Here is an 84511-nt window from a genome sequence, read left to right as displayed (position 1 = left end):
TCATCCCCGATGCTGATAGTCAGGGTGGCAGGTTTGTCGTCGCCATCGCTATCCGTCAGGGTGTAAGTGAAGACATCGCTGACGCCACCTTGAGAGCCTTCGGCGCGGGCGTAGCTGTAGTTGCCTTCAGCATCAATGGTCAGCGTGCCATACAGGCCGACGATAACAAAGTCACCGTTGGCGTTAGTGGTAGCAGCGTTGCCACTGGTGCTAGTGATAGCGGTCACCGAGGCATTATCGGCACCCACAGTATCGGCGCCGTTGTTGGTGGTGCCGACACCGGTAATGACGTTACCAGTGGCGCTGTTGCCAGCGGCCGCAATGCTGTCAGTGTCGTTCACCGCGGTTGGGACATCATCAACGATGCTGATAGATAAGGTTGTGCCGGAGGTTTTATCGCCATCTGTATCAGTGACGACCACATCAAAGTCGGCAGTGGTGTCATCCCCGCTGGTGTTATCTGGCAGGGTGTAGCTGTAACTGATAGTCCCGGTGCCAGTGTTGGCATCAAAGGCGTAACTGGCTGATAAGCCATCCCCCAAATACTGAGGTGTCGCACCGGCATTGACGGTATAACCGCCCAAGGTAATGCCCTGCAGACCATCATGCGCAGTAAATGTGATAGTGCCTGTGGTGGTATTGCTCCCATCGCCAGCATGAGAGCCTGCGGGTTCGCCGTTACGGGCAGGCAGACCAGCTTCGTAGACGGTGGTGGAATCACCGCCCGCCTGTGGAATATCTACTGTCGGGGTGTCATCACCAATACTGATGGTGAGGGTGGCAGGTTTGCTGTCGCCATCGCCATCGGTCAGGGTGTAAGTGAAGACATCCTCAACACCGCCGGCAGAGCCTTCGGCTCGGGCGTAGTTGTAACTGCCGTCGGCAGCAATGGTCAGGGTGCCATAAGTGCCGGCAATCGACAGAGAGCCGTCTTGGTTAGTGGTGTAACTGGTGTTGGTGCCATGTGCAATGGCCGTAACCGTAGCGTTATCGGCCCCCACGGTGTCGGCACCGTTGTTGGTGGTGCCCACGCCAGTGATGACGTTGCCGTTAATGGGATCAAAGCTACCTGCAGTGACGGTGTCAGTGTCGGAGACGGCAGTAGGCACATCGTCTGCGATATAAATGTCCAGAGAATCAGACTGGCTATTCCCGTCGGTAGCGGTAACTGTTACCGCAAAGCTTTCGGTATAACCGTTGTCGTCAGCGCCTGGGACAGTATTATTATTTACAGAAGTATCAAGCGTATAGCTATAACTAACTTCGCCACCGGTTTTATCGCCTGTGTAATTGGTCAGTACCAATGTGCCGTGTTCGGTTGTAATAGTGACAGGATCACTGCCTAAATTCTGTAACTGATCGAGAGTCAACGTCGCGCCATCGATAGTTAATGTATCAACAGTGCCGGTTGTAGAGAAACTGAACGTTCCATCTTGGGTCAGTAACGCACTATCGGGAGAACTGCCGTCTGCCAGATTTGTTTCAGAAACGGCTTGTTCTACACCATCCAGCCCCATCAAGCTAATAGTGTCATCTACACCACTGATAGTGATAGTTAACGTGCTGGTCAGCGCATCTGTTCCGTCAGTGGCAGTATAGGTAAATACGGTCTCAGCATTTTCGCCATCCGCGAGCGCTTTGGAAGCTTCACCGGTCGCCGCAAAGTTGTAGCTACCATCAGCATTTATTGTCAGCGTGCCATATTCATTTGTCAGCGTTGTTGCGGATCCACTGGTGATTGCCGTCATTGTGCCCGTAGTACCGGGCATAATGCCGGTAACCGTCAGGCTATTTCCATCGACGTCAGTATCATTGCTTAATACACCATTAATAGCGCTCACTGTCAGCGTAGCACTTTCATCGACGGAACCGACATCTGGAGCCAATTCTGGCGCATCATTTACTGGAGTCACAGTTATGGTGAGTGTTGCGGTATCACCAGCGCTGGTTGTGTAGGTAATAACTGGTACGGTGCCGTTCCAATTTGCGTCTGGAGTAAAGGTATAGCTACCGTCGCTATTGAGCGTTAAGGTACCGTTTTCCAGAGCTGCAGTATTACCGGCAGCGTAACTATTTCCTTCGACTACGTAGTCGGTGACGGTAAGGGAACCTCCGGAAATAGTGTCATTGGTCAGCACATTTCCCGTTGCAACGGTATCTTCTTCTATAGTGTTGACATCATCGACAGCGCTGCTGGCCAAATAGGTGGTCAGTGGATCTTGAGTTGTTGTGGTCCCCGCCACGGAGAAGGTCCCGGTGTCATATCCTGAACTGGCGAGAACTTCGCTACCATCACGCGAGACCGCAACATAACCTGAATCGCCACCGCCAGATATTGGGTTACCGGCAGCAGTTTCAGGTAAATTAGCGGTGGGATCTTGTCCTGCAGCGATCAAATCCTGTAATTGCTGAATTTCCGCGTCAGTGGCGGCCGCTTGCCCTTGTTGCTCTGTCGCACCAATCGCGACGTTGCTGCCATCAGCTTGAGCAAGGTTAGCACTGGCATTATTACCAATAATTAACTCGGCACCTTTAGGAATAATTTCGCCTTCCTTCACTAGGTGTTGTACGCCGTCGATAACTACAGCAATTTGACCTTTCAAGTTATTGATTTGACTGTCTTGTTGGGTAATTACGGTATTCATACTATCCACTGCCCCGCTGCAAGCCGTCCGAATGGCCTACTAAAATTGATAATAATTTGTTAGAGATGCCTACTAATTTTAGCGCGTCTTTCACAGTTTTCAGGAAATGTTAGGTTATTAATTACCCGATGTCAATTTATTGACGCATAAAAAAATCATTGTAAAACAGGATGATAAATAAGCTATTGTGTATTTTTTATGAATGTGTAAGGGGACGGTTGGGACTGTAATAAAGTGCTTGTAAATTAGTATGTTAATTAAAGATGTATTGAATTTAGATGTTGTTGTAAATAAAAATGAAGCAATATGAGTAAAAATTCATAAAATAAAGCCGCATATTGTTGCGGCTTTATCGTTATGTTCAGTCGTTAATTTGACGATTAATTTTTGCTGGCTTGCTTGTAGCAGAACAGTGCGTCAGTGTTATTTCCTAATTGCTCTTGGAGAGCCCCCAGTGCTGCCCAGTACTGGGGTTTTGGCAGTAACTTACATAACTGCTGCCATGCCTCTTTGGCCGCAGACAAATCGCGGCACGTCTCATAAATTCTTGCCATACATAACTGATAATCAGCGTGGTTATCTAATTTAGGCGCAAGTTTTTGTAGCAATGACAAAGTTTCGGTATCTTCCGCTTGATAGATATCCGCAACCGCTTCAAAAATGTCGGCTGAAACATCTTTCTTCAACTGTTTACGTAGCAGCTTTATTGCCGCGTCACGCTGTTCATGTTGCGCTAGCCCGCGCGCATAAGTCGCGATGTTTGCGTCCAGACTTTTTTCTGAACGGCTAAGCCATTGCCAGCACCTATCTAATTCCTCAATACTGGTATTGGCTGCTTGCTGCAGCAGTTCCTGATCCACCTTAACCGATAACGCCTCCCACGCCTCATCAGTTAATACTTTGCGCTTGGCTAAGGCGGGAAGTAACAACTTAAGTGCTTGCCAGTCTTGTTGCCGTTGATAAAGATCCGCTGCCAGTTTGATGACGGGAATTTTGCTTTTACTGTTGGGCTTCAGAGTATCAAGCAGCGCGCGAGCTTCTACAACTTCTCCCTGCTGCAATAAATAACGGATGCGGGTAGTTGTGACAGCCGCAAACGCGATGGGAAGTTCGGCGGCTTTATCAAGGTAGTTATCTCGTGCCTCAACTTTTAGCTGATGTTGTGCTGCTCTTGCCGCTGCCAAATAGTTCAATGCCGGAATTTCACCTTGCTCTGCACCTTTGCGCATCGCTCGCTCTGCCGCAGGCCAGTCCTCTTCAGCTAAGGCGAGTGCTCCGACTAGCGTGTGTTTGCGCGCAGCATTACGGCGCCAGCGTTGCGGTAGATAACGACTACTAAGGATAAGATGCAACAGTCCGACCAATAGCCATTCTAGTAGTTGTAACAACCCGTAGAATACCACCAAGGCAATGACTGCAAATGTCACGGTTGTCTCGAGCTGCCAGTCGAGAAATGCCACATATACGTAACCACTTTTACCCACTATGAAGGGGCTAAGACAGAGTCCTGCCAGAATGATAAGCAGGTAAACCAGCGCTCTGATCATTGTTCAGCCTCCGTAGCAGGCACCAACTTGCCATAAGTGACCAGTTGCTTCAGTTGGGCACTGCACTGAAATTGCTGCACATTGATAGGGTCCAGTGTCAGGTTTACCAATGCCTGTAATGCTTGTAGCACTTCCTGCGTATGTTCATCTTCCAGGTCGTAATATTGCTGGATCCATTTGCGCGCCATGGTGATTGATTGACGATAATTGAGCGCGTTGTATTGGTATAACGCCAATTGCGCTTGTAGCAATTTATTGCGGATATTTTCTTCTAGATACCATTCCTGCTTCGGCGATAATAATGGCGTGATGTCGGTGTTAATTTTGCGGATGGTAAAGAAATCTTCAGTCAATGCCTTCCAGGTTTTTGCCAGGTTGGACTTCCAGTCGGAGACAGAATCGGACATCTGCTGGCTATTTTCATCTGCTGTTTGCTCATGCTGCCCTAATTGGTGCAGCGGCATTTTGTCGAGCTTGCCGATAATGCCGTCTAACGTAAACACAGTGCCGGCAATATCTACGGTCTTGATGTCCTGCACATTGGCAATATCTTGCGCTAATGCCTTTCTCAGCGGCACTAATGACGGTTCTTGCATGGCGGCGATTCGTTCGTCAGCAGCTTGCAATAAGCCGACTGCAGTTTGTGGATCTTTTTCTAACCACAGTTTTCGACCAGCAATTCTCACCAGATATTCAGCTTCGGCTGCTAGCCAGTGATTAGGGTGGCGCTGGGCTAATGTGGCAATTTTGCTCTGCAGTTGCTGGTCACTTTGTTGCAGCGCTTCGATCGTCGTTTGCTGGTTCGCAGATGCTTGCTGGGATTGCTGCAGTTGCTGCGCCAATTGACGGAGTTCATTTTCTGGCGCCTGCAATGCTTGCTGCATTGACGTTGCCATCGAAGAAGTTTGTTGTGACTGTAATTGCAACTGCCAATAAAGATAACCACTACCAACACAAGCTAACACAGCGATGACAAAAGTGATTAGCACGACTAAGCGCAACGCAAGTGAACTTTTAGCTTTGGGGGTTCGTTCGGTAGCGGGCGCCGGGGATATGACTTCTGTCTCGGGCTGTGGCAGATCTGATTCGGCTGACATATTGCGCTCAACCTCTGGCTTTTCGTTGTCCATAAAAACAGTCCTTGAACAATAATGGGGCAGGCGGAGACGCAAATTACAGCGATAATGCGGCTAACATCGCTTGGCTGTTGGCTGCTGTCGCATTTGTAACATGGGATAATCCCGCAGCTGTAGCCTGACGTTCCACCCGGATACTAGGAACTATGATATGACATGCCTGCAACCAAGGAAAATACTCTTTTGGTAACATATTCAACAGATTTGTCAGCACCTCACCACTGGTAAGCAGAATAGTGTCGATGCCGAAATCTTGCCAGGTCTTAACGATTTGTTGTGCGTCGTAGCGAGGACAAATGCGTTGATATACTTCCCAATAACTGAGAATTGCCCCGCGTTGCTGGAGCGTATCGCCCAGAACTTCGCGGCCTCCTTTCCCTCGAATAATCAACACTTGGCGTTGACTCACCTTGTCTGTTTGCAATATGGGAAGTGTCAGCAAGCCTTCCGTTTGCTGTAGATCTTCAGGTGCGGGAATAACTGCAACGTTTAACGTCTTCAGTGCCTGACAAGTTGCGTCACCCACAGCAATGTAATGTTTATTGGTGGGCCAGATACCGGTGACAGATTGGTTGGCGAATTCAACGGCATTGGTGCTGATAAAGATGACAATATCAGCGTCATCCAACAAAGCAGTACCTTGTGGATTATGTATAGGCTCAATGGCCATCAACGGGGTCGTTAATGAGGCAATGCCCCGCTGTTGCAGGGCATCCTCCATTGACTGATTACGTCCTTCAGGACGGGTCAGCAGTACCTTCATGAAACTCGGCTTAATTGTTACCGTATACTGCGTCCAGAATGGTTTTCGCGCCTTTCTCAAGCAACTCTTCTGCCAGCGCATTACCCATCGCAACCGCATCCAGTTTGTGGCCTTTGACTTCACCACGGATCACCTGTGAACCGTCAGGATTACCGACTAAACCGCGCAGTAACATGTCGTCGCCATCAATTTCGGCATAAGCACCAATCGGTACCTGACATCCCCCTTCGAGGCGGGTATTCATTGCGCGTTCTGCCAGCACCCGGTAACGGGTTTCCTTATGTTCTAACGGCGCCAGTAAGGCTTTTACGCGTTGATCATCGGTACGACATTCAATCCCTACCGCACCCTGACCGTTGGCTGGCAGTGAATCTTCTGCTGGAATAAAGCTGGCAATACGTTCTTTAAGCTCAAGGCGGATCAGCCCCGCAGCCGCCAGAATGATGGCATCGTAATCACCGGCATCCAGTTTGCTAAGACGTGTGCCGACGTTACCTCGCAGATCCTTGATCACCAGATCCGGGCGGCGTTCACGCAGTTGGCACTGACGGCGCAGGCTGGACGTTCCCACTACTGCACCCTGTGGCAATTCTTCCAGATGCTTGTATGTGTTAGACACAAACGCATCCCGTGGGTCTTCACGTTTACAGATGACTTCCAGTCCGAGCCCTTCTGGGAACTCAACCGGTACATCTTTCATGGAATGTACGGCAATATCGGCTTGTCCTTCCAGCATGGCAACTTCCAGCTCTTTGACAAACAATCCCTTACCGCCAACTTTAGCCAAAGGAGTATCAAGAATGACATCACCCTTGGTACTCATAGGTAACAACTCAACTACCAGTCCTGGATGGATTTTCTCCAGCTCAGCTTTGACAAACTCAGCCTGCCACATAGCCAGCGGACTTTTACGTGTTGCGATGCGAATACAATTTTCAGACATGCCCGAATTTTTCCGTCACAGAGTTTAAATGCGGCAATGCTAACATTGCCGAAAAAATAATGGCACGCGTCATTGCTCAATCTTTGAAATCAAACCGGTTATTTATCGATTCAATTTGTGATCTCTGTCGCATAGTTTGCGCATTTTGTGAAAAGTGTTAGCATGTTTTCCCATTGTGGAAAGGGATAAATAATGATCCGGATGATCGACTTTACCCAACAAAAAGCCGAGATAGCCGAACGTCTAAACCGAGTCAGATTGGCACGAGCAAAAGCTTTATTTTCGCCGTTGCAGCGACATCTGTTTACACTGATCCCATATCTGGTTCATCACCATCATCAATCCTTGCCGGGTTATAACGGCGAGTCGACTCCTTGCGGCGTGAAAAATTTCGCGCCGGGGCCTCATCATTTTGAAGCGCTGGACATCTTCAAGCTAGAAGCGGTTGATGCGGAACCGCCCGAAGTCCCCTGCCTCGATGGTGTGTATGCCATGGGCAGTACGGCAAGCTTCGGTCAGCATCCTAAAAGCGATGTTGATATCTGGTTAGTCTACGGCGGAGAACTGGATAATGCGGGCATCGGGCGTCTACAACAAAAAAGCCGGATGCTGACCAACTGGTTTGCTGGCTATGGGTTTGAAGTCAATTTTTATCTGGTTCACCAAACACAGTTCAGCCGCGATTATCAAAGCCGTATTCACAATGAATGGGAAATCTTAGGGCATGAACATAGTGGCAGCGCGCAACACTGGTTGCTGTTGGAAGAGTTTTATCGCAGTCATATAAGATTAGCGGGCAAACCGGTGGCCTGGTGGCCGGGGGCACAGGCGGAAGCGGGCTATCTGTTCTTTGGTGATGTGCATAAACTGCCTGCGAATGAATACTTTGGTGCGTCGCTGTGGCAGTTATATAAAGGCTTGGATAAACCTCATAAAGCGTTGTTAAAAGTACTATTACTGGAAGCTTACGCCAGTGATTACCCGCGCAGTCAATTGATCACCGATGCCATTTGGCAGAAGGCGCTCGCGGGAGACTTTTCCATCGACAATGACCCCTATCTGCTGCTTTATGACGTTATTGACGTCTACCTGACTCGTGTTGGCGATACCCGACGACTGGAAATTGCCCGTCGCTGTCTGTATCTGAAATGCGGCATTCGCCTTACAGATCAACAACAACCGCAAGATTGGCGCTATCAGCAATTGCGTAAAATGGTGCTGGACTGGGAGTGGCCTTACAGTTTGGTGGCGACGCTGGATAACTGTGACCACTGGCATAGTGGCGAACTGCAATGGTTTAATGCGCAACTCAACGAATTGATGTTGGTGAGTTATCAAACCTTACTGCGCTTCGCTTCTACCCACAGCCTGAGCGAACACTTCAAGATTGAAGATCTTGGATTGCTCACCCGTAAACTGCACACGTATTTCAGCGAAAATGAGCAGCAGATCCTGCGTCTCAATCCCTTATGGAGTCAGAGTCTCGCCGAAAAGCATTTAACGATAGTGCGCAGCTCTCAGTCGCAGAAGCAGAGTTATCTTTATCGTTTGCCGCCAGAGCCGCGACAATTTTTCGGCGAAGTCGCCATTTATAAAGCGGTAGATACCGCCTCCTTAATCGCCTGGGCCTGCTTAAACGGTATCTGTGATAAACACACGCGCTGGCATGAATATGGTCGCAGCAATTCCCGTGGTCGACGTTTACGAAGGGTTGCTCTGCGATTGTTGCCTCATCTGGAAAATCGCCATTGGCGGGTGTCGAAAATGGATTTGTGTCAGCCCTGGCATTATCGCAAAGTCTTGTTGCTGCTGAATCTGGATTACGATCCAACGGTCGACTGGCCTGGACAAGGGCTGATGCTGGATATCCTGGGGAGTAATCTGTTGTCAGTAGGGCAGCAGCAGGTTTGTCTTTTGGGGAGTATTCACCTGATCAGCTTTAACTCCTGGGGTGAGTGGCATTGCCACAGTTTTCAGGGCGAGCAGGCATTGTTGCAGTTGATCAGCTATGTGGCACCCGGGCTTAAGCGGGGCGGTGAAAAAGTCGAACTGGATGTCGTCAGTGCCTCCAAGAAAGTTCAACCTCAATTGGAACACGGAATTCGTCGTCTGCTAAAACAGATTTACCGACTGATCCGCGATGCGCGGGACTCCAGAACCTTGGTTCAGCCATTACAACTCAGAGAGAAACGTTATGGGTTGTTTTTTGACGCACGCGGGGTGAGTTACCGCGATCTATCAGATGTGAAATCCCTTTATCGACAGATGGCGCGTGGCGAGTTGCAGCAGCCGCCCCAAAATGAATTAAGCAGTAAACGTCAAATCACCGTACCGCAGGTGATCAGGGATTTTGCGGTAAAGGGCATCTTGCAATATTTCCTACAACAACGTGATGGGGTTCTGGATGTATTTGTGATGGATGAACGCAATCAACTCAGCTATTACCTGCAGGCTGGCGCTGATGTTAGCGAGTTGGTGGCGCAACTTACTCGTCACTATGCGTTTGGTGATATTCAGAACTTACGGGACCGCTTTAACTTCCCGCAATTTTTTATGCTGGTGACAGAAGAAAACAAAACGTCGGCGATTCCGTTTGGCTTTGCCTCTGGAACCGGACAGTCAGAATTCTGACCGCCGCAGTTCAGTCTCGGCGGCTTAAAAGGATAATTTCAGACCGCTCTGCTTGGCGATGGCAGCTTGTACGAAAGGTAAGAATTCACCACCATTGCGGCCATCCAACCACTTACCATCGACATAGCCAAAGTGATAACCACCAAAGCGTGTGGCAACCCAAATTTCGTGTAACGGTTCCTGTTTATTGATGACAATCTTTGAGCCGTCAGTAAATTCCAGTTGCAGAACATTGCCAGTCGTATCAATGTCTACATCCGCATCGTCATTATCAATGGCATTTTCTACCGCCGTTTCGATTAAATCGAACATTTCGTCGGCAAGTTGGTGATATTCGCTGTCTGACATGGCCATGCAATTTCTGTCCTTTGCTTTCATTAAGATGAATGCGATTATAAGGCCAATGTAAATCGCCTGCACAGATGTTGATTGAAATGAGATTGCTTATTGCTTGTACCTTAGCCGGCCTGTTGCTGACAGGCTGCGGTCAGAAAGGACCGCTATATAAAAGCCCGGTCAAAGAAACGAACCAGGCACAACCAACTCCGCCAGTAACCCCGCCACAGTCAAAGTGAGGAATCATGGACTATTTTAATTTTCGTGAGAAGCATCTATTTGCTGAGGATTGCGGTGTAGCGGAGCTGGCAAAACAGTATGGTACGCCGTTGTATGTTTATTCCCGTGCGACATTAGAGCGCCATTGGCATGCGTTTGATTCGGCAGTGGCCGAGCATCCGCACATGATCTGTTACGCGGTGAAAGCCAACGCTAACCTGGCGGTGTTGAATCTACTGGCACGTATGGGCAGTGGTTTTGACATCGTGTCTGGTGGTGAGCTGGCGCGCGTTGTCGCTGCCGGTGGCGATCCTGCCAAAGTGGTGTTTTCCGGGGTAGGTAAAACCGCTGCAGAAATGAAGATGGCGCTGGACTTGGGCATCTATTGTTTCAATGTCGAGTCGCTGGCAGAACTGGAACAGCTGAATGATGTAGCCGCAGGCCTCAATACGGTTGCACCGGTTTCTTTGCGTATTAATCCTGACGTAGACGCAGGCACCCATCCCTATATTTCTACCGGACTGAAAGAAAACAAATTCGGCATTGCAATGGTTGATGCTGAAGCGGCCTTTGTGCGGGCGATGGAATTGCCTTATTTGCAAGTCAAAGGGGTGGATTGCCATATCGGTTCGCAGTTAACCGAGCTGCGACCATTTCTGGATGCTATGGATCGTGTGTTGGCACTGATTGACCGCCTGGCCGAAAAAGGTATCGAAATTCATCATCTGGATGTCGGTGGTGGTTTGGGCGTGACGTATGATGCAGAAAATCCACCGATGCCTAACGTGTATGCCAGCGCCTTGCTGGAAAAATTACAGGGCCGCGATTTGCAACTGATATTTGAGCCCGGGCGTGCGATTGCGGCCAATGCTGGCATTTTTGTTACGCAGGTGCTGTATCTGAAGGAAAACTCAGGGAAAAATTTTGCGATTGTCGATGGGGCGATGAATGACCTGATCCGTCCTGCCTTATACGGTGCATGGCAAAAAATTATTCCGGTGCGTCAGTACCGCAGTACCCCAAAAGTTTACGATATCGTAGGTCCAGTATGTGAAACCGGCGATTTCCTGGGTAAATCCAGAGAGTTATCTATTCGGAAAGGGGATTTGCTGGCCGTGCGTTCCAGCGGTGCTTATGGCTTCGTGATGTCTTCCAACTACAACACTCGCCCACGAGTGGCAGAAATCATGGTCGATGGTGATAGCCATTACGTTGTTAGAGAGCGCGAAAATCTGCAGCAACTCTGGCAAGGTGAACACCTGCTGCCGTAAACTAGCCGTAGTGACCTTTTTGCGCCAGTGGCGACAGAGGAGCAAGATTGATTCAGTTCACTAAAATGCACGGTTTGGGCAATGACTTTATGGTCGTTGATGCTGTGACCCAGAACGTATTCTTTTCGCCTGAGCAGATCCGGCGATTGTCTGACCGGAATTTCGGGGTCGGGTTTGACCAACTGTTGCTGGTTGAACCGCCGTATGATCCGGATTTAGATTTCCACTACCGTATTTTTAACGCCGACGGCTCTGAAGTGGAGCAGTGCGGTAATGGCGCTCGCTGTTTCGCGCGATTTGTGCGCAATAAAGGCCTGACCATTAAGCAAAAGATTAAGGTGAGCACCTCCGCGGGCAAAATGACCCTGAGACTGGAACGTGATGGTAACGTGACGGTGAATATGGGGGTGCCGGTTACCGATCCCGGTCGCATTCCTTTTAAGGCCAAAAAAGCTGAAAAGACCTATCTTTTACAGACAGAAAGTCAGACGTTTCTGTGTGGTGCCATCTCGATGGGGAATCCCCACTGTGTGATTGAGGTGGATGATGTCAGCACGACTGATGTGCCACAATTGGGTGCAATGCTGACCAACCATGAACGTTTTCCCAAAGGGGTGAATGTAGGCTTTATGCAGATTGTCAACGAAGGCCATATTAAACTGCGGGTGTATGAACGCGGTGCGGCGGAGACACTGGCTTGTGGTAGTGGCGCCTGTGCTGCCGCTGCTGTGGGGCAACTGCAAGGTAAATTAAATCAGGTAGTACGGGTCGACCTTCCTGGTGGCAGTTTAACCATCAACTGGGAAGGTGAAGGTAAACCTTTATGGATGACAGGACCGGCAGAACACGTGTACGACGGACAAATACAATTATGACCGAAACAGTGGCAACTGAAACCGAAGTGACCGAGCGTATGGATGCGCCGTTTGATGAACAGATTATCCGCGAGTATTTACTGGATAATCCTGATTTCTTCACCCGTTTTCCGGAGCTGCTGCTGGCTATGGTGCTGCCTCATGGCGAAAAAGGCACGATTTCGCTGGTAGAAAAACGTCAGGAGATCCTGCGTCATCGGGTCAATCAGCTGGAAGAAGAGATTACCACGCTGATGTCGATGGCCACGCGCAATGAGCGGATCTATCGGTTTAATACCCAACTGTGTCGTAAATTGCTGGACTGTGAAGATATCGGTGAGTTGCGCCAAGTGCTGACGGCTGAACTGAAAAGTGAGTTTCATTTCAGTCATGTGCGGCTGATCACCGTACATGATATCGATTCTGAGCTTTCCACCATTTGGCATAAACGACTGAAAAAAGGTTACTATTTTGGTCGTCTTACACGTCAGGAATCTCATCGTTTGTTTGGTACGGAAGTTGGCTCCGTTTCGCTTGCACGGTTGTCAGAAGATAACGGTCAGGTAATTTTTGCGATTGCCAGCGAAGACGTGACCCATTTTCACCCAGAGATGGACAGCATGCTGTTGGAGCAGGTCAGGCAGTTACTGGATCATTTGCTACCTAAGCTGTAATCATGACGGCGCTGACTGAATCACACTGGTTATCGCAATTTGAGCGGTTCCTGAGCGCAGAGCGGCAGTTATCCCCGTATACCGTACGTAACTATCTCAGTGAATTACTGCGAGTGGGTGAGTTATTGCCAGACGTCAGTCGTTGGGAAGAGATTCATTACCAGCAGTTGCAAGGCGTGTTGGCAAAACTGCATCGGCAAGGATTGAGTCCTCGCAGCTTGTCGTTGAGCCTTTCAGCCCAAAAGCAGTTTTTTACGTTCCTGCTGCGTGAAGGGGTTATTCACAGCAATCCAGCGAAACAGTTATCTGCGCCCAAACAAGCTAAACCATTACCTAAGAATCTGGACACCGACAGTGTCAGTCACTTGCTGGATATTGAGGTCACTGACGCTATTACTGCTCGCGATAAAGCCATGATGGAACTGTTTTATTCCAGTGGTTTGCGTTTGGCTGAACTGGCGGCGTTGGATCTGCAAGACATGGACCTGAAGCAGGCTCAGGTCAGAGTTTTGGGGAAGGGCAGTAAAGAACGGTTACTGCCGGTGGGGTCCATTGCAGTCAATGCCATCAATGTGTGGTTAAGTTATCGTCGTCAATTGCCTTGCCAGGAGCCGGCGCTGTTTGTGACAGGCAAAGGACAGCGTCTATCCCACCGCGGGATCCAGGCGCGCTTAGCTTACTGGGGGCAACAGCAAGTGATTAATGGCCGAGTACATCCTCATAAGCTGCGACATTCGTTTGCGACCCATATGCTGGAATCCAGCGGCGATCTGCGCGCAGTACAGGAGCTGTTGGGGCATGCTAATCTGGCAACCACACAAATCTATACCAGTCTGGATTTTCAGCACCTTGCTAAGGTATATGACAGTGCTCATCCGCACGCTAAAAAAGATAAGCAGCGGGATTAAGCATGCATAGCTTTCTTCGTCTGTCGCCTTTTCGCGCTATCAGTTTTGATCTTGATGATACCCTCTACAATAACAAACCCATCATTGCTGCGGCAGAAGTTCAATTACTGCGCTGGTTACAGCAACAGTATCCGGCAACCGCTGCCTGGTCTCAAGGGGATTGGCGTAACCTGAAACTGCAGGTGCTATCGCAGCAACCGCAACTGATCCATGATACTTCTGCAACGCGCCAAGCGGTGTTGCACCGTGGCTTAAAGCGACTTGGCTATGATGACACTGTAGCGCACCAGGGGGCTATTGATGGACTCAACTATTTTTATCGACAACGCAGTGATTTCAAAGTGTCTGCTGCCGTGCTGACTTTGTTGCGGGAGTTAGCAGAATACTGGCCGCTGGTTGGTATTACGAATGGCAATGTGGATGAACAAGCGATTGGGTTAGATGGTGTCTTCTCTTTTGTGTTGCATCCCGGCAATGGCGTGCGGATGAAGCCTTTTCCAGATCTGTTTATGATGGCTGCCGAAAAACTCGATGTGACGCCAGCGGAGCTGCTGCATGTGGGGGACCATCCGGATACTGACGTAAAAGGCGCTCGTATGGCCGGGTGTCAGACCATTTGGTTAAACCCGGGTTATGGACAAACTGCCCGTAAACTCCCCGGCGCATTGTTACCGCATTGCAGTATTGCGTCTTTAGCGCAATTGCGCCCCTTGTTGTTAATTCAACATTCACTGTGTTGAGCGCAATTTTGCGAGCTTGGTTCTGCATGGTTGCCATATTTTTATTATCATTTATGTAACATATGCTTTATTATTGAGTTACATAATCTGCGTTGTCTTCTGTTGAGGTCGAGATTGTCCGCTGTTGATCCCCGTCTGATGCCTTTGATGTTGCTTGGTATCAGCCTGCCTGTCGCTGCCCAAGACGTGGTTGCGACGAGTGGCTTTATGTCGGGTTTGCTACATTCATTTCAGGGAATGGATCATATTCTGGCTGCATTCAGTGTCGGCATGCTTTGCACCATGCTGGAAAAGCGCGTCGTCTGCTTGATCCCGCTCGCTTTCATGTTTTTCATGTGTCTGGGGAGTATTGCGGGCATCTTAAATGCGCCGTTACCCGTCGGTGACTCGTTTATGGCCTTGGGTGTGGTGGCTCTGGGCGTGGTTATCGCGCTAAATCGCAATATGCCAATCTCGTTTGCTATGGCATTGGTTGGGGTATTTGCGGTTTTTCACGGTTATGAGCACGGCGCGGCTATGCCTGCCGACGCTGCCCCGGTAACTTATCTCGGTGGCTTGATGATAAGTACCATAATGCTGCAGTTAGTTGGAATTCTATCGGGAAAGATATTGATAGTTTTGGATAAAAATAGTCGGTTGATCCGCATTACTGGCGGTGCCATAGCGATGTGTGGCGGTTACCTCATCCTCGCGCTGTTATTGCAGGTCCCGTAATCGGGACCTGCAAACTCATTACGGTTCCAGTTTTAGCGCTTTTGGAAACAGCACATTATTTTCCAGATGAATATGACTGAAGAGATCTTGCTCAAATTCAGCCAGTGTCGCGTAGCAAACTTTCCAGGTAGTGCAGGCATATGCTGGCGGTTGATAATTATTCGTCAGACCGCGTAGTTTTTCTAAAATCTGTCCGGCTTCCTCATGTTCATATTCCATGGCATTGACTGGGTGTTGCAGCGTACCAAAGCAGCTTTCATAAGCTTCGTGGTTGCTCAGGGCGCGTATTGCCGGAAACAGTATCATCTCCTCTTTCTGAAGGTGTGGCAGCAGATCGGCAATCAGTGCCTTGATCCACCCTGCAATCGGTTTAATTTCAGTGTATTTTTCACCATGCGCGCGGACCATTTTGTTCGCGTATTCCAGCAGTAACGGTGCGGTCCGCCTGATGTATTGATGGTGCGTAGATTCAATATGGTCGATCAATGCCGGTAATGATAACCGAGTTAACTGATCCTGCTTTTGTCCGGTTTCGCCAACGTGTTGTAATGCTTGCAGAACTTCTGATGGATTGGCATTCGCACGCGTACAGGCGGCATCCAACATGCGACCACCGCCGCAACAAAAATCGATGCCAAAATGAGTGAATACATGCGCATAACGAAAATCTTCTGCCACAAAATCGCCAACGCGACGGCTAAGTTGAATATCTGACGCCATAACAGAACTCCGGTGTAATAAATTACATGTATTATATATGCATCTTTATTTGTGACACCATTAAGTTGACTGTTTTGCTAGGTTAAGCACAAAAATTTAAAGCACCATACCGCTATAAAAGGAAACTACGGATAGTTAGACGCTGACCAAACTCTGCAATGCCCTTTATGCTCGCAATAACCAAGCGAACCATACAATGTAAGCAACATTGGAGCGGATTTCCGGATTAAAACATCATCTCTTGCTGTCATCACAACTCATTGCTCACAGGATTAAGCTCACTGCAATATCAGCCTCAGCCATTCATCGCTTCCGCTAATACAAACAAATAGGGGGATGGCGGGCTCAGTATTTGTTAGATGGATCATGCTGCAAGATCTGACTTCAGGAGGATGCTAGGCGCCCAGCTAGCCCCAATGTTGTACGCAGTGGTGTTGCTATGATCGGACGTTATCCATTGCGGTGACTGAGCACCTCAGTAAGTATGAATTTGTCCCCAATGATGCACTCTTAACTCGGTTTATTCGGCGTTGCCATCGGTGTCGGATAACGGTAGTCACCATATGACTTTTGTTGATTTTTTAAGCATATTGCTATCCAAAACAGTGAATTAGGCTTTACACTTAAGCGGTATCTCAATTTTCGGTTTGCAACTATATGTCATTTTCCCCGTCAATCCGGGTGGTTACTTGTTTAGGTCGGCAGCTGGTGGCGGGAGTCCTGCTGTGGCTGATGCTGGGATCTGCAGCCGCGGCAGCAGAAGCCACCATATTTTACTATCAGGCGGCTGAAGGGCGATTAGATGGTCGCAAAACCTATACTAACGCGCTGCTACAGTTGGCTCTGGACAAGACGGTCGATGACTATGGCCCCTACGAGATGCAGGAAGCCGGACGAGGACTGAATAAGGCCAGATTGCTTCGAGAGTTGGAACAAGGCCGGTTTAGTAACATGTTTGTGCGAGCCTCAATTTCGGACGACTTATTGCAACGCTTTACCGCCGTACCCTTTCCATTAGCCCGAGGGCTGGAGGGGTATCGGGTGGCATTTATCCGGGCGGCGAATGATGAGCAGGAACACCGTTTTTGCCAGGTGGAGCGCGCCGCCTTGCAGCGCTTGAGTATTGTTCAGGGGATAGGTTGGCTGGATACTAGGATATTGCAAGAAAATGGTTTTTCAGTGCAGCCGATCAGCAGTTACGAAAATATGTTTAGCATGTTGCACAAGCAGCGTGCGGATCTGTTTTTTCGTGCCGTGAATGAAATCGATGTCGAGTTGCACAGTGTGATACACGCGCACAAGGTGCTGAGAGTGGAGCCTTGTCTGGCCCTGTATTATCCGCTACCCCGGTTTTTTATTACCGATAAAAGCAATCGTCGCAACGCGGAACGAATATACCGTGGCTTAGTGAAAGCTTATAGCGACGGCAGCTTTGTTAAGCTATGGGAACGTAACTTTGCTAGCGCGATGACTCAGTTGCAGGGGCGGCAGATCATTAGCTTAGACAATCCGTTCATCCGGCAACTCGATCCTGCCTATCAACAATATAATGCGGTGATCGACCCATATTTATCTTCCCCTAAAACTGAAAAAGCCCTGCATTAGCAGGGCTTGATTACACATTAATCAGTGCGTTATTTAGCGGTTTTAGCAGCGGCAGCCTGAGCTTCAGTTGCTGGCGCTTTCTTTTCTGCTTTCTTGGTCTGCTTTTTCACAACTTTCTTGGTAGTTTTCTTGTGATGCTGTTTTTTCACTTGTTTAACTTGTGGTTTGCTGGCTTGTTTAGCCGGTGCAGTGGCAGCCGCAGTTGGCGCAGCATCGCTGGCTGGAGTGGGTTCAGCAGCCATTACAGCAGCAGTATTCAGGGCAAAAACAGCGGCAATAGCCAGTGGCAACATTTTATTCATGATTCAGACCTCGGATTGATGCAGGAGCCCAGTGCTCCTTTGCTAGTTATATTAGGTATGCCGAAGGTCAGGATCTGTGTTGCTCTGGTAACGGTTTGTATCCAAATGTACAGGCAGCTGGATACAAAATCGCGCACCCTGTTGACTAGGTTGCAAACTGACTTTGCCACCATGCAATTGGACAATACTGCGCACAATGGCCAGCCCGAGGCCGATACCGCCAGTGCGGCGATCACGACTTTCATCAAGCCTGACAAATGGTTCAAAAATGCGGTCCGCTTCCTTGGCGGCGACGCCGGGGCCGTCGTCCTGTACCGCAAGACTGAACTGTTCAGGTGAGTCTTGTGTGAGGATTATCTGTACCTCGCGATGGCCGTGACGAACCGCATTGCCGACCAGATTATCCATGGCGCGCGTGAGTAATCGCAGATCACCGCGCCAAAAGAGTGGGGTCTGCGGGCAACTGAGTATAACCTGATGGTTTGCCCCTTGTGCCTGCCAGTCGGCCAAGCGCTCGCGGGCCCACTGTCCCAACTCAACCTCGGTCAGTTTTAGCGGCAATTCCGGCTGATTTAGTCGACTGTAAGTCAGCATTTCTTCAATCAGAAATTCCAGCGCTTCAATATCATGTTCCAGCGCCGCTTTATCCTTGTCAGCTGGCGCAGGCTCAAGTAGCTCCAGCCGATAACGCAAACGGACCAGCGGCGTGCGCAGTTCGTGAGCAATGGCATCTGTCAGTTGTTTACGGCCGCTGATCAACTGCTGCAGCCGTTGCGCCATCTGATCGAAGGTCATGCCTAGTGTCGCCAGACTGCTGCTATTGTCCAGCGCGGCTCTGGCATCTAATTCGCCGTTCCCCAAACGGGTTGCCGCGGCTTCCAGTTGGCGCATGTCGCGCCAGTGCGGGCGCATCCACAGCAGAATGGGTACCGCCAACGACAGCCCCAACACAATAATAAATCCCAGAATTAACCAATGTTGTTCCTGACGAAACGACAGGTAAGGTACTGGCCCGATAATCAGCACCATATTGCTGTTGGGAATCCGTTGGCGAAACGTGGCATCGTCCTCAACAATGGCAATATTCCCTGCTTGCAAAAACGCAATATCTTCACGGGATAGCGGCTGCTCGTCCAGGGTTGCCGTATGCAGGCTAAGGTGCAGTCGTTGGCTGAAATTGTGGATTTTATCTGGCCATTGCGATTGTGGTACGGTGGCAAGTTCCTGAGTAAAGCGATCAAGAAAGTCCTGCACTAATCCTTCCAGATATCGATTGCCGGTACGCTCAGCAGTGAACTGGTAAATGCCGCCCATCAGCAGCGCAGCCGCCAAAAAACAGGCAATAACCAGCAGGTAGAATTGAGTAAACAGGTGGCGCATGCGTTAAGACCACTCGTCTGCGACTAACAGGTAACCCTTATTGCGAATGGTTTTGATGCGAGTTGGTAACTCGGCATTATCACCGAGTTTTTGTCGCAGTCTGGAGATAGCGACATCCATGCTGCGATCCATGCCATCATATTCGCGCCCTTTGAGTTGTTTGAACAGCGTCTCACGACTGAGGATCTGGCCGCTGTGGCTTGCCAGTTCCCATAACAGGTCAAAGTCGCTGGTGGACAGCGCTATCGCTTGCCCCTGCAACCGAACATCACGGTTGTTATAGTCAATTATGAGCGTGCCCAGTTGTAGCCGTTGGGTGGCTTTGGGAGCTTGTGGTGCGATGGCGGCCAGCTGTCTCAGTTGTACTCGCAGGCGTGCTACCAGGACGTTCGGGGGGGTGGTTTTAAGAATATAATCGTTAGCTCCGAGTTCCAGCGCCAGTACCTGATTCATGTCGCTATCGAGTGACGTCAGCATGACGATTGGACCGTTGAAGCATTGGCGGAGTTCGCGGCAAAGCGATAGCCCGTCCATGCCCGGTAACATGATATCCAGTAACACCAGATCCGGCTTTTCGGCGGCAACCCGTTGCAACGCCATATCGCCACGAGGCTCCAGCAATACTTGCATGTCATGCCGTGCCAGCCAGCCACTGATTAATTGGCCAATTTCCGGCTCATCCTCTACCAACAAAATGCGATGCATATCATCTCCCGCTGAGTGCTGCATCAGCATAACGCAGTGGTAGCGGAAGAAAATGGGGAAAGTGAAATATTTCATCGGTTCATTCTGTGGCGAGATATAGAATGAACCGCGCGAGCAGAAGGATAGGCATATACAGCTGTCGCCTTTTATTTAAGCGATTGCTGAACTGCACTTCATGCCGATAAATTGCATTTCATGCCGGTATGGTGGCGACTCATTTTATCTTTAGCTGTAGCTATTGTGGTGGCTTGGCCGAAGGCGTTTATTGACCTCATCAACAGCAAATTTCAGCGGATAACGTCCGGTTGCGAGGTGTATGTTATGAGCGTCAATCAAACCATTTCCCTGGAAGGATATACCCGTCAGCAGGAGCATGTGACATCAGTCAGCCGTATCAGAATGCTGACATTAATCGGTACCATTATTGCGCAGTTTGCGCTGGGGTCGGTTTATACCTGGAGTTTGTTTAATGCCGGACTGGCGGATAAGCTCCATGTACCGGTAGATAATGTGGCTTTTTCATTCGGTATTCTCAGCTTGTCATTGGCGTTGGCATCGTCGATTTCCGGCAAAATGCAGGAACGTTTTGGTGTCACTAAAGTGACTATCGCCGCTGGCCTGATGATGGGGGCTGGACTACTGCTTACTGCACATGCCAGCAGCGTCGCCATGTTATACCTGTGTGCGGGCTTTTTGCTGGGGTTTGCCGACGGTACCGGTTATCTGCTGACGCTGTCGAACTGTGTGCGTTGGTTCCCGGAGCGTAAGGGCACGATTTCAGCGCTGTCTATTGGTGCTTATGGTTTAGGCAGTCTCGGGTTTAAATACATCAATTTGTCATTGCTGCAACATGCGGGTCTGAATAATACCTTCCTGTATTGGGGGGCAATTGCCACTGTGATGGTGGTTATCGGTGGTTTGTTAATGACTGACGCTCCTAAGCAGGCCGTCGACAGTCAGCGCCATGCCAATGACTTTACTTTGGCGGAAGCGATTGTGCGGCCACAGTTTTGGATGCTGGCGTTGATCTTCCTGACAGTGTGTATGAGTGGCCTGTATGTTATCGGTGTCGCCAAAGATATTGGCGAACAATATGCCGGTCTGACGTTCTCCATCGCGGCTAATGCGGTGGCAATCATCGCCATGGCAAACCTGGGGGGACGGCTGGTGTTAGGGGTGCTGTCTGACAAAATGCCACGCATTCGGGTGGTATCACTGGCATTGCTGTCCAGTCTGACCGGCATGGCTATCCTGTTATTTACGCCAATGAATATGATGAACTTCTATGTGGCGCTCGGCTGTATTGCATTCAGTTTCGGCGGCACTATCACCGTTTATCCATCGCTGGTCAGTGATTTCTTCGGTCTGAATAATCTCACTAAAAACTACGGTGCGATTTATCTCGGATTCGGCATTGGCAGTTTGTGTGGTTCCATGGTCGCTGCCATGTTCGGCAGCTTTAGCGCCACCTTTACCGTCATTATGGGATTGTTAGCGTTGTCCTTGTTGTTGTCACTACTGATTAAAACACCGGTGCGTGAGCCGCAATTGGCGTAAGTCATTTGATTCACTCTAAGGCACCACTCTTAGCCCCATGCTGCATGGGGCATTTTTTTGCGAGTTATAATCCCATCAATTCGCGAAATTCACGAATTCGGCTGCGACTTACCGGTAGTTGTTCTTCAATGCCCTGCAGTTTTACCAGATAAGTGCTGTTGTACCAGGGGGTGATCTCCTGCACTTTTGTCAGATTGATGCAGTAAGAGCGATGACAGCGGAAAAACTGCTCTGGTGGCAGCTTTTCAATAAACTCACTGATGGTCATCGGCACCAGAAACTCATCATCGGCAGTAAATACCTTGGTTTGTTTCTCTGCCGCTTCGACATAATAGATAGTACTGGTATCGGTGACACAGATACGTTCACCCTTGTATAGATTCACGGTGTTGCTACGTGATATTGCGGTGGTTGCCGGTGGTGCCGTGGCCGCTTCAGTGGTGGCTTCTAATTTTTGCAATACGCCTTGAATACGGCTTTCATTAAAGGGTTTCAAAATATAATCAAAGGCTTCAATCTCGAACGCTTCAGCGGCAAAGTCCTTATGTGCCGTGGTAAATACGATATAGGGCTTTTTGGCAAATTGGTGGATATTGCGCGCCAGTAACATGCCATCAATCGACGGCACATTGATATCGAGAAATGCCACATCCACCTGCTGTTGTTGCAGGTACTTGAACGCATCCAGGCCATCCTCAAAGGTGGCGACCACTTGCAGTTGACTGTGTTTCTGAATGATATACAGCAGCTCTTCCATCGCCAGCGGTTCATCTTCCACAATAATCGCTTTCATATTGACTTCACTGTTGCTGAGTAATGCTAAAAGAGACTTCGGTTCCGGGGTCGCAGCGACGGATTGTCAGCCCATGGCCATACATCAGTTTAACCCGTTCATGCACATTCATCAGCCCGATATGGTCACTCGGCACTTTATCGTTATACAGGCCGTCGATGATCGCCGCATCGATACCTTTACCCGTGTCGCGCACGCAAATGAGCACTTGCCCAGCCTGTTGTTTTACTGAAATGGTCACTTCACCATTACCGCGTACCGGCTGAATGCCGTGCAAAATGGCATTTTCCACCAAGGGTTGCAGTAACAGCCCGGGCACTTTGAGGTGCACATCATCTACATCAAAGGTTACCGTCAGCTTTTTGCCGAAACGGGCTTTTTCAATAGCGACGTAGTCGCGGACCTGCTCCAGCTCTTCCTGAATATCGATCAGATCTTCGTTGCGTTTAAGGTTATAGCGCAGAAAATCCGCCAGATTGGAAATCAGCTGTCGGGCCTCGTCAGGTCGCAAGCGGATCAGGGAAGAAATGGCATTGAGGCTGTTGAACAGAAAATGTGGATTGATCTTGTTCTGCAGTGCCGAAAACTCAGCCTTGGCGGCCATCTGCTTGAGCTGATCGCTGCGGGCGGCTTCAATTTGCGTGGAAATCACGTGTGATAAGCCAATCGCCATCTCTTTCAGGGAATCGGTGATGCGGCCTTCGTGACAGTAATAGATCTTCAGCGTGCCGGTGACTTTATTATTTTCGGTTAAGGGGACAATCATCAAGGAGTGAAAATCGGCGTAGTCGATACCGTTGTTAATGATAATGCGCCCACTGCTTACCGCCTTACGGGTGACCTCGCTCATGCCATGATAGTGGCGCCAGTAGTCGGCTTCGGCATGACCCACATAGGCCAGCACGTTGTCGGTATCGGTAATGGCAACCGCATCGGCGTCGATATGTTCGCGGATAATGCGACAGACATTGCGCAGCCCTTGGCGGTTGTTTTCGCGGAAAAAGGGCAGGGTGCGGTTAGCAATATCCAGCGCTAACTTAGCGTGCTGCCCGGCGATGCGTTCTTTTTCATCGTCGAGATTTTGCACCAGTTGCACAATCAATCCGATACAGATGGTGCCGAAGATCATCGGGAAGGCGATGACACTGACAATATTCCAACCGAGCTGTGTTTGCGGTGCCAGTGTCACGATCAGCAGCATGGTCAAGCCTTCACACAGCATGCCGCCAATAATGCCCCACAACCACAAACGTTCGCGTTTGCAGCGGAAATACATCCAGGTTGACAGCAAACCCGCGGTGACACTGGTAATCAGGCAGGGGATCGACGTCGGGCCATCGATGTCGATCAGATACCGATGAATACCCGAGATAATGCCCGCGGGAATGCCCACCGCCGGACCAAACAACAGGCCACCAGAGATAACGGCGATAATGCGGACGTTAACCAGCGAGCCTTCCACATGAATGCCGGTATAGGTACTGAATACGGCAAAAAAAACAAATAACAGCGATACCAGCGCCAGTTCCCAGGGGTGACGATCTTTTTTCTGAAAAATCTGCTGGAAGCGCCGGCTGCGGGTGAGCATAAACAACGCCATCAACATCAATGCTGCCCGTTCCAGTACTGCCAGCAACATCATCAACTGCTCGGAATACACCCTTAACCCCCATGCGCTAACGCGGCGTGCACTGCGGCGCACCTTGATTTGTGGTTATTACAAGGCGGTAGATTAACACGCACTGAACTACAAAAACATGGCTAGCCATGGCGTTGCGGGGTAATGACAGCCTGTTCGGCCTCGTTTGTTGAAGCGGTGTCTGAGGTCTGGATTTTTTGTGGTGACAACGGCTGAAAAGCTGTGGACGGCTTGCTACCATAGCAACTCTGGCCGTTAAGGATATTGACCACAGATGGAAGCGTTATTTCTGCATTTTGCCACAGCGTTTATGGCCTTTTTCGCCATTATGAACCCGATTGCCAATACGCCCGTGTTTCTGGGGCTCACCGAAGGCATGAGTTCGCTGCACCGGGTGGCCATTGCTCGCCGGGCGGTGATCCAGGCATTTATCATCGTGCTGGCATTTGCGGTAGCGGGCAAAATGATTTTCGGCTTATTCGGGCTGAATATGGATGCCTTTAGAATTACCGGCGGCTGTTTGGTCTTTCTGATTGGCATCAATATGTTGCAGGGTAAACAATCCCGTATGCACCATCCTCATAGTCTGGATGCGTCGTTGGCAAGTGAAACCAATGAAGATGATCCGGCCACTTTCCCGTTGGCGATGCCGATGCTGGCGGGGCCTGGCACCATTACGACTGCAATGAACTTGTCGGCGGACGGTGGACTCACCAACATCAGCTTTATCATTCTGGCGTTTGCACTGCTGTGTGGTATCACCTATCTGGTGTTTATCTTCGGCGAACGTTTTATCCGCTATATTGGCCGGTCGGCGCTGGGGGTGATCACCCGCCTGATGGGGCTGATTGTAGCGGTGATCGGCACCGGCATGGTTATCGACGGCATTAAACATGCCTTCGCGCTGGGTGGCAGCTAAACCCTATCAGGGCTGACGTCCACGGAACGTGTCCATGGTGTGGTAAATCCCCAGCCAATCGCCAACTACCTTGTCAAACCAGCGTTGGGGTAACAGTCCCTGTAACAGCGGCAACAGATACAGCAAGCGCGGCATCTTCAAGATAATCTTGTCGCGCTGAATCGCCTTGACGATGCGTTTGGCGACTTTATCGGGTTTGAGGATCGGTAATAGCCGGGACTGCACCCCGGCAAACATGCCGGTATTGATGTAATAGGGCATCACCGTGGTCACTTTTATCCCGGTATGCTGCTGCATCATTTCCAGCCTGAGTGAATCAGACCAGCCCACCGCCGCCCACTTACTGGCACAGTAGACCGACATGCCAGGATTCGACACCAGTGCTGCGGCCGATGCGATATTGACGATATGTCCGCTACCTGCAGTACGCATCTGCGGCAGCAGTGCCCGGCACAGTTGCATCGGCGCAATCGCGTTGACCGCCATAGTGCGTTCAATCTCGGCGTCGGAATAGTCAGTAAACTGTTTGCCGACAATGATGCCAGCATTGTTGACCAAGATATCAATCGTGATACCCGCGACATGCATCTGTTGCAGGGCTTCGCGCATCTGCGCTGACTGGCTGATATCCACTTGCCAACCACAGATCCGTTCCTGCCCAAAGTGGTGTCGCAATGAACTCATGGCTTGTTGCAATGCCTTGGCGTTGATGTCCCATAAGACCACTTTAGCGGCGCCTTCTTTGGCGAAGTGTTGGGCCATCAATAATCCAATCCCGGAAGCTCCGCCAGTAATCAGTACCGATCGCTGTTTAATTTCCGTCATCGCCCAATCTCCGCAACACTTCCTGCCATTAATGCTAGTTGAGACAAGCGGTTAACGCGAGTAAAGCCACAGGCGGCAAGTTACTTTGCCACAATTATTTTGTGCTTAATTAGCTAAAATTTAAGCTGATATTAATTTATGAGAGTATGATGTGTGTCACAAAATAAAGGGACGCAACATTTAGACTCTCGGAGGAGATATGACCATTACCCCGCGCACTGTAACCTCACCTAAAAAGTTTATCATCGGCAAAGGTCTGCTTGGCCAAATGCAGGACTATGTTAAGGATTTCGGTGATAACGCTTTTATCATCAGCGATGAATTCATTCTGAATCGAGTAAAAGATGAGGCGGTCAGCAGTTTGACCGACGCCGGCATTAAATCGGCTGTCGAAAAATTTAATTACGAATGTAGTGAAGCTGAGATCAAACGTCTCGGTGCTTTGGCAGAACAGCAACGTGCTAACGTGATTGTGGGCGTGGGTGGCGGTAAAACCCTGGACTCCGCTAAATCTGTTGCATACTACCATAAACTGCCAGTGGTACTTTATCCGACAATCGCATCCACCGATGCGCCTTGTACCGCGCTGGCGGTAATCTACACGGAATCTGGCGAATTCGAACGTTACCTGTTCCTGCCACAGAATCCTGATGCGGTGATTGCCGATACTTCCATTCTGTGTGCGGCTCCGGCTCGCTTCTTTGCGGCGGGTGTTGGCGATGCGTTGGCCACGTACTTTGAAGCCCGTACCTGTTATGCCGCTGACGGCGTGAATTTGGTGTTGAAAAAGCCGTCACGTACCGGCTTGGGTCTGGCCAAATTATGTTTTGAGCTGCTGAGCGAAAACGTTGAAGCCGCCATGGATGCTGTCAGGAACAAGATTGTCACGCCAGCGTTGGAACAGACCATTGAAGCCACTATTTATCTGAGTGGTGTCGGGGCGGAAGCGGGTGGCCTGGCATGCGCTCACGCAGTCAATAACGGTATGTCTGCAGTCCCCGATCTGCACCGTGCTCAGCATGGCGAGAAAGTGGTATTTGGTCTGTTAACTCAGCTGGTGTTGGAAAATGCACCTAAAGCAGAAATTGATGAAGTGATCCGTATCATTAAGGTGGCAGGTTTACCGCTGACCCTGGCCGATATGGGGCTGAAAACCTTCGTTGAAGCCGAGTGGCGTAATGTGGCCAAAATTGCCTGCGCCGAAGGTGACACCATGGGCAATATGACCATGAAACTCAGTGAGGACGATGTCTATCAGGCGATGATTGCCGCCAATGCCCTGGCTGAACGTTATAAAGCTCAGGAATAACCAAAAATTCAAATAAAATCCCCGTCTTAGTGCGGGGATTTTTTTATCCGCCATCATCGAATGAGCTAAAATTAACGCATCCTATGTGGGTTAACTGACCAGGATGGTCATAAAGGTGTATCTAAGGAGAATGAGTTGAAAAGGATATTATTCACAGCAGTTTTACTGCTGAGTTCTGGTCTGAACTCCGGCGGCGCGTATGCTAACGGCAATAATAGTCTCAACAGCGAACTAGGGCATTTTTCGGGTGGGGTGCTCTCATCCGGCGCAATCACTGCCCTGAGCCACTATTATTTGCCACAACAAAACCGCCGTTGGAACGGGTTCTGGTTGCCGACCGCCGTCAGCACCTTAGCCGAGTTTCGTGAATATTCCGTGGGTGACAATACGGCCGGCGAAGCGTTGCTGGATGCGTCTGCATTTGCTGTCGGTGCAATGTTAGGTAGTCTGGTGACAGATAAATACCTGCTAGCACCTGTGGTAAAAAATGAAGCTGAAGGTGGGCGTTTTGTCGGCGTCAATCTGGCATTCAGCTTTTAACGGTGTAGAAAAAAATCCCTGCCGAAGCAGGGATTTTTTTCTAGTGACTACGGTACTAATGGCAGCGATTTGCCATTAATATTCGCGATCCCTTGCTGCAGTGATACTTGACTACCGTATCCATTTCCCTGTTTTACGATAAAGCCCGCAGCTGCGAGTTGTTGCAGTATTTGCGCAGATTTTTCGTCTAGGAACTGCTGACGTTCTGCGGCAGAGGCGGCCATGACGCTCGGATTTTTAGCGAGTTGCTCAGTCAGGACCCATTTCGAAAATTCTTTAGCAACGCCTTCATCCATCGACACCTGAGAGTCTGCTTTCAGATGTTTCAGCCAGAACTGCTGATGAGTTAAATCCTGGAAAGTGACATTTGCGACATCTTCCACTGTACTTTTCAGTACGCCGGAGAATTTACCTTCGGGTAACCGACCACTGATATCGGTGATATTGATTTCGGGTTGTTTTGCCAATAATTCGGGAGCCTTTTGCGCTATAAACAGGAGTAACTGATTGGCCTGTTCTTTCTCTGAATAGTCTTGACTAAACAGCTCATGAGCAAATTCTTGATATTCCTGCATAACTGCCTGACTGATATGATTCACTTCCAGGGTTAATTGCAGATCTGACGCTTTGTAATCGGGTAGGGTGATTTCGCCCAACGCATATTTTACCGTGGTATCGCCAGTATCATTCTGTTCATCTACTTTTGTTACCGCAGTCAGTTCCAGCGCCTTTAAGGTCGCCGGAATACTGGTAATGCTTGCCAGAGTCATGCTGAATTTGCCATTGTAAAAGCGCCTGCTTATCAAGGTCGCAAGATCTCCTTGTAAATTGGCATTCACCAATAGCTCATTCGCCGTACCATTCAACGCCGCCTCTTGTGTTGAGGACACGACTACCTTGGCAACTTTTCCTTGATAGCGCAGATGGTCTGCCTGACAACTCGCGTGTGACTGGTAGCCACTAAAGTTGATAACTGCGTCAGAATCAGGAAGATGAAACGTTAGTGCCGGCACCGTTTCTTTGATCGAGACGGTATTGCCTAAAGTGTTGACTAACGTCATTTGGTACAACGGACTTGTTTCATCCCATTGCAGCCATTGCCGTAATTTGCCAGCACTGATCTGTACCTCGGAATATGACCAGCCGATGAAGGCACTCTCGACAAACAACAGCGGGCCAAATTTGCTATGCACATGAATGTCGGTGGTTAATTGTGGTAACTGGGTATGACCGTAGGTCCCGAGCACTAACTGTAATTGTAATTCACTGTCCTGACTGAACCAACGTTTGTCAGTACTGATAATCGCCAGTTTGTAGGCTGGATTCTTGTTGATTTCATTAACAATATTGTGGAGTTGTTGTTGGTAATTGTTGCCTATTACTTTGGGGGCAACCACAGCAGCCCCGGCTAGGATGACCACCAACATTGCAAATAACAGCTTTTTCATCTGAAGTCCTTTTCCCAAATCACTGAATGTTGTGGTCTGTATCATACTGGTATTTATATTCGTTACAGTTGGGTTACTGGTGAAAACTATGTAACCAGACGTTTTCTATACTGTTTTAAGGTGGCACTTGAGTATTTGTGAAGTCACTTATGAGCTTTTCAACATGCCAGCAGATAACCAAGGAGGTAGCGATGACAGCTAACAGCAGAACAGCCGCAGCGGCGCAGCGCGAAGAGAGTGACAGCATGGGTAAAGTCTCAGTGCCAGCAGCGCATTATTGGGGCGCTCAGACGCAACGCAGCATTGAGAACTTCGGCATTGGTGGCGGCCAGCGCTTTAGTTTTCCACCAGTTTTTATCCGCGCTTACGCCATTTTGAAAAAAAGTGCCGCATTGGCGAATCGGCAGCTGACACTGCTGACGCCTGAGCTCGCCGACGCGATCGTTGCCGCGGCAGATGAAGTCATTGCCGGGAAACTGCCACAAGAGTTTCCGCTGGTGGTATGGCAGACCGGCAGTGGTACTCAGACCAATATGAACTTGAATGAAGTGTTGGCGGCGCGCGCCAATGAACTTCTGACTGGCCAGCGCGGCGGCAAAGTGCCGGTGCATCCTAACGATCATGTCAACAAAGGCCAGAGCAGTAATGACACCTTTCCTACCGCCATGCATTTGGCCGCGAGTGATGCGTTGGCACATCAGTTAATGCCGGTGATGGACAACATTATCGCGGAACTTCAGCAAAAAGCCGCGGACTGGCAGTCGCTGATAAAAATTGGCCGCACGCATTTGCAAGATGCAACACCGCTAACCTTGGGGCAGGAGTTTGCTGCGTTTGCCGCACAATTGCAGTTTGCCAGAACAGTTCTTAAGCAAGCGCTTAACGGTACGTTGGCATTACCCATCGGCGGCACTGCGGTCGGCACCGGGTTAAATACCCATCCACAGTTTCCAGCGTTAGTGGTGCAGTACGCCAGCGATAACTTGGCGTTGCCGCTACGAGAAATGGACAATAAATTTTTTGGACTTGCGGCACATGAACCGCTGGTTCAGCTCTCTGGTGCGCTGAAAACCACTTCAGTGGCCGCGATGAAACTGGCTAATGATATCCGCCTGCTCGGTAGCGGTCCGCGCTGCGGTCTTAATGAATTATGGTTACCTTCCAATGAGCCAGGCTCCAGCATCATGCCGGGGAAAGTCAATCCAACTCAGTGTGAAGCGCTGTCGATGGTATGTTGTCAGGTAATCGGCAATGATGCCGCCGTGACCGCTGGTGGCATGCAGGGGCATCTGCAGCTTAATGTATTTAAGCCGCTCATCATCCACAATGTGCTGCAAAGCATACAGTTACTGACCGACGCGCTGGCGAGCTTTCAGCAACACTGTTTAGTCGGAATAGTGCCAAACCAAGCGCAATTAGCGCATAACCTCAATCATAGTCTGATGCTGGTAACGGCGCTGAATCCGGTTATCGGTTATGACAAAGCGGCGCAGGTAGCCAAGAAAGCCTTGGCAGACAATATCAGCTTGCAGCAAGCAGCGGCACAACTGGGATTCCTGAGCAAAGAGGCGTTTAATCAAGCTGTACGGCCAGAGCAGATGTTGGCCCCAAAAGCCTAGTAAAATGCTAACAACGGTGCCTCGATTAGCGACCCGATAGCTGGGAACTCGCAGTGGAGCAAAACAACATAACGGCTACCGCAGCGTGCCATAAAACTTGGTTGACTCATGGACAATTGCAGCAATGATGTGCGTCCATGAGTCATCGTTGTGATTAGTTAATGCTTGAGTGACAACACTACCAAACCCAATATCTGGGGACGATAAGTCAGCAATAAAATCACCGTCGCTAATGCGGCGGTGAGCGTAACAACCCAGCCCACAAATGCGAGTGTGGGCTCGCCTTGCTGCAGACCCAGCCACAGCGAAATCAACAGTAAACCCCAGCCACCAGCTGTCAGCAGACGTGTATGCCCCTTAGGCAGACTTTGACCAATCACTTTTGAGGCGTTACGGCCGGTACAGATGCAGAGCAAATTAAAACCCAGTAATGCCAGCATAAATGACAGTAACCACATCTTAGACTCCTTGGTTATGGGGGGTTAGCGGCGCATCTTTTTCATCTGTCGTAGCGATTGCACGGCTGCGGATTTTACTGGCGGTATAGCATAGTGCTATGCCAAGCCCCAATGTCGTAAGGTCGACGCCTGCAACGGCATATTGCCCCCGAGAGATGCTCTGCCATATAAAGGCTCCACCGCTGATGCCGTTTAGCACTGGCATTGCTGCCAATAACACGCCCGCCAGCCATAGCTGTTCTTTCCAGGCTGCACCATAGGGGCGAATAACCGCGTGGATGAATGCCAGTAGCCACACACCAAAAAAGCTATAGATCTCCAGTTGTTGACGGCCATCCATTGCCGCGGGCACTAGCCGATTGGCCCAAAAATACCCGCCGAGTGCGAGTATTAAGCCAGCGACTGCGGCGACATTGAGCCTTTGCACCAGTCGATGGCCTGTGGGTAAATAACCCAATTGTTGTTGAGTTTTTTCCCTTGCTACCAGCCACATGGCTAAGCCAGAGGCTATCATCAGACAACCTAAAACACCGCTTAAAAACAACAAGCCCCGCACTAACGGATTGGCAAATAATCCCATGTGTGTTGCCGTCATAAAGCGCCAGATGAACGCTGTATTGGAGTGGGACTGCGACGTCCCGGTCAACAACTCGCCGGAGATGCCATTATAGTTCAGCGTCTGCAGGCTGCTGCGACCACCAAACAGCTCACCCTTCAAGGTTGTCACCGCAACATTTACATCGACTTTCCCAGGATTATTAATGGTGACACTGCTGATCCCTTCCGGACTGCGATTGCGCGCATCGGCGAGGATTTCACTTAGATTCGGCAACGGTGCTTGAGCGGCAGGTGCCACAAATCCGGCATCGGGTCGTTTTCCGCGAATGTCACGCATAAAACTGCCGATATCACCGTCATAGTTGGCACCTGCCACCATCGGTAGCAATTGCCCCGCTACCAACAATAATCCTGAGAACGTGAAGATCAGGTGAAATGGCAGCGCTGCAACACTGCTGGCAGCATGACCATCGAACCAGGAACGCTGGCCTTTAGCGGGTCTAAATGAGAAAAAGTCTTTGAAGATATTACGATGAATAATGACTCCAGTGATGATGGCCACAAACATAAACAGTGTGGCAATACCTACAATAGTGCGGCCAAGGCCCCGTGGCATGCCGTAAAGTTGATAATGGAATTGATAGAGAAAGTTGCCGCCGGCAGTTTCCCGAGCATGGAGTTGGTTGCCCGTCGCAGGATCCATCAGCAGCTGGTGCATACCTCTAGCCCCATTGGCCTGATGTCGTTGTTGCTCACTAGCCACGCGGTTTCCCTCAGCCTGGCGGTTCGTAGCCCTTGCGGTGTTTTCTCGCTCAGTAAACGCCGCTGTGTTTAGATTGTTGCTGCGAAAAGCGCTGTGCTCAGCATTTGGCTGCTGCATGTTGCTATCAGTTTCGGTATCGTGATTTTTTTCAGCGTGTTGCCAGTAATTGTCACTCGAAGGTCGAGGTTGTTCCGCATCGCTGTCGCGGCGCTCCGGCCTATTGTGCCAAGCGGAACCTTCCGGTTTTATCCTCGCAGACGCAGCGTCAGCATCGGCCTTTTGCCGCTGATGATGGGTGAACTGCGAATGGTCCTGGTTATTGGTGCCTGGGGCTGTTGCAGCGTTGTCAGCGGTTTGTTTAGCATTTTTACCGCCACCACCATCATGGCTGTGACCATCTTGTGCTTCACCTGGATTACGCCAGCGCAGGGTATAGATAGGGTTACGCGGGGTCGGTAGTTCGATATTCCACTGCTCTGCAGCTGGGGCCTGTTGCTGTAACAGTGTCAACGCCCGTTGCAGCCCTAAGCCATTATCATGAATTGAGGCCTGCTGGATTTCTGGCTGCATCCAGTTGGTGAGCTCTTGCCGATAAAAAGACAAGGTACCTGTGACAAAAATCGCAAACAGTAGCCAGCCCATCAATAAGCCGGTCCAGGTATGCACCCAAGTCATTGATTTACGAAGACTACGTGGTTGATCGAAGTTCATGCTACACCTCCAACCGGTAATAACCACAACATTAAACCGGCAATGGCAGACGGAACTGCCAGACCGAGTGTGGCACGCATGATGGTGCGGGCCTGGAACGCATAAATGACGGCTAATAGCTGCACAATAAATCCAAGCATCAAAGCGCTCATCGTGGCGTCAGCACTGGTCATGGGGAAGGTTTTTGCTATCAACATGCCAATAATACTGGCAACGGCATAGCCGCCTGGGCCTGCAAGCAAGCAGCGTAAACTAATGTTCAGCCAAGGAGTCCGGTCAATGCTTCCTTGATGAGATGTGGCGGATGTGGACATGGCATCTTCTCGTAATTAATTAAAAATTTATTAGAAATTTTCTACGTTCAGCAAACCGCACTCCACGGAGTGCGGTCAGCATCAAGTGCTAATTCACTGCTACAAATTAAAAGGAATATGTCGCCGAGGCATAGTAAGCCCGCCCCGGTTCGTTGTAGGTATTCGCCCCCTCTGATGCCCCGGTCGATTCTCGGAATAGACGGCGGTCAGTCAGGTTATTGATACCAAAGCCAAAGCGCCATGAATCGTTAAGGCGATAGTTGCCTCCCAAACTGAGCAAGCTGTATGGGTCTCGCTCTCGCAGATAGTCGCCTTCAGCGGCTGCTCCGGTGAAGGTAATCGTTTGTGGCTTTTGCTTTCCGTAGCGCGTCCAGGTGAATGACAACGTCAGATCATCCGTCGCTTCCCAGTCGAGCATGGAGTTAATGGTGTAGCGCGGGATGACAGACAGTGGTTGACCGGTATCTTCATTCCGGTTTTTATTCATATATGTCACATTGGTATTCCAGCTCAGGGTTGCACCATGTTCCCCAATTAGCGGTACTTTCAGGTTTCCTTCCACCCCTTCCACAATGGCCTTGGAGGCATTGGTCCACTGCAATAGATATGCGCCGGATTCTGTCTCACCATAAGGCACCATTCCGGAAACAATTTTGTTGTCATAATCATTACGAAAATAGGTGACACTGACATTCCAGCCTACATACTGGTATTGCAGTCCCAACTCTTTATTGATGCTGGTTTCCTGTGCCAGATTATCATTACCTAAGATGTAGCAGCCGCTACCTTGACTCGGATAATCGTTCGGGCAGCCAGTGCCACGGGTGTAGTACAGATAATTGGGATTAGATTGATACAGATTGGGTGCCTTAAATGCCTTGGCAATGCCAACTCGGAGTGTCAGGTCGTCAGTTAGCTCGTAAGCACTACTGAGATAAGGGCTCCAGTTATTGCCAAACTGATCATAGTGATCTAATCGCAGCCCCGCCGTCAGCATCCATTTATGGGTCAATTCAATGTTATCTTCAGCATAAAGCGCCTGGTATTTTGCTTCAGACTTGCCATCCCGATCGCTATCGCTGATCCCCTCGATGCTGCCGCCTCCGGAGGTAGTTTGCGATGTAGAATAAGGGTCATCTAACTTATCCTGACCGATTTCGAACCCAACGGTAGTGTTGTAGGCACGGTGCCATCGTTTAAACGGCACACTCGCGCTTCCAGTTAACAGTAAGGTTTCATAAGTTGAGGTGGACCAGCCACTGTCGTTAATGCTGCCTTCGACGCCGCCAACTAAACCTTCATTCATTCGGTAGTTGCGGGTATTTTCGTATGAGATGCTGAGGTTGGTATCACCCCAATCCCAGCTACCGCGATGGCTAATCGCACCGCTACTGCGATACATAACATTAGTTTCAGCCCCTTCATTCGCAAGGTCGGTCAAGGTTGTGGAGCCATTGCTATTTACCGCACGGTCACCGGAGTAGATATTGCCCTGACGGCTATACGATGCCTCAAATTCAACAACTTGTTGTTTGTTGGCATCCCAGCGGAGTAAGCCGCTGATATCTTTATTGCGTACACCTTCTCGGCCCGCGGGGGCGGTGGCGGTATCGCTGGTGGCGTATTTGGCGTTTAACAGCGGGCTGTCGGCATCAGTTTTATTGATATTGCCGTAAGTCCGAAATGACAGATTGTCGGTTACGCCACCGGAGAGATTGAATCCAGCGCGCTCACTGCTGCCCTCAAGGTCATCTTCGGGCTGGCTGGTATAAAGATTAACCGATCCCTTCCAGGTTTTTGTGGGCGCTTTGGTGATGATGTTCACTACGCCTCCCGATGCGCCGGAACCGTAGCGAGCCGCCGCTGGGCCACGCAGGACTTCAATGCTTTCGACCGCTTCCGCTGGCACCCAATTGGAGTCGCCGCGACTGTTACGCTCTCCTGACTTGCCCATGCGCACGGAACTGCGCGATGACACAGGCTTACCGTCGACAAGGATCAGCGTATTTTCTGGCCCCATACCACGCAAATCGATTTGGCGGTTGTTACCATATTGCCCCGAGGCACTATTACCGGTGAGGTTAACTCCGGGCATTTTGCGGATCAGTTCGGACAAATCGTTGGCCGGAGGTCGGCGTTCCAGGTCATCCGCAGTGATAATTGATACACCCAGTGATTGCTTTATCTGCTGTTCTGCAGTGCCAATGACGGTGATTTTTTCAATTTTCTGCTTAGCATCTTTTTGATGCTTTTTGCCCTTGTGGCCGTGATGCTTGTTGTTTTCATTGTCACTGTCACTGCTGGTTGTGCTACTCGTTGTTTGATCAATTACACTTTGATTTTCTGTATGATCTTCTGCCGCAGTGGCCATAGATGCACACAGCGCAATAGTGAGTGCGCTTGCCACTGAGATAGAGGTTGGGACTAGACGAGTCATTAATTACTCCCTTTTAAATATTAATGATAATCGTTATCATCCGTATTCTTAACAAAATAGCGTTTTAATACAATAAAAAAATTGTAAATGAGCGATTGTGTGCTAGTTATTCGATGGTTATAGGTTTTTACGTCGGAAAATTTGGCGTGAGGTCATCTGAAAATACACAAGTCCAGCCGCATGCAAAACGCGATTTTTAGCGAAACTGCAATAACGCATAACACCCATTGTTGCTACCAAAGATTGTGCTCTACCAATCGCGAGAAGGTCATAATTGTTGCGCTGATGCCCATTATTCACTGGGGTAAACCTGTTACAATGGGCCAATTCCCGCGTTTTTGGACTGGTAGCGGGGCCAGGCCAGCGCAGTCCGGGTTTCAGGAAGGTTCATGTCATCGCTGTCATCTCATTTATCCCATAGTCAATTGGCTGGCTGGCTCATATTGGCTACCTGGGGTTTGTATCTGTTGGTACTGGCTTTAGGTTGGCCTCCTTATCTACCGGCACTGGCGGCTTGGTTGGCGATTGGCTATTGCTGGAATGTGCTGAGCCGCTCTGCGCGTAAGCAGTCTGCTATTTTGTTTATTGCCGGAGTGGCGATGCTGATCTGGGGCTTGGCGCATGGGGTTGGCCTGGATATTTTTAATGCTACTACCCGCAACCTGCCGTTGTTGTCGATGTTTGTCGCCGTGTCCTTTCTGGCGCTGACCAATCCTGAGCAGGAAGATCAATCACAGCCGACGGGCAACAAGGGTTTTTGGTCGACGATTCTGTCCTGTCATCTATTGGGCGCAGCGATTAACTTGTCGATTATCTTTGTTGTCGGTGATCGTTTGGTACGCAAGAGTCCGTTGACCGATGAGCAGATCCGCGTATTGATGCGTGGCTTCTGTGCTGGCGCTTATTGGTCACCATTCTTTGTCGCCTTTGGGGTCGCGATGACTTATGCCCCAGGTGCGCAGTGGACCTCTACGTTTCTGCCTGGGGTGATTATGGCGGGTCTGATGTTTGCACTCACATACTTCGAAGCCAGCCGTGGCAATCTGCAGACCTTTCGGGGTTATCCCTTGAAACGCGACAGCCTGGTGATCCCCGGATTATTGGCTGTGGTGGTATTGACGCTGCACAGTTTGTACGAACAGATCAATATTCTGACGATCATCAGCGTTGTGGCGCCGGTGGGAGCTGTGCTGTTTTTACGCGGCAGACCTCGCCGCCAAGTGTTAGTCAATTATGTAGAACAGCGTCTGGCGGGTGTCGCTAGTCAGTTCTCGTTGTTCCTCGCTGCAGGGGTCTTCTCCACCGGAGTGGCAGCGATTATCACTTGTTATCCTGAACTATTTAGTTTTTCCGCCACGCATCTGACCCCGACATTATTCTGGGGTATCAGTGCCATTATGATTTTAGCGGCACTCATCGGGGTGCATCCGGTGGTCAGTGTGTCGCTGGTGGCGCCATTGCTGCTGCCGTTGGTGAGCAACATGAATCAGCTGGCTTTCCTCTATCTCTCCGTCTGGGGTACTGCCACTGCCGTAAGTCCGCTGTCAGGGGTGGGCTTGTCCATGGTGAGCCGCTATAACGCCAGCAGTCGCACTATTTTGCGGCAAAACTGGCGTTACATGCTGGCTATGTGGTTAGCCGCGGGTGGCGTCAATGCATTGTTGTTTGGCTAGACTAGTGATATTGAGTCCCTAAAGATATCAGGGTATCTGTAGGGAAAATCCACAGGCTTTAACTGCGTTGCGCCTCATGCGGAAATAGCTTCTGAAAATCCTTTGTAAGTCCTTTGTAAGATTGGTCATGCGTCATACGCCAAAAATCTCAGTACCGCATATCTGAACCATTTAATATTGCTTATATCGTTGTCGCTATGCCGTCTTGCAAGCATTAGGCTAACTGATAGTTGCAAATATCTGGGATTTGCCACTCCCATAGCTCAATTGTGAAAAGGATGTGTTGTACAGCAAAAGCTTATAACTTCATTGCTCTCTTCTGTATTGCCACGAATCTCTGAACAAGGTAAAAGACGAGGCGGCGGTTTGTGGACATCCATGTCCTTTACGATATTAGGCATCCTGCCCTGAGCTGGCTTCACGGTAACGCGTGTTAATTAATCATCCTGATACGGTGATGGGCCGCCATCGTTAATGAACTGATCAATACGCGCATCTAGCACTTTCATAGGGACTGAGCCAAGTTGCAGCACGGTATCGTGGAAATTGCGGATATCAAACTTGCTGCCCAGCGCAGTTGCTGCTTTGGCGCGATTTTTTTCAATATCCATTTCACCGAGATAATAAGACAGTGCCTGCCCTGGCCATGCAATATAACGGTCAACTTCGGTAGTGACTTCATGTACTGACAGTGCCGTATTATCCAGCATAAAGTCTTGGGCCTGCTTGCGTGTCCAGCCTTTGGCGTGGATCCCGGTATCCACGACCAGTCTTGCTGCCCGCCACATCTGGTAGCTCAACATGCCGAAAATTTCGTATGGCGTGTGGTAGATGCCCATCTCTTCACCCAGTTTTTCACAGTAAAGTGCCCAGCCTTCACCATAGGCAGAAATATAATAGTTGCGGCGAAACTCCGGCAGGGCTTTGTTCTCAGCCGCCAGTGGCATCTGGAACGCATGTCCGGGCGCAGATTCATGCAGCGTCAGCGCTGGCAGTGAGTACAACGGCCGCGATGGCAGATTGTAAGTGTTAACCAGATAGATCCCTGGGCCCCCACGACCGCCAGTGTAGAAGGGGGCTAAGTCATCCGGAACTGGCACAATTGCAAAGCGACGGCGTGGCAGCCGGCCAAACCAGTCGCCAGCGACTGCGTCAAATTCCTTGGCAATCCAGGCGGCGCGATCCAGCAGCGCTTGCGGAGTTTTGACATAAAATTGCGGGTCGGTGCGCAGGAAATCCAGAAAGGCTTTCAGGTCGCCTTTAAAACCCACCTGTTGCATGACCTGATGCATCCGCTCACGGATCTGGGCGACTTCATCCAGACCTATCTGGTGGATCTCATCGGCAGTTAAATCCAGTGTGGTGTATTTCTCAATCTGGGATTTATAAAAGGCTTTGCCATCAGGCAGGTCGCAGGCTGCCAAGGATTTTACCGCTCCTGGGATGTATTCCTTACGCAGAAAGCTCAGCACTTGTTGGTGCGCCGGGATCACATAATCGCTCATGGCTTTGAGGCCTGCGGCCTGCAGTTGGGTCTGCACCTCTGCCGGTATTGTGTCGGGCATTTTGGTAAAAGGTTTGAAAAACACGTTGTCTGCCGGTGTGGCAGTGGCAACGGATTCTGCGGTGGCATCACGGCCCTGCAAGGTAATTTGCGGCAGGGTAAAGCCACGCTGTAAACCGGCGCGCATATTATCAATGTTTTGCTGGAAGTAGCGTGGCATGTCAGCTAACCACTGCAGATAGTGACGATAATCTGCTTCGTTATGAAAGGTCTGATCCGTCATATAGGTGAGATCGCCCCAGAATGAGGTGTCACCAGATAGCGGTCGTTCATAGACTTTGTTTTCAATGTCAGACATTAACGAGCCAATTTGCTCTTTATAAACTGCCAGATTGATTTTATTGGCCGCGGACAGTTTGCTGCTATCGAGCTTGGCGAGCTGCTGTTCGACCTGCTGCCAGTATTTCAAGTGGGCTTGTTGTGTGTTGAAGCTGACATCCGGTAGCGAAGAAGGGACGGTATCCAGATCACTGTCTTCATCGACGCTGTTCTGATTTTGGCGCCATTGCCATTCGGTGGAATAAATTTTTTCAAATTGTTGGTTGGCATCAGCGGCCACGGCGGTGTATACCGGCTGCAACAGTGCACAGGCCGCCAGTAACATCGCACGGGAGCCCACGGCAAATTTCGGCACGTTCCTTCTCCTTGGGTGTTAAATAAAAAATGTATCTATCGTATACGCTATGAAAACCAAAATTAGAATCTTTGTTGTTGGGTGACATCAACCAGCCAAGATGTGCCACCGTTATTGGCAAGTTAGCCGATGCCGGGTTTGGCGAGGCAGATTGGCGTTGCTGGCACTTTCAGCCATCTCATTGTGTGGCTGTCATAGTTGGCAAAAGATTACGGTAACTGACCGCCCATTGCTACTGACGGCGCAAGTGATAGTGTTGCAAACTGTGTGATGACGTGTTGCTGATTTCCAATGCGTGCTGGAAGACAATCGTGGCTAACTGATGCTATTGGTGCCTGGCTGTCTGCTGCATAATGGGCATTGTTTAGTGGTCTCAACCCCAAATGCTCGGTAATTTAACCCGGCTGTCACCGAGATAACATGACAGCCCTGATGGCGGTTGTCTGTTACTGCTGGTGACCGCCTTTGTTATTAATGCCTGCGTACAGGCAAGGAGAATTCATGTCAGACAATGGCATTGGCGGCAAAACCCGCGAACAGGCATTGGCCGCGCTCAGCAACATGACCGCAGATGCAGTGGCAATCAGCCGTGATGAATATCAGGCGCGAATGTACAAAGCGCAATTGTATATGCAGCAACACGATATTGCCGCGCTTTACCTTAATGCCGGCACCAATCTGCGCTACTTTACGGCGCTGGAGTGGGGCACCAGTGAACGGCTGATGGGCGCAATTTTGCCCGCAAAGGGCGATTTACTGTATCTGGCTCCCGCGTTTGAAATCGATACTATCCGTGAACGACAGGTATTTGCGGGTGACATCTTCGGTTGGGAAGAGCATGAAAGTCCTTATGAATTACTGGTGCGAGTACTGGCCAAGCAGGGGATTGTTTCCGGCAAGTTAGCGTTGGATGAGTCCACTGCCTTCTTTATGGCTGACGGTATTGCTAAAGTCGCTGGTGGCCTTAGTCTGATTAATGGCGGTGTGGTGACTGCCCATTGCCGTATGCATAAGTCTGCGGCCGAGATTGCTTTAATCAAACAAGCCATGGCGATGACACTGGAAGTGCATAAAGCCGCCGCCAGTATTTTGCATGAAGGCATCAGCACCACCGAGGTAGAGCAGTTTATTGAAGCTGCTCATCGCAAAGTGGGCGCCTCGGGTTCCTATTTCTGCATTGTGCTGTTTGGCAAAGCCACTTCATTCCCGCATGGCGTTAAAGATCCACAGATCCTTAAAGCCGGTGATATGGTGCTGATTGACACTGGCTGTCGTTTGCAGGGATATCATTCCGACATTACCCGCAGTTATGTGTTCGGTGAAGCGACGGCACGGCAACGGCAGATTTGGCAGGCCGAACAAAACGCACAATTCGCCGCATTTGCGGCAGCAAAACTGGGACTGCCCTGTGGGGCGGTAGATGATGCGGCGCGCGCTTCTTTGCAACAGGATGGTTTAGGCCCAGACTACTGTTTGCCGGGGCTGCCACATCGGACTGGTCATGGTCTGGGGCTGGATATTCATGAGCAGCCTTACCTGGTGCGTGGCAACACCATCCCGCTGGAAACTGGCATGGTGTTTTCTAATGAACCCATGATAGTCGTGCCTGGGGAATTTGGCGTGCGTCTGGAAGATCACTTTTATATGGGTGAGCAAGGCCCAGAGTGGTTTACCCTGCCTAGCACTTCTATTGATGACCCATTCGGTAGACTGTGAGTCAGCCGCTGTAACCGGTGATTACTATCGATGAATTACTGGTTGTCACGGTTCGCCGTGCTTTCGAATAGCGCGGTGACAACCTCGGGTAACTGTGCCGCCATGCCACACTTTTTCAGGCAATGGCGGCATTGGTTACGTTTAGCACAACTCCATAAACACAGTTGCCATAACGCTTGTTTGGATTCCCGATCCAGACACTGTAAATCTGCCGCACAAAGATGCCCAGCCATTATCAGCTCTGCCAATTTGGTGTCACTGATTGCGATATGGATTTGTCTCGCCATCATCATCCTCGCTTGTATAATCACAAATGATAATTATTATCAATTATGATGCAACTTATTGCATTTGCTGTCCAGCTTGCGGAAATTTTGTGAACTGAAACAAATTTTTGGGTGATTAAGCAGAACTGTTGTAAGTAAGTTACCCTTAACAACGACTAATCGAGTAATACAACCGGAAGGATATTGTGGCCCCAGAACTCCAGACGATTGTTGATGATGCATATATGAGTCAACTTAGACAACAGATGCTGAAATTTGCCTGTTTGCAGCTGCGCGATGAGCATCTGGCGGAAGATGCGGTGCAGGAAGCCTTGATTGGCGCGATAAAAAATATCGGTGATTTTCGGCATCGCTCGGCGCTGAAAAGTTGGGTTTTTGGCATTCTCAAACACAAGATTGCTGATGTGCTGCGACAACGGCAGCGACAGTTAGACTTTAGTGAACTCGACGAGACTGAAACGATGCTGGAACAGCTGTTATTTGACAGTCGCGGTCACTGGAACGCCGGCGAGCAACCGCAACACTGGCAATCACCCCAGCAGTCAGCCGTGGATGAAAATTTCTGGCAGATCTTTGAGGCTTGTCTGGAGAACCTGCCGGAAGCACAAGCGCGGCTCTTTATGATGCGCGAGTTTATTGAGTTGGATTCAGAGGAAATCTGTCAGCTCCATGACATCAGCCTTAGCAACCTCTACGTCATGTTGTATCGGGCGCGCTTAAGGTTGCGGGAATGTCTGGAGATTAAGTGGTTTCAGGAGGCGCTATGATACTGAACTGTCGTGAAGCTGCGCGTTTGTTGTCTGAGGCGCAGGAGCGAGAGCTATCCTTAGGCGAGCGGTTAGCGCTACGGTTACATTTGATGTTTTGCGCTGGTTGCCGTAATTTCGGGAAACATGTCAATGTGTTACGTGAGCTTTCACGGCAATATGCGAGTGGTCGTCGGACCGATGGTAAGTAGGGTTAAGCGCGCGGTTGAGCCAGAAATCGATACTGATATAACGGCCAGCGCCATAAAAAAACAGCATTAACAACATCACAAAGTAAGTGACGGTAAATTCAATACCATTTTTCAGGATAGTGATACTTCCGGCTTCAGTGAGTTGTGCATAATCTCCTTGCTGTTGCACTAAGGCGATCACCTGTTGTTTGTGCTCCGCTGCTTGTTGCAACAGATCTTCTCGCCATTCCCAGGGCACCGTAAGCGTGGTTTCCGGCAATACATGCCAGCCGTTCTCCCAATGTGCGGTAACCGCAGCGACCACCATAGTGATCATCAGCGGCATAGAAAAGAGCCGGACACCGATACCCAGCAACAGCGATATTCCACCGATTAACTCAGCGGAACCTGCCAGAATTGCCATCAGCATCGGCGCCGGCATATTCAAGTATTCACTAAAATAATAGGCGGTATCTTCAAGTGCCGCGAGCTTTCCCCAACCTGCCAGGATAAATATCGGCGCCAGATATAGACGTAACAGCAGCAGTCCCAAGAAATCCAGCTGACTTACCCGTTGTGATAACGTGGTCAGGCGTCGATAACCTCGAAGCAAGATTGGCATCTGAACCTCCTGTTAATAGCGCGCCAACGGTCATCATCGCCTTGATGGACAAGGTCGCTGACCGATGACGCCTCGCTCTGACAATTCAGGGAGTAACGCGAGTAGTCCCCGTTGCAATTGGGCCTTAGGCCACTCAGGATAATGGGCGGCAATTTCCTGCAGCCACTGTTCAGTATTGGCCCCCGGATGGCTGCCGAGAATATGTAATGCCTGGCAAAGCAGGGGCGTGATGCTCATAAAGGTGACCTCATCATTCGCATCACGATAGAGCAATAAGCTGGTGGGGGCTTCCGGTGCGTGTAGCGGTTGATATGCCTCACCGATCAGCTGCACTGGAAACGTGTAATTTACCGCAATCGCCGCCGCGCTCAAATATACCGGCGCTGTTAGCGCACCACGCCAAGGCTGAAGCGGCGCAGCTTCACAAGTGGCGACTGCCAGTTCCAGCCATTCGTAGTGCAAGAGTTCCGGCAGAAACGGTTTGTCTGTCAGTCCCTGTGGATAGTGCTGTTGGATATAACTGACAAAGGTTGCCGGAATATCCAGAAACAGCGGACTGCTACAATGGTGTCGCGCAATAAACTCCATGAGTAACGGCTGCCATAACTCCCCGATTAACTTACGACTCAGTGGGAATGTGTTGTTGATAAAACCACTGATATTGTTCGCCACCAGCTCACGATAAACCTGTAACCGTCGCGGATTGAGTCCGTCAGCCACCGGCATCTCTGGTTGGCGCAGTTGTGCGGCAAACTGGTATTGCTGTTCACGAAAGTCGCGGTTAACTGGCATCGCGAACCTCCTCAACCTCGTGCTGATAGGTGGTTATCTGGGCTAACTCTGTCAGTAATTGTGTTAATGGCGGAATATTAAAATCCCGCTCCAGTAATGTCGGTTTGACTCCGTGAATGGCATACGTCTGTTGTAACAGGCGCCACACGGGATCAATAACGCTGGCACCATGTGTATCAATCAGCAAGCCATCGTCTTCGCGGAAGTGACCGGCCATGTGCAGGTAGCCGATCGCGGCGCTGGGCAGCGCCTGAATAAACGCCAATGGATCGTAGTCGTGGTTGCAGGCGTTAACATAGGTGTTATTCACGTCGAGCAGTAATTGACAACCGGAACGTTGTTGTACTTGCAGCAAAAACTCCAGTTCGGTCATTTCGGCACCGGGTGCCAGGTAATAGGAGGCATTTTCCAGGATCAACGGTTGTCGGAGATAATCCTGTACTTGCTGAATCCGTGTCACCACATAAGTCACTGCTGCTGGGGTAAAGGGGATCGGCAACAGATCGTACAGGTGACCATCGGCACTGCAGTAACTTAGATGTTCCGAGTAAATGCTGATTTCATGCTGCTGCATAAAGCGTTTGATTGATGCCAGTAATTCCATATCCAGCGGGTCTGGGCCGCCAATCGACAGCGACAGTCCATGGCAGATTAACGGGTAACGTTCGCTGACCCGCGCCAGTTGCTTGGCGTAGCGCCCCCCCAGTCCTAACCAGTTTTCCGGTGCCAGTTCCCAGAAATCCACTTCAGTGGGTGAGGTGGTTAATACTTCATCCAGCAGTTGTCGTCTCAGACCAAGTCCGGCACCTTGCGGCATTTGCATCATCTGCGCTCCTCTGCGATAAAGTGAATTGGCGAGCGACAAGCCACTCGCCATTGTCGATTAACCGCTGCTACCGGTTCACACGGTTGTCTTTGGATCGGCAGGCTTTTCCTCTTTCTCAGGTTTGGTTTTTTCAGGCATTTTTTTGTTGGTACCACAGGTCGCTTCCTGTTTCATTTTCTGCTCCGCACCACACTTCCCTTCGCCACATTTTCCTTCCTGTTTCATTTTTTGCTGTGGCACTTTGGTGGCTTTTTGCAGCTTTTTATTAGCACCGCAGCTGGCCTCTTCCGTTTTCTTGGCCCCGCAATTACCTTCAGCCGCGACGAGCTGATAGCCACTGCTAAGTTGGGTCATGGCAAATGGATTCGCCAGCGCCTGGGGGCCAACAGTTGCTGCGGTTAAGCCGGTCAGTGCCAGTGCCATAGTAGATACTTTTAACTGATTCATGGGTCTTTCCTCTCGTTGAATGGGGCTGGTACACACCGACAACTCGCAGACGTGTGTTGCTTGCCACCGAGTGGCAGTCTTTGCCTGTACTCGGTGGTCACATTCTTCTGTCGTGGCTACCGCGGAATTTCTTACAACAGACGTGGAAAATTTTGCCGCAATTGCGTGATTAACCTGATTGGCGTGCTATCAAAGGCTTTAAAGTTCAGCCACAACCAGCGAAGATACCGCTAATCTTCAAGGAATTAACTGAGGGACAGAAATGGTAGATCCTCTGGGCATTTTGCTGCTGGCTGCGGGTAAGGGACAGCGATTCAAGGCCGCCGGCGGCGTGGGCAATAAACTGCTGGCACCTTATGCCGATGCGGCAGGTCAGCAGCGTCCTTTACTGGCACTGACGCTGGCACAGGCGGCAGCTTCTGGTTTGCCACTGCATCTGGTGACTAGGCCACAGTCTGAGGCGATTGTTGATCTCGCCCAACAATTTGGTGCAACGGTGACCTTATTGGAAAGCGGCGGCAGCGGTGATTCCATTGCCGCTGGTGTGCAGGCTACAGCGAATTGGCGTGGTTGGCTGGTCGCGCCGGCGGATATGGCGTGGCTCTCGGCAGATGATTATCTGAAGGTTGCCGCCGCGCTGGTGAATGACAATGCTCAGGCACGATTGATGTGGCGGGATATTCCGGGGCATCCGGTGGGATTTGGGCGGGCCTATTTTACCGGGTTATCGGCACTGCGGGGTGATCAGGGCGCACGACAATTACTGTTGCCGCAATACTTGCAGTTACTTCCCGGACATGCGGGGGTGATTAAGGACGCGGATCTGCCACGTCCTTAATCGGTAAAACAATTAAATGGCGCAGCTGGCAGCGTCTTCGCTGATACTTTCCAGCGTGTCCAAGGTGCCCTGAACTACAGGGGCGGGTGTCAGGTGACCAAGATTCTTCACCCGCACAATGTCGGCCATAATCGCTAAAGCGATTTCCGCTGGCGTCTTACTGCCGAGCGCCAGTCCGATAGGGGCATGGATCCGTGCCAGTTCGGCGTCACTGAGTTCGCCAATGCGGATCAGTCGCTCGCGCCGTTTTCCCGAGTTGCGCGCAGAGCCCATTGCACCAATATAAAATGCTGGCGTATTAACCGCTTCCATCATGGTCAGATCATCCAGGCGCGGATCATGGGTTAACGCCACGATAGCAGTGTTGGCATGACAGCCATTTTCTTCCAGATACTTGGCAGGAAACGTCGGCAAAAGCCGCGCACCTTGTGGCAGTTCTGTTTCCAGTTTCTGTAACTGCTCAGCGCGTGGTTCACACAACAACACTTCAAATCCCAGCGCATAACCAAATTCAGCACAGTAATGAGCAACTGGTGAATAGCCTGCCAGCAACAGGCAGGGGGCCGCCGCCATATGGATATCGATGTCAGGATACTGACAACTGATGACGGTGTTACCGGAGTAATCACTGGGGACAATACTGTGGCAGGCATTGGGCAACGTGAGCTTTTTGACCAGCGCCTGATAACCTTGCACCGCTTGCAGTTGTTGGTGCAGATAGTCAACGGTTTGTGTTCCGGCGGGTAAGTATTCGACCAGCACATCCAGAATACCACCACAGGGCAAGCGCACTTCTGGCGCTAGCTCTCCGTCACCATAACGCACTACCTGGCTGGGTTCGGTCCAGCGCCCCGCAGCGATTTGGGTCAAGAAATGGTCTTCTACACAGCCGCCAGACAAAGAGCCACAATATTGGCCATCATGCCGCGCCACCAGCAATGACCCTGGAGAACGTGGCGATGATCCCCAAGTATGTAACACAGTACATAACCAGATAGCATCATGAGTAGCCCAGGCGCTGGCCTGTTGCAGCACTTTGGCATCGAGGGGCTGGGAAGATTGAGACATACATCGGTTCCTGTCAGCGACTAAGCAGAATAACAACTCGCCGCTTAGCTTAGCGATTGATGAAATAAAGCCCGACACAATCATCGGGCTTTATTGTCTAAGGCTTATGCCTTAAGTGCAGTTTTAACGTCATCCGGCGTCATCGGGATTTTTCTCAGTCTTACCCCAACCGCATTATAGATAGCATTGGCAATCGCCGGTGCTACAGGGGTTACTGCCGGCTCACCTAAACCAGAGGGGGCCATCTTGCTGGGCATAAACTCGATTTTGACTTCCGGAGTCTGGCCAATACGCAGCGGTGTGTATGTATCGAAGTTACCATCTTTGAACTTGCCATTAACCAGTTCAGTTCCTTCGTACAGTGCCATCGATAAGCCCCAGAGTGCAGCGCCCTGGCATTGGGCTTCTGCGCCATTCGGGTCAACAATAATTCCGGCATCTACCACAACGTACAGCTTCTGCACATCTACCAGCCCTGTAGCTTTATCAACATGCACCTGTGCGGCAACCGCTACCCAGGTTGGCATATCACGTTCCTGACCAAAAGTGGACGCGATGCCCAGTCCGGTACCTTCTGGTTGCGGGGCACCCCAGCCAATCATTGCGGCAGCCTTTTTCAATACGGCAGCCTGACGACTGGCGCCACCGGCAGCGATTGGACCACTACCCGCATTACGACCTTCAGCCGTCAGCAATCCCAGACGAAACTCCAGCGGATCTTTGCCTGCGTGGTGAGCCGCTTCATCCATAAAGCTTTCTACCGCCCAACCTACCCAACCTGGGCTAACTGAACGTAACCATCCGGGACGGAAAGAATCGTTCGCCAAGTCGTTGGAAACGGCACGTACCTTTTGCGCCCCGACGGTGTACCAGTGATCCGCTCCAGCGATAGAGAACGGGTCAAACGGTTGACCATTGATGCCTTTAGGCATAAATACCGGGATCATCACTTCGGTTGGCCAGCCCGCAGTGGCAGAATGTTCCATCGCGATCACGCCTTTGCTTTCGTCAAAGGCCATTTTCAGTTGCTGTACGGATGCAGAACGTGGGCTGTCGAACGCCAAATCTTGTGGTCGCATCATTAGCATCTTGACCGGTTTTCCGCCCAGCGCCTTAGAGGCTAATGCAGCGGGAACGGTGTAGTCACCGTTCAGACGGCGACCGAAACCACCGCCGAGCAAATACGCCCGAATGGTCACTTCATCTTCACTGACACCCAGAGCTTTGGCCACCACAGGTGTGGTCAGCGATTGCCACTGACAACCCGAATGAACTTCCCAAATGCCGTCCTGATTTTTGAACACCAGGGCATTCAGTGGCTCCATCTGTGCATGCAGTACAGTTGCCGTCAGATATTCATGTTCAATGGTGTCGCTAGCTTTGGCAAATACGGCATCGGTATTGGTATCACCGGTATCAAGAATGGCGCCTTTACTGCTGTCTTTCAGCAGTTCACGGCCATGATTGATAATATCCGCTTCTGATACTTTCGCTGCAGCACCCGCCTCCCAGCTGACTTTCACTTTTGCGGCAGCTTTTTGTGCAGCCATAAAGCTGTCGGCAATCACCATTACCCAGCCTGGGACTGTGCCACTTGGGTCGTCCAGAACGAGTGTCTGCTGGTAGCCTTTCACGGTTTTGGCTTCGCTATCATCCATTTGGGTGACTTTGGAACCATAACGGGTTGGCGGCAGCAAAGGTGCGGCATACACCATCCCCTCGACTTTGGCATCGATACCAAAAATCGCTTTACCGGTGGTTTTGTTGGCGATATCCAACGAAGTCACGGCTTTACCGACCAGCTTCAAATCATCATTGGGTTTCAGCGGCAATGCCTTCAGTTCATCAGCGGTGAACTGACGGGTCAGTCCCATCGCGACTAAATCACCGTAGCTGATCTCGCGGTTGCCAGAGATGACTTTACCATTGTGGGCTTCACAGGCGTGTGGTGAAACGCCCCATTTCTTAGCCGCTGCTTCAATCAGTGCGGTACGGCCGGCTGCCCCTGCCTGACGGTATACCGGCCAACTCTGTGATACTGACCAGCTACCACCAGTGACCATCAATCCCCATTTCTTGGCGCTATCAACGTGAACAATTTCCACGTTTTCCCAAGGTACTTCGAGCTCATCAGCCAGAATGCGGGCGATAGAGGTCCCCACATGCTGGCCCATCTCTGCACGGATAATGTTGACTTTAACTTTGCCGGCCTGATCGATGGAATACCACAGTGACGGTTCGTACAGCGAACCTTCATCTGGCAGAACTTTGCCATCGGCAGTTGCCGGGTCCATTGCAGCAAACACGCTGCGCGGGAAACCAAAGCTAACACCAACCGCCGTCATTGCCACCAGGAACCCACGACGGGTCATGCCGGAGGCTTCACGTTTATTAGACAGCCTGATCATCTTTTGCTCCCTGTTTCATCGCGTCTGCGGCTTCATGAATCGCTTCACGAATACGCACGTAAGTCATACAGCGACAGAGGTTGCCGCCCATTACCGCGTCAATTTCAGCATCTGACGGATTAGGAATATCTTTCAGCAGCGCAGCCGCCTGCATGATCTGACCTGATTGGCAATAGCCACATTGCGGCACCTGATGTTTTTGCCAGGCTTGTTGCAACGGATGATCACCTTTTTCAGACAGACCTTCGATAGTGGTAATGCTGGCACCTTCTACCGCCGATATCGGCGTAATACAGGAACGGGTAGCTCGGCCACCTACATGCACTGTACAGGCACCACAAGTACCGATACCGCAACCAAATTTGGTACCAGTCATGTCCAGTTCGTCACGGATCACCCACAGCAAAGGAGTGTCGCCATCAACGTCAGCCACCACCGGCTTACCATTTAAAATAAATTTCGCCATTTGTTCACTTCTCCCGTGAATTACTGCTCGAACCGGGGTTGATGACGGATCAAACCCACTTGCTGTTGTAGATTTGGCCAAGGTTGCTCGCCTGCGTTATGTCGCAGATATTCGGCAATGGCAGCAATTTCATCATCGCTAAGCGCATGGCGGAATGCTGGCATAACTACGCCAGGAATACCTTGGTTGCTTCTGACACCATCAAGCATCACGTTCACTAAGTTAGTTGGTTCATCCAGATGCACCGCACTGCCCAACGCCAATAATGGCCGACCTTTTTTCAAGGTGTTGCTACTAAAATGGCAGGACGCGCAGGCGGTAGCGTAGAGGCGGGCACCCTGGTTGATACGGGCATCAGGCATTGGAAGTTGTGCCTTAATGGCCGCTTGCAGTTTCGGATTTGCAGCCGGATCGTCGCTGTTATTACCTGCTATATCACCGAAATACACACTCAATGCTTTTAAGTCACTATCGGACAATGCGGCCAGACCGTGATGGACAACAGGAGCCATTGGTCCTGCAGCGCTACCGTGGAATGGTGAGTTACCGGTACGCAGATATTCATAAAAATCCTGTTGGCGCCACGGTAATGGTGAGGTGCTAGTCGCTGTCAGTGATGGCGCAATCCAACCATCAATCGGCGCACCTTCATAGATATGACTGTACTTTTCACCACCTAAAGAATTACGCGGAGTATGGCAGGCACCGCAGTGGGCAATCCCTTCAGCCAGATAGGCCCCACGATTCCATTCTGCGGATTTGTCGGTATGTTCCGCAAAGGCGCTGGTGTCAGCAAACAGCATTTTCCAGCCGGCTTGCAGGAAGCGGATATTCAGCGGGAACGGAATGCCGTTAGCTTTTTTCTCCTGCTTAACCGCGGGCACAGATGACATGATATAGGCATAGATCGATTTGATATCGTCATCAGTCATCTTGTTGAAATGTTCAAAAGGGAAGGCAGGTAGCAGATGATGACCATCGCGGCTGACACCAGTGCGCATGGCACGAATGAATGCCGCTTCAGACCAGTCACCAATGCCAGTCTCTGGGTCAGGTGTAATGTTGCTGGAATAGATAGTCCCGAAGTCGGTATTCATCTGATAGTTACCAGCGTACTCCTGACCACCTGGGGCGGTGTGACAAGTACTGCAATAACCAGCGGCAGCCAGCATCTTTCCATGAGCGATGGTTTCTGCTGAGAATTGATCCTTGGCTGGTGGCGTAATAGGTGCAATTTCGGGGTGCCAGGCGTAGATACCGAACAACACTAGTCCGGCAACCACCACACCACAAATGCTATAAATGATGCGCTTACGCATATCACATTGCCTCACAATTGAGTGGATGATAAAAGGGTAGGGTGAAAACCTAAAAATCCCTTTTTAAATTAATACATTATATTTATTTGCTGAATTCCTTGTCGCTACATTAAGATGTGCTTAATGTAACGTTTTCTGTTATTCATGTGATCTGGATAACAAAACGAGTTTAGTTTAATACAAAACCTTTTTACTGGTAAGCCTTTATGTCGCCGTGTGTGTAATTTCTGAATATTTATTCGGCAGTTATCATGTTGACCTGTATTAGTTGATTGGAATGCAGAGTGAAGGTCGACTAACATGCTGCACTTTTATTAAGACGCCACGTCTAATAGTGTCGGCATCTTAATCTGGCAATAAACGCCCACTTTGGGCACCATTGATTTCAGCGTAAGGGTGTGAAGATGACTTCAGGTAGTACACAGATAGCTTCAGGAAAACAGATGGTGTTAATCCTGATTGCGCTGGCGATGGGCACTTTTACGCTGGGGCTAACAGAGTTTTCGGTGATGCCAATGCTGCCGCTGGTCGCCGATAGTTTCGCGGTATCTGCGGCACAGTCAGGGCATATTATCAGTGCCTACGCGTTAGGGGTTGTCGTAGGCGCGCCGTTATTGATGCTGCTGACACCAACGCTGAACCGACGTACCGCCTTGGTACTATTTGCATTGATGATCTTTGTCTTTAATGGCCTGAGTGCAGCGGCTGCCTCATTTGAACAAATCGTGCTATTCCGTTTTTTAAGTGGTATTCCCCATGGCGCATATTTTGGTACCGCACTGTTATTTGGCGCGAAGTTGGCCCCCGAAGGTCGCAGCACCTTGTACATGTCGCGGGTATTTACCGGGCTGACCATTGCGACGATTGTCGGTGTGCCGGTGGCAACGTTGCTGGCACAACATTTCAGTTGGCGTTGGTCGTTGGTACTGGTGTCGTTATTGGCATTATTGACCTGCTTACTTCTGTGGCGGACCTTACCTTCGCTGCAAGCCGATAGCCAAGGATTACGCAGTGATCTCGCGGTACTGAAAAATCCCCTGGTGTGGCCAATTGTCGGTATCGCTGTGATCGGATTTGGTGGCGTGTTCTGTCTCTATACTTATCTTGCCGATACGATGTTGGACGTCACCAAGGTGCCGGATTACTACATCTCGATTGCGATGGTGATTTTCGGGGTTGGTTCCACCGTGGGTAACTGGCTGTTTGGTCAGGTGAGAGATCGTGTGGTTGCAAAAGTTACCGGCATTGGGTTGATCTATTGTACGGTGCTGGCGCTGGTCTACGTGCAAGCGGCAAACAATGTATGGTTTTTGTATAGTGTGGTGTTCCTGCTGGGCGCCAGTCTGGGGTTAACTACCGTGATCCAGGCAATGCTGATGCGGGTCGCCAAAGGCGGACATGCGGTTATTGGCGCGCTGCTGCAATGTGCCTTTAATAGCGCGAATGCCATCGGCCCCTTGGCCGGCAGTATGGTGTTGGCAAAAGGCTATGCGGCCAACTCCACGGGGTATGTGGCGGCTGCTTTGTTTGCTGGTGGTTTTGTGATGTGGTTTGTCAGCCGCGTGCAACGGCAAAGACAGGAACGACTGGCCGTCGGTTAGAGACCAAAACTACTAAAGTTGTCTGGTGTTGGTTGCTGTACCTGCGGATGTTGGCCAAGGTCAGCACGGCAACAAGCGTTCGAATTTACGATAAAAATGCCGAGTCTTAATCTCGGCATTCGAAATCAGCACCTCAGCACAAACTCCGGCATGCTATGCACCACTTATTTCATCATTCGTTCAGCAGTCACGTTATTATGTTGATACTATTGGATAGCCGTGTTTTTCCACTCTGGACTCGTTGTGCCCATTGAGCTTGCTTTAGGATTAATTGCTGCCGTCACTTCAATTGTCACCGCCATTATTGGCTTCGGCGGTGGTATGTTGCTTATCGCTGTGATGCCGTTGTTTCTGCCCGCGGCGGTGATTATCCCCATTCACGGCTTTACTCAGTTGGCCAGCAACGCCTCTCGGATGGCGTTTGATCTGCAAAACGTTAATCGTCAGCTGCTATGGCCATTCTTAATTGGCTCTATCGCCGGTATCGCCGTATTTGGTTGGCTACTGCTCAATATTCACAGTGATTATATTCCGCTGGCGATTGGTATCTATTTGTTACTGAACACCTGGAGTACCTGGTTTGCACGGTTGATCCTGCGTTATGAAAACTTCTATCTGGTGGGCTTTCTGCAAACAGGTTTAGGATTGGTGGTGGGCGCCACCGGCCCGCTGGGATTAAGCATTCTCAATAAACACATTGATGATCACAATGAGGTGATCGCCACTAGTTCGATGTTTATGACCATTACCCATCTGTCCAAGCTGGCGGTGTTTGGCGTGATGGGATTTGCGTTGTGGGATTATTTGCCAGTGTTACTAACAATGACGCTGTGCTCCATTGCGGGATCGTTTATCGGTACGCGCTTACGCCACAAAGTGCAACGTGAGCAGATAAAGCCGGTCATCAAAATATTGCTGACGTTATTGGCGCTTAACATGATTGCCAAGGTACTGTTATAAAAATAAAAACGCCCTTCGCATCATCACTGAATACGAAAGGCGGGAGCACAACTATTAGATTGCAGGCTGATTAGAAGCTGTAGTTCACCATGAGCTTCATGTACGTCATATCATTATCTTCAACGTCACTGCGGTCGTAGTTCATCAATCCCAGCTGTAAACGTGTCATCACGCCCGGAACTGCGGCAAATTTGTAGCTCAAATCCAGGTTAAGCTCTGAACCCCCATCGTAATGTTTGCCGCTAGCCGCGTTTATGCTCATGTTATCTATGTGGATATCAACGTAGAGCAGCTTGGGGGCCTAAGGCCTGAGAAATCAGGCAAAAAGCGAAATTCAGTTAAGCCAGATTTAGGAGGACACTCTGTCCTCCTCTTATTAAAATCTACGATGTATCGCACAGATATTGATTTTATTAAAGATTTTGTTATTTTCCGAGGTTGCCACTCGCTCACGCAAAGGCTTATAAAGGCACTCTAATCAGAATAGTTTAATCATTAATATCTTATTGATGTTAAAGCTGTAATTCCTCAACGATAAAGTTTAATAACTATGAGCTCAAAATTAACCTTGTTGGTAGCGTTATCATCAATAGCGCTGGGTGCGTGTGTGTCTAAAGATTCAAACCCATACCTGTATGACAGGTTACAGCATCCGGATAGAGTGGCTATGGATGAAACTACTCAGTTGGATGAAGTACTAACTGTTTCTTACATTGGAAAAGCGCTACTAGAGGATGATAATCGCGCGGCGTTAATGACAGAAATAACTGGTTCAAAGAAATATAAGTCGTGGGGTGTCTCAGAAACGTCCACTCTTGCGCAAATGGCAACCGATATGAATGCTGGTGTTGTCGGTTCTACGGCAGGTTATCAGACTGGTGCATTGGTTGCTGGTGCTGGCCTTATCCTCGGTGCAATCTTTGATGGCAGTCAGGATGTTTCATCGGGAGCGTGGTTTCCAGCAGATTATAAAGGAATGCATCTTGCGTCTAATACTGATGCTGTTAATGCGTTATGGGGCTTAGTGCAAAGCAAAGTTGATGCTATCGCTACACGCATTGGTTGGAAGGTGACTTGCACTTATGGTTGCGACAATGGTCAGGCAAAAGGACGTGTTTACTATTTTCAAGCACAAGCAACAAGTTCATTGTCTGCTCAATACATATATCGACCGCAAGATTTTACTCTGACATTTTACCAAGATGGTTTTGAACGAGTGGATGTCAAGGACCCAATCAATGCGCTTTTAGGACAACAAATGGCATGGAAAACCAAGGGAGATAACTCATTTTGTATGTGGCTAGGGAGTAAGCCCATCATGGATGGGGATAAACCGGCGGTTACGGAGAATAAAGAAGGCTACCCAACGCTGAGATGGCGTGAAGATATGGTTCAGACTCATCTTGGTCGGGATATCTTGCGATTTATTAATGATTCGCCTTATACCTTCTATGGCAATGAAAAAGTTTATCCAATCATGGTTTTCTTCAATGGTCAGATATATTCAATGATGGGCAATAGCAATAACCACATCGGATATAAGCTGAAGGATACGAGTGCTTTGTAGTAATAACTAAGCTGGAATAGTTGTGAATATCAACATTCAAACTTATTAATACACAATATTATCCCATTCCTCAGAGCTGGTGGTGTGAGCAACATCCTTGTTTGTAGGAGTGGGATATTTCGGCTCATGTTTTGCTTTGGCTAAAGCTGCTACAGCAGCGTCACGCCAACCTTCACGCCAATGAATAGTGAATCCTTGTAGTTCCAAAGCCAGTAGTAACTCGGGAGGGTTACATAAATGCCCGTTCAGCTTGCTCACTGGGTCGATTAGTGAGGGTAATTCACTGACCATACGATTGAATGCTTCTGTATAAGTTTCGGGGTCTACGATAATGGGGCGCGCAGCCATAATGTCAGGATTATGGTTTAGTGTTTCACCAAATTTTATGAAGATGAGGCCTTCGTTACCTGAGATGCCAACTGATCTGTTAATAAATTCCATCTAATTAATCCAGAAATCCATTTTGCATGGATAATATACCTTATCTATTAATTGTCTATCGTGCCCCCCTGAAACGAAATTAGAAATTGTCCAGTTAAGTAGTGGCGATTTATTTAGCACAAAAATATTTGAATATTCAGTTCCTAAATTCTGTTAACGACATCATTTGACGTTGATATCTCTATTATTACCTCTCAATCATTAGGGAACCGCCTTAATGGCGTTCCCCTTAATTTGAAGGTAAAGGCTATGGTTAATCAGTATTGGGACGAGTTGTACTTGTATGTCAAAAAAGAAGCCGATGGTCGGTGGCTTGGAATTGAGCTTGTCGGTAAAGACCCAGATATCTTTTTGCAAGAGTGTGATGATTTTACTGAAATCTGTACTTGGCGATCACAAGGACCCGAATGTGAGTACTACGACCCTATGCTGTTGATCCGTCTATTTATTATCTCATGGGCTAAGTCGTTACACGGTACCACCTCATGGCTCAAGGCACAGTTATTAATATACGCGACAGATTTTCAATTTAAGCAGCCAGCATTGCGTCAGCTATACACACTTTTTTTAGAAAGTGATAAACCTTTGCTAAGGCAACTTGAACTCACTGCTAACGATAAGAATGGATTAGCTCAAAAATCATTAGTTACAGCAGCAGAATCTGTGCTTGATGAATATCAAAAGCGTTGCGAAAAGCTTAACCGGCAATATTGTGGTGAGCAGCGTTGTTGGCAGGATACTGATTGGTTTTCTTCGACCTCATTGGAGGCTAGCTTGTTACGAGGAAGTCGTAAGTTAAGGCGGAGCAAAGATCGTAATTTTAACTGTTATCTCGCGGAGCTATTCATTGCCGCAATCGTTGTAAAAGAATTTTATCCTGAAAGTCCCTTATTGCACTCGCTAGCCATCATGCCGCTGCGCTTTCCAGTATCATTTGATTATTCAGAACATTATTTTCAACGTGAACTGCTGCATTTTTGCCTGCAGCAACGCGGTAATCGATTCCTATTCGAGCAATTAAGCCGTTTAGCCCCTGAGGACTTCCTATACCTCTGCAGTAAAACGACCTTTACTTTGTCAGAGGGAGAACTCCTAGTCAGATATTTTGATGAGTTTTATCCTGATGATGAGTTGATAGGTTGTTCACACACTAAAGCAGAATACTTGCAATGTTTTATTGACTTAGGTTTGATAGATCCAAAATTAGAAAATGCAAATACAGTGAACGGTAGATGATGGACAAGGAGAGTTCGATGCGTTCAGTCAATGCGGTGAAATCTGTACACCGACAGTGGATGATCCTCAAATTTCTTTCCCGGTCGGCTGAAGGCAAAACCACAGACGAAATCCTGGATCATTTAACATCGGAAGACGTTTCCCAACAGCTGCGTACTATTCAACGCGATTTGGCGTTCCTATCTGAAATATTTCATATCGAGAATGAAAGGAACGGGCATGAAGTGCGTTGGCGTTGGATGCCAGGAAGTTCTGGTGCATTGATGCCCGGCTTGTCATTTTCAGACTGTCTGTCTTTATTACTGGTAGAAAGTTCAATTAAGCCATTGCTACCTGTGCAGTTGCTCAAGCGTTTACAGCCACAGTTTGCTTTAGCAAAGCAAACATTGTCTCAGTCATCGTTGTTTGCAAACTGGTCCGAAAAATTTGCTTCTGCCGCGCCAGAGCTTAGTAATATCCCGCCGTTAATCGATGAAAAGGTATTGGAGCGGGTACAGAATGCCGTGTTACGCCAACAGCAGCTTGAGATCCGATACCAGGCAATCAATCATTCTGCACCTAGGCAATATCACCTCGCTCCCTTGGCACTCGTCCAGCGCGGCCAAGTGTTATATCTGATTGCGACTGTTGAAGGACATTCAGACATACGTCGATTTGCGATGCATCGCATGAGTTCAGCCGAACTTTTAGGGATGAATAACCCCATAACCGACTTTTCATTAAAAGCGTATCTTGCTGCAGGAGGTATGCAGTTCGCCAGCGATGACGCAGCTGGTTCTATCCAACTTAAAGCTCGCGTGCGTAAGCAACAAGCAAGCTTTATCGCAGAGCAACCCATAGCAGAAGATATGGAGTTAACTCCGATAGATGATGATTGGTATCGACTTGAAGCTACCGTCTCCGATAGCTGGCAACTGCGTTGGTGGATTATGTCTCATGCAGCCGATATTGAAGTGTTAGAGCCCGAAAACTTGAGGGCAAACGTAAGTAAACAATTGGAAAACGCGGTAGCGTTGTATTCTTAAAAGGAAGAAAAATGAATCATTTAGTTGAGGTTAGCAAGGAAGCACTTGCTCAGATGTTACTTAATGGCTTTGAAGCTTTTGTCATTAAGCATGGTAACAAGAAGCGCAGTGGCATAGAGTTTCATGCATCTCTGTATGGCGATATCGACATTGACGAAGAGAACGATGAGTACCGTAACCGAATTCAGTTTGTTTCTGTTGATACATCTGCGGAGATGGCTAGTGGTTCAGTGGGTAACAAAGCTGAAGCTGAAGATTTAAAAGAAGATATCGCAGAACAGTTGGGATATTACCGTCTAGGCAATATCCATAGTCATCCTTATCTCAAGGATGAGATGCCATTAGATCAGGTTAGAGAACGTGGGTGTCTATTTTCTGAAGGAGACGACGAATTCTTTCTGCTGGAGTTAGATAAATATAATCCTGGCGCGTACATACTGGAACTGGTACTTACCATCAAACAATTGGAAAAGCAGAATACCGCCAGAGATGGACGCATTGATGATCAAGTTATTGAGTTCTCAGTGGGAAACTGTAAGTGTTTTCTTCGTGCACAAGCATTCTCAAAAACTGATGATGGCGAATTAATCGAAGAACCGACAAAACTTATTTGTGAGTATTTAGAAGAGTTTACTTACATCGGTGCAGATTTTGGTCGAGTAGCGGCTAAAGAAAACCGTAAACGAGTACTTGAGTACAAACCTCGTTAACGCTTGATGAGGCTTGGGAACACCCAGCCTCTAATTATGCTGTTAATACGCGATTTGGTAATTGCACTGATAGGTAAATGTTCCCAACGCATAATGGATTTAGCGGAATGAAGCAGTCAAAGAACTTTGAGCATATAAAAAACAAGTGGCCCGAGTTATATCAATTAGGGGTATTTGCCGAAGAATACGCAATTTCTGATCCTCAGAGTTCTTTGGTAAAAATGCGTTGTTTTGCTGAAAAAGTGGTGGGGTATCTTTACAACGAATTGCGCCTACCGGTACTGCCAAACGCTAATATCTACGACAAGCTCATTTCCGACGAGTTTACCTCCGTAGTGCCGCAGCTTATTAGCGATAAGCTGCATGCTCTGCGTAAAAGCGGTAACCAAGCCGCGCATGATGGCAAAGTTGACCAACAGCAAGCCATCTGGATTTTAAAAGAAGGCTACTTCATTGCTTGCTACTTATTCATGGCTTACGACGGTGGCAAACAGCAAGATTGTCCTGAGTTTGTACAACCACAGCAACAGCAACCTGCGTCGCAAGATCACATTGAATATCAGCGTAAAAATAAAAAACTACAGCAGCAACTTGCCGAAAACGAAGCGCGTTTGCAGCAAGCGCTTGCTGAGTTAGATCAAGCGCAGCAGGCGCAAGCTGATGCTCAGCGTAAGGCCGCAATACTGCAACAAACTATCAATCAGACCAAGATTGACAGCATCAAGCAACAAAACCCCACCATTACTTCTAGTTTCGATTTCAAAGAAGCGGAAACACGCGCGCGTATCATCGACATGGATCTGCGCGCCGCCGGTTGGAATGTCTCATTGGATGAAAGCTCTACCGACGAAGTGCGCAAAGAGTTTGTGGTACCTCACCAGCCAACAACTAGCGGTATGGGCCGAGTCGATTACGTACTGTTTGATGACGATGAAAAGCCGTTAGCGGTGATTGAAGCCAAGCGCACTCGTGAATCGGTAGAGAAAGGTCGAGAGCAAGCCAAAATTTATGCAGATGCGCTGGATAAAGAATACGGTCAACGACCGGTAATCTTTTATTCCAATGGTTACGACATCCGCATTTTGGATGACAAACAAGGCTACAACAGCCGTAAAATTTACGGTTATTACTCCAAAGACAGCCTGCAATATCTCATTAAGCAGCGCGGTCTTAAACAGGATTTAAACCAAACCCCCATCGATACCAATGTCGCTGGGCGTTTGTATCAGATTGAAACCATTACTCGGGTGTGCGAGCGGTTTAGCGATAAACGCCGTAAGGCGCTTATTGTGCAAGCCACAGGCACTGGTAAAACGCGCGTTGCCATTGCCTTGGCCAAAAGACTATTGGATGCTAGTTGGGCCAAACGTGTGCTGTTTTTGTGTGACCGCAAAGAGCTGCGCAAACAGGCGGGCAATGCCTTTAACGAATTTACCCAAGAGCCACTGTATATACTGGGTAAAAGTAAGAAAGAGTTAGCCAATAGTGCGCGAGTATTTATTGCTACCTATCCGGGCATGATGCGCATCTTTCAACAGTACGATGTCGGTTACTTTGACCTTATTGTTGCCGATGAATCGCACCGTTCCATCTACAACATCTATGGCGATATTTTTAAATACTTCGATGCATTAGAAGTTGGACTCACTGCGACGCCAGTGGAAATGGTGTCCCGTTCTACCTGCATTAAACTGCCCACCGCCAACTACCCTCTGGAGCAGGCCATTGAAGAGCGTAATTTGGTCCCCTTTAAAATTGTTAGCTTAACCACTAAATTTCTACGCGATGGTATCAGTAAAGACACCCTGACCGATGAACAAGTTGCTGAGTTGGAAGACCAAGGACTAGATCCCAATGACCTCGACTTCAGTGCCAGCCAAATTGATGAAACGGTCAAAAACAAAGATACCAACCGCATCATCCTGCGTAATTTGATGGAAAAGGGGTTGCGTGATGCTGATGGGCAATTGCCCGGAAAGTCCATCGTATTTGCTCGTAACATCAACCATGCTGAGTTACTGGCAGAGCTGTTCAGTGAACTGTATCCACAGCTTGGTGCTAATTTCTGCCGCGTGATCCATTCTAAATATGAACGCGCCGAAGAACTGATTGATGATTTCAAATCGACGGCCGAGAGCAGTGTGCGTATTGCCATCTCGGTTGACATGCTCGATACCGGTATTGATGTGCCCGAAGTGGTCAACCTGGTGTTTGCCAAGCCGGTAAAATCCAAGGTGAAGTTCTGGCAGATGATTGGCCGTGGTACGCGCCTGTGTAAAAACCTTTATGGGCCAGGCAAAGATAAAACCCACTTCCTGATTTTCGACCATTGGGGCAATTTTGAATATTTTGCAATGGATCCTGCTGAGGAAGATGTGGTGCAAAACAAATCGCTGTTGCAAAAGTTGTTTGAGGCAAGAGTATTGCTGGCAGAAACCGCACTGAAAAAAGCCGATATCGCAACCTTTGATGACGTCATTAAGCTGATCCACGCCGACATAGGCGCGCTGGATATGAACACCATCGCGGTGCGGGATAACTGGCAAGTGGTGGAGCGCTGCAAGGATGAAAAATACCTCAACCAGTTTGCGCCCAAAACTAAAGCGGAGCTGTATCAGCAGATTGCACCATTAATGCAGTGGCGCAATATCATGGGGCAGAGCGAAGCGTTTAAGTTCGATAACGACATGGCCACTATCCAAACGCTGCGCTACATTGACCCGAGCCAAATTGACCCGTTACGTATAGCGCTGGTGGCCAAAATTGCCAAATTGCAAATGCACCTCAACGAAGTGCGCGCCAAAGCCAGCGACATCGCAGCCATCCAACAAGACAGTTACTGGCAAGACCTCAGTTTTGCCCAATTAGAACAAAGCCGCAAAGCACTGCGTGGTATTATCCATCTGCGCGATAAAGTGGCTCTGCCGCCTGCTACCGATTATGTCATCGACATCAAAGAGAACGCCGATGAAATCCGTGAAACTTCACGAGCAGCCAATATCGTGTCGATTGATTATCAGATCTATCGCCAAGAGGTCGAAAAGACGCTTGAACCGCTATTTGCCACCGATGTGGTGCTGAAAAAAATTCGGGCAGGGGAATTAGTAACCGAACAGGAGTTGGTGCAACTTAACTCGCTGGTACACACCCAAAATCCCAATGTAGACTTGAACACCTTAAAAGCGTTTTTCCCGGAATCGACAGTCTCGCTGGATAAAATTCTGCGCACCATTATCGGCATGGACCAAGAAGTCATCGAGCGGGAATTTACCGTATTTGTGCAGCAAACCCATACGGTGATGAATGCCAAACAACAACGCTTTATCGGCATGTTGAAAAATTACTTGATCCGCTATGGAGCAATCAATATCGGTCAGTTATACGACCAGCCCTTTACCAGCATTCACGACATGGGGCTGGATGGCGTATTCAGTGAACAACAGGCCAATGTCATTCAACAATTTATTCAGCAGTTTGATGTGGTGTTAGGTCAACCGCACACCCGAATTGAACGTGCTATCACTCTTTAATTTAAGTAGTACAGGACAACCATGATCACCGGTCAGTTAAGAAGTAAAATTGACAAACTCTGGGAAGAATTTTGGACAGGCGGTATCACCAACCCGCTCACCGTGATTGAGCAAATCACCTTTCTGATTTATGCCCGCATGTTAGACATGAACGAGCAAGCGGATGAAAAGCGTGCTGCCCGTACTGGTCGCCCATTCAACCGCCGCTTTGCTGATTATGAGCAACACCTGCGCTGGCAAAACTTCCGTCATTTAGGTGCCGATAAGTTGTATAAGCTGGTGAAAGATGAGCTGTTCCCCTATTTTGCCGAAAGCTCTGCCAGTACCGTTACCGCTTCAGAAGATGGCTCACTGTTTGCCGACTTTATGAAAGACGCGCAACTGATGATCCAAAAGCACAGTTTGCTGGTGAAAGCGGTCGAAATGGTCAATGACCTGCCATTGGATAACGCCGATACCAAAGGCGATTTGTACGAATACCTGCTGAGTAAACTCACTACCGCCGGTATTAACGGTCAGTTCAGAACCCCGCGCCACATTATCCGCACCATGGTGGAAATGTTAGACCCCAGCGTGAACAGCCGTATTTGCGATCCGGCCTGTGGTACCGGCGGCTTTTTGGTGACCGCCTACGAATACCTGTTGCAGAAATACACCTCCGCCGATGCAGTAGAGCGTGAGCCGCTGTTCGACAGTGACGGCAAGCCATTGCTGGACATCAATGGTCAGCAGCAGGTCAACTTGCTGTATGCCGGTGACTTAATTACCCCAGAACAACGCGAATATATCGATAGCGATATGTTCTACGGTTTTGACTTTGACTCCACCATGTTACGGGTAGCGGCGATGAACTTGGTGATGCACGGTATTCGCCAGCCCGACATTCATTACCAAGATACCTTAAGCCAAAGCTTTAAAGAGCGTTACCCCAAAGAGGCATCCGAAGGTTTTGACATTATTCTGGCGAATCCGCCGTTTAAAGGCAGCCTCGATGAAGAGGATATTTGCCCCAACGTACTGCGTAAAGTTAAAACCAAAAAAACTGAACTGCTGTTTGTGGCGCAAATTGAAAACATGCTCAAAATCGGTGGCCAGTCGGCCACCATTGTGCCCGATGGCGTATTGTTCGGTTCATCTAAAGCCCACCAGCAGTTACGTTCACAGCTGGTGGAGCATAACCAGTTAGAAGCGGTTATCTCACTGCCCAGCGGCGTATTCAAACCTTACGCTGGCGTGTCTACCGCCATTTTGATTTTCACCAAAGGCGGTAGCACCAATAACGTCTGGTTTTATGATGTGCAGGCCGATGGTTTCAGCCTGGATGACAAGCGTAACCCGATTAAAGACAACGACCTGCCTGACCTGCTCCAGCAATACCGCGCCTACCAACAAGCGGTCAGCAGCAATGCTTCGTTAGCGCCGTGGCAGGATAAAACTGAAAAGGCATTTATTGTCAGCAAAGACGCTATTGTGGCGCAAAACTACGACCTCTCCATCAACCGCTACAAAGAGGTGGTGTATGAAGCGCAAACCTACGAAGACCCAAAAGTAATTCTCGGTAAGCTTAAAACACTGGAAAACGAGATTCTTGCTGACTTAGCAGCATTGGAGAAAATGCTATGAGTTGGCCGATGGTGAAGTTGGGAGATGTTTGTGCCTTAGTAAATGGAGATCGAGGTAAAAACTATCCATCAAAAGAGGCTCTTTTTTCAGATGGAATTCCGTTCATCAATGCAGGCAATTTGCAGAATGACCTTTCAATAAAATGTGAGGGGGCAAATTACATAACGGAAGAACGGTTTTCTCTCCTGAGTAACGGTAAAGTTCAAGTTAATGATATTTTATTCTGTCTTCGCGGTTCTCTCGGAAAGTTTGCGATTGTTGGAAAAGAGATTTCAAAAGGGGCTATTGCATCTTCTTTGGTAATCATTCGCCCAAAATGCCAGTTAAATAATAGTTTTTTAAAAAACTATCTACGAAGTTCGTTATGTAAAAGAGAAATAGAGCGTTTCGAAAATGGTGCTGCTCAACCAAATTTGTCAGCGAAGGATTTGAAGGAATTCCTTATACCTCTGCCACCACTCGCAGAGCAGCAACGCATTGCGGCGATTCTGGATAAAGCCGATGCCATTCGCCAAAAGCGCCAACAAGCCATCAAGCTGGCCGACGACTTCCTCCGCAGTGTGTTTCTGGAGATGTTTGGCGATCCGGTCACCAATCCGAAAGGTTGGACTGTAGGCACAATTAGAGATTTAGTAACGTCGGTTAATTACGGAACATCAGCGAAGGCATCTGAGACTGATGGTGAGTTTCCTATTCTTCGTATGGGCAATATTACCTATGAAGGAAAGTGGGATTTTACCGACCTTAAATATATTGATTTAAGCGAAAAAGACCAAGATAAGTATCTAGCTAAAAAAGGTGACCTTTTGTTTAATCGCACCAACAGTAAAGAGCTGGTGGGTAAAACGGCGGTCTTTAATGAAGAAGAATCAATGGCAATTGCCGGTTATCTGATTCGAGTTCGTACTAATGAGCTTGGTAATCCGTGGTATATCTCAGCGTATTTAAACTCGATTCACGGTAAGCAGACCTTGCTAAATATGTGCAAAAGCATTGTGGGTATGGCAAATATCAATGCTCAAGAACTCCAAGATATCCAAATTATGCTGCCACCATTGAGCTTACAAGATAGATTTGCTTCCATTGTAAATGCCGTGAATGAACGGTTGTCTAAGAATGCTGTATCAAGCAACTATCTGACGGATTTGTTTAACGCGCTTTCCCAAAAAGCTTTCTCCGGCCAACTATAAACACAAGGATGGTTTATGCCGTTAGATCTCAGTAACACCTTGGTGGTCGGTATCTCCGCCACTGCGCTGTTTGATATGAACGAGTCAGACAGAATGTTTCGTGAGACGAAGGCAGATGATCCGGATAAAGCCATTGAGCTATTTCGTGACTATATGCGCGCGCATGAAGATATTCCGCTGGCACCCGGCACCGGCTTTCCGCTCGTCAAGGCCTTGTTGGGGCTGAACCAGTACATGCAAGCAGGTGATAAGTCGCCGCTGGTGGAAGTGGTGGTGATGTCACGCAACAGCCCAGATACGGGCTTGCGGGTACTCAAAACCATTCGCCACGAAAAACTGAATATCACCCGCTCGGCGTTTACTGCCGGTGAATCGGCGGCTGATTATGTGGAAGCGTTTGATGTGGACTTGTTTCTCACCACCGACGTGGCCGATGCGCAAAAGGTGATTGACTCGGGTCATAGTGCCGCCGCCATTTTAAAAGATCCGCCGAAAGATCATGCAAGCATTCCCGAGGGGCAAGTGCGCATCGCCTTCGACGGTGATGCCGTGCTGTTTTCTGATAAAAGCGAACTGGTGTATAAAACCCAAGGTATGGCAGCGTTTCACGCGCAGGAAGATGCGATGCAAGATACGCCGATGGAAGAAGGTCCTTACGCCACCTTGCTGAAGAAACTCGCCAAACTGCAAGACCGCCTGCCAATGCGGGTGGAATACTCGCCAGTGCGTATCGCCATTGTCACCGCCCGCAACAGCCCGTCAGAAATGCGAGTGATTAAAACCCTGCGCGCCTGGGGCGTGTATGTGGATGAAGCCTTTTTCTTGGGCGGGTTAGAGAAGGACAAGGTATTAAAAGCCTTTAAACCGCATATCTTTTTTGATGACCAAGACGTACATCTGGATGCCGCGGCCAACTTAGTCCCCTCTGGCAAAGTGCCATATTTGAGCACTTCGCGACTCCCTACTGTGCTAGTGAAAGAAACAACTAATAGCGATGCAGAGTGATAAACGCCTGTTAATGGCGGTTTTAAAGATACATCTTTTTGATTTTACAAAATTGGTTACTAAAACATTAACAGGGTGTGACGCTGCACATTTATTTATCAAACACTAAATGATAACTTCATAAATTATAAGTGTTATTTCGGTGTTGTATGAGAATAGCTCAGCTGGCATTAACCAACTTCCGTGCGTTTAAAGCCACTCAAACCCTACCATTTGCGCCGGTCACATTGCTGTTTGGTGCTAACAGTGTCGGTAAAAGCAGTGTATTGCTGGCACTGTTTTACTTACAAGAAATCCTCACACAAGGCGATTGCAGTCCCAAACGTATTAAGGCGCTGGGCAGTAAATATGTGGGTGGCTTTGGTTCGTTAGTGCATGGCAAAGATCTTAATAATGCCATTGTGCTTAATGTGCGCTATGACAAACCAACGTCAGAGTCGGGCAGCAGTTACCAGCAAACCGCGCAGTTTATTGAAGAACTGCTTGGGCAGCGCCATGCCTCCCAGTCGTCATATCTCACTATTTCTAGCCCAAGTGAATGGGCCAACAGTGTCAATATTGAGTTAGAAATTCGCTGGCATGCCAGTAGTCAAAGTGCTTACGTTGCGCGTTATAGCGTGTGGGCTGATGACTTGTTTATTGCCGAAGCGGTAAGTGATGAACCCAACCAAAATGCAGCAGTGCAGCTGATCAATTATCAACATCCACTGTTGCGCTGTGATGCTGAGACCGCGAACAATGTCAGCCAAGGCGAAATATTTCAGCAGTGGTTGTTGGAGGCTGGCACCTCGATACCTCAGCCAGTGAGTTGCCCCTATACCCAAAGTGAATATACCCATTCGTTGTTTGAGTTTGAATCGCGCTGCGGCGCTTTGCCAAAACTGGGGACAACCTTATCCACCAGCTTAGAATCAGATTCACCATTAAATACTGCGCGGCTTAATGAGGTGCTGAGTGATCTGTTTGTGGCACCGCTTGATAACTTGACCAAGTTACTCAATGACAGCTTGTCGATCGGCCCATTGCGACGCATTCCCGACCGTTATTATGGTTCTGATGATTATATTCAACAGATGGATTGGTACAGCGGCGAGGCCAGTTGGGATGCGATTCAACATGCAGATGATCGGTTAATCAGTGAGTGTAACCACTGGCTTGGCGACGAGCATTTAGCTTTGGGAATGGCGCTCGCCAAAAAGCATCCATCTGACCAAGAGCACTTCAGTTTGAATGGGCAACCATTAGCGGCACCGTTGCTACCGAGTACCGATAAAGTTGTGCTGTGGGACGTGCATCATCACATTGAAGTGACCCCTGCAGATGTCGGTGCCGGTGTCGCGCAAATCTTCCCATTAGTCATTGCAGCTACCCAGCCCCGTAAAGGCATAGTGTGTTGCGAGCAGCCAGAGCTGCACGTACATCCCAAGGTGCAAGTAGCCATTGGTGATTTGTTAACGCAATGCCAAGCAGGTAACCAGTTTTTAATTGAAACCCATAGTGAACATCTGGTGTTGCGGTTATTGCGGCGTATTCGTGAAAGTGAACAGCAGCAGTTGCCATCGGGTTATACACCATTAACTCCAGCAGATATTTCGCTGTTGTATCTGGAATCCAGCGACGAAGGTACGCAGGTGATCAACACGCAGATCACCTCAGATGGAGATTTAGCCAATGATTGGCCCAATGGCTTTTTTGAGGAGCGTGACGAGGAGTTGTTCTAGTGTTCAAGGAGATTGCGCTCGACCCTCAATGTATGGCTGAATTTGAATATTATGGCCTGCTCAAAAATAGCTTTGGCCCCGAACGAGGACGCTATCTTATCGCGCCGCTACGAGAGTGGGTGCAGGCCGCTGTGCGGGCATTAAAAGCTTCCAATATCTCTCCTGTTAAGCGTAAGTCAGTCAGTAATTTTCTGAATAAACTACAGCGAGATAAGCGCAACCTGTACTTTTTGCTACCGAAAGATCGTCAAAGTGTTGCAACCGATGGCTTTGAACCATGGCGCCAGTGGTTGGTATGCCAGCAACACATGCGACCCTTTGCCGCGGTGGTGAGTGAACAACCGATTGATTGTGGCCTCAACTTTCTTGCTTTGCTGGATGACGAAACTTGTTGGCCGGTTTCGCCGACGATTCAGGTTGAACGACAAGTTGCCAGTATTGCTGTCGCCTTACTGCCGCTGTGGTATTTGGCGAAGGAGGTGGTCATTATCGATGCTTATTTCCGTTTTGCAATGAATCCTCTGTTACAACAATTAGTCAGAGATATGGCGCGTTATCAGTCGGTAGGTACGCTGACCATTGTGACTACTATGGAAACTGCGAACCTTGAGCAAGTGTATCAACGTGAATTTTCCAGCAAACACGCTTCACTTCCTGCCATCAACTTAATTACCGCCCCTAAAGGATACTTTCATGACCGCTATATGCTGACCAATGTGGGTAGCATTAAGGCGGGGCATGGTTTCAGTGTGGATGTTGAAAAAGGTGTGCAGGCGGACAAATTGAGTTTGAGTTTATGCGGTGAGAGCGAAAGTGCAGATGCCCACCAGCATCTGCACTCTTTGCTACAACGTCAGCTAGTGCAGCAATGGCAGTGGCCCGCAATGCAAAATTAGGAGTTGTAACGCGAGCATGGAATTACATTTTAAGGATATTTCCGGTAAAGACAGTGTGGGAGATTTCACCTGGATTCACCAAAGTGGCCGCCAAGCAGTGTTAATCGATATGGTGTCTGCAGGTGAGGTTCGAGCCGGTTTAGAAGCTATTAAGTTGTGGTTAGTTGAGCAGCAATCTACAGAAGTATTTACTGTTACTGCACTGTTAGCGGCGCTTCACACCATTTTGCTTGAACATAGAGCACAAGCTGCTTGTGCGGTGTTGACGGCATTACCGCATCACCAATACGAGTGCTACTCGGTGGGAAACCTGCGTTTTTATCGTGTTGATGAGCAAGTACGGCCCATAAATGGGCAATCTTTTGAAGTGCAGCCTTCGCAAGTTTTGGGGCAGGTACAGTTCCCATCAGCGCAATATCAACGATTTGATGCCACTGAAAAAGGTCTGTTTCTGGTCACATCCGACGGATTAAATGATAGCCGACTCCAACAAGCTCAACTGAGCGCTGAGAAGTTGAAAGCGGGAAACCTGTACCAAGCGTTTCTCCCCGCGGTGCAGGAGCAAGATTGGTCGATTTTGATGTTTCCGATGTCTACTACGCAGACCTTTGTGGATTCGCACTGGCCATATAATCCCTTTGTTGGACCGCAAGAAGAGCGCGAACATGAGCGTCGAGCACTGGGTGAATTGGCAACGGCTTTATTTGCCGTACCGCAATTTAATGGTTTTCGCATTGTGGCTTGTCCGCCGCTTCTGACTGCCAATAGATCGCGTCTTTTTGATGGCCTGTTGGTATATCCTTTTGGGGTGATGCCATTGGAACTTAAAGATCACCATGGGCATATCACTCTCAACATCGATAGCCGCAACGGCATGCAAGTGAATAATGACCTTGGCTGCACAAGCTTTGCTAATCCAGTGCATAAGCTGAGGGAAGGTTTACGGCCATTTGCCGATCACTCATTACTCAAACCCTTAGACCCAATGCTCAAAAATGCTGCAGCTGTAGTGTTTACTTCGGCAAACGCTGAGGTGGAGTGTATTTATAATGGTGGGTCATTTGCGTTGCCATTTACTCAGGCGGGTGAGGTGATGGTAGCTTCAACGGCGACCTTCACCGCCATGTTATTGAAGCACTGTAAAGCGCGCTTTGGCAAAAAGCTTACGGCAAGATTGATAGAAGCAGATATTAATCGGCTGGTGGCACAATTCAGTGAACCTACCTCGGCAACGCCAGTAGATGAATATATCTGGATAGACGATTATCAATGCGGTACTCAACCTCTGCCAGCTGAGAGCACCGACTATTACCAAGTTTATCCCGGTAAGGATTATGATACTCCCATTTGGGTGAAAGCATTTAAATTTGATCATCTAAGTTCGGTTCATCGTCAGAGTGAGATGCAGATGATTGGCCGTGAAGCGCGCATTCTCAATCGGTTAGGTAAAACAACTGGGGTGCAGTACTGCTACGGCAAGCATGCGACTGACGATAAGCTTTATATATTTCTTGAGGCGGCGCCACAGCAGAACTTAACGGCTTGGTTGCAGAGCAATCCTACTCGCGAGGCGCGGCTTAATTTATTGCTGAGTGTATGCAGGATCTTGGCTGAAATTCAGCAGATACAAGGGCCGGCAGTTATTCATCGCGCTATTAACCCCAACAATATCAGAGTAAAAGCGGATAACTCGCCGTTATTGATTAACTTTGAATTATGTCAGTTTGAATCGGTTGCGACCTTGCCAATTACGGCGCGGCGCACCTTTGAGCAGAAGTATCAAGCCCCGGAGGTTAACCAACCTGGGCAGACACTTACCTTCGCGGCTGATATCTACAGTGTCGGGTTGCTAGCCTGCTTATTGTTAGCTGATGTGTTGCCATTTAACGAGTCAGCCAAAGAGCTGTTAGCCAAAGGGCGTCGCCAACAATTTTGGGGGCAATTATGCGTATCGCTGGGGATTGAGGCCAATGCCAACAATGTCGAATTTTGGCAGCGTATTTTACATATTACCCCTGAATATCGCCCCACTATCACCCAAACCATAGAGGCTGTTAAAACATGGATGGTTTAGTCTGTGCCCCAAATATTAACTATCGCATTGAGCAGGTGCTTTATTGTAACGATGTTACTAAGCGACAGTTTTATAAGGTGAAAAACATTGAACTTGGCATGTTCTACGGTTTGAAAGTGATTGAGATAGATGATTTTCAAGCGGCAAAACAAGTTAAAAATGAAGTAACCGCATTAAATCGTTTGCCCTTTGGGATGGCACCTAAATGTTTGCAATATTGGGTACAGGGTAAGCAGCATTATTTACTATTGGATTGGATTGAAGGTAATCCAATATCCGCACTTTATCAGCAGCGACCACAATCGGGGATGGAAGAGAAACAGCGGTTGTTGGTGGCGCAAAAGCTTACTCAGAGAGTTGCAGATATTCATCGCGTTCGTATGCTACATCGAGACATTAAACCTGAAAACGTGATTGTGAGGATGCAGGGCAATAATGTGCAGGATGTTTTGCTGATTGATTTTGGTTTAGCTAACCAGCAGCGAGCAGTAGAAGAAGGTACTCCATTTTACCAAGCACCAGAGCAAAGCCTGAGCAGACATATCAGACTGTCGGAAGGTGTCGATGTTTTTAGTGTTTGCCAAACCATCCATTTCCTTATAACCGGTCATCCACTGCAATTGAGCCCTAATTTCACAAATGATGACTGGAGTCAGCCTTTAGCCCATTCGTTGTCGGCAAGTGGTATCTCTGCTCCATTGACAACATTATTGGCAAAAGGGCTGGCGTTTGATCCCAATAAACGTTTGAAGCAAGCTGCTACCCTGAATAATGAACTGCGTCAATTGTTGCGTAGATAAGCTACAAGGAAGTATTGATTATGACGATCGCTAATACCTCTGTGCCGTTTTGGCCGGAAGATAAAATCGCAAAATATGACATTGAATTACCGTTACTCATTCAGGCCAATAAAAGCTATTTAGATCAGGGTTGGCCAGCGAATGGGCCGAGCCAAGATGATGTGTTTCGTCAGCTCCGAAAAGTTGAGCGGGTGTGGGTGAGTGTTTATCGTCCGAAAGATAAGGATGGTATTTCCCTTACTTTTTTGGCAAGCAAATATAAAGTTACCGCCAAGGCGAGATTAAGCAATGACAAGCCGAGATTATGGCTCGGTCATATCAGTTTCGCTAATCACCAAGACCAAGCGCGCATGTTGCAAAGTGGAGCCCAAGCTTCAATCCGGGGGTTGTTATTGATCTCCGGTCGTGAATTTGGCGAGGGGTTAGAACAGCGGGAGTTTAAATTTTCTTCTGGAGCTTATGTTACACATTTACTAGAAATTATTGATTCACCGTGGAATGTAAATGGTGAGCAGACGTCTCCTGACGAGTCTGTTGAGGAACTGGATGGCCAGGAAAGCGAACTTATAGACGCGTTAAGAGCTTTCGTTAATGCTGAATACGAATTAGAGCAGCGTGCCGCGTTGCAGGAGCCTCCTTTCAATGCGTTTGCGATCAAATCCGTAAGCCAAAAAACTTCATATCGTCTGCATTACGAGATGCAATTTGATGAAGCAGATTACGAGCGACTATTAGCGTTAAAACCCAGCTTATTGGTACAGTTATCTGAATTAGGCGTTCCGACAGAAGCCCTATTAGAAATCACAGATTTATCTCCAATAGATAATCAACCCATTATTCGTGTAAGCATTGAAAAACAGCTAGAACATGCACGTTTGCCAGAAACAGGCATGTTTGGTTTAGCCGCTATGCCAACGCTGAAAAATGTTCGTGAAGCGGTAATTGACGCGTTGGCTGAGCGGGAAACAGAGAACCCATGGTTATTGTCCGTTGCCGCAGGTACTTACGATGCCGCGCCGCTAAAGCCTATAAAGGTCCCACTGCCTGAAAGCAAATTTCCGCCAACAGCTTCACAGGTTAAAGCAATCAATAGTGGTGCAGGTACTGAAGATTACACTCTCGTGTTAGGTCCTCCAGGTACAGGAAAAACCACAGTTATCCTGCAATGGGTAAAATATTTCGCTGCTCAAGGCATGAGAGTGCTAGTCACATCGCAAAACAATAAAGCAGTCGATAACGTGCTAGAGCGATTAGCTGAAGAACAAGAGTTTGAATGTTTGCGCATCGGCAATGAAAACAAAATCAGCTCTTCATTAGAAGATATTACTCTCGACAACAAGGCGGTAAAACTTCAAAAAGAACTGTTTGATGGTGCAGATGCCATAATGAAGCGTTTAGCCGATCTGCAACAATCACTTGAGCATTTGCTGTCTCAGAAAGATGTCATGATGGAGAAGGTTGGGGAGCGTGATCGGGCCCGCACCATATATGCTGAACTTTCTGCTGAAAAAGAGCATTTACAATGCAAATTACCGCAGTACGAATCTATTGCTTGTCGCTATGAAGCTCGCGCTGATGAAATAAGAACTGCGATTAGATACAAAAATCGTCCTAAATGGTTTGTGCTGCAGTTCGTAGCTGACTGGTTGCATGAACGACAACTTAATTCTCTTGAGGAACAACTATCACAAACAAAAGCCAGTTTAGTGTCGGCGCTACATACCATTGAACAAAAGAAGCTGGCAATTGAACATAATGAGCGCAAGCTTCAGTTTGTCGCAGAAGAGCTCGCGAAAGTTGAAAGTGATATAGGGCAATGGCAATTAGAGTTTGATGTCATTGTTCCGCAGTTCAACTTTATTAAGCCTCATGTGGAGCTGGAAATAACGTCAATTCAAGGTATTGAAGCTACCCTCGAAAAAGTGGAAGTTGTTCAGCAAGAGTTGTTCCAATGGTTTGAAAAATTGCGCAATGAGCGTCAACAGGCGCTTTATAAAATCTTGATGGAAAAAGTGAATGTAATCGGTGCTACCTGTATTGGCATTAACACTAAGTCCTTATTTAGAGAACTGGATTTTGATGTTGTGATTGTGGATGAATCGGGCCAAATACAACTTCACAATATCCTTGTCCCTCTATCACGTGCCAAAAAAGCGATATTGGTGGGCGATCACAAGCAATTGCCTCCTGTCGTCAGCGATGAAGTTCTGGAAGAAATCGAAGCCCAAGGCTTTGAGGACTATCAGCCGCTTTACCAGTTAAGTTGGTTTGAGCATTTGTGGAACGCCGCGCCTGATGACCACAAGATAATGTTGGATACGCAGTTTAGATGCCCGGCTATTATTAGTGATTTTGTTTCTGAAGCTTTTTATGGTGGACGTTATTTCGCTGGAGTAGGAATGGATAAGAAACAACCATTGTTTGCGTTCTGCCCGCAACCAATGGTGTGGTTAGATATTTGCAAAATGCCAAAGAAAAGAGAAAGCAGTGTCATACAAGACGGGCGCACAGTGGTGCAGGATAACCCTTGTGAAACGGCGTTAGTTCTTTCGGTTTTGGAGCAAGCAATTATTGAACAACCTGAACTCGCTATCAATCGAGAAATCGGTGTTATCGTGCCTTATGCCAACCACGTGAAGGCGATTCAAAAAGCAATTAAGCGCGCGCAAAAGCAAGGCAAACTGAAAGAGTTATCTATGCCTCTGAATGAATTGGTGGCCTCTGTTGATAGTTTCCAGGGACAAGAGCGTGATCTGATTATCTTTACTTTCACTCGTTCAAATAATCGCGGCAATGTGGGCTTTTTAGCTGATTGGCGCCGTTTGAATGTTGCTCAAACTCGGGCGAAGAAGCAGTTAGTGATGATAGGTGATTCAGAGACCTTAACCAAAGGCGCTGAACGAGACGATGCGAGGGATAAAGAATTTAAGCAGGCCATGTGTTTGCTTAAGAGTACTTTGTCTCAGTCCGGCGCATTGTTAAATGCCTCACCCATTTTTGGGGCGAAAACGACTGCGAAACCAGAGATAATCGCCAATCACTCGGAGGCAGCAGTACATGGCTAATCAAAATAGAAAAAAGGATCACAAACGTTCCTTCGCGATATTGGATAGCTATCGCAATATATTGAATAATAATCTAAAACCAGATGAAAATATTTTTTATGCGCGTGAATGTTTATTGCCAATGCTCGATGTAAAAATGTTGGTGAAGGAACGTAGTCGTGAAGAATTGAGTGATGTTGATTTAATTCTATTTAAATTAATTAAACAGGGGATCAATTCTGTTGCATCAGTTGCCTTGCTAACCGGATTGGCTGAAAAACAAGTGCAGAAAAAGTTTCATGAGATGATTGGTCGGTCATTTATAAGCGTTGAAAATGAGCTGGTGGCACTGACTGAACTTGGTGAAGAAACATTGCGGGAAGGGGTTCCAATCAAACAGGTTCAGCGTTCATATCGTTACTGCGCAGTGAGTGAACGTTTATTGCCAAGAAGTGCCTATGATTTACCATTCATTCCTTTGGATGATCTGCGTAACGATGATGTTAAGCCCATTCACTTCCAACACGTTTTAACAGAAAAAAAATTAGTGAATCTAGCAGGGTTAGACTTCTCGACTATTGAGGACAAGCGGGCTTATAACATCACCGATGAGGCAATATCGTTTGAGGAGGTGAAGGGCTATATCTCCGGCTATTTACAGGCAAAACTATTTATCATTGGTGATCATCAACCCACCAGCGCGTTAGTGTCTTTTGGAAGCCAGTATCTTGAATATGATTTGCCACAGATCTTAGAGATGATGGTGCCGCTTAATTCCAATCTTATGCAGACCAAATTGAAAGAAGCACACCAACAATTTTTACTAGAGTTCGACAACATTGAGTGGGATGCTTTAGGACTCCCAGTACTGTATGTCGATAAAGCACCGTTAGAGTGGCTAAGTAAAAGTCTCGAGTCGGGCATTCCGGCTATTTTACTCTGTGGTACGGACCAGTATCACCCTAAACCAGTTAGTTTACCTAAGTTGCAGGGTTATACCTGCCGCTATTACTTAACCTCGTCCTCTCAGCAACAAGATGCTGATCAATTACAAGCCTTCGCACAAGATTGCGATGGTTACTTTAAAGTCCCATTTCCACAACGCCCATTTAAAAGTGTTCAGGAGTTTATTGGTGCGAAGTACCGAGAAGATGAACTGTCGAGGTTATGGAAACTCACCGAAGAATATCAGATAAAGCGTTTGAGGCATTGTTTGCCGCCACTAGCTGAAGGAGTGGAGTGATGGCTTTATATCAATGGCATGGATGGGGCATTTTGCCGTTATTCATTACTAAGTCGGTACTCAAAAAGGCTTTGAAACTGCAACCTTGGCAACAGTGGAGTATGTCTCTTTCCGAACAGGATATTAAAGACCGTCGTCGATTTTTCTCACGATTAGGGGCTCAGTTATTTTGTCCTTTAAGTGGAGGGCGTTATGAACTTAATCTTGCCAATACTCCAGTAGGACCGCTAACGCTCAATGCTAATGAGATGACAATTAAGCTTGATGCATTAACAATCATTGCTTTTGAAGAGATAACCTTGCTGTATATCCATATGCACAGCAATGATGAGTATGGTGCTGAACAATTGGCTGCCATAAATCGAATGGCGTTTGCTTGGGAGCCAAGAATGTTGAACCATTCAGTGAGTGATTGGACGGATCAACATGGTTTAAGTAAGTCTTTGAAGCAACATATCAGTGAGTTGCTTGGCATCAACTTTGATGTTGAGCGTGGTTATGGTGATGATGTTTTTGGCCATGAATTAGCCAACTGTAGTTGGTTAAAACAAATTAAAGCCTCTTCCCATCAACCTCCTTGCGTCAGTGAGCTAAGTGCAGGCATCGATATCAGCAATCCTCGTTATCAGTTGGCTGATATCGAGTTGCAACGCTTAAAGCAACAACAGTTTAGTTATTGGAATGATTGGCGTTGTCAGCTCAATTTAGGACGACTGGTTTTTGTTGATGACACCCCAACTGACAGTTCGCCATTGGCTTTCAATCTAAAACAGTCCCAATACTATTTGGATCTGTTTGCGTTAGTGCTATTGCAAAAGCTAATGCTGGGATATTTCAAAGAACAATTGGTGCTGGCCAATGCTAAACAACGGGTAAAGTTATTTAAGAAAATTGAGCTATTTAGAAGAAAGTACAAGGTCTCGCTTATTTCTACTTATCCATTTGCCAATAAACTTTACAACTATTTTTGCCAGCAGAGTGACCTCGATTCTCTAGAAGAGAAGATATTTACCGAACTAGAGTACAGTCATTCATTGTGGCGAGAAGCGCAGGATGCAACTGCAAATAGTGTTATGTTGTTTATATCTCTCATTGCTTCGATCTTGTTACCAGCTAGCTCCGTAGCTGCCATTTTTGCTTTATCAGATGCTCAAATGAATGAGAAATTTTGGGGAATTTCAGCATTATTCACGGTCATTACTTTGATGGTGATTATAGTTCCACTGATAAAGCGAAAGCTTATGTCCGTAAAGGATGGTATTTAAAGGTATGATAGCTGCTTATGTGATTGTCTCTATTCGTGCCAGTGCTTTATCAGGTACTTAGGCGATCCCAAATGCGAAGTTATAGCGAGCATGAAGTGCGGTAGGTTCCATTCATCCATGTGTTATCAGGTTAATGGTGGATTATTTGCTACCAAAAAAGATGAAAGACAAGCTGTCTGAAATGGCTTGATTAATAAGTGGCGTGTGTAACTCTGTGTATAACTAATAGCAAAAAGGCCAGTCGCGATGACTGGCCTTTTCTTAAAATACAATATGTTACTGAACCAATATCAGTTCATGCCGTACGAAACAATGTGGTGTTTTGGCTGGTTTTTGGTTGTTTTGGTTTGTTGTTATAACACTATGAAATATAATAAAAATTAATCATTTTTGTCTTCATTTGTCTTGAGTTGTTTTCGGTCTTATAATTATCTCGGGGTACATATGGGGGTACATGGAATCGTTTCATGTACCCCAGAAATGAGGTCCAGATGGGTAAGCTATACGATAAACATTTAAAAGTGCTTTTAGGCAAATCTCAGGATAATGTGAAGACACTTTCAGATGGTGATGGTTTAGGGGCTAGGGTTTCGATTCAGGGTAAAATCCGCTGGCAATTTCGCTATAAAATCGATGGCAGTAATAAGCGGCTAGATTTAGGTGATTACCCAGAGGTCTCTTTAGTTAAAGCGAGAGACTTAACGCAGCAATGCCGGACATGGTTAGCTGATGGCTATGATCCTAAGCTGCAGCGTGACGTTGAGCGACAAGCCACGCTAAAGCCCGTTACCGTAAAAGATGCTTTGGAATATTGGCTCGTAAATTATGCTGAGGAAAACCGAGTTAACGCTGAAAGGCATCGGGCCCAGTTTGTGAAGCACATTTATCCCTATATTGGTCGTCTACCTTTAGATCAAACAGAAACTCGTCATTGGTTAGAGTGTTTTGACCGTATTAGAAGTGGGATCCCTGGTAAGCAACGACCAGCACCGGTAGCCACCGGTTACGTATTTCAGAACGCTAAACAGGCATTAAGATTTTGCCGAGTACGTCGATATGCTATTAGTCGTGAATTGGATGATCTCACTATCCCAGACGTTGGCAGCAAGCAACGTCGAAAGGACCGCGTACTTTCAGACTCAGAATTTAATGATGTACTAATCCACATACAAAGCCGCAAATGTAATCGCTACTATGCCGATTTGATTTGGTTGCTGGTGGTCTTTGGTGCCAGATCACAGGAAGTTCGTTGCTCGACTTGGGACGAGTGGGATTTTGAGAAAGGGCTTTGGACGGTTCCCAGAGAGAACAGCAAAACGTCAGAGGTAATCCTTCGACCTATCCCAGATGCTCTTCGACCTTGGCTACTAAGGCTTAAGGCTCGAAACCAAAAAGGGGGATATCTGCTGGGGGAATATAAAAACCCAGAAGCGGTGAGTGCTTTTGGCGGTAACGTATGGAAGCGTTTAAACCACAAAGAAAAGTGGACGCTGCATGACCTACGGCGAACACTGGCCACTCGCTTAAATGACTTAGGTGTTTTACCGCACGTAGTTGAGCATCTGCTTGGTCATACGGTTAGTGGTGTTGCAGGTATATATAACCGCAGCCAATATATGAATGAAAAGCGTGCAGCATTGGATATGTGGTTAAGAACTATTTCACCTGACAGCTGGGATGGTTACCGGGCTTTTGGCTGAATTAGGTACATTTAGGCTTGGCACAACACTGTCCGGTAATGGAGTAAAAGTAAATATACTCACTATTTTCTTTTTTTCATGAATGGGTAATTTAATGCCCCGCTATAGATGTGTGGACTCATCTCCTCTCGAAGCATGTGAATTAGTTTCAAATGAAAAATATGGGTTGAATTGGCTCATCAATTTAACTGTTAGCGTTTTTCTGGATTTTTGCTGAAACAAATGTGCCTGATTCCGCACTAGCAATGTGAGATAGGTCTGACTCCTCCATCGCAACATTGACCAAATTTTCTTAATGCTACAGAGTTGTTAACATCTACTTCCCAGAAGTAACTAAAGGCCTTTCAGTGACAAAGTTTTTAGCCATTTGCTCCATTTTTGCGCTAACCCTTGTTTCAGTATCTGCGCATGCCGATGAGTTCCCCAATAAACAAACTTGGGGGGTGGTGTCATCTCTTCAAGGTAAGTGGCAAGGTGAAGGTTCGGGGTTTGGCCAAAAATCTCAAGTACAGCATAAATGGGAATTTGTGCTGGATAAAAAATTCATTCGACTCAAGACAATATCAGTGGGCACTAATGCGCAGGGACAGTCTGAACAGCATGAAGATGTTGGATATATAAGTTGGAGCGAATCGGAGGGTGTTTTACGATTTCACCAATTTCTTAGCGAAGGTTTTGTGAATACATTCATCGTTAAAGCCACGGAGCTACCAGAGGTTGGAATTGATTTTATTCCAGAAAACACTGAAGGTATGCCAACGCTAAATGTTGGTATGACCCTCAGGTTTATCAGTGATACTTCATATGAGATGGTGTTGGCGATGGGAAAAAAAGGAAGCGAGTTGAAAGCTTGCCAGAGCATGAAAATGACCAAAGTATCAGATTAATGGTGGCGCTTGCGACGTAGATGGGCTTCACAGATTACGCTTTATCTCATCTAATTCTTCTTTGGTAATTTCACCTTTGGCATAACGCTTTTTGGCAATGTCTAAAGGTGTTTCTTCGGACGTATTAGAACGATAGCTTTTGGCAGAGAACAGAAGCCAAACAATGCTACCTATGATTGCCACCCAAATGATTATCATGAAGATATGACTAAACCCAAAACCATAACCGTATAATCCGTTCATAAGTCACCTCGAAATTCTGCTTACGGCCTTCGTATTACTTTATCTATATTTCAGCAAATAATTGCCGATCAGGTGTGTTAAAAAGCTATTTATTTATGTCAATTTTTGAATAACCGCCTGGGTGACACATTTAGCCATATTATTAGCCATCGGTTTGCGTGTGTTAGCGAGGAGTCGCTGGATCTTTTCATGAGTCTTTGTTAGTGTAATTGATAACTATTATCAAATAACTCATTTATATCCCTCAAAAATGCGAAAAAATGGCGTCTTTTGTTGGCTAATAGGGATTTTGCTAATGGCTTTTGTAAGCCAGTCCTTGGCATATGGATCTGAGCCGTACCACATGATGTTACAGGATCATGAACAAAAGTTTTGTGACTCGCCTGATCACGAACATACAGCACAGATCCCTCTGTGTTGCAAAGTAAAAACTCATTGTTTTTCATGTCATTTCACAGCGATTGCCATTGACCATCATTTGAGTATCGGGGGGCTGGCGATAAGTACTGACGCTATCATCACACCTTTAAACATCAACACTCACTATTTAGTTTTTCCTAATTTTCGCCCACCGATTTTTGCTTAACGCAGAATAGTTGCGCCTGAAATTTGTGTTACCTGAGTTTCCTTGGGTAGCAATGCCTTTAGCGCGACACGTTTTGTGCCATCTCAAAATTCAACTACTCTTTTATTTTTAACTGATCTGATGCTGGATCATTGGTGTGTAGACGCTTCACCGCTGTCAATGCAGTCGCTGATAACACAGTACAAACTGGTTTCGACAAAATGAACTTTATAAAACATTACGCACTGATTTTTATGTTATCCCTCGTGGTCCTTGGCCTCATAGGGGCCGGGGTAATCTACTCTGGCTTCTATAACATTGGCGCAGATGAACCTCATATACAGCCAGTGTATGAAGCCTTAAATGTGTTACGCCAACGCTCTATTGAGCAACATGCTAAAGGGATTAGGGTTCCTAATTTGGATGACCCTGAACTTATCTTAAAGGGTGCTGGTCAATATGCCGCTATGTGTACAGAATGCCATCTTGCCCCCGATATGACCCATTCAGAAATACGTCCAGGGCTCTATCCTCAGCCTCCTAATCTGTCGCTTCACCGCGTTGCACCCAATGAGGCTTTTTGGGTGATTAAACATGGCATAAAAATGAGTGCAATGCCTGCCTGGGGATTTAACCATGATGATCCTACCATCTGGAGCATGGTGGCATTCTTAATGAAACTCCCGGATTTAAGTCCTGCACAATATCGAGAGATGGTCGCTAAAGCACCGCCTGATGATGATATGGACGAAGAGAGTGATCATGAACATATGCACCGCTAGGGAACAGGAACTCAGATGAACAGACTCGTTGATTTTAAAATTTGGGCCTATGCAAACATATGATGGCTGGCTAATGAGGGTGGGATATTGGGTAGGCCGTATGTTGAAATGAAAGCAGCAGCGGCTCCGTATACCATAGAGGGCGTTCAGAATTCGGTGTAAGCTAATTGTGGCTGAATATCTAAGAGCACGTCTAGGCACCCTTCAAAGTACAGTATGCGGAGCCTACAGACTACTACTGATCATGATGTTGCATCTGTTCGTCATGCTCCATCATTTGTTCCATCATCATCTGCATGATACTCATTCGCTGCTCCATCATGTTCATGCGCTGACCCATATCCATGCCATTCATACCTTGATGTTGACTTTGGTCGCCGCCAGTTGATCCCATCATCATTTGCATGCCGTGTTGCATGGCCGCCATGTGTTGCATCAGCATCTGACTGCGCTTTTTGGGGTCCTTTTCGGCTTTAATATCCGTCATCATCGACTGCATATTTCCCATTTGCTTGTGCATGTCCTGCATTTGTTCGTTGCTCATTGGCCCCATCATCATGCCATTCTGCATCCCTTGACCAGCCATCGTACCGTTTGCTGCATATGCCCAACCGGTAAGCAAAGCAGACAAAACAAGCGTTGTAAGTAGTTTCTTCATGGTTTTCCTCCTAAGTGAGTGATGTGCGCCCACGTATAGGTAATAAGGATAGCAACAATCAGGCATTACGACGGATTTGTGTAATCGGTCACATATTAATCAGCTACATTTTTAAGGTTAATTTATTCTTAAGATTATTTTCATATTTAAATACATTGACACAAATCATTACATTTATTTACCTGTAACAAGATGATTTGACAGTGTACCCACCCTATTAAAGGGTTCTGGAGAAAGAAGATGATGTACCGCAACTGGTTATTTTTATCGGCCTGTGCACTACTAACCGCTTGTGGCGGCGGTGGTAGTAGCAGTAGTAATAACAGTGTTACCCCCACAACCCCCACCATTCCGGAACAAACCGGGTCTGTTACCGTCGCACTGACAGATTCACCGATGAGTGGCGTGACTACAGTAGGATTACAATTACACGAATTAGTAATGACCGATGCCTCTGGTGTTGAACATCGCTACTCACTGGGTGATATGAGTTTTAACCTGATGGATTATCAGGGCAGTGACAGTATCAATGTCGTTGATGGCCTGAGTATTCCCGTCGGTGATTACCATGATGTCTATATGACGGTGGTGCAAGGTGATGGCAACAATGGTTGCTACGTAGAAGACGGTCAGGGCATTCATGCGTTGCAGGTACAGGATGATGAACTGCCATTGATGGATTTCTCTGTTGCAGCTGATCAGCAATATAGCTTCACCATGGAAGTTGGGCTGTACATGGGGCTTAATCACGACAGCAACTATAATTACAGCCTCAGTCATGAAGGCAGCTGGTCCGTGAATAACATGTCAATGGGCCATCTGATGGGCAATGTGGACCCTCAGTGGATTGCAAGTTGTGAAAGTACTAATGCCGCCTTAACGCCCACCAGTGGCATGTTCAGCCATATGGCATACCTCTATCCTGATACCGTGACTAGTCTGGCGCAGATGGGCGATGTCTATGCTGCGCCAACCAATGGACGTGTGGCTCCGGTTGCGGTTGCGCCGATGCAACAAGATAGCGCGGGCAACTGGTATTTTGCGATGGGCTATCTGCCAGCCGGAACATATCGCGTAGGTTATAGCTGTTTGGGGGATTTGGATAATCCAACCACAGATGACACCACAAATGGCTCATTCACGATGTTTGCGGATGCTGGTTCAGTAACAATTGATCCTGGTACTACTGGTGGCACCCAAACAGTGATGCAGTGTGGCATGGTAAGTGGCGGCCACTATGGCATGATGGGTAATGGTGGTTGATTTGTATTGAGCAATAAAAACTCAGGTTAACAAGAAGGCCAGTCAGTAACCTACTGACTGGCCTTCTTTTAGTGCTAGATAATGTAAGCCTAACTCAATGTCTGAGGTAACTTACGACGATATATCAGCAGATATAGCGCTGGCAGTACAAACAAGGACAATACCGGTGCGGTGATCATGCCGCCAACCATAGGTGCAGCAATTTTCTGCATCACATCATTGCCGGAACCGGCCCCCCACATGATAGGTAACAAGCCAAAGAAGATGGTCGCCACCGTCATGGCTTTGGGGCGTACGCGCATTACCGCGCCTTCAATCAAGGCCGCTTTCAGGTCGCTGACACTTTGATACATACCATTGTCCTGACGATGCTTAATTGCATTGTCCAGATACACTAGCATCACCACCCCAAATTCTGCCGCCACACCGGCGAGCGCGATCATCCCCACCGCGACCGCAACAGACATGTTGTAATGAAGGGCATATAGCACCCAGGTACTGCCGACCAAGGCGAATGGCAGCGATAACATGATCATGCTTGCCTGTAATGCGGAGTTAAAGGTCAGCATCAACAGAATAAAGATCACGGCGAGCGCCATCGGAATAACCTGTTTTAACTTGTCGGCAACCCGCTGCATATATTCATACTGACCGGCAAAACTGTAGCTGTAACGCGGCGGCAGTTTCACATGGCTGGCCAGAATGGGCTTCACGGTGTTGATGTATTCACCGATAGACGTGCCACTGATATCCACAAATACCCAGGAGATCAGTCGTCCGTTTTCACTTTTGAGCATCGGCGCGCCGTCGGTGATTTCGATATCTGCAAGATTGCGCAGTGGCAGATAGTTACCGGATTTGGTGATGACCGGCAAATCGCGTAACTTTTCAATATTGTCACG

At 48.2% G+C, this 84511-nt stretch carries 71 protein-coding genes; 38 read left to right on the top strand and 33 right to left on the bottom strand.

Translation table 11 applies throughout. The features are described from left to right. From PY479_RS11980 to hemC, 5 genes are all read right to left on the bottom strand, one after another. Positions 1-2645, bottom strand: a 2645-nt coding sequence (locus PY479_RS11980) for a retention module-containing protein (protein ID WP_275483907.1), incomplete at its 3' end; no start/stop codon positions are given. A gap of 380 nt (positions 2646-3025) precedes the next feature. After that, entirely contained in the window at positions 3026-4192 is a 1167-nt protein-coding gene (locus PY479_RS11975; RefSeq protein ID WP_275483906.1) for a heme biosynthesis HemY N-terminal domain-containing protein, read from the bottom strand. After that, positions 4189-5322 (bottom strand): uroporphyrinogen-III C-methyltransferase, encoded by a 1134-nt coding sequence (locus tag PY479_RS11970; RefSeq protein ID WP_275483905.1) that lies wholly within the window; start codon positions 5320-5322, stop codon positions 4189-4191. The genes PY479_RS11975 and PY479_RS11970 overlap by 4 nt, the downstream gene beginning before the upstream one ends. A 43-nt stretch (positions 5323-5365) precedes the next feature. Next, positions 5366-6091, bottom strand: coding sequence for a uroporphyrinogen-III synthase (locus PY479_RS11965; protein WP_275483904.1), 726 nt, complete (start codon positions 6089-6091; stop codon positions 5366-5368). Positions 6092-6101: 10 nt separating this feature from the next. Then, positions 6102-7034, bottom strand: coding sequence for a hydroxymethylbilane synthase (gene hemC, locus PY479_RS11960; RefSeq protein ID WP_212595217.1), 933 nt, complete (start codon positions 7032-7034; stop codon positions 6102-6104). 192 nt (positions 7035-7226) lie between these two features. Between hemC and PY479_RS11955 the strand changes: the two genes are divergently transcribed. Then, the gene (locus tag PY479_RS11955) at positions 7227-9665 is read left to right on the top strand and encodes a class I adenylate cyclase (protein WP_275483903.1); all 2439 of its coding nucleotides are present in this window, start codon (positions 7227-7229) and stop codon (positions 9663-9665) included. Positions 9666-9689: 24 nt separating this feature from the next. On the opposite strand, the gene cyaY is transcribed toward PY479_RS11955, so the two are convergent. Beyond that, positions 9690-10019 carry an iron donor protein CyaY gene (cyaY, locus tag PY479_RS11950; protein ID WP_212595218.1) on the bottom strand — a complete coding sequence of 110 codons (330 nt, stop codon included), beginning with the start codon at positions 10017-10019 and terminating at the stop codon, positions 9690-9692. A gap of 227 nt (positions 10020-10246) precedes the next feature. Here cyaY and lysA point away from each other — a divergent pair, with 227 nt between their 5' ends. The 6 genes from lysA to PY479_RS11920 all read left to right on the top strand — a co-directional run bounded on the left by lysA (position 10247) and on the right by PY479_RS11920 (position 15381). After that, positions 10247-11491: a diaminopimelate decarboxylase gene (gene lysA / locus PY479_RS11945; protein ID WP_212595220.1), complete on the top strand. Its 1245-nt coding sequence runs from the start codon at positions 10247-10249 to the stop codon at positions 11489-11491. A gap of 47 nt (positions 11492-11538) precedes the next feature. Further along, positions 11539-12366: a diaminopimelate epimerase gene (gene dapF, locus PY479_RS11940; RefSeq protein WP_212595221.1), complete on the top strand. Its 828-nt coding sequence runs from the start codon at positions 11539-11541 to the stop codon at positions 12364-12366. Continuing rightward, entirely contained in the window at positions 12363-13019 is a 657-nt protein-coding gene (locus PY479_RS11935; RefSeq protein ID WP_212595222.1) for a DUF484 family protein, read from the top strand. Before dapF ends, PY479_RS11935 begins: the two co-directional genes overlap by 4 nt. A 2-nt stretch (positions 13020-13021) precedes the next feature. Next, positions 13022-13927: a tyrosine recombinase XerC gene (xerC, locus tag PY479_RS11930; protein WP_275483902.1), complete on the top strand. Its 906-nt coding sequence runs from the start codon at positions 13022-13024 to the stop codon at positions 13925-13927. A 2-nt stretch (positions 13928-13929) separates the two neighbouring features. Next, positions 13930-14667: an HAD-IA family hydrolase gene (locus PY479_RS11925; RefSeq protein ID WP_275483901.1), complete on the top strand. Its 738-nt coding sequence runs from the start codon at positions 13930-13932 to the stop codon at positions 14665-14667. Between the two features lie 114 nt (positions 14668-14781). Beyond that, entirely contained in the window at positions 14782-15381 is a 600-nt protein-coding gene (locus PY479_RS11920) for a HupE/UreJ family protein (protein ID WP_212595225.1), read from the top strand. Positions 15382-15399: 18 nt separating this feature from the next. Here the strand turns inward: PY479_RS11920 and ric are convergent, their stop codons facing one another. Next, positions 15400-16101 carry an iron-sulfur cluster repair di-iron protein gene (ric, locus tag PY479_RS11915; RefSeq protein ID WP_275483900.1) on the bottom strand — a complete coding sequence of 234 codons (702 nt, stop codon included), beginning with the start codon at positions 16099-16101 and terminating at the stop codon, positions 15400-15402. A 657-nt stretch (positions 16102-16758) separates the two neighbouring features. Here ric and PY479_RS11910 point away from each other — a divergent pair. Further along, positions 16759-17706 (top strand): hypothetical protein, encoded by a 948-nt coding sequence (locus PY479_RS11910; RefSeq protein WP_275483899.1) that lies wholly within the window; start codon positions 16759-16761, stop codon positions 17704-17706. Positions 17707-17735: 29 nt separating this feature from the next. Here PY479_RS11910 and PY479_RS11905 read toward each other — a convergent pair whose 3' ends face one another. From PY479_RS11905 to rstA, 3 genes are read right to left on the bottom strand one after another with little or no spacing between them, the layout of a single operon-like run. Further along, positions 17736-18008, bottom strand: a complete 273-nt coding sequence (locus tag PY479_RS11905) for a hypothetical protein (protein WP_212595228.1) — start codon at positions 18006-18008, stop codon at positions 17736-17738. A gap of 51 nt (positions 18009-18059) precedes the next feature. Then, entirely contained in the window at positions 18060-19388 is a 1329-nt protein-coding gene (gene rstB / locus PY479_RS11900; protein ID WP_275483898.1) for a two-component system sensor histidine kinase RstB, read from the bottom strand. A 3-nt stretch (positions 19389-19391) separates the two neighbouring features. Beyond that, complete coding sequence (rstA, locus tag PY479_RS11895; RefSeq protein WP_275483897.1) at positions 19392-20168, bottom strand: two-component system response regulator RstA; 777 nt, start codon at positions 20166-20168, stop codon at positions 19392-19394. A gap of 324 nt (positions 20169-20492) precedes the next feature. On the opposite strand from rstA, the gene PY479_RS11890 reads away from it, so the two are divergent. Further along, a complete protein-coding gene (locus tag PY479_RS11890; protein WP_275483908.1) occupies positions 20493-21650 on the top strand; it encodes an MFS transporter in 1158 nt (385 codons plus the stop codon). Positions 21651-21714: 64 nt separating this feature from the next. On the opposite strand, the gene PY479_RS11885 is transcribed toward PY479_RS11890, so the two are convergent. Next, on the bottom strand, positions 21715-22443 hold the full coding sequence (locus PY479_RS11885) for a LytTR family DNA-binding domain-containing protein (RefSeq protein ID WP_212595232.1): 729 nt from the start codon (positions 22441-22443) through the stop codon (positions 21715-21717). Between the two features lie 7 nt (positions 22444-22450). Then, entirely contained in the window at positions 22451-24103 is a 1653-nt protein-coding gene (locus tag PY479_RS11880; RefSeq protein WP_275483896.1) for a sensor histidine kinase, read from the bottom strand. A 253-nt stretch (positions 24104-24356) separates the two neighbouring features. Here PY479_RS11880 and PY479_RS11875 point away from each other — a divergent pair, with 253 nt between their 5' ends. Further along, a complete protein-coding gene (locus PY479_RS11875; protein WP_275483895.1) occupies positions 24357-25001 on the top strand; it encodes a MarC family protein in 645 nt (214 codons plus the stop codon). 6 nt (positions 25002-25007) lie between these two features. Here the strand turns inward: PY479_RS11875 and PY479_RS11870 are convergent, their stop codons facing one another. Continuing rightward, the gene (locus PY479_RS11870) at positions 25008-25826 is read right to left on the bottom strand and encodes an SDR family oxidoreductase (protein WP_212595234.1); all 819 of its coding nucleotides are present in this window, start codon (positions 25824-25826) and stop codon (positions 25008-25010) included. A gap of 199 nt (positions 25827-26025) precedes the next feature. Here PY479_RS11870 and PY479_RS11865 point away from each other — a divergent pair, with 199 nt between their 5' ends. After that, complete coding sequence (locus PY479_RS11865; protein ID WP_275483894.1) at positions 26026-27135, top strand: glycerol dehydrogenase; 1110 nt, start codon at positions 26026-26028, stop codon at positions 27133-27135. A gap of 135 nt (positions 27136-27270) precedes the next feature. Beyond that, the gene (locus PY479_RS11860) at positions 27271-27675 is read left to right on the top strand and encodes a hypothetical protein (RefSeq protein ID WP_212595236.1); all 405 of its coding nucleotides are present in this window, start codon (positions 27271-27273) and stop codon (positions 27673-27675) included. Between the two features lie 47 nt (positions 27676-27722). Here PY479_RS11860 and PY479_RS11855 read toward each other — a convergent pair whose 3' ends face one another. Next, positions 27723-29123: a DUF945 family protein gene (locus PY479_RS11855; RefSeq protein ID WP_275483893.1), complete on the bottom strand. Its 1401-nt coding sequence runs from the start codon at positions 29121-29123 to the stop codon at positions 27723-27725. A 191-nt stretch (positions 29124-29314) separates the two neighbouring features. Here PY479_RS11855 and fumC point away from each other — a divergent pair, with 191 nt between their 5' ends. Beyond that, positions 29315-30742: a class II fumarate hydratase gene (fumC, locus tag PY479_RS11850; protein ID WP_275483892.1), complete on the top strand. Its 1428-nt coding sequence runs from the start codon at positions 29315-29317 to the stop codon at positions 30740-30742. A gap of 158 nt (positions 30743-30900) precedes the next feature. On the opposite strand, the gene PY479_RS11845 is transcribed toward fumC, so the two are convergent. The 4 genes from PY479_RS11845 to PY479_RS11830 form a co-directional block, all read right to left on the bottom strand. Next, positions 30901-31200, bottom strand: a complete 300-nt coding sequence (locus PY479_RS11845; protein ID WP_275483891.1) for a DUF3325 domain-containing protein — start codon at positions 31198-31200, stop codon at positions 30901-30903. A 1-nt stretch (position 31201) separates the two neighbouring features. Continuing rightward, on the bottom strand, positions 31202-33232 hold the full coding sequence (locus PY479_RS11840; protein ID WP_275483890.1) for a PepSY-associated TM helix domain-containing protein: 2031 nt from the start codon (positions 33230-33232) through the stop codon (positions 31202-31204). Then, a complete protein-coding gene (locus tag PY479_RS11835) occupies positions 33229-33546 on the bottom strand; it encodes a hypothetical protein (RefSeq protein ID WP_275483889.1) in 318 nt (105 codons plus the stop codon). Before PY479_RS11835 ends, PY479_RS11840 begins: the two co-directional genes overlap by 4 nt. A 106-nt stretch (positions 33547-33652) precedes the next feature. After that, positions 33653-35983, bottom strand: coding sequence for a FepA family TonB-dependent siderophore receptor (locus PY479_RS11830; RefSeq protein ID WP_275483888.1), 2331 nt, complete (start codon positions 35981-35983; stop codon positions 33653-33655). A 389-nt stretch (positions 35984-36372) separates the two neighbouring features. Between PY479_RS11830 and PY479_RS11825 the strand changes: the two genes are divergently transcribed. Next, positions 36373-37656: a hypothetical protein gene (locus tag PY479_RS11825; RefSeq protein ID WP_212595243.1), complete on the top strand. Its 1284-nt coding sequence runs from the start codon at positions 36373-36375 to the stop codon at positions 37654-37656. A 437-nt stretch (positions 37657-38093) separates the two neighbouring features. Here PY479_RS11825 and PY479_RS11820 read toward each other — a convergent pair whose 3' ends face one another. After that, positions 38094-39854: a DUF885 family protein gene (locus PY479_RS11820; protein ID WP_275483887.1), complete on the bottom strand. Its 1761-nt coding sequence runs from the start codon at positions 39852-39854 to the stop codon at positions 38094-38096. A 501-nt stretch (positions 39855-40355) separates the two neighbouring features. Here PY479_RS11820 and PY479_RS11815 point away from each other — a divergent pair. After that, positions 40356-41570, top strand: coding sequence for a Xaa-Pro peptidase family protein (locus PY479_RS11815; RefSeq protein ID WP_275483886.1), 1215 nt, complete (start codon positions 40356-40358; stop codon positions 41568-41570). Between the two features lie 35 nt (positions 41571-41605). On the opposite strand, the gene PY479_RS11810 is transcribed toward PY479_RS11815, so the two are convergent. Continuing rightward, positions 41606-41857, bottom strand: a complete 252-nt coding sequence (locus tag PY479_RS11810; protein WP_275483885.1) for a hypothetical protein — start codon at positions 41855-41857, stop codon at positions 41606-41608. Positions 41858-42042: 185 nt separating this feature from the next. Here PY479_RS11810 and PY479_RS11805 point away from each other — a divergent pair, with 185 nt between their 5' ends. Further along, positions 42043-42624 carry a sigma-70 family RNA polymerase sigma factor gene (locus tag PY479_RS11805; protein WP_212595246.1) on the top strand — a complete coding sequence of 194 codons (582 nt, stop codon included), beginning with the start codon at positions 42043-42045 and terminating at the stop codon, positions 42622-42624. Positions 42625-42753: 129 nt separating this feature from the next. On the opposite strand, the gene PY479_RS11800 is transcribed toward PY479_RS11805, so the two are convergent. The 4 genes from PY479_RS11800 to PY479_RS11785 all read right to left on the bottom strand — a co-directional run bounded on the left by PY479_RS11800 (position 42754) and on the right by PY479_RS11785 (position 45481). Then, positions 42754-43416 (bottom strand): DoxX family protein, encoded by a 663-nt coding sequence (locus PY479_RS11800; RefSeq protein WP_275483884.1) that lies wholly within the window; start codon positions 43414-43416, stop codon positions 42754-42756. Positions 43417-43449: 33 nt separating this feature from the next. Then, entirely contained in the window at positions 43450-44208 is a 759-nt protein-coding gene (locus tag PY479_RS11795; protein WP_275483883.1) for a putative DNA-binding domain-containing protein, read from the bottom strand. Beyond that, positions 44198-45034 carry a DUF692 domain-containing protein gene (locus PY479_RS11790; protein WP_275483882.1) on the bottom strand — a complete coding sequence of 279 codons (837 nt, stop codon included), beginning with the start codon at positions 45032-45034 and terminating at the stop codon, positions 44198-44200. The genes PY479_RS11795 and PY479_RS11790 overlap by 11 nt, the downstream gene beginning before the upstream one ends. A 75-nt stretch (positions 45035-45109) precedes the next feature. Further along, the gene (locus tag PY479_RS11785; RefSeq protein ID WP_275483881.1) at positions 45110-45481 is read right to left on the bottom strand and encodes a hypothetical protein; all 372 of its coding nucleotides are present in this window, start codon (positions 45479-45481) and stop codon (positions 45110-45112) included. A 262-nt stretch (positions 45482-45743) separates the two neighbouring features. Between PY479_RS11785 and PY479_RS11780 the strand changes: the two genes are divergently transcribed. After that, on the top strand, positions 45744-46319 hold the full coding sequence (locus tag PY479_RS11780; protein WP_275483880.1) for an NTP transferase domain-containing protein: 576 nt from the start codon (positions 45744-45746) through the stop codon (positions 46317-46319). Between the two features lie 12 nt (positions 46320-46331). Here PY479_RS11780 and PY479_RS11775 read toward each other — a convergent pair whose 3' ends face one another. The 4 genes from PY479_RS11775 to PY479_RS11760 all read right to left on the bottom strand — a co-directional run bounded on the left by PY479_RS11775 (position 46332) and on the right by PY479_RS11760 (position 51580). Further along, on the bottom strand, positions 46332-47387 hold the full coding sequence (locus PY479_RS11775) for an XdhC family protein (RefSeq protein ID WP_275483879.1): 1056 nt from the start codon (positions 47385-47387) through the stop codon (positions 46332-46334). A gap of 104 nt (positions 47388-47491) precedes the next feature. Continuing rightward, entirely contained in the window at positions 47492-49795 is a 2304-nt protein-coding gene (locus tag PY479_RS11770) for a molybdopterin cofactor-binding domain-containing protein (RefSeq protein ID WP_275483878.1), read from the bottom strand. Continuing rightward, complete coding sequence (locus tag PY479_RS11765; RefSeq protein ID WP_212595254.1) at positions 49779-50261, bottom strand: (2Fe-2S)-binding protein; 483 nt, start codon at positions 50259-50261, stop codon at positions 49779-49781. Before PY479_RS11765 ends, PY479_RS11770 begins: the two co-directional genes overlap by 17 nt. A 20-nt stretch (positions 50262-50281) precedes the next feature. Then, on the bottom strand, positions 50282-51580 hold the full coding sequence (locus PY479_RS11760) for a cytochrome c (protein ID WP_275483877.1): 1299 nt from the start codon (positions 51578-51580) through the stop codon (positions 50282-50284). 404 nt (positions 51581-51984) lie between these two features. Between PY479_RS11760 and PY479_RS11755 the strand changes: the two genes are divergently transcribed. Then, positions 51985-53181: an MFS transporter gene (locus PY479_RS11755; RefSeq protein ID WP_212595256.1), complete on the top strand. Its 1197-nt coding sequence runs from the start codon at positions 51985-51987 to the stop codon at positions 53179-53181. 243 nt (positions 53182-53424) lie between these two features. After that, positions 53425-54141: a sulfite exporter TauE/SafE family protein gene (locus tag PY479_RS11750; RefSeq protein ID WP_212595257.1), complete on the top strand. Its 717-nt coding sequence runs from the start codon at positions 53425-53427 to the stop codon at positions 54139-54141. A gap of 70 nt (positions 54142-54211) precedes the next feature. Here PY479_RS11750 and PY479_RS11745 read toward each other — a convergent pair whose 3' ends face one another. After that, complete coding sequence (locus PY479_RS11745; RefSeq protein ID WP_275483876.1) at positions 54212-54403, bottom strand: hypothetical protein; 192 nt, start codon at positions 54401-54403, stop codon at positions 54212-54214. A gap of 405 nt (positions 54404-54808) precedes the next feature. On the opposite strand from PY479_RS11745, the gene PY479_RS11740 reads away from it, so the two are divergent. Continuing rightward, the gene (locus PY479_RS11740) at positions 54809-55708 is read left to right on the top strand and encodes a hypothetical protein (protein ID WP_275483875.1); all 900 of its coding nucleotides are present in this window, start codon (positions 54809-54811) and stop codon (positions 55706-55708) included. Between the two features lie 45 nt (positions 55709-55753). Here the strand turns inward: PY479_RS11740 and PY479_RS11735 are convergent, their stop codons facing one another. Beyond that, positions 55754-56149 carry a hypothetical protein gene (locus PY479_RS11735; protein WP_275483874.1) on the bottom strand — a complete coding sequence of 132 codons (396 nt, stop codon included), beginning with the start codon at positions 56147-56149 and terminating at the stop codon, positions 55754-55756. Positions 56150-56398: 249 nt separating this feature from the next. On the opposite strand from PY479_RS11735, the gene PY479_RS11730 reads away from it, so the two are divergent. The 16 genes from PY479_RS11730 (at position 56399) to PY479_RS11655 (ending at position 80098) form a co-directional block, all read left to right on the top strand. Continuing rightward, positions 56399-57385 (top strand): hypothetical protein, encoded by a 987-nt coding sequence (locus tag PY479_RS11730; RefSeq protein ID WP_275483873.1) that lies wholly within the window; start codon positions 56399-56401, stop codon positions 57383-57385. 17 nt (positions 57386-57402) lie between these two features. Further along, the gene (locus PY479_RS11725; RefSeq protein ID WP_275483872.1) at positions 57403-58410 is read left to right on the top strand and encodes a WYL domain-containing protein; all 1008 of its coding nucleotides are present in this window, start codon (positions 57403-57405) and stop codon (positions 58408-58410) included. 11 nt (positions 58411-58421) lie between these two features. Beyond that, on the top strand, positions 58422-59120 hold the full coding sequence (locus PY479_RS11720) for a hypothetical protein (RefSeq protein WP_275483871.1): 699 nt from the start codon (positions 58422-58424) through the stop codon (positions 59118-59120). A 107-nt stretch (positions 59121-59227) separates the two neighbouring features. Further along, positions 59228-62650, top strand: a complete 3423-nt coding sequence (locus PY479_RS11715) for a DEAD/DEAH box helicase family protein (RefSeq protein WP_275483870.1) — start codon at positions 59228-59230, stop codon at positions 62648-62650. 21 nt (positions 62651-62671) lie between these two features. Further along, a complete protein-coding gene (locus PY479_RS11710) occupies positions 62672-64273 on the top strand; it encodes a class I SAM-dependent DNA methyltransferase (RefSeq protein WP_275483869.1) in 1602 nt (533 codons plus the stop codon). After that, complete coding sequence (locus PY479_RS11705; RefSeq protein ID WP_275483868.1) at positions 64270-65463, top strand: restriction endonuclease subunit S; 1194 nt, start codon at positions 64270-64272, stop codon at positions 65461-65463. The genes PY479_RS11710 and PY479_RS11705 overlap by 4 nt, the downstream gene beginning before the upstream one ends. A gap of 15 nt (positions 65464-65478) precedes the next feature. Then, a complete protein-coding gene (locus PY479_RS11700) occupies positions 65479-66468 on the top strand; it encodes a 5'-nucleotidase (RefSeq protein ID WP_275483867.1) in 990 nt (329 codons plus the stop codon). A gap of 149 nt (positions 66469-66617) precedes the next feature. Continuing rightward, positions 66618-68189 (top strand): DUF3696 domain-containing protein, encoded by a 1572-nt coding sequence (locus PY479_RS11695; protein ID WP_275483866.1) that lies wholly within the window; start codon positions 66618-66620, stop codon positions 68187-68189. After that, complete coding sequence (locus PY479_RS11690) at positions 68189-69085, top strand: hypothetical protein (RefSeq protein WP_275483865.1); 897 nt, start codon at positions 68189-68191, stop codon at positions 69083-69085. The genes PY479_RS11695 and PY479_RS11690 overlap by 1 nt, the downstream gene beginning before the upstream one ends. Positions 69086-69101: 16 nt before the next feature. Continuing rightward, complete coding sequence (locus PY479_RS11685; RefSeq protein ID WP_275483864.1) at positions 69102-71159, top strand: protein kinase; 2058 nt, start codon at positions 69102-69104, stop codon at positions 71157-71159. Further along, a complete protein-coding gene (locus PY479_RS11680) occupies positions 71147-71959 on the top strand; it encodes a protein kinase (RefSeq protein WP_275483863.1) in 813 nt (270 codons plus the stop codon). The genes PY479_RS11685 and PY479_RS11680 overlap by 13 nt, the downstream gene beginning before the upstream one ends. A 20-nt stretch (positions 71960-71979) precedes the next feature. Then, a complete protein-coding gene (locus tag PY479_RS11675; protein ID WP_275483862.1) occupies positions 71980-75024 on the top strand; it encodes an AAA domain-containing protein in 3045 nt (1014 codons plus the stop codon). Beyond that, a complete protein-coding gene (locus PY479_RS11670) occupies positions 75017-76246 on the top strand; it encodes a hypothetical protein (RefSeq protein ID WP_275483861.1) in 1230 nt (409 codons plus the stop codon). The genes PY479_RS11675 and PY479_RS11670 overlap by 8 nt, the downstream gene beginning before the upstream one ends. After that, the gene (locus PY479_RS11665; protein WP_275483860.1) at positions 76246-77511 is read left to right on the top strand and encodes a hypothetical protein; all 1266 of its coding nucleotides are present in this window, start codon (positions 76246-76248) and stop codon (positions 77509-77511) included. Before PY479_RS11670 ends, PY479_RS11665 begins: the two co-directional genes overlap by 1 nt. Positions 77512-77978: 467 nt before the next feature. Next, on the top strand, positions 77979-79211 hold the full coding sequence (locus PY479_RS11660) for a site-specific integrase (protein WP_275483859.1): 1233 nt from the start codon (positions 77979-77981) through the stop codon (positions 79209-79211). Between the two features lie 347 nt (positions 79212-79558). Then, complete coding sequence (locus PY479_RS11655; RefSeq protein ID WP_275483858.1) at positions 79559-80098, top strand: hypothetical protein; 540 nt, start codon at positions 79559-79561, stop codon at positions 80096-80098. A gap of 27 nt (positions 80099-80125) precedes the next feature. Here the strand turns inward: PY479_RS11655 and PY479_RS11650 are convergent, their stop codons facing one another. Next, positions 80126-80341 (bottom strand): SHOCT domain-containing protein, encoded by a 216-nt coding sequence (locus PY479_RS11650; protein WP_275483857.1) that lies wholly within the window; start codon positions 80339-80341, stop codon positions 80126-80128. A 786-nt stretch (positions 80342-81127) separates the two neighbouring features. On the opposite strand from PY479_RS11650, the gene PY479_RS11645 reads away from it, so the two are divergent. Next, positions 81128-81688, top strand: a complete 561-nt coding sequence (locus PY479_RS11645) for a cytochrome c (RefSeq protein ID WP_275483856.1) — start codon at positions 81128-81130, stop codon at positions 81686-81688. A gap of 235 nt (positions 81689-81923) precedes the next feature. On the opposite strand, the gene PY479_RS11640 is transcribed toward PY479_RS11645, so the two are convergent. Continuing rightward, positions 81924-82346: a hypothetical protein gene (locus PY479_RS11640; protein ID WP_275483855.1), complete on the bottom strand. Its 423-nt coding sequence runs from the start codon at positions 82344-82346 to the stop codon at positions 81924-81926. Between the two features lie 240 nt (positions 82347-82586). Between PY479_RS11640 and PY479_RS11635 the strand changes: the two genes are divergently transcribed. Next, entirely contained in the window at positions 82587-83609 is a 1023-nt protein-coding gene (locus PY479_RS11635) for a DUF4382 domain-containing protein (protein ID WP_275483854.1), read from the top strand. A gap of 89 nt (positions 83610-83698) precedes the next feature. Here PY479_RS11635 and PY479_RS11630 read toward each other — a convergent pair. Then, positions 83699-84511: efflux RND transporter permease subunit (locus PY479_RS11630; RefSeq protein WP_275483853.1), on the bottom strand; the 813-nt coding region annotated here is incomplete at its 5' end.

The sequence above is a fragment of the Shewanella sp. A32 genome (genome assembly GCF_029167175.1).
Lineage (GTDB): Bacteria > Pseudomonadota > Gammaproteobacteria > Enterobacterales > Shewanellaceae > Shewanella > Shewanella yunxiaonensis.
The sequence above is the reverse complement of the archived record's forward strand: the minus strand, read 5'-3'. Positions and strand labels throughout refer to the sequence as shown.

Excerpts from the sequence above, each read along its gene's own strand:
- PY479_RS11795 (WP_275483883.1), bottom strand. The coding sequence starts at position 44,208 with ATGCCAGTTAACCGCGACTTTCGTGAACAGCAATACCAGTTTGCCGCA.
- PY479_RS11965 (WP_275483904.1), bottom strand. The coding sequence starts at position 6,091 with ATGAAGGTACTGCTGACCCGTCCTGAAGGACGTAATCAGTCAATGGAG.
- PY479_RS11785 (WP_275483881.1), bottom strand. The coding sequence starts at position 45,481 with ATGAATCAGTTAAAAGTATCTACTATGGCACTGGCACTGACCGGCTTA.
- PY479_RS11695 (WP_275483866.1), top strand. The coding sequence starts at position 66,618 with ATGAGAATAGCTCAGCTGGCATTAACCAACTTCCGTGCGTTTAAAGCC.
- xerC (WP_275483902.1), top strand. The coding sequence starts at position 13,022 with ATGACGGCGCTGACTGAATCACACTGGTTATCGCAATTTGAGCGGTTC.
- PY479_RS11770 (WP_275483878.1), bottom strand. The coding sequence starts at position 49,795 with ATGATCAGGCTGTCTAATAAACGTGAAGCCTCCGGCATGACCCGTCGT.
- PY479_RS11635 (WP_275483854.1), top strand. The coding sequence starts at position 82,587 with ATGATGTACCGCAACTGGTTATTTTTATCGGCCTGTGCACTACTAACC.
- lysA (WP_212595220.1), top strand. The coding sequence starts at position 10,247 with ATGGACTATTTTAATTTTCGTGAGAAGCATCTATTTGCTGAGGATTGC.
- PY479_RS11835 (WP_275483889.1), bottom strand. The coding sequence starts at position 33,546 with ATGTCCACATCCGCCACATCTCATCAAGGAAGCATTGACCGGACTCCT.
- PY479_RS11740 (WP_275483875.1), top strand. The coding sequence starts at position 54,809 with ATGGATGAAACTACTCAGTTGGATGAAGTACTAACTGTTTCTTACATT.
- PY479_RS11955 (WP_275483903.1), top strand. The coding sequence starts at position 7,227 with ATGATCCGGATGATCGACTTTACCCAACAAAAAGCCGAGATAGCCGAA.
- PY479_RS11645 (WP_275483856.1), top strand. The coding sequence starts at position 81,128 with ATGAACTTTATAAAACATTACGCACTGATTTTTATGTTATCCCTCGTG.
- PY479_RS11685 (WP_275483864.1), top strand. The coding sequence starts at position 69,102 with ATGGAATTACATTTTAAGGATATTTCCGGTAAAGACAGTGTGGGAGAT.
- PY479_RS11970 (WP_275483905.1), bottom strand. The coding sequence starts at position 5,322 with ATGGACAACGAAAAGCCAGAGGTTGAGCGCAATATGTCAGCCGAATCA.
- PY479_RS11715 (WP_275483870.1), top strand. The coding sequence starts at position 59,228 with ATGAAGCAGTCAAAGAACTTTGAGCATATAAAAAACAAGTGGCCCGAG.
- PY479_RS11680 (WP_275483863.1), top strand. The coding sequence starts at position 71,147 with ATGGATGGTTTAGTCTGTGCCCCAAATATTAACTATCGCATTGAGCAG.
- ric (WP_275483900.1), bottom strand. The coding sequence starts at position 16,101 with ATGGCGTCAGATATTCAACTTAGCCGTCGCGTTGGCGATTTTGTGGCA.
- PY479_RS11660 (WP_275483859.1), top strand. The coding sequence starts at position 77,979 with ATGTACCCCAGAAATGAGGTCCAGATGGGTAAGCTATACGATAAACAT.
- PY479_RS11735 (WP_275483874.1), bottom strand. The coding sequence starts at position 56,149 with ATGGAATTTATTAACAGATCAGTTGGCATCTCAGGTAACGAAGGCCTC.
- PY479_RS11675 (WP_275483862.1), top strand. The coding sequence starts at position 71,980 with ATGACGATCGCTAATACCTCTGTGCCGTTTTGGCCGGAAGATAAAATC.
- rstA (WP_275483897.1), bottom strand. The coding sequence starts at position 20,168 with ATGAAATATTTCACTTTCCCCATTTTCTTCCGCTACCACTGCGTTATG.
- fumC (WP_275483892.1), top strand. The coding sequence starts at position 29,315 with ATGACAGCTAACAGCAGAACAGCCGCAGCGGCGCAGCGCGAAGAGAGT.
- PY479_RS11910 (WP_275483899.1), top strand. The coding sequence starts at position 16,759 with ATGTCATTTTCCCCGTCAATCCGGGTGGTTACTTGTTTAGGTCGGCAG.
- PY479_RS11775 (WP_275483879.1), bottom strand. The coding sequence starts at position 47,387 with ATGTCTCAATCTTCCCAGCCCCTCGATGCCAAAGTGCTGCAACAGGCC.
- PY479_RS11725 (WP_275483872.1), top strand. The coding sequence starts at position 57,403 with ATGCGTTCAGTCAATGCGGTGAAATCTGTACACCGACAGTGGATGATC.
- PY479_RS11745 (WP_275483876.1), bottom strand. The coding sequence starts at position 54,403 with ATGAGCATAAACGCGGCTAGCGGCAAACATTACGATGGGGGTTCAGAG.
- PY479_RS11925 (WP_275483901.1), top strand. The coding sequence starts at position 13,930 with ATGCATAGCTTTCTTCGTCTGTCGCCTTTTCGCGCTATCAGTTTTGAT.
- PY479_RS11640 (WP_275483855.1), bottom strand. The coding sequence starts at position 82,346 with ATGAAGAAACTACTTACAACGCTTGTTTTGTCTGCTTTGCTTACCGGT.
- PY479_RS11720 (WP_275483871.1), top strand. The coding sequence starts at position 58,422 with ATGAATCATTTAGTTGAGGTTAGCAAGGAAGCACTTGCTCAGATGTTA.
- PY479_RS11700 (WP_275483867.1), top strand. The coding sequence starts at position 65,479 with ATGCCGTTAGATCTCAGTAACACCTTGGTGGTCGGTATCTCCGCCACT.
- PY479_RS11710 (WP_275483869.1), top strand. The coding sequence starts at position 62,672 with ATGATCACCGGTCAGTTAAGAAGTAAAATTGACAAACTCTGGGAAGAA.
- PY479_RS11780 (WP_275483880.1), top strand. The coding sequence starts at position 45,744 with ATGGTAGATCCTCTGGGCATTTTGCTGCTGGCTGCGGGTAAGGGACAG.
- PY479_RS11975 (WP_275483906.1), bottom strand. The coding sequence starts at position 4,192 with ATGATCAGAGCGCTGGTTTACCTGCTTATCATTCTGGCAGGACTCTGT.
- PY479_RS11705 (WP_275483868.1), top strand. The coding sequence starts at position 64,270 with ATGAGTTGGCCGATGGTGAAGTTGGGAGATGTTTGTGCCTTAGTAAAT.
- PY479_RS11800 (WP_275483884.1), bottom strand. The coding sequence starts at position 43,416 with ATGCCAATCTTGCTTCGAGGTTATCGACGCCTGACCACGTTATCACAA.
- PY479_RS11935 (WP_212595222.1), top strand. The coding sequence starts at position 12,363 with ATGACCGAAACAGTGGCAACTGAAACCGAAGTGACCGAGCGTATGGAT.
- PY479_RS11815 (WP_275483886.1), top strand. The coding sequence starts at position 40,356 with ATGTCAGACAATGGCATTGGCGGCAAAACCCGCGAACAGGCATTGGCC.
- PY479_RS11905 (WP_212595228.1), bottom strand. The coding sequence starts at position 18,008 with ATGAATAAAATGTTGCCACTGGCTATTGCCGCTGTTTTTGCCCTGAAT.
- PY479_RS11670 (WP_275483861.1), top strand. The coding sequence starts at position 75,017 with ATGGCTAATCAAAATAGAAAAAAGGATCACAAACGTTCCTTCGCGATA.
- PY479_RS11650 (WP_275483857.1), bottom strand. The coding sequence starts at position 80,341 with ATGAACGGATTATACGGTTATGGTTTTGGGTTTAGTCATATCTTCATG.
- PY479_RS11830 (WP_275483888.1), bottom strand. The coding sequence starts at position 35,983 with ATGACTCGTCTAGTCCCAACCTCTATCTCAGTGGCAAGCGCACTCACT.
- hemC (WP_212595217.1), bottom strand. The coding sequence starts at position 7,034 with ATGTCTGAAAATTGTATTCGCATCGCAACACGTAAAAGTCCGCTGGCT.
- PY479_RS11840 (WP_275483890.1), bottom strand. The coding sequence starts at position 33,232 with ATGAACTTCGATCAACCACGTAGTCTTCGTAAATCAATGACTTGGGTG.
- PY479_RS11825 (WP_212595243.1), top strand. The coding sequence starts at position 36,373 with ATGTCATCGCTGTCATCTCATTTATCCCATAGTCAATTGGCTGGCTGG.
- PY479_RS11765 (WP_212595254.1), bottom strand. The coding sequence starts at position 50,261 with ATGGCGAAATTTATTTTAAATGGTAAGCCGGTGGTGGCTGACGTTGAT.
- PY479_RS11855 (WP_275483893.1), bottom strand. The coding sequence starts at position 29,123 with ATGAAAAAGCTGTTATTTGCAATGTTGGTGGTCATCCTAGCCGGGGCT.
- PY479_RS11875 (WP_275483895.1), top strand. The coding sequence starts at position 24,357 with ATGGAAGCGTTATTTCTGCATTTTGCCACAGCGTTTATGGCCTTTTTC.
- PY479_RS11790 (WP_275483882.1), bottom strand. The coding sequence starts at position 45,034 with ATGATGCAAATGCCGCAAGGTGCCGGACTTGGTCTGAGACGACAACTG.
- PY479_RS11845 (WP_275483891.1), bottom strand. The coding sequence starts at position 31,200 with ATGTGGTTACTGTCATTTATGCTGGCATTACTGGGTTTTAATTTGCTC.
- rstB (WP_275483898.1), bottom strand. The coding sequence starts at position 19,388 with ATGCGCCACCTGTTTACTCAATTCTACCTGCTGGTTATTGCCTGTTTT.
- PY479_RS11890 (WP_275483908.1), top strand. The coding sequence starts at position 20,493 with ATGCTGACATTAATCGGTACCATTATTGCGCAGTTTGCGCTGGGGTCG.
- PY479_RS11665 (WP_275483860.1), top strand. The coding sequence starts at position 76,246 with ATGGCTTTATATCAATGGCATGGATGGGGCATTTTGCCGTTATTCATT.
- PY479_RS11755 (WP_212595256.1), top strand. The coding sequence starts at position 51,985 with ATGACTTCAGGTAGTACACAGATAGCTTCAGGAAAACAGATGGTGTTA.
- PY479_RS11810 (WP_275483885.1), bottom strand. The coding sequence starts at position 41,857 with ATGGCGAGACAAATCCATATCGCAATCAGTGACACCAAATTGGCAGAG.
- PY479_RS11760 (WP_275483877.1), bottom strand. The coding sequence starts at position 51,580 with ATGCGTAAGCGCATCATTTATAGCATTTGTGGTGTGGTGGTTGCCGGA.
- PY479_RS11870 (WP_212595234.1), bottom strand. The coding sequence starts at position 25,826 with ATGACGGAAATTAAACAGCGATCGGTACTGATTACTGGCGGAGCTTCC.
- cyaY (WP_212595218.1), bottom strand. The coding sequence starts at position 10,019 with ATGGCCATGTCAGACAGCGAATATCACCAACTTGCCGACGAAATGTTC.
- PY479_RS11730 (WP_275483873.1), top strand. The coding sequence starts at position 56,399 with ATGGTTAATCAGTATTGGGACGAGTTGTACTTGTATGTCAAAAAAGAA.
- PY479_RS11865 (WP_275483894.1), top strand. The coding sequence starts at position 26,026 with ATGACCATTACCCCGCGCACTGTAACCTCACCTAAAAAGTTTATCATC.
- PY479_RS11885 (WP_212595232.1), bottom strand. The coding sequence starts at position 22,443 with ATGAAAGCGATTATTGTGGAAGATGAACCGCTGGCGATGGAAGAGCTG.